Below are 109813 nucleotides of genomic sequence, written 5' to 3' on the forward strand. Positions count from 1 at the left end.
ACGGCCATGCCCTGCAGGCCCTCGGTCCAGCAGGGGATCACGCCCTGCAGCGGGAAGGAGGCGGGCTGATTGCGGCTGTAGCTGCTGTCGAACTCCTCGCCCTTGCGCGGGCCGGCGTCGGCCAGCACGCCGCGGTAATGCACGGTCACGACATCGCGCGCCGTGGGCTTGGGGCCCTTGCCCTCTTGCAGCGAGAGGAAGACCAGGCCGCTTTCGCGCACCACGGCGCCGGCTTCCTTGGCCGCCTCGACGGCGGCGGCCGAGGCGATCGGCGCCTGGGCGAGGGCGGGGGCCAGGCCGCCGAGCAGGAGGAGGCCGCTCAGGGCGGGACGGCACAGGGACAGCAGATTCACAAACAGTCTCCGGAAAGGGGTGGACGAAAAAGGGCTGGATCATCGTCGCTCGGCCAAACCCTGGCATCGGGTCCAATCCGGCCCGTGCCCGATGCCTCCTCCTGCCCCCGCCCCCGCCTGCTGCTCGCCCCGATGGAGGGCCTGCTCGACGTGACCCTGCGCGACACCCTGACCCGGCTCGACGGCCCGGCCGGCCTGGACCGCTGCGTCAGCGAGTTCATCCGCGTCACCGGCACCCTGCTGCCGCCCAAGGCCTTCCTGCGCATCGTGCCCGAACTGGCCCAGGGCTCGCGCACGCCGGCGGGCGTGACGGTGCGGCCGCAGTTGCTGGGCTCCGACCCGGCGTGCCTGGCCGAGAACGCGGCCCGGCTGATCGAGCTTGGTGCCGAGGGCATCGACCTGAACTTCGGCTGCCCGGCCAAGGTGGTCAACCGCCATGGCGGCGGCGCCATGCTGCTGCGCGAGCCCGAGCGCCTGCGGGCCATCGTCGCCGCGGTGCGGCGCGCGGTGCCGGCGGACCGCCCCGTCTCGGCCAAGATGCGCCTGGGCTATGACGACGACCGCGATGCCGAGGCCTGCGCCCAGGCCCTGGCCGACGGCGGCGCGGCCGAGATCGTCGTCCACGCCCGCACCCGCGCCCAGGGCTACCGCCCGCCGGCCTGGTGGCAGCGGGTGGCCGAGGTGCGCGCTGCGGTGGCCGTGCCGGTGGTCGCCAACGGCGAGATCTGGACCGTCGACGACGCGCGGCGCTGCCGCGCCGAAGCCGGCGGCCTGGACCTGATGCTCGGCCGCGGCCTGGTCGCCGACCCCTGCCTGGCCCGCGCCCTGCGTGCCGCCGATGCCGGCCAGCTTGCCCCGCCCCTGGGCTGGGATGCCTTGCAGCCGCAGATCGCCCACTTCTGGCAGTGCGTGAACGCGCGCATCGAGGCGCGCCACCGCGCCGGCCGGCTCAAGCAATGGCTGAACTACTTGCGCCGCGTGCATCCGGCGGCGCAGTCGCTCTACGACGCCGTCCGCACCCTCAACGACCCGGCGGCCGTGGCCGCGCGGGTGCTGGGCGAGGCCGCTCAGCGGCGCAGCGGCAGCGGCGCCTCCGCGTAGCCGATGCGGATGGTGCGGGCCCGGCTGAAGCCGTGGAACCACATCCGCGCCTTGCCGTTGGCGAAGACGACGGACGGCGCAATTGGCCCGATGTCGTCGAAGCCGCTGGCCGATTTGCGGACGATGGGCTGCGGATTGATCGTCCACGGCCCGTAGGGCGTCGGCGCCTGGGCGATGCCGATCTCGTGGCCCTGGTCGCCCTGCAGCAGGCTGTGGAAGAGGTAGTACAGCCCGTCCGGCCCCTGTACGATCTCCACCTCGCCCGCGCCGTCCTTGGCATGCGGCACATCGGCCCGGGTCAGCACCGGCGTCGGGATCTTGGTCCAGCTGCGGCCGTCGCTGGAGCTGGCCGCCAGCACCGTCACCCCGTAGCCCTTCTGGCAGTTCGTGAAGCAGTAGGCCGTGTAGAACATCAGCAACTTGCCCTGGTACTCGATCAGGCTCGGGCTGCTCATGGTGTCGTTGTCGTGGCTGCCGGGGCTGACCTGCATCACCGGCTGGCCGCCGTTGGCCAAGGTGAAGCGCAGGCCGTCGGCGGACGTGGCCAGACCGAAGGACGCCGGCATCGAGTTGAAGAAGCCGCCGCGGTCCCGGTAGGCGGTGAAGTACAGCAGGTACTCGCCGCGGAAGCGGACGATCGTCGGCGTCTCGTGCGCATCGTCGAATTGCCCGGCGCGGGTCTTGAGGATGCGGCCGGGCAACTGGCTGTCGCCGGTGGCGGCATCGGTCCAGGTGATGCCGTCCGGCGAGGTGGCCAGGCAGATCGCGCCGCGCTGGCGCTGGATGTCGTAGCAGTTGTAGACCATGCGCAGCAGGCCGCCTTCCAGCCGCACGCTCGGATCGCCGATCACCGAATACGGGCCGCTGTGCACCGGGTCGAGACGCTTGGTCCAGGGCGCCCAGCCAGGCGTCGACACCGTGACGCTGCGACCCGCCGGCGCTGGCGGGGCGGGCAGGGGATCGGCTGGCGCCGGGCTGGGGGAGGGTGCTGGAGCCGGAGCCGGAGCCGGAGCGGGCGCGGGTGCAGGGGTGGGGGCGGGGGCGGGTGCCGGGCTGGGCGCTGGCGCTGGCGCAGGGGCAGGTGCGGGCGCAGGTGCAGGTGCGGGTGCCGGACTGGGCGCAGGCGCAGGGGCGGGGGCTGGAGCGGGCGCCGGACTGGGCGCTGGCGCGAACAGCGAGGCCAGGAAGTTGCCCAGGTCGGCGCGGCTGTCCTGAGCGGCCAGGCCACTCAGCAAAGCGGCACCGGCGAGCACGTGGAGGCGGGAAAGTCTTTTCATGGGCGTTCGGTGGAAGACGCGCCGCCCTGCCGGCCTCCCCCGGCGGGCTGCGCGCTGGACAGTTCACCAGGACCGCGCACAGGCGCTGCGGGTCCATCGCGCGGGGTCCGCTCGGTCCGGACTTCTTGTCGCGGGCCGATGTGTATCGGGTGACCCTCGGGTCGCGGGCTGTCCTGCGCATCAATCGTGAGCAGATGTTTCGGACGTGAACGAGGCCCTGCCGGCCTCGACCCGCCTGCGGGCCGCCGGTCGGGGCCGCGGGGCTCAGACCGGCGGGTCGTCGGCCGCGGGGGGCCGGGCCGCATCCGTCCCTGTCGCAACCGCGTCCAGCCAGCGGCTGGACAGGGCCTGCCAGCCGGGCTCGCCCAGTGCGCGCAGCGTTGCGATATTGCGTTGGAAGATGGTCGCGGCCTCGGGCACCGCGACCACGGCGCGGGCCACGCTGGCCTCGCGCAGCAGATGCAGGGTCGGCCAGGGCGCGCGGTTGCTGGCATGGGCCGGGTCGCTGGGCGCATGCTCGGCAAAGCGCCAGCGCGGGTGGAAGGCGGCGAGCTGCAGCACGCCGCGCAGGCCGGCTGCCTCGATTGCCGCCTCGGCCAGCCCCAGGAAGGCATTGAAGTCGTCGAAGCGGCCCAGCACCCAGGGATGCACGATCAGCGTGGTGTCGTGCTGCGCCGGGTCGGCTTCGGCCAGGGCTTGCAGGGCCTCGACCAGCTCCACCAGCAAGGCCTCGGCATGCCGCGCCGGGCTGAGCTGCCAGCGGATCTGGCCGCGTGCGGCCACCGCCTTGGCGAAGGGGCAGAGGTTCAGGCCGATCACCGCGGCCTCCATCCATGCCTGGCTCTGGGCCAGCACGCGGGCGCGGGTGGCTTCGTCCTCGGGGCCGCCGGCCGGGGCCTCGGGGCTGTCCAGGCCGACGGCGCGCCGAAAGCGCGGGCCGGGGCGGGTAGGGATGCGGGTTCGGGCCATGGGCCGGGCAGTATCGGCGCCGGCCGGCCGCGCTATCGTTGCCGGCATGGACCGTCTGCCCGCCCCCGCCCTGCCGCTTCCCATTCCCCCGGCCGATGCTGGCCCCGGCGGTCCCGCCCTGCGCCAGCGGCCCGCCCGGCGCGGGCTGCGCGCCCGTCTGCTGCCGCTGCTGCTGACGGGCCTGCTTTCCGCCGGCTGCGCCAGCGTCGTCAACCCGGTCAGCGGCCGCAGCGAGTTGACGGTGATGAGCGAGGCCGACGAGATCGCCCTCGGCGCCAAGGGCCATGCGCAGATCGTCGCCCAGCAGGGCGTGGTCGACAACCCGGCCCTGGCCGCCTATGTGGACCGCATCGGCCAGCGCCTGGCCGCGCAGTCGCACCGCGCCCACCTGCGCTGGACCTTCACCGTGCTCGACAGCCCCGAGGTCAATGCCTTCGCGCTGCCCGGCGGCTATGTCTATGTGACCCGCGGCATCCTGGCGGTGCTGCGCGACGAGGCCGAGCTGGCTGGCGTGCTCGGCCACGAGATCGGCCATGTCACCGCACGCCACGGCGCGCAGCGCGCCACCCGGCAGCAGACGGCCGGCCTCGGCGTGCTGGCCGCCACCGTCTTCGGCGCGGCCTTCGGCCTGGGCGATGTCGCGCAGCAGCTTTCCTCGGCCGCGGCGGCGGGCGTGGTCGCTTCCTACGGCCGCGAGCAGGAACTGCAGGCCGACCAGCTCGGCGCCGAATACCTGGCCCGCAACGACTATGCGCCGCAGCGCATGATCGATGTGATCGCTGCCCTCAAGCGCCAGGAACTGCATGCCGCAGCCCAGGCCCGCGCCGCCGGCCGGGAGGCGTCCGCTGGCGGCGCCAGTTGGCTGGCCTCGCATCCCAGCAATGCGCAGCGCCTGCAGCAGATCCGCCGCATCGCCGAGGGCTATCCCGCGCCCGAGCAGCCGGTCGAGGGCCGCAGCGCCTACCTGGCTGCGCTCGATGGCCTGGACTTCGGCGACAGCCCGGCCCAGGGCCTGGTGCGCGGCCGGGTCTTCGTGCATCCGGGCCTGGAGGTGGCGCTGACCGCGCCCGAGGGCTGGCGGCTGCGCAACACGCCCGAGGCCCTGGTCGTCGCCCATCCCGACGGCCAGGTCGGCCTGCTGCTGCGGCCGGTGCCGCCGCAGGCCGGGCGCGACCCGCGCGTGCTGGCGCGCAAGCTCTACGAGCCCATCGAGCTGCGCACCGAGCCGCGCAACCTGCACGGCCTGGACGCGACCCTGGTGCAGGGCCGTCGCAAGCTGCAAGGCGGCGGCAGCCAGCCCTTCGAGCTGCTGGTGGTGGAAGGGCCGCAGGACAAGCTCTACTTGCTCCAGCAAGCCGGCGCCGCCGAGGCCCTGCGCCGCGAGCAGGCCGCGCTGCGCGAGGCCGCGGCCAGCTTCCGGCCCCTGGGCCCGGCCGACCGCTCGCTCGTCCGACCCTGGAAGCTGCGCAGTGCCGTGCTGCCGCCCGGGGGCTGGGCCCGGCTGGCGGCCGACACGCCGCTGCCGCCGGCCGAGGCCGAGGCCCTGCTGCGCCTGCTGAACGGCGCCGACCCGGTCGAGGGCGAGACCCGCCCCGCGCCGCGGCCCGGCGATCGCGTCAAGACCGTGCGCGCCGACTGAGAGGGTGTGAACGCAGCCGCCATGCCCGCGCATGCGGCCCGGAGCCGCCCGCCCGCCGCGCCGGTTATCGTGCCTGCATGCACGACGACTTCAGCTTCTTCTGGCACGACTACGAGGCCTGGGGCCGCGACCCGCGCCGCACCCGCCCGGCCCAGTTCGCCGGCGTCCGCACCGATGCCGAGCTGAACGAGATCGACGCCCCGGTCTCGATCCACTGCCAGCCGCCCACCGACCTGCTGCCCGAACCCGGCGCGGTGCTGCTGACCGGCATCACGCCGCAGCTTTGCGCGGCCCGCGGCCTGCCCGAGCAGGCCTTCGCCGCCGCCATCGAGGCCCAGCTCGGCCGGCCCGGCACGGTGGGCGTGGGCTACAACTCGATCCGCTACGACGACGAGGTCACCCGCTTCCTGTTCTGGCGCAATTTGATGGACCCCTATGCCCGCGAGTGGCAGAACCGCTGCGGCCGCTGGGACCTGCTCGATGTGATGCGCGCCTGCCATGCCCTGCGGCCCGAGGGCATGGTCTGGCCCCGGCGCGAGGACGGTCACACCTCCTTCCGGCTGGAGGATCTGACGGCCGCCAACGGCATCGCCCACGCCAGCGCGCACGATGCGCTGTCCGATGTGCGCGCCACCCTGGCCCTGGCCCGCAAGCTGCGCGCCGCCCAGCCGCGGCTCTGGGCCTTCTGCCTCAAGCTGCGCAGCAAGCAGGCGGTGAAGGACGAGTTCGCCGCGGCCGAACGTGCCGGCCGGCCGCTGCTGCACATCTCGGGCATGTACGGCGCCGAGCGCGGCGGCCTGGCCCTGGTCTGGCCGCTCGCGCCGCATCCGACGAATGGCAACGAGGTGCTGGTCTGGGACTGTGCGGAAGACCCGGCCGTGCTCGGCACGCTCGATGTCGAAGGCCTGCGCCTGCGCCTCTTCACCCGCCGCGAGGCCCAGCCCGAAGGCCTGAGCCGCCTGCCGATCAAGGGCGTGCACCTGAACAAGTCGCCCATCGTCGTCAGCCACCTCGGCGCGCTGGGCGCGGCCCAGGCCGCGCGCTGGGGCATCGACCTGGCGGCCGCCCAGCGCCATGCCGAGGCCGCCGCCGCGCTGGCGCCGCGCCTGGCCGGGCTGTGGCCCGAGGTCTACCAGCGGCCTGCCGCCACGGCCGAGACCGATGTCGATGAGGACCTCTACGGCGGCTTCCTCGCCGACGAAGACCGCCGCAGCCTGGCCCGCCTGCTCGCGCTGCCGGCGGAGGAACGCGCCGAGCGCCTGGCCGGCGGCCGCCAGCCGGCCTTCCACGACGGTCGGCTCGACGAGCTGCTGTTCCGCTACCGCGCCCGCAACTTCCCCGACACCCTGGATGCCGAGGCCCAGGCCCGCTGGGAGGCCCACCGCGCCGCCCGCCTGCACCATGGCGCGGCCGGCGCGCTGACGCTGGAGGCCTTCCTCGCCGAGATCGACGGCCTGGCCGAGGCCGCCGAGACCGCCGGCGACGAGCGCGCGCAAGGCCTGCTGGAAGCCCTGGTCGACTGGGCCACCGAGATCGCGCCGGACGCGGACTGAGAAGGTGTCAATGAGCCGGCGTCGTCGCCGGGCTCAGCCGCTTGCCCGCCGACTCATGCCGACCGGCTCAGCACTGCCAGGCCGGGCGCAGGCCGGCCTCGCCGGCCCAGTCGCAGTCCAGCCCGGCCAGGTGCAGATGCAGCACGCTGCCGTGCGCGAAGTCCAGCTCCAGCCGCAGCGGGCCGGCCACGTGACCCGGCAGCGGCAGGCTGGCCTGCCAGCGCCAGCCGCCGGCTGCGGCGGCCGGCCGGCCGAGCCGCGCTTCGCGCAGGCGGCCCAGCCAGTCGCCATTGCCGGGCGGCAGCGGGCGGCTGCTGGCGGGGTCCAGGCGCTGCGCTTGTTGCAGCCGCAGCCGCAGGGGGTGGGTCCAGCCGCCCTCGGGGGCCTGGGGCCCGGGGCGCACCCAGGCGGTTGACAGGCGCAGCCACCAGTCGGCGCCTTCGGCGTGCAGGCTGAGGACTTCGGCTTCGGCCAGTTGCAGGTCCAGCGGCCCGCTCATGCCGCGGGGTCGGGGCCCAGTGCCGCCCGGTAGGCATGCCAACTGGCATGGCCGAGCACCGGCCCGACCAGCAGCAGGCCCAGGAAGCCCGGCAACATGGCCAGCACGACCAGGCCGGTGATGAGCCCGCCCCACAGCAGCATCACCGGCCCCTGCGTCAGCACCAGGCGCAGGCTGCACAGGCCGGCGGTGACGGCATCGACCTGGCGGTCGAGGATCATGGGGATGGAGATCACGCTGATCGCATAGATCAGCCCCGCGAACACTGCGCCCACCGCCAGGTAGGCGGTGATGAAGCCAAGGTGGCTGGGGTCCAGCAGCTTGAGCAGCGAGCCCTTGAAATCCGGCATGCCATGGAAGCTGACCGCGAAGACCACCAGCGCCGCCCGGCCCCACAACAGTTCCAGCGCGAGCAGCACCAGGCCGAACAGGGCCAGTGCGCCCGTGCGGCGGTCCCAGGCGAAGAGCGAATCGCCGAAGTCCGGCCGGCCGCCGGCCTCCAGTTGCTGGCTGACGCGGTACAGGCCCATGCAGAGAAAGGGCCCCATCAGCAGGAAGCCGGCCGACAGGGCCAGCACCCAGGCCGGCGCATGGTGGAAGACTTGCAGCAGCGCCCAGCCCATGGCGGCGAAGCAGACGCCGTAGAACAGCCCGATGCCCGGCGCCCGCCGGAAATCGCGCAGGCCCAGCAGCAACCAGCGCAGCGGGTCCGAAAGGCGCAGGGTGTTCAGCGGCAGGCTGAAGGCGCCCGGTGGCCGGGGCGCCGCCTCGCCTTCGGCCGGAGGCAGGGGGGTGGCGTGCTCGCTGGGAAGGCTCATGGCGGTGATCCGCCGTCGAGGCGGCCGGCAAGAAAGGTCAGACCCGCGAACACGGACCATCCACCCGAGACGCTGTTCAAGCCCCGGCTCACGCCCACATCGAAGGCCAGGCCGGGCCGCAGCGCATAGCTGGCGGCAAGCAGGCCGAGCTGGGTCGAGCGGCTGCCGCGCTGCTGGCTGCCCGACAGCTCCAGCGTCAGGCCCCAGCGCGGGTCAAGCTGGCGCGACAGGCCGGCAGCCCAGACGCGCTGCCAGCGGCCCTGGCCGTCCTCGGGCCGGCCCAGCCGGGTGGCGCCCAGGTTCAGGTCGGTGTGCCAGGCCCGGTCGCTGCCGAAGTCCAGGCTGTAGATGCCGAGCAGGCCGACATCCCTGCGCCCGCTGCCCAGGCCGCGCCGGGCGGTGGGCAGCTTGACGGCCAGTTCCAGGCCCAGCGCCGAATCGTCGTCCAGGCCATGGTGGTGCTTCAGCATCAGGCTGCTGTCGCCCAGGCCCTCGCGGCGGCGGCCATCGGCCGCGGTCTCGCGCAGCCAGGCCTCGCCCTGAAGACGCAGGCCCCAGTCGGCGTTGAAGGCGTACTTCAGCGCATGGTTGAGGTTGTCGCGGCGGCGCGGATCGTCGGCCCGGCTGCGCTGCACGCCGACTTCGACCTCCAGCCAGCCCGGCGCCGACAGGGCCGCCGGCGCCGACACGCTGGGCCGGTAGGGCGTGACCGAGGGGCCGTCCTGCGCCGCAGCCCCGTCGGCCACGCCGGCCAGCAGCAGGGCCAGGCCGGCCGTGGCCGGGCCCAGCGGCCTCAGCCCGGGTGGGTGGGGTCGATCCATGCCACGTTCTCCGGGGCTTCGGCCGGGGCGATGTCGAGGTTGACGGCCACGGCCTCGCCGTCGCTGCGCACCAGCACGCATTCCAGCACCTCGGTCGCGCTGGCATTGATCTCCTGGTGCGGCACGAAGGGCGGCACGTAGATGAAGTCGCCCGGGCCGGCCTCGGCGGTGAACTCCAGCGCCTCGCCCCAGCGCATGCGCGCCCGGCCCTTGACGATGTAGATCACGCTTTCCAGCGGCCCGTGGTGGTGGGCGCCGGTCTTGGCATTGGGGTGGATGTGGACGGTGCCGGCCCACAGCTTCTGCGCGCCGACGCGGGCGAAGTTGATGGCGGCCTTGCGGTCCATGCCCGGCGTCTGGGCGGTGTTGGCATCCAGGCGGTTGCCCGGGACGACGCGCACGCCATCATGCTTCCAGGCCGGGCCTGCGGTGTCGGTCGGGTTCATGGGCGGGCTCCGGCTCAGACGCGACGGCTGGCGCGGACGGCCGCGACGCAGGCGTCGTGGCAGGCCTTGCACTCGGCATGGTGGTCGACATGCGGTCTGCAGGCCTCGATGCAAGCCTGCATGGACTGCACCGCGGTGCGGGCCAGGGCCGGGGTGTAGTCGGAATTCAAGCCGGCGGCCTTGAGCGTGGCGCCGCAGGTCACGTCGCAATCCAGCGCGGTGCGCAGGCAGTCGCCGACCGACTTGTCGCCCTCGGCCAGCAGCACCTGGCAGTGCGCGATGCAGGTGGCGATCGCGTTGGTGCAGGCCTGGTAGGGCTTGACCAGGCTGCGGTAGCGGCCCGCGGCGGCTGGCTCGCGGCCGCTGCCATCGCCCTGTCCGGCATGCCCGGCATGGTCGTGCCGGCCGGCGGCCTGGGCCGGGGCGGCCAGGGTGGCCAGGCCGGCCAAGCCCAGGCCCAGCAGATGGCGGCGGGGGGTGCGGGAAGAGGTGTTCATGGGCATCGTTGTGGCTTCGCAGACTGGGGGCCGCCCCCAGCGGGCGGCGTGTTCCGGGCAAGCTTCGCACAGGCCGAAGACGGCCCGCATGCGGGCGATCCGCAGGGGCGACATCTTTCTTTACCCAGCGGGCGCGCGGCGGATACGCCCGGCGCCGAAAGTGAAGTCCTCGGCAGCCCCGCTGCCCCTTCCCCGCAAGGAGTTCCGCATGTCCCGCCTGTCCCAACCTTCCCCCGTGTCCACCGCCGCTCCCGCCCGTGGCCTGGCCGGCCGCGCCTGGCTGCCGGCCTTGCTGCTGGCGCTGGCCGGCGGGGCTGCCATGCTGAATCTGCCGGTCGCCCAGGCCGCGCCGGATGCCCCCCGCCTCGAACGCATGGCCGGCCATCCCGGCGGCCCGATGCACCGCATGAAGCCCGAGCATGCCGAGCGCATGGTCGACCGCATGCTGATGGGCGTCGACAACGTCACGGCCCAGCAGCGCAGCCAGCTTGTCACCCTGACCCGCGAGACCCTGCGCGATCTGGGCAGCCAGCGCGAGGCCGGCCACGCCCTGCGCAAGCGCCAGCATGAGCTGCTGGCCCAGCCGACGCTGGACCTGGCGGCCATTGAGCAGGCACGCCAGCAGATGCTGGCCCATCAGGACCAGGTCTCGCGCCGCAGGACCCAGGCCCTGGTGCAGGCCAGCCAGGTGCTGAGCCCCGATCAGCGTGCGCAGGTGGCCCAGCGCATGGCCGCCCGGCATGAGGGCCGCCACGGCGGCCGGGGCGGGCGTCATGGCGGCCCGGAGCGTCACGGCCAGGCCAGCCCGGCGGCTTCCCTGCTCTGAGCCCCTGTCCGTCCTCGGCCCGGGCGGCGCCTCTTTTTATGGAATGCTCCAGACGATGACCGCCGCCCGCTTGCTGCTGATCGACGACGACGCCCGCCTGGCCGAGATGCTCGGCGACTACCTGCGCCAGGCCGGCCTGGAGGTGCAGGTGGCCCCCAGCCTTGCCGAGGGCCGGCAGCGCCTGGCCGAGGACGGCTGGGACGCGCTCATCCTCGACCTGATGCTGCCCGACGGCAACGGCCTGGACCTGACCCGCGAGCTGCGCGCCGAGCCGCGCACCCGCAGCCTGCCGCTGCTGATGCTGACCGCCCGCGGCGAGCCCATGGACCGCGTCGTCGGCCTGGAGCTCGGCGCCGACGACTACCTGCCCAAGCCCTTCGAGCCGCGCGAGCTGCTCGCCCGCCTCAAGGCCCTGCTGCGCCGCGCGACCCCGGGCGAGCCGGCCAGCGAGCTGCTGCGCTTCGGCCGGCTGGAGATCGACGTGGGCGCCCACCAGGCCCGCATCGCCGGCCAGGTCTGCGAGCTGACCAGCTACCAGTTCGACCTGCTGCTCGTGCTGGCCCGCGCGGCCGGCCGGGTGCTGAGCCGCGACCAGATCATGGATGCGCTGCGCGGCCATGCGCTGGAGGCCTTCGACCGCTCGATCGATGTGCATGTCTCGCGCATCCGCGCGGCCATCGAGGACGATCCCAAGGTACCGCGCCGCATCCTGACCGTGCGCGGCGCCGGCTACCTCTTCGCGCGCAAGCAGGACGAGGCCTGAAGCCCGCCGCGCGATGAAGACCCTCTACCTGCGCATCTACCTGACGGTGCTGGCGGTGCTGGCGGCCTTCGCCCTGGTCGGCGGCGGCCTGGCCAAGCTCAAGCTCGACGAGGAGCGCGAGCGCTTCGACCAGGAGCGCAGCCGCTACGAGCAGAACGCCAGCGACCGCACCCTGGCCTGGGCCGAGCTGATCCAGGCCGTGCTGCCGCCCGACGAGGCGCCCGAGGTCGAGCAGGCCGCCGCCCTGGTGAGCTGGTCCGAGCGCCTGCGCCTGCCGATGGCGCTGGACCGGGCGGACGGCGTGCGCGTCGTCACCACCCCGCTCTTCGAGCGCCTGGACGCCCTGCGGCAGCGTGCCGAGCTGCCGCCGCGCGAGGACCGCGGCCCCGTGCGGCTGAGCCTGCGCGACGGCCGCAGCCTGTGGATCTGGCGCCCGCCGCGCCCCCTGCGCGAGGCCCTGGGCCTGCCCGGCGGCGGGCCGCGCGAGGGCCCGCCCGGGGCCGATCGCCCGGCGGGCTACGGCCCGGGGGGCGGCCCAGGCTTCGGCCCGCCGCCGCCGCCCCGCCTTTTCGGCGGCCTGCCGCTGCTGGACGGCCGCGGCCTGCTGATCGCGCTGGGCCTGCTTTTCGTCGCCATCGCCGCCGGGGCCTATCCGGTGGTGCGGCGCCTCACGCGGCGGCTGGAGGCGCTGAAGGCCGGGGTCGAAGCCTTCGGCGCCGGCCAGTTGCGCCGCCGCGTCGAGGCCCAGGGCCGCGACGAGGTGGCCGCGCTCGGCCAGAGCTTCAACGAGGCAGCCGACCGCATCGAGGGCCTGATCGACGCCCACCGCAGCCTGCTGGCCAATGCCAGCCACGAGCTGCGCTCGCCCCTGGCCCGGCTGAAGATGGCCCTGGCCCTGGCCGAGGAGGCCGGCCCCGAGCGTGCCGCGTCGCTGCGCGAGGAAGCCCGCCGCAACATCGCCGAGCTCGATGCCCTGGTCGAGGAGGTGCTGCTCGCCAGCCGCCTCGATGCCCGCCCCGAGCCGCAGCGCGAGCCCCTGGACCCGCTGGCCCTGGCCACCGAGATGGCCGCCGAGACGGATGCCGTGCTGGACGACAGCGCCTGGGACCTGGTTCCGGCCGGCACCGAAGCCCCGCTGCGCGGCGACGAGCGCCTGCTGCGCCGCGCCCTGCGCAATCTGCTGGAGAACGCCCGCCGCTACGGCGGCAGCGCCCCGCCCGAGCTGGGCCTGGGCCGCGAGGCCGGCGCCATCCGCTTCTGGGTGGCCGACCGCGGCCCCGGCGTGCCCGCGGCCGAGCGCGAGCGCATCTTCGAACCCTTCTACCGCCTGCCCGGCCATGCCGAGCGGGCCGGCGGCGTCGGCCTGGGCCTGAGCCTGGTGCGGCAGATCGCCCGCCTGCACGGCGGCAGCGTGGTCTGCGAGGCGCGCGAGGGCGGCGGCAGCCGCTTCGTGCTGCGCCTGCCGCTGGCCGGCTGAGCCCGGCGGATCAGCCGGCAGCCGCCGGCGCCGGGCCGCCCGTGGCGGCATCGTCCGGCGGTGCTGCCGGTCGCTCGCTGGGGCCGTCGCCGTGGGCGCGTTCGGCATAGCGGTTGAAGCGCCAGGCGCTGGCCTCCTGCGTGATGCGGCGCCAGGTGGTGCGCTTCTCGGCCGGGCCCATCGCCGTCCAGTGCTGCACCTCGTCGAAGCTGCGGCCGCAGCCCTTGCAGACGGCATCGCCCTGGCTGGTCGAGCAGATCGCGATGCAGGGCGAATCCGGCGTGCTGGCATACCAGTCCAGCCAGGCCTGGCGGGCGCGGTCCGGCATGCTGGCCTCGTCGCACAGGGACTCGCGGAAATAGACCATCAGGGCATAGACCTCGGCCAGGGCGCGCACCTCGGGGCAGGCGCTGATGCCGTCGGGCGAGGGCGAGCGCTGCCGCCACCAGTTGATCGCGGCCTCGATGTCGGTGATGTGGATTCCCGCCATGCCGGCTCCAGGCTCAGGGCTTGAGCTTGTCGGCGGCCTCGGCCGCCGCTGCGTCGACCAGGGCTTGCAGGGCCGCCGCCACGCGGGCCGCGTCCATGCCCTCGCCCAGGGTCAGCGGCGCGCCGGGCAGGGCGGCTGCGCCCTCGGTCTTCAGGCGCTTGACCCAGGCACCGGCCTCGCGGCCTTCGTCGAAGCCTTCGCTGATCAGCAGCACCTGCTGGCCATCGGCCCCGACCAGCTTGAAGCGGAAGCGGCCGTCGCTCTCGCGGTATTGCTTGAAGACCGGCAGCGCGCCCTTGCTTGCCGCAGCGGCTGCGGCCGGCACGGGCGCGGCCACCATCGCGCGCAGGCCCACCGCCTGGCGCAGCGTGGCCAGCAGCGGCGCGGCGATGGCGCGGGCCTTGGCGGCGCCGGCCTGAAGCACGGCTTCAAGCGCCTCGGGCCGGGCCATCAGCTCGGCATAGCGCGCCCGCATCGGGCCGACCTGGGCCTCGATCTGCGCGACCAGCCGGGCCTTGGCCTCGCCCCAGGCCAGGCCGCCGTGCAGCGCGGCGCGGAAGTCCGCCCGTTCGGCCGGCGTGGCGAAGGCGTCGAAGAGGGTGACCAGGGCCACGTCCTCGGTCGGCTTGGGCTCGCCCGGGCCGCGCGAGTCGGTGACGATGCGCGCCACCGCGGCGCGCAGCGCCTCGGGCCCGCCTTCGAACAGGGGCACGGTGTTGTCGTAGCTCTTGCTCATCTTGCGGCCGTCGAGGCCGGGCAGGGTGGCGACTTCGGCTTCCACCTCGGCCTGCGGCAGCACCAGAAGATCGCGGCCGGCGCCGAAGAGGTGGTTGAAGCGCGCCGCCACGTCGCGCGCCATCTCGATGTGCTGCACCTGGTCGCGGCCCACCGGCACGCGCTCGGCGCCGAACAGCAGGATGTCGGCCGCCATCAGGATGGGGTAGCTGTAGAGGCCCATGGTGATGCCGGCGTCCGGGTCCTCGCCCGCGGCCACGTTGGCGTCCAGCGCGGCCTTGTAGGCATGGGCGCGGTTCATCTGGCCCTTGCCGGTGACGCAGGTCAGCAGCCAGGACAGCTCGGGGATCTCGGGCACATCGCTCTGGCGGTAGAAGACGACGCGCTCGGTGTCGAGCCCGGCGGCCAGCCAGGTGGCGGCGATCTCGCGCCGCGAGCGCTCGATGCGCGCCGGGTCCTCGCACTTGATGAGCGCGTGGTAGTCGGCCAGGAAGAAGAAGCTCTCCACCCCCGGCTCGCGGCTGGCCGCAATCGCCGGGCGGATCGCGCCGACGTAGTTGCCCAGGTGGGGCGTGCCGGTGGTGGTGATGCCGGTCAGGACGCGGGTGGGCATGGTGGGCTCGTTCGGGCTTCTCAGGCGCTGGGCAGGGTGGCCAGCAGGGTGTTCAGGGCCGGCAGCAGCTCGCGCATCAAGTTCAGCACGAAACGCATGATCGGCAGCATCCAGTAATGGGTGACCACGCCGAGCAGCACCAGGCCGACGACGAGGAAGAAGCCCCAGCGCTCCACCCGCGCCAGCGGCCGGGCCAGGGCCATGGGCAGCAGGCCCACCGCGATGCGCCCGCCGTCCAGCGGCGGCAGCGGCAGCAGGTTGAAGGCGAACATCACCAGGTTCACCAGCACGCCGGCCTTGCAGACGAGGCGGAAGAAGGGCTCCTCGACGCCCAGCACGATCAGGCCGGTGCCCAGCACCGCCCACAGCAGGGCCTGCACCAGGTTGGCGGCCGGGCCGGCGAAGGCCACCCAGACCATGTCGCGCTTGGGATGGCGCAGGCGGCGCATGTCCACCGGCACCGGCTTGGCATAACCGAAGACGAAGGCGCCGCCGGTGCCCACATAGAGCAGCAGGGGCATGAGCACCGTGCCGATCGGGTCGATGTGGCGCAGCGGGTTCAGCGACAGCCGGCCCAGCAGCGCCGCCGTCGGGTCGCCGAGTTGCCGGGCGGCATGGCCGTGCGCGACCTCGTGCAGAGTGATCGCGAACAAGACCGGCAGCAAGTAGACGGCCAGGGTGCGGACGAGCTCGGGGGCTTCCATGGAGCCGCGGATTCTAGGTGGGGGGTGCCGCCGCGCCGCCTGCGGGGCCGGGGGCGGCGCGGGGCCGGCTTCTACACTGCCGTCCGATGAGTGACACCCCTTCTTCCACGCCCGCGCCGGGCGCCCGCCGGCAGCGCCTGGCCGTGCTCATCTCGGGCCGCGGCTCCAACATGCAGGTGCTGGCCAAGGCCTGCGAACGCGAGGCCTGGCCGGCCGAGCTCGTCGGCGTGATCAGCAACCGCCCCGCGGCCGCCGGCCTGGCCTGGGCCGCCGCCCGCGGCCTGCCGACCTTCGCCCTGGATCACGGCGCCCATCCCAGCCGCGAGGCCTTCGATGCCGTGCTGGCCGAGACCCTGGACGCGCTGCGCCCGGACTGGGTGCTGCTGGCCGGCTACATGCGCATCCTCACGCCGGGCTTCGTCGCGCGCTTTGCCGGCCGGATGATCAACATTCATCCCTCGCTGCTGCCGGCCTTCCCCGGCCTGCACACCCACCGCCGCGCGCTGGAGGCGGGCACGGTCTGGGCCGGCTGCACCGTGCATGAGGTGACGGCCGAGCTGGACCACGGCCCCTTGCTGGGCCAGGCCGCCGTGCCGACGCGGCCCGACGATGACGAGGATCGCCTCGCCGCGCGCGTGCTGCGCGCCGAGCACCGGCTCTATCCCGAGCTGATCGGCCGCCTGCTGCGCGGCGGCCTGGTGCGCGAGCAGGCCGCCGACGGCCGCGTGCACTACGCGGTGCGCGACGGCCGGCCGCGCGGTTTCGTGCTGGACCCGCAGGACTGAAGCCCCCGGGTCGCGCCCCGGCTCAGCGCACCACCAGCACCGGCAGCTTGGAGTGCGTCAGCACCTTCTGCGTCTCGCTGCCGAGCAGCAGCGCGCTGACCCCACGCCGGCCGTGCGAGGCCATCACGATCAGGTCGCAGCCGGCGGCCTGGGCATGGTCGATGATGGCTTCATGCGGTCGGTCGGCCTCGACGGCCGTCACCGTGTGCGGCACGCCGGCGGCTTCGCAGGCCTCGACGATGGCCGCCAGCCGATTCTCGGCCAGATGGTTCTGGGTGGCCTGGAAGTCCGAGGGGCTGACCGGCGCCATCTCGCTGATGCCGGAGTAGTCGAAGGGCTGCTTCACCGTCAGGGCATCGATGCGGGCGCCGAAGAGCCGGGCCATCGCGACGGCCGCCTGCACGGCCTTGCCGGTGATCTCGCTGCCATCGGTGGGCACGAGGATGCGCTTGTACATATCGGGTTCTCCGTCCGGCCCCGCGGGACGCGGGGCATGGGCCATCGTGGCATGCGCGACATGCGCTTGTCTTGAGGGGGATCAAGGAGGGGCGGGCGGGCCGCCGCGCCGCGCTCAGCCGCCGGTGGCCACCGGCCGGGCCGGGTCGCTGCACCACTCGCTCCAGCTCCCGGGGTAGAGCCGGCTGCCGTCGAGGCCGGCCACGGCCAGGGCCAGCAGGTTGTGGCAGGCGGTCACGCCCGAGCCGCACTGGTTCACGACCTGCCCCAGCGGCCGCCCGCCGATCAGCCCGGCGAAATCGACCCGAAGGCTCTCGGCCGGCTTGAAGCGGCCGTCGGCGCCCAGGTTGTCCTTGAAGAAGCGGTTGACCGCGCCGGGGATGTGGCCGGCCACGGCATCCAGCGGCTCGACTTCACCGCGGAAGCGTTCGCCGGCGCGGGCGTCGATCACCGTCAGACGCTCGCCCAGGGCCAGCACGGCTTCGGCATCGAGCGTGGGCATCGTCGCGGGGCCGAGCGGGTAGGGCGTGGACGTGGCCGGGCGGGCGGTGCTGTCGGCCAGGCCGCCGTGCTCGATCGAGCCGCCGGCCGCCTGCCATGCGGCCAGGCCGCCGTCGAGCACGGCCACGGCCTCATGCCCGGCCCAGCGCGCCAGCCACCACAGCCGGGCGGCGAAAGCCGCGCCCTGGCGGTCGTAGACGACCAGGGCCATGCCCGGGCGCAGGCCCCAGCGGCCCAAGGTGGCGGCGAAGGCCGCGCGATCGGGCAGGGGATGGCGGCCGCGGAAGCGGCCGTCGGCATCGTGCTTGGGGCCGGCCAGGTCGTGGTCCAGATGGGCATGCACGGCGCCGGGCAGGTGGCCCTCGGCGAACTGGGCTGCGCCGGCGGCCGGGTCGCTCAGTTCGAAGCTGCAATCGACGATCAGCGTGGCCTCCCCGGCCGCCAGGCGGGCGGCGAGGGCGGCGGCATCGATCAGCGGGGTGGGCAGGGTGGGGGCGGTCATCGGCATCTCCTGGGGCCGGGACGGTCGGCCGCTGCGGATTCTGGCGGCTTGCGGCCGGCCCGCTTCAGGCCTCGGCGGGATCGGCCGCCGCATCCGGCGCCGCCCGGCTGCGCAGCAGGGTCGCACCCAGGCCGGCCACCACGACCAGGGCCATGCCGGCCAGCGCCGTCGCGTTCAGCACGTCGCCGAAGAACAGGCTGCCGAACACGGCCGCATAGACGATGCCGAGGTAGTGCAGGCTGGCATTCACCAGGGTGCTGCCGCTGGCATAGGCCCGGGTCATCAGCCACTGCGCCAGGGTGGCGAAGCCGCCGACGGCCAGCAGGCAGGCCAGGCCGAAGGGCGTGTGCTCCCGCGTCCAGCCGCCGCCCAGGCCGAGCAGCGGCCCGAGCAGGGTCAGTCCCAGGCCGACGAGCACGCTGCCCAGCGAGAAGTAGAGAACCACCCGCGCCTCCGGCTCACCGGCCCGGCCGAGCGCGGTGACTTGCAGGTAGGCCAGGGCCGACAGCAGGCCCGAGGCCAGGCCGATCAGGCCATGGCCGAGCTGCTCGCGCGCCAGCGTCGGCTGCAGGATCAGCGCCACGCCGCCGAAGCCCACCAGCACGCAGGCGACCAGGCGGCCGTCGACGCGCCGCCCGCCCATCAGCACGGCGCCGCCGATCAGGAACAGCGCCATCCAGACCGAGCTCATGTAGTTCAGCGTGATCGCGGTGGCCAGCGGCAGGCCGCCGATCGCGATGAACCACATCGACAGCGCCGTCACGCCCGAGGCGCTGCGCCAGACATGCATGCCGGGCACCGGCGTGCGCCAGTTGCCGCCCTGCGCGCGCAGCAGCGCGGCCATGGCCAGCAGGCCGATCAGGCCGCGGTAGAAAACCACCTCGCCGGTGCCGTAGCGCTGGCTGGCGAACTTCACGGCCACGCTCATCAGCGCGAAGCACAGGGTCGCCAGCAGCATGGCGACGGCGGGGGGCAGGCGGGTCATCGAGGGGCGCAAGACGAAGGGGCACGGCCTGGCAGGCCGTGCCCCTCGGGGGCCGCGCGGGCGGCGCGGCGGGTGTGGCGAACGGGGCTCAGCCGAAGGCCGCGCCCATCTTGCGCCGGTACCACTCGTGGAAGTGCTGCATGCCGTCTTCCATCGGGCTCTGGTAGGGGCCGGCGTCGTTGTCGCCACGCTGGTACAGGGCCAGGCGGCCGGCGTCCATGCGTTCGGCGATCTCGTCGTCCTCGACGCAGGTCTCCATGTAGGCGGCCTGCTGGGCCTCGATGAAGTCGCGCTCGAAGGCGTGGATCTCCTCGGGGTAGAAGAACTCGACGAGGTTCAGCGTCTCGCGCGGCCCGCGCGGGTGCAGGGTCGAGACGACCAGCACATGCGGATACCACTCGACCATGGTCAGCGGGTAGTAGGTCAGCCAGATCGCGCCATGGGCCGGAGCCTCGCCCTCGCGGAAGCGCAGCAGGGCCTCGTGCCACTGGCGGTAGACGTCCGAGCCCGGCTTGCCCAGGGCCTGGCCGGCATGGTTGGCCACGCCCACGGTCTGCACCGAATGCTCGCGGCCCATCTCCCAGCGCAGGTCCTCGCAGGTCACGAAGTTGCCCAGGCCGGGGTGGAAGGGGCCGACGTGGTAGTCCTCCAGATAGACCTCGATGAAGGTCTTCCAGTTGTAGGCGCAGCGGTGCACGTGGGCGCGGTCGAAGACATAGCCTTCGAAGTTGAGCGCACTGCGCGGGCCCAGGCTGCCCAGGTCGGCCGCCACGTCGACACCGTTGGCCTCGAAGAGCAGGCCGTTCCATGACTGGATCGGGTAACGCGGCAGGTGCAGGCAGGGGTCCTGCTCGAAGTGCGGCGCGCCGACCAACTGGCCCTGCAGGTCATAGGTCCAGCGGTGCAGCGGGCAGACGATGTTCGAGCCCGTGTTGCCGCGACCGCGCAGCATGATGGCCTGGCGGTGGCGGCAGACATTCGAGACCAGCTCGATGCCCTGCCGGGTGCGGACCAGGGCGCGGCCCTCGCCCTCGTGCAGCAGGGTGTGGTGGTCGCCCACCTCGGGCACGGCAAGCGCATGCCCGAGGTAGCGGGGGCCAGGTCGGATGAGCACCTCCATTTCGCGACGGTAGAGTTCCTCGTCGAAATAGCTCGACACGGGCAGCTGCGCATGGCTGCGCACGAGGACGTTGCGGGTGATGCTCAGGTCGGACATGGTCCGGGCAACTCCAGTCTTGAAGGACAAGCAGGGCCCAGCAGCTCGCGGTTCCGGCGGGGTGGGACGACCGTTTCGGGTCGGTGCCGGCCGAGCTGCACCAAGGGACCGTCGGAGGTCGACGGGGGGCGGATTGTAGCCAGGGGGTCGGCGAGGCCGAGGCGCTGCGGGCCAAGGGCAAGGGGGGCCTGATCGAAAACCCGCTGACTACAATGGATGCGTCTTCTCCAGCGATATCCACGGGCTGCGCGCCCTGCACGATGGCCCGATCCTCCCCGCTCCCATCCCGTCCTGCCACGGCCCACGAAGCCACCGATCCGTCGCCGAGCTACGAGGCGGCACTGGCCGAACTGGAGACCCTGGTCACGGGTCTGGAATCGGGTCAATGGCCGCTGGACCGCCTGCTGGATGGCTACCGCCGCGGGGCCGAGCTGCTAGCCTTCTGCCGTGATCGCCTGCAAGCGGTCGAGCAGCAGGTGCAGGTGCTGGAAGCCGATCAGCTCAAGCCCTGGAAGGACGCATGACGCACGACACCTTCGAGGCCTGGACACGCGAGACCCTGGACCGCGTCGAGCAAGGCCTGATGAATTGGGTGCGGCTGGAAGCGCCCGCCGGGCTGGGCGAGGTGATGCGCTACGGCGTGCTCGATGGCGGCAAGCGCCTTCGTCCCCTGCTGGTGATGGCGGCCGCCGAGGCGGTGGGCGCGGCGCATTCCGAGGCCGCGCTGCGCGCGGCCTGCGCGGTCGAGCTGATCCATGCCTACTCGCTGATCCACGACGACATGCCCTGCATGGACAACGATGTCCTGCGCCGCGGCAAGCCCACCGTGCATGTGCGCTACGGCCAGGCCATGGCCATGCTGGCCGGCGATGCGATGCAGGCCCTGGCCTTCGAGGTGCTGACGCCCACCGAAGGCGACATGCCCGCCGCGCTGCAAGCCCGGCTTGTCGGCCTGCTGGCCCGTGCGGCTGGCGAGGAGGGCATGGCCGGCGGCCAGGCCATCGACCTCAGCAGCGTCGGCCAGCCGCTCGACGAAATGCAGTTGGCCGACATGCACCGCCGCAAGACCGGCGCGCTGCTGCTGGCCAGCGTGAAGATGGGCGCCGCCTGCGGCGACCCCCCGCCCGCCGTCCGGGATGCCTTGTCGGATTTCGGGTCCGCCCTGGGCCTGGCCTTCCAGGTGGTCGACGACATCCTCGACGCCACCCAGGCCTCGGCCACGCTGGGCAAGACCGCCGGCAAGGATGCCGACGCCAACAAGCCCACCTTTGTCACCGTGCTCGGCCTGGAGGTGGCCCGCGCCCGCGCCCGTGCCCTGCACGCCAGCGCCCATGCCGCCCTGGCCCGCACCGGGCTGCCGCAGACCGATCGCCTCGGCCTGCTGGCCGACCGTGTGCTGGACCGCAATTCCTGAGCCGCGCAGGATGCCGACGATGACCTCTCACCCCCTGCTCTCCACCATCGACAGCCCGGCCGATGTCCGGCGGCTCAGCCGGCCGCAGCTCAAGCAACTGGCCGACGAGCTGCGCGACTTCCTGCTGCAAAGCGTGGCCCGCACCGGCGGCCACTTGTCGAGCAACCTCGGCACGGTCGAGCTGACGATCGCGCTGCACCATGTCTTCGACACGCCCGACGACCGCCTCGTCTGGGATGTCGGCCACCAGACCTATCCGCACAAGATCCTGACCGGCCGCCGCGAACGCATGTCGACGCTGCGCCAACTGGGTGGCCTGAGCGGCTTCCCGCGCCGCGACGAGAGCGAGTACGACACCTTCGGCACCGCGCATTCCTCGACCTCGATCTCGGCCGCGCTGGGCATGGCCCTGGCCGCGCAGATTCGTGGCGAATCGCGCCACTGCGTCGCCGTGATCGGCGATGGCGCGATGACCGCCGGCATGGCCTTCGAGGCCCTGAACAACGGCGGCGTGCCGCATCAGGGCAAGGTGCCGCAGGTGCTGGTCGTGCTCAACGACAACGACATGTCGATCAGCCCGCCGGTCGGCGCGCTGAACAAGTACCTGGCGCGCCTGATGAGCGGCAAGTTCTACGCCTCGGCCCGCGAGGGGGCGAAGAGCGTGCTCAAGAATGCGCCGCCGCTCTTCGAGCTGGCGCGCCGCTTCGAGGAGCATGCCAAGGGCATGGTCGTGCCCGGCACCATCTTCGAGGAGTTCGGCTTCAACTACGTCGGCCCGATCGACGGCCACGACCTCGACGCGCTCATCCCCACGCTGGAGAACTTGCGCGACAAGCCGGGTGCGCAGTTCCTGCACGTCGTCACCCGCAAGGGCTTCGGCTACGACCGGGCCGAGGTCGATCCCATCGCCTACCACGGCCCGGGCAAGTTCGACCCGGCCATTGGCCTGCTCAAGCCCGCCAGCCCGCCCAAGCCGACCTTCACCCAGGTCTTCGGCCAGTGGCTGTGCGACCAGGCGGCGGTCGACGAGCGCCTGGTCGGCATCACGCCGGCGATGCGCGAGGGCTCGGGCCTGGTCGAATTCGAGCGCCGCTTTCCGGCCCGCTACTTCGACGTCGGCATCGCCGAGCAGCATGCGGTGACCTTCGCCGCCGGCCTGGCCTGCGAGGGGCTCAAGCCGGTGGTCGCGATCTACTCGACCTTCCTGCAGCGCGGCTACGACCAGCTCATCCACGATGTCGCCATCCAGAAGCTGCCGGTGGTCTTCGCCCTCGACCGGGCGGGCATCGTCGGCGCCGACGGCGCCACGCACAACGGCGTCTTCGACATCGCCTACACCCGCTGCATCCCCCATTGCAGCGTGATCACGCCGTCCGACGAGCGCGAATGCCGCATGGCGCTCTCGGCCGCCTTCCTGCAGGACCATCCGGTGGCGGTGCGCTACCCGCGCGGGGCCGGCACCGGCGTCGACGCCGGCAGCGACCTCACGCCCCTGCCCTGGGGCCGGGGCCAGGTGCGCCGCACGGCCGGCGGGCAGGGCACCGGGCCGCGCCTGGCCATCCTGGCCTTCGGCACCGTGCTGCAGCCGGCCCTGGCGGCGGGCGAGGCGCTGGATGCCACCGTGGTCGACATGCGCTTCGTCAAGCCGCTGGACCGCGAGCTGCTCGACACCCTGGCCCGCGAGCATGAGGCCCTGGTCACCGTCGAGGAAGGCTGTCTTCCGGGCGGCGCCGGCAGCGCGGTGCTGGAGGCGCTCCAGGCCCTGGGCCAGCTCCGGCCGGTGCTGACGCTGGGCCTGCCCGATGCCTTCACCGAGCATGGCGACCCCGGCCTGCTGATGGCTCAGCTCGGCCTGGATGCGGCGGGTATCGAGCGCTCCATCCGCCAGCGCTTCCTGCCCGTCAGCGCAGTCGGCGACGGCAGCCGCCAGGCTGCGGCCTGAGCGTCCGGGCGCCTCTCCCAAGGCCTGTCTTCCAGGAGCCGCGATGAAGGGCGAGTGGTGCTATTTCAAGGGGCATTTCAGCCCCGAGACCTGCGAACGCATCCTGGCCATGGCCCAGCGCATTCCGGACCAGCAGGCGGTGATGGGCAAGGGTGGCGACAACAAGGACCTGAGCCACCGCCGCTCGCGGGTGCGCTTCATCCAGGTCAACGATCCGGACTTCCAGTTCCTCTTCGACGAGGTCTGGCGCCTGGGCCTGGTGGCCAACCGCGACTGGTTCAACTTCCACATCACCAACCTCAGCTACATCCAGCTTGCCGAGTACGACGCCAGCTACGAGGGCAAGTACGACCGACACCACGACGTGTTCTGGATGAATGGCGATCCGCACTACCACCGCAAGCTGACCGTCATCGTCCAGCTCACCGATCCCGCCGAGTACGAGGGCGGCGACTTCGAGCTCTACGACCTCGGCGGTGCCTATCCGGACAAGCAGGCCATCCGCACGCAGGGCACGGTCTTCGTCTTCCCGTCCTTCGTGCCGCATGCCCTGCGGCCGGTGACCCGCGGCCGGCGCCACAGCCTGGCGGTCTGGTTCGACGGCCCGAAGTGGCGTTGAGCGCCAGGCATTCGCAGCCTGAGATGGCGCTTGCCGAGCCCGACCCCGGGCGCGCGCCCGAGCCGCCCGAGCGGCGCCCCGACCTGAACCCGCGCATGCGCGATCTGCTGGTCCGCATCGAGCGGGCCGGCCGGCCCCCGCTGCCCAGCCTGGGCGTCGAAGGCGCCCGCTTGGCCTATGCCCGCGGCGCCGAGATCCTGGACCTTCCGCGCGCGCCGCTGGACCGTGTCGAGGACCTGCTGCTGCCCATGCGCGACGGCCAGCGCATCGCCGCCCGCCTTTACGCCCACGGCCCATGCGCGGGCCTGCGGCCGGCCTTGCTCTTCCTGCATGGCGGCGGCTATGTGCTGGGCGACCTGGAAAGCCACGACAGCCTCTGCCGCCAACTGGCGCTGCGCAGCGCCGCGGCCGTGCTGGCGCTGGACTACCGTCGCGCGCCCGAGCACCGCTTCCCGACCGCCGTGAACGATGCGCTCGATGCCCTGGCCTGGCTGGGGCGCGAGGCAGACACGCTCGGCCTGGACCCGCAGCGCCTGGCCGTCGGCGGCGACAGCGCGGGCGGCACGCTCGCTGCCGTCTGCGCCATTGTCGCGCGCACGGACGCCCGGGGTCGGCCGGCCGATCCGGCCCTGCCGGCGCTGCGCCTCCAAATGCTGATCTATCCGGTCTGCGGCCGCCTGCGGCACACCGCCAGCTATGCGGCCTACCGCCGTGACCATCTGCTGTCCGACACCACCCTGGACTGGTTCTTCGACCACTACGCCGCGCCCGCCGAGCGCGAGGACTGGCGTTTCGCCCCCTTGCTGGCGCCCGAGATGCGCGGTGCCGCGCCGCTGTGGATGGGCCTGGCAGCCTGCGATCCCCTGCATGACGATGCGCTGGCACATGCCCAGGCCCTGCAGGCGGCCGGCGTGCCGACCCGCCTGCGGGTCTGGCCGGGCGTGGTGCACGATTTCGTCAAGATGGGCCGGGCGCTGCCCGAGGCCCTGCAAGCTCATGCCGAGGCGGCCGAGGCCCTGCGCCTGGCCTTCGGGCTCGCGCCATGAGCCTGGACGGCGGCGGACCCGACTTGATCCTGGGCGCCTGGGCGGACCTGGCCGCGCAGGGCGCCCGTGCCGTGCGCCTGGCCGTCTTCGTCGAGGAACAGGGCGTGCCCGTGGCGCTAGAGTGGGATGCCGACGACGCCCATGCGCTGCATGTCTTGATCGTCGACGGCCCGCGCGGCCCGGTGGCCACGGCCCGCCTGCTGCCAGCCCGGGACGGGGTGGCGCGCATCGGTCGCATGGCGGTGCTGGTGACCGCGCGGGGCCGGGGCCTGGGCCGGCGCATGTTGCGCGCCCTGGTCGAGGCGGCGCGCTCGCGCGGGGATCGTGAAGTCAGCCTGTCGGCCCAGTGCCATGCGCTGGGTTTCTACGCGGCCGAAGGCTTCGTGGCGGAAGGCCTGGCTTACGAGGAAGCCGGCCTCATGCATCGCGGCATGCGCTTGAGGCTGTGAGAAAGGCCGTGCAGGCTCTCAGCCTGCGGGCTTGATCGGTTCAGCGTGCACTGGTCTCGCGCGATTCGGCGGGGTCGGCTGATTCCGCACCTGCTTCGGGTGCGGCCGGCGCATCGACGAACGATTCGCCCGCCTCGATCCGAAGCTCTTCGACGAGGAAACCCTCGCGCAGCAGAGCCTGCTTGAGCCAATCCGGCTGCGAGCCTTGACCATCCCAGGTCTCGCCGCTGCGCGGATGACGGTATTTGGGGGCCGAGGGCGGCGGGGGAGGGGGGGCAGGCGCGGGGCCGATGTCGGCCCCGGCCAGTTCCTCGGGCGTGATCTGCCAGAAAGCCATCAACGCCCGGATGCGGTGGACGACCACCCGCTGTTCAGGCGTCAGCGAGGACTCCGCCATTTCAGGTGTTGGCGAGCTCCTTGCAGCTCGGTGCGCACACCGTCTGCACCTTGCCCAGCAGCCGCCGGCTTTTCAGCTGGGAGCGCAGGCGGTGCTTGCCGCAAAGAAAGCAGGACATGGTGCTCGAAGAGAAGGCACCAGAGGACACGAAGGGAGAGCCGGGAGCCTTGCTTTTGTAGCGCAGGCCGTTTTCGGCGACTTTGGTGGTGGTGTCGGAGGATGCAGCCATCCCTCTATTGTCCTCGACTGCGACAGTCCTTGCCAAGCTGAAACGCTGCCGACCTGCAAATCGGCGGGCCTTGGGGGGCTGCTGGTTAGCATGGGCCTGCGTTCCGGCCTCCCGTCGGGCCGTCCGTCCCGTCTGCCGCTGCCCATGATCCTCTACGAACGGCCCAACGGGCTGCGCCTCTTCTTCGCCCTGCGCGGCTCCATCCTGCCGCGCATTGCGCCGAGCCTGCTGACCTGTACGCTGCTGGCCGTGGTGGTCACCCTCAGCCACGGCGTGCTGTTCCAGTGGAAGATCACCCTGACGCCGGTGCCCTTCTCGCTGATCGGCCTGGCGCTGGCGATCTTCCTGGGCTTTCGCAACAGCACGGCCTACGACCGCTACTGGGAGGCCCGCGGGCTCTGGGGCCAGATGGTCGAGTCCTCGCGCACCCTGGCGCGACAGTGGCTGAGCCTGGTGCGACCGCTCGAGGACAGCGTGCCCGGTCGGCAGCGCCACGGCGACTTCGTGCGCCGCTGCATCGCCCACGCCCATCTGGTGCGCCACCAGTTGCGCGGCAGCGCGCCTGGCGCGGAGCTGGCGCGCCTCATCGGCCCGGAGGAGGCGGCAGCCGCCCAGCGCCTGCGCCTGCCCAGCGAAGCCCTGCTGCGCCGCAATGCCGAGCTGCTCGGCGAGGCGCTGGCGCAGGGGCGGGTGGCGCCGGCCCTGGCGGCCGAGATCGACCGCTCGCTGGCGGCCCTGACCCATGCCCATGCCGGCTGCGAGCGCCTGCGCGGCACGCCCATCCCCTTTGCCTACATGCTGCTGCTGCACCGCACGGCCTACCTCTACTGCTTCCTGCTGCCCTTCGGCCTGATCGACCAACTGGGCTTCATGACGCCCTTCGTGGTGGCCATCGTGGCCTACACCTTCTTCGGCCTCGATGCGCTCGGCGACGAGATCGAGCAGCCTTTCGGCCTGAGCGCCCATCACCTGCCGCTCGATGCCCTGTGCCGCATCATCGAGATCGACCTGCTCGAAGCCCTGGGCGAGCCCGCACCCGCGCCGCTGCAAGCGGTCGACGGCTGCCTGCACTGAGGGCCCGGAATGAAGAAAACCCCGCCGGGCCATGCGGCCGGGCGGGGTTTTCTTCGGGTCTGCACGCGGCGCTGCACAGGCAGCGCCCGGACATCACTTCAGCTTCACTTCCTTGTAGGCCACGTGCTTGCGGGCCTTGGGGTCGAACTTCGAAAACTCCAGCTTCTCGGGCGTGGTCTTCTTGTTCTTGGTGGTGGTGTAGAAGTGGCCGGTGCCCGCGGTGGACTCCAGCTTGACCTTTTCGCGTCCGCCTTTGGCTGCCATGGCTAGCTCCTGAAATCAGCGTGATGGATGGGGGGTGCGGCTCAGAGCTCGCCCTTGGCGCGCAGCTCGGCGACGACCTGATCGATGCCGACCTTGTCGATCAGCCGCAGCGCGGCGCCGCTGATGCGCAGGCGCACCCAGCGGTTCTCGGTCTCCAGCCAGAAGCGGCGGTACTGCAGGTTGGGCAGGAACCGACGCTTGGTCTTGTTGTTGGCGTGGGAGACGTTGTTCCCGACCATCGGGCGCTTGCCCGTGACTTGACAGACGCGTGCCATGACGCTTCTCCGATCTGTGTTTCGAATCGACCTGCAGAGCAGGGCCCGCCCCCATCGGCGGCCCTGGTGTCGGCCCCTGCCTTCCCGGACCACCCGAAACGGGCTGCCCGGTGGGGCGTTGCCGGTGCCTTGCGGCGCGTCCTGCTCGGGCTTTTCGGCCCGGGTCGGATTCCGACAAAAACGCGCATTATAGACAGGCCCGCAACACCGGGACAGCCCCGACCGCAGCCCCGCCGAGCGCAGGCTTCAGCCGCCCTGCTGTTCCAGGAAGCGCTGGGCGTCCAGCGCGGCCATGCAGCCGGTGCCGGCGCTGGTGATGGCCTGGCGGTAGACATGGTCCTGCACGTCGCCGGCGGCGAAGACGCCGGGCACGCTGGTCTGCGTGGCCATGCCGTTCAGGCCGCTCTGGGTGATGAGGTAGCCGTCCTTCATCGCCAGCTTGCCCTCGAAGATGCCGGTGTTGGGCTGGTGGCCGATGGCGATGAAGCAGCCCTGCACGCTCAGCTCCTTCGTCGCCGCGCCGTCGACGGCGGCCAGGCGCACGCCGGTCACGCCGCTGGCGTCGCCCAGCACCTCGTCGAGACGCTGGTTCAGCTCGAGCACGATCTTGCCGGCCGCGACCTTCTCCATCAGCTTGTCGATCATGATCGCCTCGGCCTTGAACTTGTCGCGGCGGTGGATCAGGTGCACGACGCTTGCGATGTTGGACAGGTAGAGCGCCTCCTCCACCGCGGTGTTGCCGCCGCCGACCACGCAGACCTTCTGCTCGCGGTAGAAGAAACCGTCGCAGGTCGCGCAGCCGCTGACGCCGCGGCCCATGAAGGCCTGCTCGCTCGGCAGGCCCAGGTACTTGGCCGAGGCGCCGGTGGCGATGATCAGCGCGTCGCAGGTGTAGCTGCCGTTGTCGCCCTGCAGGGTGAAGGGCCGCTGGGCGAGATCGACCGTGTGGATGTGGTCGAAGACGATCTCGGTCTTGAAGCGCTCGGCATGCTCCAGGAAGCGCTGCATCAGCTCGGGGCCCTGCACGCCGTGCACGTCGGCCGGCCAGTTGTCGACCTCGGTCGTCGTCATGAGCTGACCCCCCTGGGCCAGGCCGGTGACCAGCAGCGGCTTGAGGTTGGCGCGGGCGGCGTAGACGGCGGCGGTGTAGCCGGCCGGGCCCGATCCCAGGATGAGGACGCGGGCGTGGGTGGGAGTGCTCATGGTCGGAGGGATTCGGCAGGGGGAGGGGGCGGGCGGCCTGGGGGATCCAAGCCGCTGGCGGGTATCGCCCCGGTTTATCAGCCCTTCGGGCCCCGGGGGAGTTCGTAGAGTCAATTCGTGACGGTCGTCACGCTGCGGCCCGAAAACCTTACGGGATTCTAGGGAGCGGCGTTCGACCGGCGCGTGACGCCGGGCTATCGCGGCGATCGCTGTCGCCCCGCTCCGGCGGAACGCTCTTGTCCTTCTCTTGCCCGCCCCTGGGAGTGCCGACCGTGGCCATGTTGTCCAACCTCGATCTGATCCGCCGCCTGCCCCTGTTCGCCGCGCTGTCGCCCGACCAGGCCCGCGCCGTGGCGGAGGCCGTCGTCAAGCGCCGCTACAAGCGCGGCGAAGCCATCGTCCGCCAGGGCGAGCAGGATGCCGCGCTCTACATCCTGCTGACCGGCCGGGCCCGCGTCGTCACTGTGGGGGCGCGCGGTCGCGAGGTCATCCTGGCGGTGCTGCAACCCGGCCAGCACCTGGGCGAGATGAGCCTGATCGACCGGGCGCCGCATTCGGCCACCGTCAAGGCCGAGCTGCCCTCGGACGTGCTCATCCTCGACCAGGCCACCTTCCAGCGCTGCCTGCCCGAGCCGGGCAACCTGGCGCATGCCGTGATGCGCGGCCTGGTCGATCGCCTGCGCGCGGCCGACCGGCAGATCGAATCGCTGGCCCTGCTGGATGTCTACGGCCGCGTCGCCCGCTCGCTGATCGACATGGCCGAGGACGGCGGCGACTTCAAGTGCATCCGTCACAAGGTCTCGCGCCAGGACCTGGCCAAGGTCGTCGGCGCCTCGCGCGAGATGGTCAGCCGCGTGATGAAAGACCTGGAGGTGCGCGGCTACATCGAGACCCAGGCCGACGGCTCGGTCAACCTGCGCGAGCGCCTGGCCCGCGCCTGAAGCCGGCCCGCGCGGGGGCTTCGGCCACAATCCGCGCATGAGTTTTCCCCTTGGATCGCTGGGGTCCGCCCCCCGGCCGGTGGAGCGGTCGGAGTCCTCGGCCGCGCCCGCGGCCCGGCGGCCCCTGCTGCGCCTCTTCGGCCTGATCGCGCTGTTCTGGCTGGCCCTGGCCCTGGGCAGCTACAGCCCGCTGGATGCGGCCTGGTCGACTTCGGGCGACGGCAGCGGCCAGGTGCGCAACCACGCCGGCCTGATCGGCGCCTGGCTGGCCGACCTGCTGCTCTTCCTCTTCGGCCACTCGGCCTGGTGGCTGCTGCCGGTCGGCCTGCGCGCGCTGCTGCGGCGCGCCCCGGCGGCCGGCCTGCCGCTGCTGCTGGGCCTGGCTGCCCTGCTGGCTGCAAGCTGCGCGCTGGAATGGTCGCGCTTCTACCGGTTCGAGGCGGCCCTGCCCGGCGCCCAGGGCGGCGGGGTGCTGGGCATGATGCTGGGCCAGGGCAGCCTGACCGCCTTCGGCCATGCCGCTTCCGGCGCACTGGGCATTGCCGCGCTGCTGGCCGCGCTGCCGCTGGCCCTGGGCTTTTCCTGGCTGCGGCTGGCCGAGGCCCTGGGCGCCGGCCTCGATCGCCTGCGCGAGCAGCGCCGCCACCGTGTCGAGCGGGCCGAGGATGCCCGCCTGGGCGAGCAGGCCCTGCGCGAGCGCGAAGTCGAACTGGCCCTAGACCGCGAGCCCCAGATCGCCCATCCCCCGGTCGTGATCGACCCGCCGCCGCCCGAGATCAAGCCCTCGCGCCGCGTGCAGCAGGAGATGCAGCCGCCGCTGTTCCGCGAGCCCGGCGACAGCAAGCTGCCGCAGGTCCATCTGCTCGATGCCGCGCCGGGCGCGCAGACCACCGTCACGCCCGAGACGCTGGAGATGACCAGCCGGCTGATCGAGAAGAAGCTCAAGGACTTCGGCGTCGAGGTGCGCGTGGTGGCCGCCTCGCCCGGCCCGGTCATCACCCGCTACGAGATCGAGCCGGCCACCGGCGTGAAGGGCGCGCAGGTCGTCAACCTGGCCAAGGACCTGGCTCGCTCGCTGAGCCTGGTGTCGATCCGCGTGGTCGAGACCATTCCCGGCAAGACCACCATGGCCCTGGAGCTGCCCAACGCCCGGCGCCAGACCATCCGCTTGGCCGAGATCCTCGGCTCCAAGGCCTACAACGACGCGGCCTCCATGCTGACCATGGGCCTGGGCAAGGACATCGTCGGCGGCCCGGTGGTGGCCGACCTGGCCAAGATGCCGCACTGCCTGGTGGCCGGCACCACCGGCTCGGGCAAGTCGGTCGGCATCAACGCCATGATCCTCAGCCTGCTCTACAAGGCCGAGGCGCGCGATGTGCGGCTGATCCTGATCGACCCGAAGATGCTGGAGATGAGCGTCTACGAGGCCATCCCTCACCTGCTCTGCCCCGTCGTCACCGACATGAAGCAGGCGGCCAATGCGCTGAACTGGGGGGTGGGCGAGATGGAGCGGCGCTACAAGCTGCTCAGCAAGCTGGGCGTGCGCAACCTCGCCGGCTACAACAAGAAGCTCGACGAGGCCCGCGAGCGCGGCGAGTTGCTGCCCAATCCCTTCAGCCTGACGCCCGAGGCGCCCGAGCCGCTGGATCGCCTGCCGCACATCGTCATCGTCATCGACGAGCTGGCCGACCTGATGATGGTGGTGGGCAAGAAGATCGAGGAACTGATCGCCCGCCTCGCGCAGAAGGCGCGCGCCGCCGGCATCCACCTGATCCTAGCCACCCAGCGGCCCAGCGTGGACGTGATCACCGGCCTCATCAAGGCCAACATCCCGACCCGCATCGCCTTCCAGGTCAGCAGCAAGATCGACAGCCGCACCATCCTCGACCAGATGGGCGCCGAGGCCCTGCTCGGCATGGGCGACATGCTCTACATGCCCAGCGGCACCGGCCTGCCGGTGCGGGTGCACGGCGCCTTCGTCAGCGACGAGGAGGTGCACCGCGTGGTCGACTACCTCAAGAGCCAGGGCGAGCCCAACTACATCGAGGGCATCCTTGAAGGCGGCACGCTCGACGGCGAGGACGGCAACGACAGCAATGCCACCGGCCTGGGCGCCAGCGGCGAGGGCGAGTCCGACCCGATGTACGACCAGGCCGTCGCCATCGTGCTGCAGAACCGCAAGGCCTCCATCTCGCTGGTGCAGCGCCATCTGCGCATTGGCTACAACCGCGCGGCCCGATTGCTGGAACAGATGGAGAAGTCCGGACTCGTATCGGCCATGTCCACCAACGGCAACCGCGACCTGATCGTGCCGCGTCGCGACGAATCCGCATGAAGACCCTTCGCCCCACCGCCTCGTCCGTCCCCCGCCGCTGGCTGATCGCCGGCGCCTGCGGCCTGCTGCTGGCCGCGGCCCTGCCGGCCCGTGCCGATGCCCTGGGCACGCTGCAGGCCTTCGTCGACGAGGTCAAGACCGGCCGCGCCAGCTTCACCCAGACCGTCAGCTCGCCCGACGGCAGCAAGGTCAAGCGCAGCAGCGGCCGCTTCGAGTTCATGCGGCCCGACCGCTTCCGCTTCGCCTACGACGCGCCCTTCGAGCAGCTCATCGTCGGCGACGGCCAGCAGGTCTGGCTGCACGATGTCGATCTCGAACAGGTCACTGTGCGACCGATGAACCAGGCCCTGGGCGCCACCCCGGCGGCCCTGCTGGCCGGCGGCAAGGTCGACAAGGACTTCAAGCTTGAAGCCCTGCCCGATGCCGAGGGCCAGCAATGGCTGCGCGCGACACCGCGCATCGGCGACAGCGGCATCCAGAGCCTGAAGATCGCCTTCCGCGACAAGGCGCTGAGCGAGGTCGAGATCCTCGACGCCTTCGGCCAGCGCTCGCGCATCGTCTTCAGCGCCGTGGAGAGCAATCCGGTGCTGGCGGCCGATCGCTTCCGCTTCACGCCGCCCAAGGGCGCGGACGTGCTGCGGCCCTGAGGCCGTCGGCCCGCCGCAGCGCCCGCACCGCGCCGCCCCGCCCTGCCGAACGTGGCTGCCCGCCCCGACCCTGCCGCGCCGCTGGCCGAGCGCCTGCGGCCGCGCCACCTCGACGAGGTCATCGGCCAGCCGCAATTGCTCGGCCCCGGCCAGCCGCTGCGCATGGCCTTCGAGACCGGGCGCCTGCATTCCATGATCCTCTGGGGTCCGCCCGGCACCGGCAAGACCACGCTGGCGCGCCTGACGGCCGAGGCCTTCGGCGCGCGCTTCATCGCCATCTCGGCCGTGCTCGGCGGCGTGAAGGACATCCGCGAGGCGGTCGACCTGGCCCAGGCCGCCCGCGGCGCCGCGCCGGCCGCGGCCCCCGACCTGCTCAGCGCCGCCGCCGCGCCGGCCGCGCCCGCAGCCCGCTGCATCGTCTTCGTCGACGAGGTGCACCGCTTCAACAAGGCCCAGCAGGACGCCTTCCTGCCGCATGTGGAAAGCGGGCTCTTCACCTTCATCGGCGCGACCACCGAGAACCCCAGCTTCGAGGTCAATGCCGCGCTGCTCTCGCGCGCCACCGTGCATGTGCTGCAACCGCTGGGCGAGGCCGACCAGGCCGTGCTGCTCGAACGCGGCCGCGCCCTGCTGGACGCGCCGCCCCTCGCGGACGAGGCCCAGGCGCGCCTGATCGGCTATGCCGACGGCGATGCCCGCCGCCTGCTCAACACCTACGAGAACGTGGTGGCCATGCTGCCGCAGGGCACGGCCAGCATCGATGCGGCCCTGCTGGAAAAGCTGCTCGGCGCGCAACTGCGTCGCTACGACAAGGGCGGCGACGCCTTCTACGACAGCATCTCCGCCCTGCACAAGAGCGTGCGCGGCTCCAGCCCCGATGCCGCGCTCTACTGGATGGTGCGCATGCTCGACGGCGGTGCCGACGGCCGCTACATCGGCCGCCGCCTGATCCGCATGGCCGCCGAGGACATCGGCCTGGCCGACCCGCGCGCCCTGCGCCTGTGCCTGGATGCGGTCGAGACCTATGAGCGCCTGGGCTCGCCCGAGGGCGAGCTGGCCCTGGCCGAGGCGGTGATCTACCTGGCCGTCGCGCCCAAGAGCAATGCCGTCTACACCGCCTACAAGGCGGCGCGCCGCCTGGTCGCGCAGGACGGCAGCCGGCCGGTGCCGCTGCACCTGCGCAATGCGCCCACCCAGCTCATGAAGCAGCTCGACCACGGCAAGGATTACCGCTACGCCCACGACGAGGCCGGGGCCTATGCCGCGGGCGAGCGCTACTTTCCCGAGGGCCTGCCCGAGCCGCGCTTCTACGAACCCGTGCCGCGCGGCCTGGAGCTCAAGATCGGCGAGAAGCTCGCGCAACTGCGCCAGCTTGATGCCGAGGCCCGCGGTCGCAAGGGCTGAGCCCGGCGCCCCCCGCGCGGCGGGTCTTCCCTGCCGGGCCGGTGCGGGGGCCGCCGCTACACTCGCGCCGCCCTGAGCAAGGCCCCGGGGGCGGGCCGGCGGGCTTCTTGCTCTGCACCGTCCCGGCCACCGGCGGCGCCGACCCGCCCGCAGCGCGATCCCCACCACGCGATGGACATCTTCCTCCAGCAGATCATCAACGGCCTGGTCCTCGGCAGCATCTATGCGCTGGTGGCCCTGGGCTACACCATGGTCTACGGGATCATCAACCTGATCAACTTCGCCCATGGCGAGGTGCTGATGGTCGGCGCCATGGTGAGCTGGACGGTCATCACCCTGATCGGTCCCGGCACCCTGCCCGGGGTGCTGCTGCTGCTGATCGCGCTGGCCGTGGCCATGGGCGTGTGCATGGTGCTGAACGTGGCGATCGAGCGCCTGGCCTACCGGCCGCTGCGCGATGCGCCGCGGCTCGCACCGCTGATCACCGCCATGGGCGTCAGCCTGCTGCTGCAGACGCTGGCGATGATCCTGTGGAAGCCCGGCTACAAGCCCTATCCGACGCTGCTGCCCAACCAGGTCTTCCACGTCGGCGGGGCGGTCATCACCTTCACGCAGGTGGCGATCCTCGGCGTCACCGCGCTCACCCTGGCCGGCCTGATGCTGCTGATCCACCGCAGCCGCCTGGGCCGCGCGATGCGCGCCACGGCCGAGAACCCGCGCGTGGCCGCGCTGATGGGCGTGCGGCCCGACACGGTGATTGCCGCCACCTTCGCCATCGGCGCCGCCCTGGCGGCGCTGGCCGGTGTGATGGTGGCCAGCAACTACGGCTCGGTCCAGCATGCGATGGGCTTCCTGCCCGGGCTCAAGGCCTTCACCGCCGCCGTCTTCGGCGGCATCGGCAACCTGCCGGGGGCCATGGTCGGCGGCCTGCTGCTGGGCCTGATCGAGTCGCTCGGCGCAGGCTACATCGGCCCGCTGACCGGCGGCGTGCTGGGCAGCCACTACCAGGACATCTTCGCCTTCATCGTGCTGATCCTGGTGCTGACGCTGCGGCCGCAGGGCCTGCTCGGCGAGCGCGTGGCCGACCGTGCCTGAGGCCCCGGCCATGATGCCCCTCACCGCCTGGGCCAGCCGCCTGCTGCCCGCCGATCCGGCCCGGCGCCGGCTCGCCGTCTTCCTGGGCAGCGCGCTGCTGCTGCTGGTGCTGCCGCTGGTCGCGCAGGGCTTCGGCAATGCCTGGGTGCGCATCCTCGACACGGCCCTGCTCTATGTGCTGCTGGCCCTGGGCCTGAACATCGTGGTGGGCTATGCCGGCCTGCTCGACCTGGGCTATGTGGCCTTCTACGCGGTCGGCGCCTACATGTTCGCGCTGCTCGCCAGCCCGCACCTCTTCGAGACCTTCCCCGCCATCGCCGCGCTGCTGCCCAACGGCCTGCACACGCCCATCTGGCTGGTGCTGCCGCTGGGGGCCGCGCTGGCTGCGCTGGCCGGGGTGATGCTGGGGGCGCCGGTGTTGCGGCTGCGTGGCGATTACCTGGCCATCGTCACCCTGGGCTTCGGCGAAATCATCCGCGTGTTCATGAACAACCTGGACGCGCCGCTCAACCTGACCAACGGGCCCAAGGGCCTGTCGGGCATCGACCCGCTGCGCGTCTTCGGCCTCAACCTCGGTCGGCCGCTGGAGCTGGGCGGCTACACCCTGTCCTCGGTCACGCTGTACTACTACCTCTTCCTGCTGATGGCGGTGCTGAGCGTGATCGTCTGCGTGCGGCTCGAGAAGAGCCGCATCGGCCGCGCCTGGATGGCCATGCGCGAGGACGAGATCGCCGCCAAGGCCATGGGCCTGAATGTGCGCAACCTCAAGCTGCTGGCCTTTGGCATGGGCGCCACCTTCGGCGGCGTGGCGGGCGTGCTGTTCGCGGCCTTCCAGGGCTTCGTGTCGCCGGAATCCTTCTCGCTGCACGAATCGGTGCTGATCGTGGCGATGGTGGTGCTGGGCGGACTCGGCCACCTGCCGGGCGTGGTCGTCGGCGCCGTGCTGCTGGCCGCGCTGCCCGAGGTGCTGCGCTATGTGGCCGGCCCGCTCCAGGCCCTGACCGGCGGCCGGCTGGATGCGGCCATCCTGCGCCAGTTGATGGTGGCCCTGGCGATGATCGGCATCATGCTGCTGCGCCCGCGCGGCCTGTGGCCGGCGCCCGAGCATGGCCAGCCGGCCCCGCCCCGGCCCGATCCCGCGGCGCTGCCCCCGGTCGCCGCGAAGCCCGGGAGCCCGCCATGAACCCGGCTGCGGCGGCCGCCGCCCCCCTGCTCGACGTGCAGGGCGCCAGCAAGCGCTTCGGCGGCCTGCAGGCGCTCAGCGAGGTCGGCCTGCGCGTGCGGCGTGGCAGCGTGCACGGCCTGATCGGCCCCAATGGCGCCGGCAAGACGACCTTCTTCAACCTGATCACCGGCCTCTATGCGCCCGATGCCGGCCGCTTCGTGCTCGACGGCCGGGCCTACAAGCCGACGGCGGTGCACGAGGTCGCGCGTGCCGGCATCGCCCGCACCTTCCAGAACATCCGCCTCTTCGCCGAGATGAGCGCGCTGGAGAACGTGATGGTCGGCCGCCATGCGCGCAGCCATTCGGGCCTGCTCGGTGCCATCCTGCGCACGCCGGCCTTCCGCCGCGAAGAGGCCGCCATCGCCCAGCGTGCCGGCGAGCTGCTCGACTACGTCGGCCTGGCCGCCTATGCCGAGGCGCGCGCGCGCACCCTGAGCTACGGCGACCAGCGCCGGCTGGAGATCGCCCGCGCCCTGGCCACCGAGCCCAAGCTGCTGGCCCTGGACGAGCCGGCCGCCGGCATGAATGCCACCGAGAAGCTCACCCTGCGCGCCCTGATCGACCGCATCCGCCAGGACGGCTGCACCGTGCTGCTGATCGAGCACGATGTGAAGCTGGTCATGGGCCTGTGCGATGCCGTGACGGTGCTGGACCACGGCAAGGTCATTGCCGACGGCCGGCCGGCCGAGGTGCAGCGCGATCCGCGCGTGATCGAGGCCTACCTCGGCGCCGGCCACACGGCCATGCCCACCGCCGCATGAAGCTCATGCCCTGCACGAGGCCCACGCGATGAGCCTGCCGCCCGAGCCCATGCTCGAAGTCGAGGACCTGCGCGTCGCCTATGGCGGCATCCAGGCCGTCAAGGGCCTGAGCCTGCATGTGCAGCGCGGCGAGCTGGTCTGCCTGATCGGCGCCAATGGCGCCGGCAAGACGACCACGCTCAAGGCCCTGACCGGCCTGCTCGCGCCGCAGGCCGGCCGCATCCGCTTCAAGGGCCGCGACCTGGCCGGGCAGGGCGCCTGGGACCGCGTGCGCGCCGGCCTGGTGATGGTGCCCGAGGGCCGCGGCACCTTCACCCGCATGAGCATCGACGAGAACCTGCGCATGGGCGCCTACCTGCGCCGCGACGCAGCCGGCGTGGAGGCCGACCTGGCCGAGGTCTTCGCCCGTTTCCCGCGCCTGCAGGAACGCCGCCAGCAACTGGCCGGCACGCTCTCGGGCGGCGAGCAGCAGATGCTGGCCATGGGCCGGGCCCTGCTGGCCCGGCCCGAGCTGCTGCTGCTCGACGAGCCCTCGATGGGCCTGGCGCCGATCATGGTCGACCGCATCTTCGAAGTGATCGCCGACATCCATGCCCGCGGCACCACCGTGCTGCTGGTCGAGCAGAACGCCAGCCGCGCGCTGGCCCTGGCCGACCGCGGCTATGTGATGGAGTCCGGCGAGCTGGGCATGCACGGCCCCGCCGCCGAACTGCTGGCCGATCCGCGCGTGCAGGCCGCCTACCTCGGCGCCTGAGGCAGGCCCCCGCCGGCCCGCCGGGCCGGCGCGTCACACGCTCAGGCCTTGTCGGCCTCGCTGGTGAAGCTGTCGGCGAAGAAGGCGTCGTCGGGCAGGCGGCATTGCAAGATGAAGTCGCGCTGCGCGGCGCTCACCATCACCGGCGCGCCGCAGGCATAGACCTCGTGGCCGGAGAGGTCCGGCAGGTCGGCCATCACCGCCTCGTGGACGAAGCCGGTGCGGCCGGTCCAGCCGGGCTCGGCCTCGCTCAGCACCGGCACGTAGTGCAGGTTCGGCAGGGCGGCTGCGGCCTCGCGGGCCCAGTCGTCGCGGTAGAGGTCGGCCGCGCGGCGACCGCCCCAGTACAGCACCGCCGGGCGGTCGATGCCCTTGGCGCGCATGTGCTGCACGATGGCCTGGATCGGCGCGAAGCCGGTGCCCGAGGCCAGCAGCACGATGGGCTTGCTGCCCTCGCGCAGGTAGAAGCTGCCGAAGGGGCCTTCCATGCGCAGGATGTCCTTCTCCTTCATCGCGCCGAAGACATGGTCGGTGAACTTGCCGCCGGGCATGTGGCGGATGTGCAGCTCCAGGCCGGCATCGGCCGCCGCGCCCTCGGCCGCCGGGGCATTCGCCATCGAGTAGCTGCGCCGCGCGCCGTCGCGCAGGATGAACTCGACGTACTGGCCCGGGTGGTACTGGAAGCGGCTGGTCGCCGGCAGTTGCAGGTGCAGGATGGCGACATCGGCCGTGGGCTTCTCCAGCGCGCGCACGCGCACCGGCACCTTCTGCACCGGGAACTCGCCGGCGCCGGGCACGCTGCGCGCCTCGACGAGCAGGTCGCACTGCGGCGTGGCGCAGCAGCTCAGCATCCAGCCGGCTTCTTCTTCCTCCACCGTCAGGGCCTTGAGCTGGTGGGCGCCGTGGATCACCCGGCCTTCGAGCAGCCGGCTCTTGCAGGAGCCGCAGGCGCCGTCGCGGCAGCCATAGGGCAGGCCCACGCCCTCGCGGATGGCCGCGGCGAGCACGGGCTCGTCGCGGGCGACCTGGAACTGGCGGCCGCTGGGTTGCAGCGTGACGGTGAAGCTCATCTCGTTATCCTCGAACCCTGTCGATTTCGACCGGGCGCGATTGTGCCCCTGCGGGTCCGGGCCGCCCGGGCAGGCGGCCGATTGCCTTGCCGCCGCCGGGTCCGCCCGGCCGCCGCCGGGTTCCGACCCCGTGCGCCCGGCCCCGAACGACGAGCGCATCCCGCGCCCGTCCCCAAGCCGTCCTGCCCATCCGACCAGCCATGCCCACGCCGCCGCCTTCCCGTCCTGCCGTGTTCCGCCGCAGCCGCGTCCTCATCGTGGGCTGTGGCGATGTCGGCCTGCGCGTGGCCCGCCTGCTCGCCGGGCGGCTGCGGGTGATCGCGCTGAGCTCGCAGCCCGCGCGCCGGCCCGCCCTGCGTGCGGCCGGCCTGCGCCCGCTGCTGGGCAATCTGGACGATCCGGCCAGCCTCGGCCGCCTGGCCGGCCTGGCGCCGCGCCTGCTGCACCTGGCCCCGCCGCCCGGCCAGGGCGAGGACGACCCGCGCACCGCCGCGCTGCTGCGCGCCCTGGGCCGCCGCGGCGGCGTGCACACGGCGGTCTACGGCAGCACGACCGGGGTCTATGGCGATGCCGGCGGCGCCTTCTTCGACGAAACCCGCCCGCTGCGCCCGGCCTCCGACCGTGCGCGCCGCCGCGTCGCTGCCGAGCAGCGCCTGAGCGACTGGAGCCGCCAGCAGGGCGTGGCCCTGGCGCGGCTGCGCATTCCCGGCATCTATGCGCTCGACCGCGAAGGTGGCGACCCGCGCGAACGCGTGGCCCGCGGCAGCCCGGTGCTGCAAGCGCAGGACGATGTCCACACCAACCACATCCATGCCGACGACCTGGCCCGCGCCTGCCTGCGCGCGCTCTTCCTCGGCCGCAAGCCGCGCGCCCTGCACATCAGCGACGACGGCCAGTTGCCGATGGGCGAGCATTTCGATGCCGTGGCCGACCGCTGCGGCCTGCCGCGCCCGCCGCGCCTGAGCCGGGCCGAGGCACAGCTTCGGCTGTCGCCGATGACGATGAGCTTCCTGTCGGAATCGCGCCGGCTCGACAACGGCCGCATGAAGCGCGAGCTGCGCCTGAAGCTGCGCTACCCCACCGTGCTGGACGCCCTGCCGCCTGCCACCGGCGGCTGAGTCCGCGGCCGAGCCGGCTGCGGCGCCGGTCTCAGCGCCGGCCGAAGGGCGGCCTGCCACCCCAGTAGCGCAGCATCAGGAAGCCGCCCAGCATGCCGCCCAGGTGGGCGAAGTGGGCGATGCCGCTGCCGCCGCTGAAGCCCAGCAGCAGTTCCAGGCCGCCGAAGATCATCACGTAGTGCTTGGCCTTGATCGGCATCGGCGGGATCAGCATCATGATCTGCCGGTTCGGGAACAGCATGCCGAAGGCCAGCAGCAGGCCGAACAGGCCGCCCGAGGCGCCGACCGTCGGCACCGGCGAGCCGATCGCCGCCGTCCAGAGCTGCTGCACCACGGCCGCCGCCAGCACGCTGGCGATCAGGAAGTGCACATAGCGCCGGCCGCCCCACAGGCGCTCCAGCTCGCTGCCGAAGCTCCACAGGCCCAGCATGTTGAACAGCAGGTGGCCCGGGCTGCCGTGCATGAAGGCATAGCTGATCGGCTGCCAGGGCTGGAAGTTGCCCGTGGCCATGGGCCACAGCGCCAGCAGCCCCTCGAACCAGGGCGGCAGCAAGAGGGTGGCGCAGTAGAAGCCGACGCAGGCCAGGATCAGCGCCTTGGTGATCGGGGGCATCGGGGGCATGGTCTCGCGGGCCGGTCGGCCGGGCGGGCCGTGCCCTTGGGGCGCGGCGGGTGAAGGAAAGCCTTTCGCTGACCCGGCCCCACGAATCGGGTGACAAGGCCAGCCGGCGGGCGGGCAGGGAGCATTGTCACCTGCCGGGCCCGTCGGGCTGGCCTCGCGCAGCAGCCCGCTTATCGGCTTTGCGTCGCTGCCGGCTCCTTGCTGCGCTCACTCGTTGCGACGCGTTCGGTTCCGGCTGCGGCGGGCTGGGGCGCAGAGGGGTTCGCGGCCTGCGCGGTCGTCTCCTTGCTGCGGGGCACGCCGACGTAGATGAGCATGTCGCCCTTGCTCAGAAAGCCATCCGAGTGCAGATAAGCGCCACCAGGCTGAGGGCCGGGCTTGCCCGTGACGGCGGGCGGGGCGGCCACCGCAGCTTGGCCCGCCAGGGCCAGGGTGCAGGCAGCGAAGAGGGCAAGACGGCGGATCGACGGGATGGACATGAACAGCTCCTGGTTGAGTCCGGCAGCAAGGGTGCTGCCGTGCGAAGCACTGTTTCGATCGTGGGTGAACCCCAGACGCCGCAGCGCATGAAGCCTGGGTGAACGGAGGGTGAAGCGCTGAAGGACTCGCAAAAAGACCGTGCCCGGATGCAAAGCCTGTCGATCCGGTCAATCATTGCTAATGTGTGTGCGAATCATTCTCGTTTGTATAAATTCAGTGCTGAGGCAGGCCATGCCCTGCCGCTCTGCTTACCGCGTCCCTTGCGCCACGCCATGCCCGTCAACCGCCTCGGTCCCATCGTCCCGCACAGTCTCAGCCGCCCGATAGGCCTCCTCGCCTGGCTGACCTTGATGCCGCAAACCCTGCAGGCCCAGCCCAGCACCCCATCGCCGGCTGAGCGCGGGCAAGTTGAGCTGCCCGCCGTCACGATCGCCGCCCCGCCGCTTGAACGCCCGCGCGCGCCCGGGAGCTTGTCGGTGCTTGAGCGCGAGGATTTCGATGCCAGCCAACCATTCACTGTCAACGAGATGCTGCGCAAGCTCCCGGGCGTCCATGTACGCGACGAGGAGGGCTTCGGCCTGCGGCCCAACATCGGCGTTCGCGGCTTGAACCCGACCCGATCGACCAAGATCACGCTTTTGGAAGACGGCATTCCATTGGCTTACGCCCCCTACGGCGACAACGCCAGCTACTACTTTCCGCCGGTCGAGCGCTTCGCTTCCATCGAGTTGCTCAAGGGCCTCGGCACCTTGGCCTACGGTCCGCAAACGCTGGGCGGCGTCCTCAATTTCCTCACGCCTGCGCCCACCCGCGAACCCTCTGGCTCCGCCCAGCTCACCGTAGGCAACCGGGCGTTCCGGGACGTGAAGCTTCAAGCCAGTGCCGAGGGTTGGTTGGTCGACCTGACCCACAAGCAGGGGCAGGGCAGCCGCGAGAACACCGAGAGCGACTTGCTCGATCTCAACCTCAAGCGCGTGATCGACGTGGCGCCCGACCACCGCCTCACTGCCAAGCTCAGCCATTTCATCGAAGACTCCCAGGTGACCTACAGCGGCCTGACCCAGGCCGAATTCGAGACCTTCGGCGCACAGTACAACCCGTTCCGCAATGATGTGTTCGAGACCTCGCGGACGGGGCTTTCCTTGACCCACCGCTGGAAGCTCGGCCCGGGCCGCACGCTCAGCACCCAGCTTTACGGCGCCGTCTTCGACCGCGACTGGTGGCGCCAGAGCAGCACAACCACCGACACGCAGTGCGGCACGGCCTTTCGTGATGCGCGCCTGGCGGGCGAGCGGGTCGACGTCGAGCGCTGCGCCTCGGCCCAGGGACGACTGCGCTACTACCGGACACTGGGCATCGACAGCCGGTTGCGACTTCAGCATGCCCTGGGCGGCTGGGCGCAGGAGCTCGAGTTCGGCGTCAAGCTCCACGATGAGCTTCAGGAGCGCAAGCAGGTCCAGGCCGGTTCGCCTCGCGGTCGAAGCGGCCCACTGGTCGAAGACAACCTGCGCGAGACCCGGGCTGCTTCAGCCTTTCTCAGCAACCGGATTGCCTTGGGCGAGGCCTTCAGCCTGCAGCCCGTCCTGCGGTTCGAGCACATCATCAACCGGCGTGAAGACCGACTCGGCGACCTGGGACCGCAGTCGGACACGCTGCGCACCTTCATCCCCGGCCTGGGCGTCGCATGGCGCTTCAGTCCGGAGAGCACGCTCTTTGCCAGCGTCCACCGCGGCTTCGCGCCGCCGCGGACCGAGGACGTCATTGCTGGCAACGGGACGGTGACCGAGGTGGCTGCAGAACGCAGCTTGAACGTGGAGGTCGGCCTTCGCAGCGAGCCCCTGGATGGGCTGAGCGTGCAAGCGACGGCCTTCCGCACCGACTTCGACCGCCTCACGGCCGTGGGCTCCATCGCTGGGGGCAGCACCCCGCTGGCCCAGGGTCAGGCGCTGTTCCAGGGCCTGGAACTCTCAGGTCAATGGGCATTTGCCCCCTCGGCGGGCGCCTTCACCACTTGGGCCTTGACTTGGCTGCCCACCGCCCGGCAGAGCGAGCCCTTCCGCCAAGTCGTCGGGGGGGCTCCGGTTGCCGGCAGTGCCGCGGGTCTCCGACAGCCCTATGCACCGGAGTACCTTGCCACCGTCACCATGGGAGTGGAACGTCCCGCCTGGCGCGCTCAGTTGGAGGCCGTTTACACCTCTGCACAATTTGCCGACTTCGCCAACACGGTCGCTCCGTCGGCCAATGGGCAAGCCGGTCGGATTCCTGCGCACACGGTGATCAATCTGGCGGGCAGTTGGCGCCTTGACGACCGGTGGTCGCTGCTGGCCACCGTCAAGAACTTGCTCGATGCGGAGGACATCGTCGACCGCACCCGGGGCATTCTCACGGGCCCGCCGCGACGTGTGCATCTGGGCTTGCGTGCCACGTTCTGAGCGAGACGGCCCGGCTGATGCTGGCCGACCTGCGATGGGTCTTGGTCCCCGGGGCCGGACTCGAACCGGCACACCTTGCGGCGGGGGATTTTGAGTCCCCTGCGTCTACCGATTTCGCCACCCGGGGAAGGTGCGGAGCAGGCTTGCTTGCGAGGAGCGGATGATACCTGCGCGCCCTGCCGGCCCCGGGCGACGGGGGCACAATCCGCCCCTCCAAGGACGCCTGCCGCCATGCCCCTCTATCCGACCCTCGATGCCGTGATCGGCAACACGCCGCTGGTCCGGCTGCAGCGCCTGCCGGGCGAGGCGCAGGCCCGGCGCGGCAATGTGATCCTCGGCAAGCTCGAAGGCAACAACCCGGCTGGATCGGTCAAGGACCGGCCCGCCCTCAGCATGATCCAGCGGGCCGAGGAGCGCGGCGACATCCGCCCCGGCGATGCGCTGATCGAGGCCACCTCCGGCAACACCGGCATCGCCCTGGCCATGGCCGCGGCGATCAAGGGCTACCGCATGATCCTGATCATGCCGGAGGACCTTTCGATCGAACGCGCGCAGACCATGAAGGCCTTCGGGGCCGAGCTGATCCTCACGCCCAAGGGCGGCGGCATGGAATACGCCCGCGACCTGGCCGACCAGATGCAGCGCGAGGGCAAGGGCCGGGTGCTCGACCAGTTTGCCAATGCCGACAACCCCCGCATCCATGCCGAGACCACCGGCCCGGAGATCTGGCGCGACACCGAAGGCCAGGTCACGCACTTCGTCAGCGCCATGGGCACGACCGGCACCATCACCGGCGTGTCGCGCTACCTCAAGTCGCAGAACCCGGCGGTGCGCATCGTCGGCGCGCAGCCCAGCGAGGGTTCGCGCATCCCTGGCATCCGCAAATGGCCGGCGGCCTACCTGCCCAAGATCTACGAGCCGGCCGGCGTCGACGAGCTGATCGAGGTCGACCAGGCCGAGGCCGAGGACATGGCCCGCCGCCTGGCCCGCGAGGAGGGCCTGTTCTGCGGCATCTCCGCTGCCGGCGCCTGCTCGGCCGCCCTGAGGCTGGCCGAGACGGTGGAGAACGCGACCATCGTCTTCATCGTCTGCGACCGAGGGGACCGTTACCTTTCGACCGGGGTCTTCCCGGCCTGATGTTCAAGCCAGGTGCGAGACACTTGCCCTCAACCCGGAAGCCCAGCGAGTCCATCATGGAGACAGCCAAGGAAATCGACACCCGCGGGTTGAACTGCCCGCTGCCCATCCTCAAGGCCAAGAAAGCCCTGGCGGACATGAGCAGCGGTCAGACCCTCAGGGTGCTGGCCTCGGATCCCGGTTCGGTCCGGGACTTCCAGGCCTTTGCGCGCCAGACCGGCAACGAGCTGGTCGAGCAGCAGAGCGCAGGCTCGGAGTTCGTGCACGTGCTGCGTCGCCGCTGAAGGCCCTGCCTGCCGCGCCTCGCGGGGCGGCAAGTAACGCAAAGCGCGCCGCAGCGCGGGTTGACCGCCCGCGCTGCGGCCGCTGCCTCAAAGCCCCTGGGCCAGGGTCTTGAGGTAATCGCGGAAGCCGGGGCCCAGCGTGGGATGGGCCAGCGCCAGTTCCACATTGGCTTCGAGGAAGCCTTCCTTGCTGCCGCAGTCGTAGCGCTTGCCTTCGTAGCGGTAGGCGAACACCTTCTGCCGACGCAGCAGGCCGGCGATGCCGTCGGTCAACTGGATCTCGCCGCCCACGCCGCGCGGCTGGCGGCGGATCTCGTCGAAGACGTCGAAGCTCAGCACATAGCGGCCGGCCACGCCCAGACGCGAGGGCGCCACGTCCGGCGCGGGCTTCTCGACGATGTGGCTCACATCCATCACCCGGTCGTTCACCGGCGTGCCGGCGACGATGCCGTAGCGCTTGGTGTGCTCCAGCGGCACTTCCTGCACGGCCAGGATGCTGGCGCGCCACTCGTCGTACTGCTCGACCATCTGCTTGAGGATGGGCTTCTCGCCGACCATCAGGTCGTCGGCCAGCAGCACGGCAAAGGGTTCATTGACGACCACCGAGGCCGCGCACAGCACGGCATGGCCCAGGCCCAGGGCCTTGGGCTGGCGGATGTAGATGCACTCCATGTCGTCCGGCTTGATGGAGTGCACGACCTCGAGCAATTCCCGCTTGCCGGCATTTTCCAGCTCGGCTTCCAGCTCGTAGGCCGTGTCGAAATGGTCGGGAATCGCGCGCTTGTTGCGGCCATTCACGAAGATCATTTGCCGGATACCCGCGGCATAGGCCTCTTCGACGGCGTATTGAATCAGCGGTTTGTCGACCACCGGCAGCATTTCCTTGGGCATCGCCTTGGTGGCGGGCAGGAAACGCGTGCCGAGACCGGCAACAGGAAAAATGGCCTTTTTGACGCGCATGGTGGGGGCAGGTCGAGCCTGCAAAAGGAAGGGGTCCAGGGCGGGAAGAGGGCGAACAGCCTAGTGCGGCCAGGCACGGCCCCAAGCTGGGGCGGCCCATTCTGGCACGCAGTTTTTACGCCAAGCCCCAGGACGAGCCGCTTTCCGCGATGCGTATCGCCTGATCCTGCACGCCGGCCAGGGCCGCCGCCGGCACGCGAGCCGGCCGCAGCTCGGCCAGCGGCCGCAGCACGAAGGCGCGCTGGTCCCAGCGCGGATGCGGCAGGCTCAGGCGCGGATGCTCGATGCGCAGCAGCGCGCCGTCGACGGTCTCGCCGAGCAGCAGGTCCAGGTCCAGCGTGCGCGGCGCATTGCGGTAGGGCCGCAGCCGGCCGTGCGCCAGCTCCAGGGCCTGCAGCGCATCCAGCAGGTCCAGCGGGGCCCGCGTCGTTTCCAGCAGCGCTGCGGCATTGAGGAAATCCGGCCCCTGCGCATCGACCGGCGCGCTGGCATAGAGCGAGGACAGGCCGATCAGCCGCGCAGCGGGCAGCCCGCCCAGCGCGGCCACGGCCTCGCGCAGCGTCTGGCGGGCTTCGCCCAGGTTGGCGCCCAGGCCGATGACGGCCGTCCAGGGGGTCGAGACGGGGGTCTCCATGGCCGTGGGTGGCTTCAGTCCTCGCCCGCGGCGGCGGCCTCGGCCGGGCCGGCGGCGCCCGGCTTGCGACGGCGACGGCGGCGCTTGCGTGCCGGGGCATCGCCCTCGGCGCCCGGCAGGTCCTCGGCCGGGCGGCCGTCTGCGGCGCTCGCGTCGGGGGCGGCATCGGCCTCGCTGCGCGCGGCCGGCACGCGGCGCACGCGGCCGGCGCTGCGGCGGCTGCCCTCTTCCTGCTGGCGGGCCTCGCGCAGCAGCTCGTTCTGGGCCTCGTTGTCGTTGTCGAGGCGGGCCTGGGAGAAGGCCTCCCACCAGGCGGCCAGGGCCGGGTCGATCTCGCCGGCCTCGGCGCGCAGGCGCATGAAGTCGAAGCCGGCGCGGAAGCGCGGCTGGTCGACCAAGCCCAGCGGGCCGCTGCCGCTGCGCTTGTCGAAGCGCGGTTGCATGGCCCAGATCTCGCGCATGTCGGCCGCCAGCTTGCCGCGGCCGGAGATGTCGCCGATGCGGGCCTCGAAGACCTCGTCGATCGCTGCTTGCAGCGCCGGGAAGACCGGCTCGCCGGCGTCGCGGCGGTCCTGCCAGCGGCCTTGTACCTCGTGCCAGAGCAGGCAGGCGAGCAGGAAGCCGGGCGCGACCGGCTTGCCCTCGCCGACCCGGCGGTCGGTGTCGGCCAGGGCCAGTTGCACGAAGCGGTCGCGCGCGGGCTGCGGGCTGCGGTCGTCGAGCGCGACGCCCAGGATGGGGAAGACGCCGCGATGCAGGCCGAAGGCGCGCAATTGCTCGACCGAGGCCAGGGCATGGCCGGTCTGCAGCAGCTTGATCATCTCGTCGAAGAGTCGCGAAGCCGGCACGTTGTCCAGCAGGGCGGCCATCTCGACGATGGGTGCGCGGGTCGCTTCCTCGATGCCGCAACCCAGCTTGGCCGCGAAGCGGATCACGCGGACGATGCGCACCGGATCCTCTCGGTAGCGGCTGGCCGGGTCGCCGATCATGCGCAGCCGGCGCGCCCGCGCGTCGGCATAGCCACCGTGGTAGTCGACCACGAGCTCGCGCACCGGGTCGTAGTACATGGCGTTGACGGTGAAGTCGCGCCGCGCGGCATCCTCATGCTGCGGGCCCCAGACGTTGTCGCGCAGCACCCGGCCGCTGGCATCGACGACATGGCCCTGGCCGGCCAGGCGGCCTTCCAGCTCGCGCTTGGCGGTCTTCTCGTTGCCGTTGACGGTGGCGGCGTCGGCGCTGTCGAGCAGGGCGCGGAAGGTCGAGACCTCGATCACCTCGTGCTCGCGCCCGCGGCCGTGGATCACATGGACGATGCGGAAGCGCCGGCCGATGATGAAGGCGCGCCGGAACAGGCCCTTGACCTGCTCGGGCGTGGCGCTGGTGGCAACGTCGAAATCCTTGGGTCGCAGGCCAAGCAGCAGGTCGCGCACCGCGCCGCCGACGATGTAGGCCTCGTGGCCGGCCTGCTGCAGGGTCTCGACCACGCGCACGGCGCGCTCGTCGAGCAGCTTCGGGTCGATGCGGTGCTCGCTGGCGGGAATCTCGCGGCGGTCCTCGGCGCGCGGGCGCAGCGGCGCCGGCGGCTCGGCGGGGCGGCCGGCGGCGGGCTGGCCCGCGCCCTTGCCCAGCAGCTTGTCGATCAGCTTCTTGATCACTTGTCGTTGTCCTGGTCGAACAGGTTCAGCACGCGCCAGCCGCGGGCCGCGGCATGCGCGGCCAGGGCGGGCGAGGGGTTGGTGGCCACCGGCTCGGTCGCGATCTCGAACATCGGCAGGTCGTTCATCGAGTCGCTGTAGACGGTGATGCGCTCGAAGTCCGCGCGCCGCAGGCCCTCGGCGGCCAGCCATGCGTCGATGCGCTCGACCTTGCCTTCACGGAAGGACGGCGTGCCGGCGATGCGGCCGGTCGGCCGGCCGTCCGCGCCGCGTTCGAGATCGATCGCGATCAGCGTGTCGACGCCGAAGGCGCGGGCGATCGGCAGGGTCACGCCCTCGTTGGTGGCGGTGACGATGGCCAGGCGGTCGCCCGCGGCGCGGTGCCGCTCGACCAGCGCGCGCGCCGCCGGGCGAAGGGCCGGGCCGATCACCTCGGCCATGAAGCGGGCCTGCACGGCTTCGAACTCCGCCGCCGGCCGGCTGCGCCAGCTTGCAGTGGCGAAGTCCACATAGGCATGGATGTCCAGCGTGCCGGCCTGGTAGTCGGCATAGAAGCGGTCGTTGCGGCGCTGGAAATCGGCGCCGTCGGCCCAGCCGAGCTGGATCATGAAGCCGCCGAAGGCATGGTCGGAATCCAGCGGGAGCAGGGTCAGGTCGAGGTCGAAGAGCGTCAGGTTCATCGTCGGCAGCCGGCTTGCGGCGGGGCATGCGGCGGTGCGGGGCGGCCACGGCCCCGGGGGGCAGGGCTCAATCCGGGGTCTCCGCCCAACCCCCGAGCATCGCACGCAGCAGGGGGATGGTGACCGCGCGCTGCTGTTCCAGCGCGTAGGCGTCGACCCGGTCGAGCAGGTCCATCAGGCTGCCGAGGTCGCGGGCCTGGCGCAGCAGCAGCCAGTCGATGGCCTCGCCCTGCAGCTTCAGGCCGCGCCGGGCGGCTTCGTCGCGCAGCACCTCGCGCACCTCTGCATCGGCCAGCGGCTGGAGCTGGTAGACCAGGCCCCAGCCCAGGCGGCTGCGCAGGTCCTCGCGCAGTGGCAGGTCGACCGGCGGCAGGCGCGCGGCGCTCAGCACCGGCAGGCCGCGCGTGCTGGCCTCGACGAAGAGGGTGAAGGCGACATGCTGGCGCAGCGGGTCCAGGGCCTCGGCGCTGTCGAGGATGAGCAGCGCCCAGCGCTCGTCCCAGCCCGCCGGCAGTGGGCCGCCGGCCGCCAGCCGTCCGGCGCGGTGGCCGGTCTCGGCCAGCGCGGCCTCGACCGCATGCAGCAGGTGGCTCTTGCCGCTGCCCGCCGGGCCCCACAGCATCAGCGGCGTCGCGGGCCGCGGCAGCGTCAGCAGGGCCTGCAGCGCGCCCAGGGCCGCCGCATTGGCGCCGGGGCGGAAATTCTCGAAGCGCGGCGCCGGGCCGGGGGCGATCGGCAGCGTCAGTTGCCGCATCGGCCCGGCGGCTGCGGGGGCCGCCCGAACCTCAGGCTCCATACAGCGGACTCTCCAGATACCAGCGGCGCAGGCGCCGCAGCGCGACCACGCCGACCGCGCTGGCCGGCAGCGCAACCAGCACGCCGACGAAGCCGAAGACATGGCCGAAGGCCATCAGCGCGAGGATCACCGTCAGCGGGTGCAGGCCGATGCGCTCGCCGACCAGGCGCGGCGTGAGCACGAAGCTCTCCAGCAACTGGCCGACGGCATAGACGGCGGCCACCGCGGCCAGCGCCGCGCCCGGGCCGAATTGCAGGAGCCCGGCCAGCAGGGCCAGGGCCAGGCCGAGGCCGAAGCCGATGTAGGGAATGGCCACCGCCAGGCCGGTGAACACGCCCACCGGCAGGGCCAGCTCCAGCCCGGTCAGGGCCAGGGCCAGGGCGTAGAAGACGGCCAGGGCCAGCATCACCAGCAACTGGCCGCGCAGGTACTGGCCGAGCACGTGATCGCATTCCGCCGCAAAGCCCAGCACGGCCTCGCGGTAGCGCGGCGGCAGCATGGCCTGGCTGCGGGCCACGAGCTGCGGCCAGTCCATCAGCAGGTAGAACAGCACGACCGGCAGCAGCACCGCCGTGCCGACCCAGGCCAGCACCACGCTGCCGCCGAGCTGGGCCGAGCGCAGCAGGGGCAGCAGCCAGTCCTCGGCATTGGCGTTCAGCAGGTCGAGCACGCTGCGCTTGAGGCCGTCCGCATCCGGATCTACCGGCAGGCCGGCGGCGGCCAGGCGCGGTCCGGCCCAGGCCCAGGCCCGGGCCAGCAGCTCGGGAATCTGCTCGCGCAGCGCCGGAATCTCGCGCAGCAGGATGGGCACGATCAGCAGGGCAATGGCCAGCAGGCTGAGCAGGGCCAGCACCTCCACCCCCAGCACCGCCAGCACCCGCGGCACGCGCCGCTGCACCAGGCGCTCGACCACCGGATGCAGGGCATAGCCCAGCACGGCAGCCACCAGGAAGGGCGTCAGCACCGGCCCCAGCAGGGCCAGCAACAGCACGATCAGGCCGGCCACGGCCAGCCAGGCCAGGCCTTGCCGCTGCGCGCGGTTCAGGGTCATCGCGGCGGTCCTTCAGTGCAGCGGCGACGGGCCGAGGTCGCGCAGGCGCTCGCGGATGGCCTCGGCATCGTCGGCCTCGGGGGCGGCGGCCAGATAGGCCTGGAGGTCGGCCAGGGCGGCTTCGTCCTGGCCCATCTCGGCGCGGGCCAGGCCGCGGTCGCGGCGCTCGCCGGGCTCGTCGGGCAGCAGGCAGACCAGCCGGTCCTGCACCTGCACCATGCGCGGCCAGTCCTCGCTGTTGCGGTGGATTTCCTTCAGGTTGCGCAGCAGCCGGGCGACGATCTCGCGCGGCGTGGCCGGCTGCAGGAAGAGGCCGAGCGGCATGTCCATGTCGTCGATCAGGCCGCGGCGGCGCTTGAAGGGCGCGAGGCGTTCGTCCAGGTCCTCGCGCGAGAGCGAGCGGCCGCTGAAGGGGTCGATCACCACCTCGCCCTGCGGCATCTTCACCTTGATCAGGAAGTGGCCGGGGAAGGAGATCCCGCGGGCTTGCAAGCCGATGCCGCCGGCCAGCTCGATGTAGAGCAGGGCCAGGGTGATGGGAATGCCGCTGCGCTTGGCGATGACGCGGTGCAGGTAGCTGTTGTCCGCCGCGTAGTAGTCGTTGACGTTGCCGGCGAAGCCCAGGTCCTGGAAGAAGTAGCGGTTCAGCAGGCGCAGGCGCTGGATGGGCGAGGCATCGGCCGGCAGGCGGCGCTGCAAGCGCTCGACCAGGGCATCGATCTGGGCCAGCACGGCCTGGGTGTCGAGCTGTGGTTCCTCGTCCTGGGCCACGGCGATGGCGGCTTCCAGCAGGGCGAAAGAGGCATCCTCCGCGACCAGGCTGGCGAAGTAGTCAAGGGCGGTCGGCGCGGCAAACTGCATGCGGTCGAGTGTAGGGGTGGGGTCCGGCCCGCTCAGTCGCTGCGGGTGAAGGCACGCAGCCGCAGGCCCAGCGCAGCCAGCACGGCCAGGTAGCCCAGGCCGGCGGCAGCCAGCACGCCGGCCAGCCAGGCGGCGCGCAGGCCTTCGTGCTCGCCCAGGGCGATCCAGTCCAGGCGCCGCGCCGCCTGGTCCAGCAGCAGGCCCAGCAGCAGGCTGCCCGTGATCACCTGGAAGCCGAAGCGGCCCCAGCCCGGCAGCGGCCGCCAACTGCCGCGCCGCACCAGGCCGATCAGCAGCGCCGCGGCATTCACCAGCGCCGCCACGCCGATCGACAGGGCCAGCCCGGCATGGCCCAGGCTCGGCACGAAGACCACATTGAGCAACTGCGTCAGCACCAGCACGCCCGCGGCCACCCGCACCGGCGTGCGCAGGTCGCCCTTGGCATAGAAGCCCGGCGCCAGCACTTTCAGCGCCACCAGGCCGAGCAGCCCCAGTCCGTAGCCCTGAAGCGCCATCACCGTCTGGGCCACGTCACTGGGCGCGAAGGCGCCACGGTGGTAAAGCACCGCGACCAGGGCCTGGGGGAAGACCATCAGCGCCACCGCGCAGGGCAGGGCCAGCAGCAGCACCAGGCGCAGGCCCCAGTCGAGCAGGGCGGCGTAGCGCACGCGGTCGTCGCCGGCCTGGGCGGCCGAGAGCTGGGGCAGCAGCACCACGCCCAGGGCCACGCCGAGCAGGGCGGTGGGGAACTCCATCAGCCGGTCGGCATACGTCAGCCACGAGACCGAGCCGGCGCCAAGCTGCGAGGCAATCTGGGTGTTGATCAGCAGCGAGATCTGCGCCACCGAGACGCCGAGCAGGGCCGGCCCCATGGCGCGGAAGATGCGCCGCACGCCCTCATGCCGCCAGGCCGCGGCCACGGTGGATGGCCCCAGGCCGATGCGCGGCAGCAGGCCCAGCCGGGCCAGGGCCGGCACCTGCACGCCGAGTTGCAGCAAGCCGCCGAGCATCACGCCCGCGGCCAGGGCATAGACCGGCGGCCAGCCCATGCGCTCGAACAGCGGCAGGCCCAGCAGTGCGGCGGCGATCACCGCCACATTGAGCAGCACCGGCGTGGCCGCCGGCACCGCGAAGTGCTTCCAGGTGTTGAGCACGCCGGCCGACAGCGCGACCAGGGACATGCAGGCCAGGTAGGGAAACATGATCCGCGTCATGTCGACGGCGGCATCGAAGCTGCCGGCCTCCTTCAGGCCGGCAGCGATCAGCCAGATCAGCCCCGGCGCGGCCAGCACGCCGAGCAGGCTGGTTGCCATCAGCACCCAGAACAGCACCGTGGCCACCGCGTCGATCAGGCTGCGGGTCGCCTCCTCGCCGTCCCGCGCCCGCGAGGCGGCCAGCAGCGGCACGAAGGCCTGCGAGAAGGCACCCTCGGCGAACAGGCGACGCAGCAGGTTGGGCAGGCGGAAGGCGACGTTGAAGGCGTCGGTCAGCGCGCTGGCGCCAAAGGCGGCCGCCACCGCCTGCTCACGGACCAGGCCGGTGATGCGCGAGACCAGGGTCAGCAGGGAAACGGTGGAGGCGGCGCGCAGCAGGTTCATGGGCGGGGCCGGACACCGCGGCGGCGGCCCATCCGGCAGGGGTTTACGGTTCGGCTTTCGTGTTAATATCGCAGGCTTTCCACCCGGAACCACAGATTTTCCATGGCCACCTCCGCCAAAGCCAAGAAGAAGACGGTCCGCATCGCGTCGGGCCGCAAGCGCGCCCGTCAGGACGTCAAGCTCAACGCCGCCAACAGCTCGCTGCGCTCGCGCTTTCGCACCGCCATCAAGGGCGTGCTGAAGGCCGTCGCCGCTGGCGACAAGGCCGTCGCCCAGGACACCTTCAAGAACGCCCAGCGCGTGATCGATTCGATCGCCGACAAGGGCATCTTCCACAAGAACAAGGCCGCTCGCTACAAGAGCCGCCTGTCGGCCAAGGTCAAGGCCCTGTCGGCCGCCGCGGCCTGATCGAAATTTTCCGGGTGGCGCCGGCGCCCGAGTGGCGATCCGGCAAGCAAAAAGGGCCTGCGCAAGCAGGCCCTTTTTGCTGGGCGCGGCAGATCAGCTCTTGATCCGTGCCGCGCGCAGCACCGCCGGGCTGCGCTTGACCGAGCGCAGCAGCTCGGCCAGGTGCAGGCGGTCGCGCACGGCCACCAGCAGCTTGAGCTCCGCCGTCTCGCTGGCCCGCGCCTCGCCCATGGCCACATGGACGATGTCGGCCTCGGCCGCGCTCACCGCGCTGGCCACTTGCGCCAGCACACCCTGGCCGTTGAGCACCAGCACGCTCAGGCCGGTCTCGAAGGCGCGTTCCGGCGCCTCGGACCAGGCCACGGGAATCCAGGGCTCGCTGTCGCGCTCGTACTGGCGCTTGCCCAGCTTGCATTCGGCCGTGTGCACGACCAGGCCCTCGCCGCGGCCCAGGTAGCCGACGATGGCATCGCCCGGGATGGGGTGGCAGCAGGCGGCAAGCTGCAGGGTGGCGCCCTCGCTGCCGTCAATCACCACGGTCGGCTGGCCGGGCGCGCTGTCGTCGCTGGCGTAGCGGCCCAGGCTGAGCGTGACGGCGTCCGGCCGCGCGCCGCGCTCGGCCATCAGCGCGGCCAGGCGCTTGGCCACGATGCTCGGCATCTTGCGGCCCTGGACCAGGTCGGTCAGCAGTTCGGCACGGGACTTGTGGCCGCTCCAGCGCAGCAGGGCCTGCCAGAGGCTGGCCTCCGGGCCTTCGCCGCTGCCGTCGCCGGGCGGCATGCGCAGGCCCTCGGAGCGCAGGCTCTGCGCCAGCAGGCGCTCGCCCAGGCGCAGCGATTCCTCGCCTTCGAGCGTCTTGAGGTAGGCGCGGATCTTGGACCGCGCCCGGCCGGTGCGGACGAAGTTCAGCCAGTTCGGGTTCGGCCGTGCGCCGTCCGAGGTGACGATCTCGACCACATCGCCCGAACGCAGCACGGTCGACAGCACGACCGCCTCGCCGTTGACCTTGGCGCCGACGCAGTGGTCGCCGACCCGCGAGTGGATCGCATAGGCAAAGTCCACCGGTGTCGCGCCCTTGGGCAGCGAGAGGATCTTGCTCTTGGGCGTGAAGACGTAGATCGAGTCCGGGAAAAGGTCGATCCGCACGTGTTCGAGGAATTCGCTGGCGTCGCGCGTCTCGTCCTGGATGTCGATCAGCGACTGCAACCACATGGCCCCCAGGTTCTGCGAATCGCCGGCCCCGCCGCCGCCGACCTTGTAGAGCCAGTGCGCGGCGATGCCGGCCTCGGCCACGAGGTGCATGGACTCGGTGCGGATCTGGAACTCCACCGGCGTGCCCACCGGGTTCACCAGCGTCGTGTGCAGCGACTGGTAGCCGTTCGCCTTGGGGATGGCGATGTAGTCCTTGAAGCGCCCCGGCATGGGCTTGTAGAGCTGGTGCAGCACGCCCAGCGCCAGGTAGCAGTCGGGCAGGCTGTTGACGACGACGCGGAAGCCGAAGAGATCGTTGACCTTGGCGAAGCTCAGGTGCTTGTCGTCCATCTTGTTGTAGATGGAGAACAGCGTCTTCTCGCGCCCGCTGACTTGCACCGGCAGGCCGGCTTGGGCGAAGGCGGATTCGACCTCGCGCTGCACCCGCTCGACCAGGTCGCGGCGGTGGCCGCGCGCGCGCTCCAGCGCCTTGGACAGCGCGGCATGCCGCCAGGGCCGCGCATGCTGGAAGGACAGTTCCTGCAGCTCGCGGTAGACCCGGTTCAGGCCCAGGCGGTGGGCGATGGGCGCATAGATCTCCAGCGTCTCGCGGGCAATGCGGCCGCGCTTGGACGGCGCCATCGCATCCATCGTCCGCATGTTGTGCAGGCGGTCGGCCAGCTTGACCAGGATGACGCGCACATCGCGCGACATCGCCAGCAGCATCTTGCGGAAGCTCTCGGCCTGCGATTCCTCGCGGGTGCTGAACTGGAGCTTGTCGAGCTTGGTGAGCCCGTCGACCAGCTCGGCGACCGGGGCGCCGAAGCGCTCGATCAGGTCCGGCTTGGTGACGCCGCAATCCTCCATCGCATCGTGCATCAGCGCGGCCTGCAGGGCCTGCGCGTCGAGCTTCCAGTCGGCGCACAGGCCGGCCACGGCGATGGGATGGGTGATGTAGGGCTGGCCGCTGGCGCGCATCTGGCCCAGATGGGCCTGGTCGGCGAAGCGGTAGGCCTGGCGCACGCGCTGGATCTCGGCCTCGTCGAGGTAATCGAGCTTGGCCAGCAATTGCGCGAAGCTGCTGGCCTCGGGCCGGGTCGCGAGCGCCTCGAAGGACTGCCCGGGCGGCGGCGCGACCGGATCCTTGCCGCGCTCGCCCAGCAGGAAGGCGGGCAGGGCCCGGCTTAGCTGTTTGCGAACGGCGGAGACGGCGCGTGAGGGCATGACCTCATGGTAGCGGAGCCCCTGTCACCGCCACGACACAGGGGTGCCGGCAAGGTGCATGGCCGCCATAGCCTGGGGCCGAGGTGGCTGGCGCGCACCGCCGCGGGGCGGCGGGCGCAAAAAAGCCCGCACGCGGCGGGCTTCGGGGCGGGGACGGGCTGTCGCGTGCGACGGCGCGGCCTGCTCAGGCCAAGCTCAGAGAGGCACCTTGCGCAGCATTTCCAGGCCGACCTGGCCGCCGGCGATCTCGCGCAGCGCGGTCACGGCAGGCTTGTTCTTGCTTTCGATCTTGGGCGCATGGCCCTGGCTCAGCATGCGGGCGCGGTAGGTCGCGGCCAGCACGAGCTGGAATCGGTTGGGGATGCGGGACAGGCAGTCTTCGACCGTGATGCGGGCCATCGTGAACTCTCCAGGGGGCACCGTCGTGCGGGTGGTCGGCGCGGCAAGCGCCGGGGCGGAGGAGGCGCAGCGCCCGGCTCAGGCCAGCCCGAGGGCGGCAAAGACGAGCGGCTTGCCTTGCCGCTGAACCGCGTATCTTAGTCGCTGCGCATGCACCACCGTCCGCAGGTCGGCGAGCGCGCGTTCGAAATCGGCATTGATCACCAGGTAGTCGAAGTGCTCGGCCTGGGCGACCTCGTGGCGCGCATTGCGCAGCCGGGTGGCGATGACCTCGGCGCCGTCCTCGCCGCGGCCGTGCAGGCGGCGCGCCAGCTCGGCCCAGCTCGGCGGCAGGATGAAGATCAGCACGGCATGCGCAAACAGGCGCTTGATCTGCAAGGCGCCCTGCCAGTCGATCTCCAGCACCACATCGTGCCCGGCCTGCAGGCGCGTGGCCAGGGCCGCCCGCGAGGTGCCGTAGCAGTTGCCATGCACTTCGGCCCATTCGAAGAAGTCGCCGGCCGCCACCATCGCGTCGAAGCGCGCACGGTCGACGAAGTGGTAGGCCACGCCGTCCTGCTCCTGCCCGCGCGGCGCGCGGGTGGTGTGCGACACCGAGACCGCCAGCCCCGCATCGTCCGCCAGCAGGGCCTTGACCAGGCTGGACTTGCCGGCGCCGCTGGGCGCGGAGACGACGAAGAGGTTGCCCGGCAGGGCGCTGGGGGACAGGGCGGTGTCAGGCATCGTGCAGGGGTCGGCGGAAGGGCGACGAAGGTCGGGGGCTCGGGGGCCAGAGTATCCCGCCGCCGGTCGGCCAGGCCACGCGCCGGCCCGGCAGCGCCGCTCAGCCGCGGCCCAGCCCCGCATGCTCGATGTGCGCGACGATGGCCGCCAGGCCCTGGCCGGTCTTCAGGTTGCTGAAGACCACCGGCCGGCTGCCGCGCTGGGCCTGGGCGTCGCGCGCCATCACCTCCAGCGAGGCGCCGACATGGGGCGCCAGATCGGTCTTGTTGATCACCAGCAGGTCCGACTTGCAGATGCCCGGCCCGCCCTTGCGCGGCACCTTGTCGCCGCCGGCCACGTCGATCACGTAGATCGTCAGGTCCGACAGCTCGGGGCTGAAGGTCGCGGCCAGGTTGTCGCCGCCGCTCTCGATGAAGACGATGTCCAGGTCCGGGAAGCGGCGGTGCAGGCGCTCGACCGCCTCCAGGTTGATCGAGGCATCTTCGCGGATCGCCGTGTGCGGGCAGCCGCCGGTCTCCACGCCCAGGATGCGGTCCGCGCTCAGCGCCTGCTGCTGGACGAGGAAGGCCGCGTCCTCCTCGGTGTAGATGTCGTTGGCGACGATGGCCAGCTTGTACTTCTCGCGCAGGGCCACGGCCAGGGCCAGGGTCAGCGCCGTCTTGCCGGAACCGACCGGGCCGCCGATGCCGACGCGCAGGGGGGAACTGCTCATGGGGTGCTCGCTGGGGGGTGAAGGGGGATGGGCGCTTGCGCTCAGCTTCGAAAGATGCGGTTGGGCTGCATCTCGTGCAGGCTCGTTGCAAGGCCCAGGCCGGGGGCAAGGCCGCCGAGCGCGGCCTCACCGCCAGCCGCCACGTCGCGCGCGGTGGCCAGCCAGTCCGGCAGGCGGGCGCCCAGGCGGCGCAGCAGGCGCTGGCCCTCGGTCTGGCCCAGGGGGACCAGCTTGACCGCCGCCATCACCTGGTTCTCGGCCCAGGACCAGGCGTGGCCGAGCAGGGCCTCTTCCGGGTCCAGGCCCCAGGCCCAGGCCAGGCCGGCATGCAGGACCAGGAAGCCCGGCGGCTCGATGGCCGGCAGCAGGGCCTGCTGCGCGGGGCCGAACTCGCCCAGGTCGCGCGCCAGCCGGGCCAGCGACCAGCCCATCTGCAGCGCCTCGGCGCGCAGCTCGGCGCCTTCGCGGCTGGCCAGGTGCAGGTCGTTGACGGCCTGCAGCGCGGCGGCATCGCCGGCCTGCCAGGCGGCATGGGCGCGCCACCACAGCGGCGCCTCAAGCTGCGCATAGGGACCGGCGCCGAGGCTCTCGATCCAGTCGCCGGCCGTGGCGGCGTCGGTGATCCAGCCCGCTTCCAGTGCCGATTCCAGGCCCTGCGAATAGCTGAAGGCGCCCACCGGCAGCGTCGGGCTGCTGAGCTGCATCAGCCGCGCGAGCGCGGCCGCCCGGGCGGGACCGGCTGCCGGCCGGGGCAGGGCATCGGCCATGCGGCTCAGTCCTGCTTCGGCGGCGGCTCGCCGTAGCTGTGGATGGTCGGCCCGCGGCGCTGGATCGTGATCGGCTGCGGTGCCGCCGCCCCGTGGCCGCAGCCCGGGCCGTGCACATGGCCGGGCGCGCCGTGCGGAGGGTTGGCGACGGCCGGCGCGGCATGCGCCGGGCCGTGATCGTGGCCGTGCGAGCAGCCGGGCCCGTGCACATGCCCTGGGGCGCCGTGTTGCGGGTTCGCCCCGCCCGCTGGGGCCAGGGCATGGCCGTGCCCGCTTGCGTGCCCCTCATCGTGCCGTTGCCCTTGCTCATGCCCATGCCCGCCGCCATAAGCCCCACCCTCGGGCTCGAAAGGCGCCCGCAGGCGCTGGCAGCGGCCGCCCAGGCCGCGGACCATGGCTTCGAGCACCGGGTCGGCCGCGATGCGCAGCCAGCGCGCGGCCACCTGCACCGCCACATGGCGGTTGCCCAGGTGGTAAGCGATGGCCATCAGGCGCTCGGGCGCATCCGCCGTCAGGTGGACCACGGCCTCGCGGGCGGCCTGCACCTGCACCGGCGGTCCGCCGTCGGGGCCGCCGAGCCAGTCGCCATCACGCAGCACGCGGCCGCGCGGCAGGTCGAGCAGGGCCTCGCGCCCGTCGTCCAGCGTGACCCGCTGGCGGGTGACCTGGCGCCGCTCGAAGGGCAGGGTCAGGGTGCTGCTGCCGGCCGGCTCCGCGGGGGGCGCCGGCAGGATCTGGGTCAGGGTCGGGATGTCAGACATGGCTTGATTGGACCGCAGCGTGCGCCGCAGGTCCGGCAGCCGGGCCACTGGACCCCTGCGGCAGGGCGCGCGGACCGGGTCTTCAGAACAGGAAGTAGCGCTGCGCCATGGGCAGCACGGTGGCCGGCTCGCAGACCAGCAACTGCCCGTCGGCATGCACGAGGTAGGTTTCCGGATCGACCTGGATGCTGGGCTGCCAGGCGTTGTGGACCATGTCCTTCTTGCCGATGTTGCGGGTGTTCTTCACCGCGACCAGCGGCTTGCGCAGGCCCAGCCCCTGCACGGCCGGGTTGGCCAGGCCGGCCTGCGAGACGAAGGTCAGCGAGGTGGCCAGCGCGCCGCCGTAGCTGCCGAACATCGGCCGGCTGTGCACCGGCTGCGGCGTCGGGATGGAGGCATTCGCATCGCCCATCAGCGCCGCGGCAATCATGCCGCCCTTGAGGATCAGCGAGGGCTTCACGCCGAAGAAGGCCGGCCGCCACAGCACCAGGTCGGCCAGCTTGCCGGGCTCGACCGAGCCGACCACATGGCCCACGCCGTGGGCGATCGCCGGGTTGATCGTGACCTTCGCGATGTAGCGCTTGATGCGGAAGTTGTCGTTGCGCGCCAGCGCATCGATGCCGCCGCCCAGCGGCGGCGCCAGGTGGCCGCGCTGCTGCTTCATCTTGTGCGCCGTCTGCCAGGTGCGGATCAGCACCTCGCCCACCCGGCCCATGGCCTGGCTGTCCGAGGAGATCATCGAGAAGGCGCCCAGGTCGTGCAGCATGTCCTCGGCGGCGATGGTCTCGCGGCGGATGCGGCTCTCGGCGAAGGCCACGTCCTCGGCGATCGCCGGGTCGAGATGGTGGCAGACCATCAGCATGTCGAGATGCTCGTCGACGGTGTTGACGGTGTAGGGCCGCGTCGGGTTGGTGCTGGAGGGCAGCACGTTCGGCTCGCCGGCCGCGCGGATGATGTCCGGCGCATGGCCGCCACCGGCGCCTTCCGTGTGATACGTGTGGATGGTGCGGCCCTTGAAGGCGGCGATCGTGTCCTCGACGAAGCCGCACTCGTTGAGCGTGTCGGTGTGGATGGCGACCTGCGTGTCGGTGGCCTCGGCCACGCCCAGGCAGCAGTCGATCGCAGCCGGTGTCGTGCCCCAGTCCTCGTGCAGCTTCAGGCCGATCGCGCCGGCCTCGATCTGCTCCATCAACGGCCCGGGCCGGCTCGCATTGCCCTTGCCGAGAAAGCCCAGGTTCATCGGGAAGGCGTCCGCCGCCTGCAACATGCGATGCATATGCCAGGGGCCGGGCGTGCAGGTGGTGGCGCAGGTGCCGGTGGCCGGTCCGGTGCCGCCGCCGATCATGGTGGTGACGCCGGACATCAGCGCCTCCTCGATCTGCTGCGGGCAGATGAAGTGGATGTGGCTGTCGATGCCTCCCGCCGTGACGATCATCCCCTCGCCCGCGATCACCTCGGTGCCTGGGCCGATGGGGATGGTCACCCCCGGCTGGATGTCCGGGTTGCCGGCCTTGCCGATGGTCTGGATCAGGCCGCCCTTCAGGCCGATGTCGGCCTTGACGATGCCCCAGTGGTCGACGATCAGCGCATTCGTGATCACCGTGTCGGCCACCTCGGCCGACAGGCCCTGGCCCTGGCCCATGCCGTCGCGGATGACCTTGCCGCCGCCGAACTTCACCTCCTCGCCGGGGATCGTGAAGTCGCGCTCCACCTCCAGGATCAGCTCGGTGTCGGCCAGGCGCAGGCGGTCACCGACGGTCGGGCCGAACATCTCGGCATAGGCGCGGCGGCTGATCTTCAGGGCCATGGCGGGGGCTCCTCGTGGGGACCGGGGCGGATCGGTTCGGGGCAGGGCGGGGCTCGGTCGGGGCTTCAGTCCGCGCGATGGCGTCCGGCTTGGCGGCGGGCCCGGGCCGCGGCGCTGCGGCGCGCCAGCAGCAGGCCGGCGACGAGGGCGCCGAGCGGCATGGCCAGGTGGTCGGGCTCGCCGAGCAGGTGCATCAGCGCGTCAAGCAGGCCGCCGTGATGCTCGCCCGGGTGGGCCAGGGCGGTACCGGGCGCGGCAGCCAGCAGGGCCAGCAGGGCGTGACCAGCGGTTCGGAGGGCGGGGCGGAATCGGACCATCGGGGTCTCCGTACAGGGTCGGGCAGGCGGGAAGGGCAAGCGGGAAGGGCAAGCGGCAAGGGCAGGAACAGGCCGGCCAGGGACGGGGCGAGCGTTGCGGAGGGGTCGGGCACGGGCGGGGCAGGCCGGCCCGCTCAGAGCGGCCCCATCACCTCGCCCCGGAAGCCGACCACCACGCGCGCGCCGGCCAGGGCGACCAGCTCGACGCGCCGCGTCTGGCCGGGCTCGAAGCGCACCGCCGTGCCGGCGGCGATGTTCAGGCGAAAGCCGCGCGCGGCCGCACGGTCGAAGGCCAGCGCGGGATTGGTCTCGGCGAAGTGGTAGTGCGAGCCGACCTGGATCGGCCGGTCGCCGGTGTTGGCCACGTCCAGCGTCAGCGTCGGCCGGCCGACATTCAGCTCGATCTCGCCCTCGGCGGGCAGCAGTTCGCCGGGAATCATGGGTCCGTTCACACCTTCTCAGACAATGGGTTGGTGGACGGTGACCAGCTTGGTCCCGTCCGGGAAGGTGGCCTCGACCTGGATCTCGGGGATCAGCTCGGCGATGCCGTCCATCACGTCCTCGCGGCCCAGCACCTCGCGGCCGGCGGCCATCAGCTCGGCGACGGTGCGGCCGTCGCGCGCGCCTTCCAGGATGGCGGCGGTGATCAGGGCCACCGCCTCGGGGTGGTTGAGCTTCAGGCCGCGCGCGCGCCGGCGCTCGGCCAGCAGGGCGGCGGTGAAGATCAGCAGCTTGTCTTTCTCGCGCGGGGTCAGGTCCATGGCGGTCGGGGCAGGGCGGTGGCGGACAGTGTCGCGGCAGTGCAGGGCGGCTCGGCTCGGGGCAGATGGCGGATCAGGTCTGCCAGATCCGCAGCGGCAGCGCCTCGCGGCCCAGGGCCAGCGGCCGCAGCCGCGTCCAGGCGGCCAGCAGGTGGGCGCGCACCGAAGCCGCGCTGGCGCCGCGCGCGCGCAGCAGCAGCACGCGCGGCAGGGCGGTGCTGCCAGCTTCCACACCGGGCGGGGGCGTCAGGCTGCGACAGGCGGCCAGCCAGTCGGCAGCAATCGCCGGGCCGGCCAGCACCAGGCTGCCGAAGGCCGGACAGCCGTGCAGGCCGGCCGGGCGGGCCAGGCCGGGATCGCCGCCGGCCCAGCCGCCCTGCTCGAACCACAGCGGCCGGCCGGCCGCATCGTCGATGCGGCTGCCAAGCTGCACGCGGCCCTGGGTGAAGGCCTCGCCGCGCGCCTGGCGGCCGAGCACGGTCACCTCCAGGCCCAGCCAGCAGGCGCCGTCGGCCAGACGGATGCGGTTGTGCATCGTGGCCTCGGCGCCGTCGAAGACGATGCTTTCCTGCGGCAGCCACTCGATCACGCTGCCCTCGGCCAGCGTGGCCTGCACGTCCTGCCGGGCCGGGCGGCCGGCGGCGCGGTACCACTTGCCGGCGCCCGGCGTGCTGAGCTGGGCGAAGGCGCCGGGGCCGGTGTCGAGCGTGATCGCCAGCCGGTCGCCACCCGCGATGCCACCGGGCGGATGCAGCACCAGCACCTGGCAGACGCCCGGGCCCTCGGGATGGAAGCTGCGCTGCACGCGCAGCGGGCCCTGGTGGCGGGCCTGGCGCAGGCGGCTGCGGCCGTCGACGGCATCGAAGCCCAGATGCAGCCGCGCCTCCCAGCCCTGGCCGGTGGCGGGCGGGTTCAGCTCATGGGTTTCGGCGCGACGCATCGGGGCCGAAGGCTACACGGCCAGCAGGCCGCGCACATCGTCCTCGACCATGCGCGCGCCCGGGCCCTGCTTCACCACCTCGCCGCGCGCCATCAGCACATAGTGGTCGGCCAGCGACTCGGCGAAGTCGTAGAACTGCTCGACCAGCAGGATGGCCATCTCACCCTCCTCGGCCAGCAGGCGGATCGCCCGCTCGATGTCCTTGATGATCGAGGGCTGGATGCCCTCGGTGGGCTCGTCGAGGATCAGCAGCCGCGGCTTCATCGTCAGCGCGCGGCCGATGGCGAGCTGCTGCTGCTGCCCGCCGGAGAGGTCGCCGCCGCGCCGGTGCAGCATGCTCTTGAGCACCGGGAACAGCTCGAAGACCCGCTCGGGCACCTGCTTCAGCGCGCCGTTGGCCAGGCCCATCGCCAGGTTCTCCGCCACCGTCAGGCGGGGGAAGATCTCGCGGCCCTGCGGCACGCAGGCCATGCCGCGGCGGGCGCGCTCCCAGGGCTTGAGCCGGGTGATGTCCTCGCCGTCGAAGCGGATCGCGCCCGAGCGGATCGGCAGCACGCCGGTCAGGCAGCGCAGCAGCGTGGTCTTGCCGACGCCGTTGCGGCCCAGCAGGGTGGTGACCTGGCCGGTCGGCACGGTGAAGCTCACGTCGCGCAGGATGTGGCTGCCGCCGTAGTACTGGTGGACGGATTCGATCTGCAGCATGGCGTGCGTCCTGTTCAGCGGCCGAGGTAGACCTCGATGACCCGCGGGTCCGCCTGCACAGCAGCCAGCGGGCCTTCGGCCAGCACGCTGCCTTCGTGCAGCACGGTGACCTTGCCGCCGAGCGCGGCGACGAAGTCCATGTCGTGCTCAACCACGACCAGCGAGACATCGCCCTTGAGCGCGGCGAACAGCTCGGCGCTCTTGGCCGTCTCGGCATCGGTCATGCCGGCCACCGGCTCGTCGAGCAGCAGCAGCCGCGGCTCCTGCATCAGCAGCATGCCGATCTCCAGCCACTGCTTCTGGCCGTGCGAGAGCAGGCCGGCCGGCCGGTCCGCGCTGCCCTGCAGGCCGATGCGCGCCAGCGTGGCGGCGATGCGGTCGAGCTCGGCGCTGCCGAGCCGGGCCTTGAGCGCGGCGGCCACGCGCTTGTCGGTCTTCATCGCCAGTTCGAGGTTCTCGAAGACCGACAGCATCTCGAAGACGGTCGGCTTCTGGAACTTGCGGCCGATGCCGGCATGCGCGATCTCGGGCTCGCTCAGGCGCGTCAGGTCGATGGTCTGGCCGAAGAAGCAGGTGCCGCTGTCGGGCCGCGTCTTGCCGGTGATCACGTCCATCATCGTCGTCTTGCCGGCGCCGTTCGGGCCGATGATGCAGCGCAGCTCGCCGTCGTCGATGGCCAGGCTCAGCTTGTTCAGCGCGCGAAAGCCGTCGAAGCTGACGCTGATGTCGTCCAGGTAGAGGATGGGCCCGTGCGAGACATCGACCACGCCCGGCTGCAGCACCCGGCCATAGCCCGCGCTGCGGCCGCCCGAGCCGCCGGCCTGCCGCCGTTCGGCATGGCGCGCCCGGGTGGCGGCGCCGGCTTCCATCAGGTCGGGCGTCATGCGCGGGTCTCCGGCGGCGTGCGGCGCTTGCGTGCGGCCCAGGCGGCCATCAGGCTGGCCTTGAGCCCGATCACGCCATTGGGCATGTAGAGGGTCACGACGACGAAGAGCAGGCCCAGGCAGTACAGCCAGTACTCCGGGAACCAGACGGTGAAGACGCTCTTGAAGCCATTGACGAGGCCGGCGCCGATCAGCGGCCCGATCAGCGTGCCGCGCCCGCCGACCGCCGCCCAGATCGCGATCTCGATCGAGTTGGCCGGCGACATCTCGCCCGGGTTGATGATGCCGACCTGCGGCACATAGAGCGCCCCGGCGATGCCGCAGAGCACGGCCGACAGCGTCCAGATCGTCAGCTTGTAGCCCAGCGGGTCGTAGCCGCAGAACATGGTGCGGTTCTCGGCATCGCGGATCGCGGTCAGCACGCGGCCGAACTTGCTGGTGACCAGCCAGCGCGCGCCCACCAGCACCGCCAGCAGCACGAAGGCGGTGATCGCGAACAGCGTGGCGCGCGTCTCCGGCGCGGCGATCGGGAAGCCCAGGATGCGCTTGAAGTCGGTGAAGCCGTTGTTGCCGCCGAAGCCCGTCTCGTTGCGGAAGAAGAGCAGCATGAAGGCGAAGGTCAGGGCCTGGGTGATGATCGAGAAGTACACGCCCTTGATCCGCGAGCGGAAGGCGAACCAGCCGAAGACCCAGGCCAGCAGGCCCGGCACCGCCACCACCAGCACCATGCACCACAGGAAGCTGTCGGTGTTCCACCAGGTCCAGGGCAGCTCCTTCCAGTCGAGGAAGACCATGAAGTCCGGCAGGTCCGACTGGTAGTTGCCGTCGCGTCCGATCGAGCGCATCAGGTACATGCCCATGGCATAGCCGCCCAGCGCGAAGAACACGCCGTGGCCCAGCGACAGGATGCCGGTGTAGCCCCAGATCAGGTCCATGGCCAGCGCCACCAGGGCGTAGCAGAGGATCTTGCCCAGCAGGGTGATGCTGTAGTCCGAGACATGCAGCACATGCCCCTCGGGCAGCAGCAGATTGGCCAGCGGCAGGCCGACGATCAGCAGGGACGCGACCGCCAGCAGCGCCAGCCATTGGCGCGGGCTGAACAGCCGCGCGAAGCGCAGCGAGTGAGGCAGGGCCTGCGGCAAGCCGGCGTAGCCGGCGCCGGGGGAGGGGAGGGCGGGAGATGTCATGGTGCGGCAGGCTCAGTCGATGACACGGCCCTTGAGGGCGAACAGGCCCTGCGGACGCTTCTGGATGAAGGCGATGATGAAGACCAGCACGGCGATCTTGGCCAGCACCGCGCCCTGCCAGGCTTCGAGGAACTTGCTGCCCAGGCCCAGGCCCAGGCCGGCATAGACCGTGCCGATCAACTGGCCGACGCCGCCGAGCACGACGACCATGAAGCTGTCGACGATGTAGGCTTGGCCCAGGTCCGGCCCGACATTGCCGACCTGCGACAGCGCGCAGCCCGCCAGGCCGGCCACGCCCGAGCCGAGGCCGAAGGCCCACATGTCGATGCGCGGCGTGTTCACGCCCATGCAGCCGGCCATGCGGCGGTTCTGCGTGACCGCGCGCACATCCAGCCCCAGCCGGGTGCGGGTGAGCAGCAGCGACACCGCCACCACCACCGCGCCCGCGAACACGATGATCGCCAGCCGGTTGTAGGGCAGGGTGAGGTTGGCCAGCACCTCGACACCGCCCGAGAGCCAGGCCGCGTTCTCCACCTGCACGTTCTGCGCGCCGAACAGGCTGCGCACCGTCTGCATCAGGATCAGGCTCAGGCCCCAGGTGGCCAGCAGGGTCTCCAGCGGCCGGCCGTAGAGGTGGCGGATCACCAGCCGCTCCATCAGGATGCCGACCGCGCCCGCGCTCGCGAAGGCCACCGGCAGGGCCAGCAGCGGATACCAGTCGAACCAGCCGGGCGCCAGGGCACGCACCGCGTTCTGCACCGCCCAGGTGGCGTAGGCGCCGACCATGATCAGCTCGCCATGCGCCATGTTGATCACGCCCATCAGGCCGTAGGTGATGGCCAGGCCCAGCGCGGCCAGCAGCAGGATGCTGCCCAGGCTGATGCCGCTGAACAGGGTGCCGAGCGTCTCGCCCAGCTTCAGCGTTCGGGCGATGGTGTCGATGCCGGCGGCCAGGGCGGCGCGCACCTTGGCGTCGGTCTCGGCCGGCAGGCCGTCGTCGCCGCCCAGGCGGGCGGCCAGCAGGGCGCGCACGGCCGGCTCGCGGCTTTCGGCCAGCAGGGCGACGGCGGCCAGGCGGGTGGCGGCCTCGGGGGCACCCAGCTCCAGCCGCGCCTTCAGGCCGCTCAGGGCCTGGAGCGCCTGCGGGTCGGCTTCGGCCGCTGCGGCCCGGCGCACCAGCGGCAGCAACGCGGGCTGCGGGTCGGCACCCAGGGTCAGGGCCGCGCTGCGGCGGGTGGCGGCCTCGGGCGCGAACAAGTCGAAGGCGGCCAGCGCCGCCTGCACGGCCGCGCCGACGCGGTTGGGGGTGACGACGTCCTCCAGCGCAGCCGGGTCGCCGGCCACGGCCGCGCCGCTCACCGCATCGACCAGGGCGCCGGCCTCGTCCACGGCCAGCACGCGGCCCTGGGGATCGAGCTTCAGCGCATCGTCGGCCATGCGGACGAGGAAGTTGCGGGCCTCGGGCGTGGCTTCGGCGGCCAGCTCGAAGAGGGCGGCGATGCGGCTTTCGTTGTCATCGGCCGCGGCCCGCCGGGCCTGCTCGGGCGTCAGCGCATGGGCGGGCAGGGCGGCGGCCAGCGCCAGCAGCAGGCCGGTGGCCAGGCTGCGGCGCAGCATGCGCAGGGGTCGGGGAATCACGGCGATCCTCGGCTCGGTCGGAAAGGGTCGCAGCCGCGGCTGCGACGGCCCGGAGCAGCCGGCCGGTGTGCACACCGGCCGGGCTCAGGCACAGCTCAGCAAGGACGATGCCCATCGGGCCCGAACCCCCCGGGTCCGGGCCCCGGGACTCACTTCTTCTCGGGCTCGTCCTTCTTCTTGTCGTTGCCCGGGATGTAGGGGCTCCAGGGCTCGGCCTTGACCGGGCCCTTGGTCTTCCACACCACCTTGAACTGGCCGTCGGCCTTGATCTCGCCGATGAACACCGGCTTGTGCAGATGGTGGTTCTTCGGGTCCATCGTCGAGGTGAAGCCGCCCGGTGCCGGGAAGGTCTGGCCGGCCATCGCGGCGATGACCTTGTCGGTGTCGGTCGTGCCGGCCTTCTTCACCGCCTGCGCCCACATGTGCACGCCGATGTAGGTGGCCTCCATCGGGTCGTTGGTCAGCGGCTTGTCGGCGTTGGGCAGCTTCTTGGCCTTGGCGTAGGCGGCCCACTTCTTGGTGAACTCGGCATTGGCCGGGCTCTTGATCGACATGAAGTAGTTCCAGGCGGCCAGGTGGCCCACGAGCGGCTTGGTGTCCACGCCGCGCAGCTCCTCCTCACCCACCGAGAAGGCCACCACCGGCACGTCGGTTGCCTTCAGGCCCTGGTTGCCGAGCTCCTTGTAGAAGGGCACGTTGGAGTCGCCGTTGATGGTCGAGACCACGGCCGTCTTCTTGCCCTCGGACGCGAACTTCTTGATCTTGGCGATGATGCTCTGGTAGTCAGTGTGGCCGAAGGGGGTGTACTCCTCCAGGATGTCCGACTCGGGGATGCCCTTGCTCTTGAGGAAGGCGCGCAGGATCTTGTTGGTCGTGCGCGGATAGACGTAGTCGGTGCCCAGCAGCACGAAGCGCTTGGCCGAGCCGCCGTCCTTGCTCATCAGGTATTCCACGGCGGGAATGGCCTGCTGGTTGGGCGCGGCGCCGGTGTAGAACACGTTCTTGCTCAGCTCCTCGCCCTCGTACTGCACGGGGTAGAAGAGCAGGCCGTTGAGCTCCTCGAAGACCGGCAGCACGCTCTTGCGGCTGACCGAGGTCCAGCAGCCGAAGGTGACGGCCACCTTGTCCTGGCCGATGAGCTGCTTGGCCTTCTCGGCGAACAGCGGCCAGTTCGAGGCCGGGTCGACGACGACCGGCTCCAGCTTCTTGCCGAGCAGGCCGCCCTTGGCATTGATCTCGTCCAGGGCCATCAGCACGGTGTCCTTGAGCACCGTCTCCGAGATGGCCATGGTGCCGGACAGCGAATGCAGCACGCCGACCTTGAGGGTCTCGGCGGCTTGGGCCGTCAGGCCGGCGCCCAGCAGCGCGGCGGCACAGACGGAGGACAGGAGCAGGGGGCGACGTTGCATGGGGGTGCACTCCAGGGGATGAATCGATGGCCGCGGGTCGGCCGCCGTCGTTGGCAGCGGGTTTATCCCCCGCGGCGCCAGCCCGGGCCATACGACGAATGTCGTATTCCGTCCTGCGCAGGCCGGCCGGACAGTGCGTTCCGTTCCCCCCTGTCTCCACCTGCCCACGATCCCCAGGAGCTTGCCCATGAAGACTTCGATCCCGGCCCGCCTGCGCCCGCTGGTGCAGGCGCTGCTGCCCCTCGGCCTGGCGCTGGCCGTCCTGCCCTCGGCCCAGGCCGGCGCCACCTTCAAGATCGACGAGAACAACTCGGTGTCGATCGGTGGCGGCCTGCGCGTGAGCTACAGCTCGGTCGAGGATGGCGCGCCCAGCGGCGACAGCCGCAGCAATGACTTCACGATGGAGGTGGCACGGCTATACATGAGCGCCCGCATCCAGAAGGTGTTTGGCGTGACCTTCAACGTCGACGCCCTCGAAGACGACGTGAAGCTTCTCGACGCCTATGTGCAATACGAGCCCTCGTCGCTGTTCAACGTCTGGATGGGCCGCATGCTGCCGCCCAGCGATCGCGCCAACCTCGACGGCCCGTTCTTCATCGCCGCCTGGGACTATCCCGGCGTGGTCTCGTCCTACCCGGCGATCTTTGCCGGCCGCGACAACGGCATCACTGTCTGGGGCAAGCCGCTGGGCGGCAAGCTGACCTATGCCTTCGGCCTGTTCGAGGGCCACAACAAGGCGGCCGGCCTGTCCAACGAAGATGCCAACCTGCTCTTCGCCGGCCGCGTGGCCTATGCCTTCCTCGATGCCGAGCCGGCCCCGGCCTACTACACCGCCAGCACCTACTACGGCGCGAAGGATCTCTTCACCGTCGGCCTGGCCCTGCTCCAGCAGAGCGACGGCGTCGGCACCGCCGGCAACAAGGACGACTACCTCGGCTACAACATCGACGTGCTGTTCGAGAAGAACCTCGGCCCGGGTGTGCTGACGCTCGAAGGCGCGGCCTACAAGTACGACTTCGACGATGTGGATGTGGCCCCCGCCACGGGCAATGTCGGCGGCCTGGCCCCGGGCAAGGCCTACCTGGTCAGTGTGGCCTGGCTCTTCCCGCAGCCGATCGGCCACGGCAAGTTGCAGCCCTTCGTGCGCTACCAGCGCAGCAGCCCCGATGCCGCCAACCGCGACGTGAGCGCCTACGACATCGGCCTCAACTACGTGATCTCCGGCCACAACGCCCGCCTGTCGGCCGTCTACACCAACACCGACAGCGACGCCACCGGCAGCAAGATCGACAAGTTCCTGATCGGTGCCCAGTTCCAGTACTGAGACCTTCCGATCCCGGCCCCCCGGGGCCGGTTTCCCTTCATGCGCAGTGAGTGATTCGGCGGAGCGGCCCCCCGGGGTGCTCCGCCGCTTTTTTGAGGCGCGGGATCGGAACTTGCTCACGCCCCTGCCATGTCCAGCCTGCCGCCGCCCGCCCAGCTTCCCGCTGCGCAGCGCATCTTCAAGATCCGGCGCGACTACAACACCTGGGTCGCCGACGAGACGCTGGAGGACTACGCCCTGCGCTACACCGCCAAGGGCGGCCGGCGCTGGTCGAGCTGGCGGGTGGCCAACACCGCCTCGGGCGCGATGTCCTTCCTGGTGCTGGAGGCCATCGGCGCGGCCCTGGCCCTGACCCACGGCTTCTGGAACACGCTGTGGGCCATCCTCAGCGTCGGCGTGGTGATCTTCGCGACCGGCCTGCCGATCTGCGTCTATGCGGCCCGCCACGGACTGGACATGGACCTGCTGACCCGCGGCGCCGGCTTCGGCTACCTGGGCTCGACGATTACCTCGCTGATCTACGCCAGCTTCACCTTCATCTTCTTCGCGCTTGAAGGCGTGGTGCTGGCCCGCGCGATCGAGCTGGCCACCGGCCTGCCGCTGGGCTGGGCCTACCTGCTCAGCTCGCTGGCCATCATCCCGCTGGTCACGCGCGGCATCACCCTGATCAGCCGCGTGCAATGGCTCACCCTGCCGGCCTGGCTGCTGCTGTGGCTGCTGCCCTTCGTGCTGCTGGCCTGGCAGTCGCCCGGGGCCTATGCCGACTTCGCGGCGGCGGTCCAGGCCCCCCAGCAGCCGGGCTTCGACCCGCTGCTCTTCGGCACGGCGGCAGCGGTGCTGTTCGCGCTGGTCATGCAGATCGGCGAGCAGGTCGACTTCCTGCGCTTCCTGCCCGAGCCCACCCCCGCCAAGCGCTGGCGCTGGTGGGGCGCACTGATCGTCGCCGGCCCGGGCTGGATCGTGCCGGGCGCGCTGAAGATGGTCGGCGGGGCCTTCCTGGCCCATCTGGCCATGCAGGCCGGCGTGCCCGACGATCAGGCCATCGAGCCCACCCAGATGTACCTGGCCGCCTACACCCAGGTGCTGGGCCCGGGCGGCTGGGCGCTGGCGGCGACCGTGCTCTTCGTCGTCGTCAGCCAGGTCAAGATCAACATGACCAATGCCTATGCCGGCTCGCTGGCCTGGAGCAACTTCTTCGCGCGGCTCACGCACAGCCATCCCGGCCGGGTGGTGTGGGTGGTGTTCAATGTGCTGGTCGCGGTGCTGGTGATGGCGCTGGGGGTGTTCGAGGCGCTGGAGCGCGTGCTCGGCCTCTATGCCAACCTGGCCATCGCCTGGGTCGGCGCCCTGGTGGCGGATCTGGTGATCAACAAGCCGCTGGGCCTGTCGCCGCCGGGCATCGAGTTCAAGCGCGCCCACCTTCATGCGATCAACCCGGTTGGTGTCGGCTCCACCGCGCTGGCCGCGGCGGTGGCGATCGCCGCCTACCTGGGCGCCTTCGGTCCGCTGGCCGCGGCCTTCGCGCCCTTCCTGGCCCTGCTGCTGGCCCTGCTGTTCAGCCCCCTGATCGCCTGGGCCACGCGCGGGCGCTGGTACATCGCCCGCAGCGCCGAGCGCGCGCCCCGGTATGCCTGCGCCTGCGTGCTGTGCGAGAAGACCTACGAGCCCGAGGACATGGCCCACTGCCCGGCCTACGGCGGCGCGATCTGCTCCCTGTGCTGCACGCTGGACGCGCGCTGCCACGACCGCTGCAAGGCCCCGCCCGGCGAGCCCGCGCAGGCCCGGCACGGCCTGCTGAGCCGGCGCGTGCGCGACTGGGCCGTGCTCTACGGCGGCCTGATGCTGTTTGCTGCCGCCTTGCTGGCCCTGGTCTGGACGCAGGAGGCGCTGATCGGCGGCGCCGCGCAGGAGGTCGAGCGCCTGCTGCGCGACACCCTGCTGCAGACCGGCATGCTCTTCGCCGTCGCGCTGGCCGTGGGCGCCTGGTGGATCGTGCTGGAGAAGGAGAGCCGCGCCGTCGCCCACGAGGAATCGAACCGCCAGACCGCCCTGCTGATGCGCGAGATCGAGGCCCACCGCGCCACCGATGCCAAGCTGCAAGCCGCCAAGGAGCAGGCCGAGTCCGCCAACCTGGCCAAGACCCGCTACGTGACCGGCATGACGCATGAGCTGCGCACGCCGCTCAACGGCATCCTCGGCTATGCCCAGATCCTGCAGCGCGATGCCGATCTGGCGCCGCGCCGCCGCGAGGCGGTGGACGTGATCCGCCGCAGCGGCGAGCACTTGCTGCAGCTCGTCGACGGTCTGCTGGACCTGGCCCGCATCGAGGCCGGCAAGCTCAAGCTCGAACAGGCCGAGGTGGCCTTTCCCGACTTCCTTGCGCAGATCGTCAAGCTGATTGGCGTGGAGGCGCGGGCCAAGGGCCTGGCCTGTCACTTCGAGGTCGAGGGGCGGCTGCCGGCGGTCGTCTCGACCGACGCCAAGCGCCTGCGCCAGGTGCTGATCAACCTGCTGGCCAATGCGGTGAAGTTCACCGACCGCGGCGAGGTGCGGCTGCGCGTGGCCTGGGGCCGCGAGATCGCGCGCTTCGAGGTGATCGACACCGGCATCGGTATTCCGGCGGCCGACCTGGAGCGCATCTTCCTGCCCTTCGAGCGCAGCGCACCGGGCCGCAGCCGGGCCAGCGCCGGCACCGGCCTGGGCCTGACCATCACCCACCTGCTGACCGAGCTGATGGGCGGCGAGCTGACGGTGGAAAGCCGGCCCGGCGAAGGCAGCACCTTCCGCGTGCGCACCTACCTGCGCGAGGTGACGAACCCGCGCCAGCAGCCCTCCACCGGCCAGGAGGTGATTGGCTACGCCGGCCGCCGCCGCAGCCTGCTGGTCGTCGACGACCAGCCCATGCAGCGCCACCTGCTGGCCGGCCTGCTGGCTCCCCTGGGCTTCCAGGTGCAGGAGGCCGCCAGCGGCCCTGAGGCCCTGGCCGTCGTCGAGACCCTGGCCCCCGATGCCGTGCTGATGGATGTGGAGATGCCCGAGATGAACGGCTGGGAGACCTGCCGCGCGCTGCGCGCCCTGACCCTGCCGGTGCAGCCGCCGGTCATCATGGTCTCGGCCAACATCTTTGCCGATGTCGATGCGCTCAAGGCCTGGGCCGGCTGCCAGGGCTTCATCGACAAGCCCGTGCTGGAATCCGAGCTGCTGGCCCTGCTTGGCCGCCAGCTCGACCTGGATTGGCAACTGCGCAGCCATGAGCCCGAGCCGCCGCCAGCCGGCCCGGCGGCCCCGCCCGCCGAAGGCGCCTGGCCCCGCCCCGGCCCGGCCGAGCGCAGCACCCTGGCCGAGCTGGGCCGCATCGGCCATGTGATGGCCATCCGCCGCAAGCTCGACGAGCTGGAACGGCACGACCCCGCCCTGGCCCCCTTCATCCAGTGGCTGCGCGAGCCGCTGCGCAGCTTCGACCTCGACACCTACCTGGCCCGTGTGCAGTCCGATTCCGACCGACCCGCCCCCCGCCCCCATGACGCCCCCGCCGGATGAGCGCGCGGCCACCGTGCTGGTGGTCGACGACGTGCCCGATTCCCTGGCCTTCCTCGTCGAGGCGCTCGACGAGGCGGGCTTCACCGTGCTGGTCGCGCTCGACGGCCCCTCGGCGCTGGAGCGCCTGGCGCGGGTCGAGGTCGATGCCATCCTGCTCGACGCCATGCTGCCCGGCATGGACGGCTTCGAGGTCTGCCGCCGGCTGAAATCGCAGCCGGCGCATGCCGCCATCCCGGTGGTCTTCATGACCGGGCTGACCGAGACCGAGCACATCGTCGAGGGCTTCCGCGCCGGCGGCATCGACTACGTGACCAAGCCGGTGCGGCCCGAGGAGCTGATCGCCCGCCTGCGTACCCACACCCGCCATGCCGCGGCCATCCGCCAGGCCCGCGACGCGCTGGACCTGGCCGGCCAGGCCGTGCTGGTCGTCGATGCCGAGGGCCGCCTGCCCTGGCGCTCGCCGCGCGCGGCCGAGTGGCTGGCCGACTTCTTCCCCGAGGCCGGCGAGGCCCTGCCCGAGGCCCTGGCGCGCTGGCTGGCCGCGCCGCTGCCGCCCGGCCTGCCGCCCGAGGAGGCGCCGCCGCTGCAACTGCAACGCGGCGCGCAGGGCCTGCGCGTGCGCCGCGTCGGCCACCACGGCGAGGGCGAGCGCCTGCTGCTGCTGGAACGCGGCCCGCTGGCCCCCGTGGCCCGTCCGCCGGCCGCCGAGGCGGCCGCTCCCGGCCCGCAGGCAGCCAGCGGCGACCCCCGGCTGCGCCGCGCCGCACTGACGCCGCGCGAGACCGAAGTCCTCTACTGGGTCGCCCGCGGCAAGACCAACCGCGACATCGCCGAGATCTGCGGCATGAAGCCGCGCACCGTCACCAAGCACCTCGAACACATCTTCGAGAAGCTCGGCGTCGAGACCCGCTCGGCCGCGGCCGTGCTGGCCTCGGCAGGGCTCTAGCGCCTGCTGGCGCTCAGAAGCCGATCTTCACCCCCAGGCTGAACTCGCCGATGTTGGCGGTGTGGCCGAAGGCACTGGAGAAACGGTAGTGCCCGTATTCCCCGCGCAGCGCCGTCGAGGCACTGAGCGCGTATTCCAGGCCGGCACCCAGCCGCAGCGCCGGGCTGGAATCCTTGCCGTTGGAGGTGTGGAAGCGCCCTTGCGCCAGGCCGATCCGGCCGAGCACCGACCAGTTGGGCGCGAAGGCGTAGGAGCCGACGCCATCCACGAAGACCCCGCGCACCTTGACCTTGCCGCTGGCATTGTTGATGTGGCCGACATTGAAGTAGCCCCCCTCAAGCGCGAAGCCCGGGGTGATCGGCAGGCCGACATAGACCTTGCCGCCGAGTCCGCTGCCGCCGCCGTCGATGCCGTTGACCCGGCTGTTGTAGTCCGGCGTGCCGAGGTTGGCGCCGACGTAGAGCCCCTGGGCCCTGGCGCAGCCGAAGCTGCCAAGGAGGAAGGCGGCGGCCAGGGCCGCGGCGCGTGGGGTGAGCAAGGTGTTCATGGGGTCCTGGGCAATGGCGCTTCGACGTGAAGCAAGACGCCGAGGCTGCGGCCCGCCGGTCGTCCTGTCTGTGCGCCACCGATTCGCCTCGGCACGGCCGCGCGTGGTCTCTCGAACAGACCGTTCCCGGCCCCCGCCGTACAAGCAGCTCACGCCCGTCGTTGAACACGACGGCATCCCCAGACCTCAAGGACACCCATCATGAAGCGCACCCTTTCCCGCCTTTCGCTCGCGACGCTGATCGTTGCCGGCGCCTTCGGCAGCATGGCACCCGCCACGGCCCAGGTGGCCGGCGGCAGCACCTCGGTCGACGTCAGCGTCTCCGAATCCACCCGTCTCGCGATGGGCTGGAGCGTGAAGAAGACGCTGCTCGGCAAGACGATCTACAACGATACCGGACAGAAGGTCGGCAAGGTCGAGGATCTGATCATCGCGCCCGACCGGAACGTGTCCTATGTCATCGTCGGCGCGGGTGGCTTCGTCGGCATCGGCCGGCATGACGTGGCCGTGCCGGTCTCGCAGATCCAGGATCGGGCCGGCAAGCTGGTGATGGCCGGCGCGACGCCCGACACGATCAAGGGCATGCCGGTCTTCACCTACGCAAGCGACAACACCAAGCGCGATGCCTTCATCGACGCCGCCGACAAGGACATCGCCAAGGGCCGCGCGGCGCTCGTCACGCTGGACAAGCGCGCCGCGGCATCGCTGGCCGAGGCCCGGGCCAAGATCGATGTCGAGATCACCGCGCTGCAGGCCGATGTGCGGGGTGCGGAGGGCAAGCTCGCGGCCCTGAAGCAGGCCAGCGAAGCGCGCTGGCATGACTTCGAGGCCGAGGTCAACGCCGCCACCGCCCGCCTGCGCAAGACGATCGACCGAGCCCTGGGCTGAGCCTTCCAGGCCGCGGCGCTTCCGGCTGCGGCCGGGATCGTCGCGCTCGGCCGGTCGATCGGCCGCGCCTCGCCGCTCAGCCGACCGGCGGCGTGTAGACGCCCTGGTTCTCGTGCGGGAAGGGCTGGGCCGGCAGCGGCCGGCCGAGGAAGGCGCAGAGCGCGTCCCAGGAGGCTTCCTCTTCCCAGCAGACCTCCAGCAGGCGCTGCGGCTGGTCGGCGAAGAAGGCGCGCACCCGCGCGTTGTGCGTGTCGTGGAGGGCATCCACCGGCACGCCGGGCAGCAGGCGTTCGAAGAAGCGGCGGCCCAGCGCGCGGGCGGCTTCGGGGCTGTGGGCGCCGTGGTTCAGCGCGCTGCGCACCCAGGCCGCGCCGTCCCTGCGCCGCGTCAGGATGAACAGCGCCTGCGGATGGCGCTGCGCGAGCTGCTCATAGACCGCGAACCAGGGCGAATCCTCCAGCGCCTCGTAGCAGTCGGCCGCGGCCAGCACGCCCGCCACATCGCCGTCGATCAGGCGCATCGTGTGCTCCAGCGAGTAGGTGCAGCGGCGACGCAAGCCGAGGATCTCGAAGCACGTGCCGAGCGTCGTCGTGCCCGTCTTGCTCAGGCCGATGCCGAAGACGCGCGGATGCCCGGCGGGCAGCGGGCCTTCGGCGGCGGGCGCAGGCGCGGCCGATGCCCTCACGGGCTCGGGCGATGCCACCGCAGCGTCCGCGGCGGCAGGTGCGGTGCGGAACAGGCGCTGCAACAGGGATTTCAGGAGGGACACGGCAGGGGATCGCTTCCAGCAGGCAAGGGCTCAGGGGGCGGAGGCTGCATTCAGCGCCCGGCCGCCGGCGGGTTCAGCAGGGCCAGCACCCGCTCGACACAGATGTCCAGTGCCTCCCGGTCGGTGCGCAGATGCAGCTCGGGATCCAGGGGAGGCTCATAGCGTGAGCCGATGCCGGTGAAGCTGGCGAGTGTGCCGGCACGCGCCTTGGCGTACAGCAGCTTCGGGTCGCGCGCCTCGGCCACCGCCAGCGGCACGTCGACGAAGACTTCCAGGAACTCGCCCGGTGCGAAGCGGCCGCGTGCCAGCGCCCGGTCGGCGCGGAAGGGCGAGATCAGTGCCGTCAGCACGATCAGGCCGGCATCGACCATCAGCCGCGCCACCTCGGCCACCCGCCGCACCTGCTCCTTGCGGTCGGCTTCCGAGAAGCCCAGGTCACAGCTCAGGCCACCACGCAGGTGGTCACCGTCCAGCAGATAGGTCGCCCGGCCCTGGTGGTGCAGGCGGGCGCACACGGCATTGGCGATCGTGCTCTTGCCCGCACCCGACAGGCCGGTCAGCCACAGCACCCGGGGCGTCTGCCCGAGCAGCACCGCCCGATCCTGCTTGCTGACGGACAGGGCCTGCGCATGCAGATCGCCTCCCCCATCGCCCGGACGCTGGGCCGGGCCGGGGGCCGGTGTCGGTGTTGCCATGCAAACGCCTTGGATCGTTGGATCTCCGCGCGGGGCCCGCTGGGCGGGGGCGCGACCTGCCCGGCATGGACCGGGCGGGCTGCATGGTACGGGCAGGCCTCACTCGATGTTCTGCACCTGTTCCCGCATCTGCTCGATCGCGACCTTCATCTCCACCGAGATCTGGGTCAGCTCCAGCGCGGCGGACTTGGAGCCGAGGGTGTTGGCTTCGCGGTGCAGTTCCTGGATCAGGAAGTCCAGGCGCTTGCCGAGTTCACCGCCCTTCTTCAGCAGGCGCTCGATCTCGTCGAGGTGGGCGTTCAGGCGGCCGAGTTCCTCGGCCACGTCGATGCGGATGGCGTAGGACGCGGCCTCGGTCAGTGCGCGGTCGCGCAGGGTGTCGGCGGGGATGCTGCCGCCGCCGTCGGCGGCGGCCAGCGCGTCCTGCCAGCGTTCCAGGAAGCGTTGCTGCTGGCGCGCGACCACCTGCGGCAGCAGGGGGCCGGCCTCGGCGGCCAGCTCGCGCAGGCGCGTGATGCGCGATTGCAGGATCTCGACGAGCTTGGCGCCTTCGCGGGCGCGGGCCTCGCTCAGGCCGGCCAGGGCCTGGCGGGCCAGGGCCAGCACCTGCTCGTCGCTGCGCACGGCGCTGCCGCCGCCGCGGCACCAGGTCAGCACCTCGTGCACGCTGAGGGGGGCGGCCTGGGGCAGCCAGTTGCGCACGCTGCCTTCAAGCCGCGCCAGCGCGGTGAGCTGCTCCATCTGCGGCTGCGGCCAGGCGGTCTCGCTCCCTTCGCGGGTGGCGATGCGCAGCTCGACCTTGCCGCGCTTGAGGCTGCCGGCGATCAGCTCGCGCAGCGCCGGTTCGAGGCCGCGAAGTTCGTCGGGCAGACGGAAGGCGAGGTCGAGGAAACGGCTGTTGACGGAGCGGATGTCGATGGCCAGTCCGCTGCCCGCTCGGGGGGCCGGGGCGGGGTCCGAGACGCTCGGGGCGGACGCGTCGGCCAGGGCCTGGGCGTAGCCGGTCATGCTGTAGACTGGCATGGATTTATCGCATTGCAAAATCCGATTATGGCAAAGCCGAAGTCCGCGCCCCTGCCGGCCGGCACCGTGGTCGGGGGCTACCAGATCCTGCGCAAGCTGGCCTCGGGCGGTTTCGGCGTGGTCTATCTCGCCGAGGACGGCGAGGGTCGCCGGGTGGCGATCAAGGAGTACCTGCCCGCCTCGCTGGCCGAGCGGGAGCCCGGCGAGCTGCTGCCGCGGGTGCGGCCCGACAAGCAGGCGCTCTACCGCCTGGGCCTCAAGAGCTTCTTCGAGGAAGGCCGCGCGCTGGCGCAGATCAGCCACCCCAGCGTGGTCGCGGTGCTGAACTTCCTGCGCGAGAACGAGACGGTCTACATGGTGATGAACCACTTGCAGGGCGACACCCTGCAGGAGTTCATCGTCACCGCGCGCGATCTCAAGCGCGACAAGATCTTCCGCGAGAGCTCGATCCGCAGCCTCTTCGACGAGATCCTGCGCGGCCTGCGCATCGTCCACCAGCACAAGATGCTGCATCTGGACATCAAGCCGGCCAACATCTTCATCACCGAGGACAACAAGGCCGTGCTGCTCGACTTCGGCGCCGCGCGCGAGGTGCTGAGCAAGGAAGGCAGCTTCATCCGCCCGATGTACACGCCGGGCTTTGCCGCGCCCGAGATGTACAAGCGCGATGGCGCGCTCGGCCCCTGGACCGACCTGTACGCCATCGGTGCCTGCCTCTACGCCTGCATGCACGGCATGCCGCCGCCGGATGCGCCGCAGCGCATGGACAAGGACCGGCTCGGCCTGTCGCTGTCACGCATGCGCAATGTCTATTCGGACAATCTCATCGAGGTGATCGAGTGGTGTATGGCGCTCGATCCCCTGTCCCGTCCGCAGAGCGTCTTCGCGCTGCAGAAGGAACTGACCCGCGAGACCGAGCGCCGCTACACCCGGCTGAGCTTCAGCGAAAGGCTGAAGCTTCAGATCGAGAGCCTGCGCTCGGGCTCGCCGTCCTGAAGGCCAGAACGTGTCCGCCGCCCGGCTCGACCCTGTCCAGATCAGCCACCGCGGCGGCCGCCGTCGCAACGAGGACCGCGTCGGCCATGCCCGCCGCGGCGAGGCCACCCTGCTGCTGCTGGCCGACGGCATGGGCGGCCATCCCGATGGCGATGTCGCCGCCCAGCTTGCGCTGCAGACCCTGGACCTGCTGTTCGCCCGCGCCGCGCAGCCGCGCATCGCCGCGCCGGCCACCTTCCTGGCCGAGGCGGTGCACACCGCGCACCGCCAGCTCGTCGAGCATGCCCGCCTGCAGGCCCTGGACGACACGCCGCGCACCACCCTCGTCGCCTGCCTGGTGCAGGAGGACGAGGCCTGGTGGGCGCATTGCGGCGATTCGCGCATCTACCTGCTGCGCGACGGCCACCTGCTGGCCCGCACCCGCGACCACAGCTATGCCGAGATGCCGCCCGAGGCCGCCGAGCACCTGGCCGACTGGGCCCAGATGAACCGCCATGTGCTCTTCACCTGCCTGGGCAGTCCGACGCCGCCGCGCGTCGACGTGGCCGGCCCGCTGCCCTTGCAACCAGGCGACTGCCTCATGCTGTGCTCCGACGGACTCTGGGGCAATCTGGACGAGGACATGCTCGTCGCCGCGCTCAGCGACGGCCCGCCCGAGGACGCGCTGCCGGCCCTGGCCGAAGCGGCCCTCGACGCCGGCGGCCCGCGCTGCGACAACGTCAGCGCCCTGGCCCTGCGCTGGCCGGGGCCGGGCCTGGCCGAAGCCGAGTCCGCCGAGGGCTCGACCATCGAGCATCGCCTGAAGGCCCCGCCCTTGCCCGGCGCCTGAGTCGTTCGCACAGGGCGTGCGACCATGCAGGCCCCTGCGAAACACGACCCTGCCATGCGCCCCCAGAACCGCCCCGCCGACGCCCTGCGTCCCGTCCGACTGAGCCGCCACTACACCCGCCATGCCGAGGGTTCGGTGCTGGTCGGCTTCGGCGACACCCAGGTGCTGTGCACCGCCTCGGTCGAGGACCGCGTGCCGCCGCACAAGCGCGGCAGCGGCGAGGGCTGGGTCACGGCCGAGTACGGCATGCTGCCGCGCGCCACCCACACCCGCGGCGACCGCGAGGCCGCCCGCGGCAAGCAGAGCGGGCGCACCCAGGAGATCCAGCGCCTGATCGGCCGCTCGCTGCGCGCCGTGGTGGACCTCAAGGCCCTGGGCGAGCGCACCATCACCCTGGATTGCGACGTGCTGCAAGCCGATGGCGGCACCCGCACCGCCGCCATCACCGGCGCCTGGCTGGCGATGGCCGAGGCGGTGCAGGACCTAATCGCCGCCGGCAAGCTGGCCGCCAACCCGATCCGCGACCATGTCGCCGCCATCAGCGTCGGCCTGCTGGAGGGCGAAGCCCGCCTCGACCTGGAGTACGTCGAGGACAGCGCCTGCGACACCGACATGAATGTCGTCATGACCGGCGCCGGTCACTACGTGGAAGTGCAGGGCACGGCCGAGGGCGCAGCCTTCAGCCGCGCCGAGATGGATCGCCTGCTGCAACTGGCCGAGCAGGGCATCGCCGAGCTGGTCGTCCTGCAGAAGGCCGCGCTGGCCGCACCCCGGCCCGAGGTGGGCATCACGGCCGGGCTCGGGCGATGAGCCTGCGCCTCGTCCTAGCGTCCAACAACGCCAAGAAGCTGGGCGAGCTGCAGGGCCTGCTGGCCGACCTGCCGCTGACCCTGGTGGGGCAGGGCAGCCTCGGCATCCCCGAGGCCGAGGAGCCGCACCGCAGCTTTCTTGAGAACGCCCTGGCCAAGGCCCGCCATGCCGCCCGCGCGGCCGGCGGCGCGGCCCTGGCCGACGATTCCGGCCTCTGCGTCGATGCCCTGGGCGGCCAGCCCGGCGTCGACTCGGCCGTCTACGTGCCCCTGCCGGCCGGCGACTTCGCCGACCGCGAAGCCCGCCGCGCCGCGCAGGACGCCGCCAACAACGCCCGCCTGCTGGCCGCGATGCAGGGCCAGGCCGACCGCCGCGCCGCCTTCGTCTGCGTGCTGGTGGCCGTGCGTCATGCCGATGACCCGCTGCCCCTGGTCGCCACCGGCTGCTGGGCCGGCGAGCTGCTTCAGGCCCCGCGCGGGCAAGGGGGCTTCGGCTACGACCCGCTGCTGTGGATCCCCTCCGAAGCCGCCGCCGTGGCCGAGCTGCCCGCCGCCCGCAAGGCCGCGCTCAGCCACCGCGGTGCGGCCGCCCGGGCGCTGGTCGCGCAACTGCGCGAGGTCTGGGCCCTCCGGCCCTGAGGCCGCGCGGCCCGATCTCACGCCCTGAGCCTGCCCGAGATGGACACGCGCGACCCCCGCCCGCTGACCCTGCACCGCGACCCCGGCGCCTTGCGCCTGCCCGCGCCGCCCACGCTGGCCGTCTATGTGCACCTGCCCTGGTGCCTGAAGAAGTGCCCTTACTGCGACTTCAACTCGCATGAGCTGCAGGCCCCCGGGCCGCGCCGGATCGCCCTTGCCGCGCAAGCCCCAGCGCCGCAGCGCGGCCCGGACGGGGCCGAGCAGGCCGCCTACCTTGCCGCCCTGCGTGCCGACCTGGAAGCCGCGCTGCCCCTGGTCTGGGGCCGCAATGTGCACAGCGTCTTCATCGGCGGTGGCACGCCCAGCCTGTTCAGCCCGGCCGCCATCGGCACGCTGATCGACATGCTGCGCAGCCTGCTGCGCCTGGCGCCGGGGGCCGAGATCACGCTCGAAGCCAACCCCGGCACCTTCGAGCGCGATCGCTTCCAGGGCTATGCCGACGCCGGTGTCACCCGCCTGTCGGTCGGCGTGCAGAGCTTCGACGACGCGCAACTGCGCACCCTGGGCCGTGTGCACGATGCCGCCCAGGCCCGCGCCGCGCTGGAGGAAGCCGCCCGCGCCTTTCGCACCTGGAACCTGGACCTGATGTATGCCCTGCCGGGCCAGACGCTGGAGGCGCTCGACCGCGAGCTCGACCAGGCCCTGGCCTTCGCCCCGCCGCACCTCAGCGTCTACCACCTGACGATGGAGCCCAACACCGTCTTCGGCAGCCGCCCACCCCCGGGCCTGCCTGACGACGACCTGGCCAGCGCCCTGCTCGACCGCCTCGTCGAACGCACCGCCGCCGCCGGCCTGGCGCGCTACGAGGTCTCGGCCTTCGCTCGCCCCGGCCACCGCTGCATGCACAACCAGAACTACTGGCAGTTCGGCGACTACCTGGGGATCGGCGCCGGCGCGCACAGCAAGCTCAGCTTCGCCGAACGCGTCATCCGCCAGGTCCGCTGGCGCGAACCGGCCCGCTACCTGGCCGAAGCCCCGGCCGGTCGCGCCGTGTCGAACGAGCACGAGATCGACCCGAAGGACCTGCCCTTCGAATTCATGATGAACGCGCTGCGCCTGAAAGACGGCCTGCCGCTCAACCTTTTCGCCGAACGCACCGGCCTGCCCCTGGGCGCCATTCTGTCGACCCTCGACGCCGCGCAGCAGCGCGGCCTGCTGGCGCTGAAACTCGGCACCGAAGGCTGGATTCAGCCCACAGCCAAGGGCTTTGATTTTCTGAATGAGTTGGTTGGGATGTTTCTGCCGGATTGATCTTGGCCCGGCAGCCAGTCCCGCCCTGCGCAACTGGCCTCCCCAACAGGAATCGAACCTGTATCTGAGCCTTAGGAGGGCCCCGTTCTATCCATTGAACTACAGGGAGGTGTGGCGCGGCTGGATTGTGCCCGAGGGGTGGCTGGGCCTCAGCGGGGCAGCAGGCGCAGCATCTGGCCGGGTTCGGTGTCGGGCCACAGCATGACGGTCTGGCCCTTGGCCCAGCGGGGCTGGAAGTCGCGGTAGCCGGGGCTGAAGACGAGGCCGCTCTGGCCGCTGGGGTGGATGACGCGGGAGCGGCGCGGGTCGCCCACGTCCATCAGCAGGCGCAGGCTGGCGGCGTGTTCGGTCTGGTAGGGCAGCAGGCCGCTGGCGGGGTCGCTGGCCAGCCAGACGCGGGTGGCGTCCAGGGTGTAGGTGTCGCCGCCGACGGGGGTTTGCAGTTCGAAGTGCGGCCGCAGCAGGGGCAGCTTGCTGAAGGGGCGGTGTTCGGCCCGCGCCAGGTGGGCGCGCGACCAGCGCCAGGTGGCCGGCTCATGGCCTTGCAGGCGCTCCAGTTCCTCCAGCGCCACGCCCAGGGCGCGGTCGATCTGGTCGGTGCAGCTTTCGCGCTCGGGGGTGCCCATGTCGTCGCACCACCAGGCGTCGTCGCGTTGCAGCACGCCGAGCAGGGCGTCGTGGAAGCTGCGCACGCCGAGTTCGCGCTCGTAGCGTTCGGCGCCGATCTGGTCGGCGAAGACGCCGCGCCCGAGGTGCCGCAGCCAGGCCCAGAAGATGAGGGGTTCGGCGGCATCGGGCTCCATCCGCCCGTCCCAGCCCGCCAGCAGGGCGCGGGCCTGGGGCGCCAGGGGGTGGTTGCTGCGCGCGGCGCGCAGGCGGTCGAGCAGGGCCAGGGCGAAGAGCGAGCGCCGGTCGCGCTGCATGGCGGCGAAGCTGTCCAGGTCGTGTATGGGCCGGCTGTCCAGCAGTTGCTGGATGCGGCGGTGGCGGAAGGGCAGGCTCCAGTCGCTGCCGATCTCGTGCGGGTAGTTGGGGCCGTGGATGCGCTGGTTGGCGCTGGCCAGCCAGCCGCGCGGCGGGTCCAGTTCGCGCGGGGTTTCGGCCGGGGGCAGGAAGCCGGCCCAGTCGTAGCGGCTGTCCCAGCCGGGGGCGGGCACGCGGCCGCGCAGGTCGTTGTCGGCCTTGCGCAGGGGCACGCGGCCCAGGCTGACCTGGGCGATGCGGCGCCGGTCGGCGACGATGACGTTCTGCATCGGCGCGACATAGCTGCTGCCGGCGGCGATGAATTCGTCGACGCTGCGCGCCCGGTTGAAGCCCAGGCCGGCGGCCAGGGTGCCGGTGTCGGGGTCCAGCGCGGTCCAGCGCAGGGCCAGGGCGTAGCCGGGGGCCTCGGGCCGCGGCGGGTGGGTGCCGGTCAGGCCCTGGGTGGCGGGGCTTTCGGCGTCGGAAATGATGGGGCCGTGGCGGCTGCGCCGGGCGACGAAGACGACATCCGGTTCGCCGCGCACGCCGATGCGCTCGGGGAAGGTCTCGAAGGTCGCCCAGCCTTCCGGGCCCTCGCCGCTGCGGTAGCGCTGCGGGTTCCGGGGGTCGATCTGCTCGACGTAGAGGTCCTGCACATCCGGGAAGGTGTTGGTGAAGGACCAGGCCAGGTGCTCGTTCTGGCCCAGCACCACCATGGGCAGGGCGGGCAGGGTGGCGCCAGCCACGCGCAGGCCGGGCGCTTCCAGCCGGGCCAGGTACCAGAGCGCCGGCGTGCTCAGGCGCAGGTGCGGGTCGTTGGCGACCAGGGGATGGCCGGTGGCGCTGTGCCGGCCGGAGACGGCCCAGTTGTTCGAGCCCGTGCCCTCGACGCCGCCCTGCAGCAGGGCGTCCCAGAAGGCCGAGCCCGCCGCTGCGGGCGCACTGCCGGCGGCGGCGGCGCTGCCCGGCCGGCCGCTGCCGGCCAGCTTGAGGCGGGTGTAGAGCTCGCCGTAGTCGCGCAGTTGCGGTGGCCGCTCGCCCTCGTAGCCGGGCAGCAGCTCGTCGATGCGCTCGGCCGGCAGGAAGAGGCTCAGCCGCAGGCGCAGCAGCTCGCTGCGCCAGTTGCCGCCCAGGTCCCAGGCCATGATGATCGACCAGGCCAGGCTGTCGACCGGCGTCCAGGGCTCGGGCTGCAGGCCGAGCACCAGGAACTCGGGCGGCCGCGCCCGCATGTGCTCGTCGACATAGGCATTGATGCCGGCGCTGTAGGCCTCCAGCGCACGGCGGCTCAGGGGATCGGCCTTGGCCCATTGCTCCTGGGCGGCGCGCCGCACGCCGAGCGCGCGCAGGAACTTGTCGTGGCCCAGGGCCTCGCGGCCGAAGAGCTCGGCCAGCCGGCCCGAGCCGATGCGGCGGTGCAGCTCAAGCTGCCAGAGCCGGTCCTGCGCATGCGCGAAACCCAGGCCGAACCAGGCATCCTCGGCCGCCCCGGCGCGGATGGTGGGGATGCCGTTCGCATCGCGCTCGATCGACAGCCGCGACAGCGGCCCGCGCACCGAGATCTCGCCCGAGCGCTGCGGCAGGGCCCGCAGGGTGTAGGTCCAGACCAGGATGCCGAGCAGGCCGGTCAGCAGCAGCAGGGCGATCAGGATGCGGCGCAGCAGGACCATCGGGGACAAGGGGGGCAGGGCGGGCAGGGAATGCAGCGCGGGCCTGAAGTCTGGACCGCAGCGCCCCCGACCGCGCCCCGGGCAAGCCCCGGGGCGGACCCCCTTGACCCGGCCCCGAGCGCGCCGACCGCCTTGGGGCCGCAAGGCCCGGCCGGTCGCCCGCCCGCGGGGCCAGACGGGCACAATCCGCCGCCCATGGCGACACTGAACATCATCCTCCTGGACGACCACCAGGATGCGGTCCGCAAGCTGGCCTGCGCGGCCGCGCTGGACGGCTTCAACTTCAAGGTCTTCACCAACTCGGTCAAGGGCATCGGCCAGCTCGCGGTGCGGCTCAAGGATGCCGACATCGTGATCGCGGTGCGCGAGCGCACCAGCTTCCCGCGGCTGCTGCTGGAGCGCCTGCCGCGGCTGAAGCTGATCGCGCAGGTCGGCCCGGTCGGCGAGCACATCGATGTCGAGGCCTGCACCCGCCTGGGCATTGCGGTGGCCGAGTCGCTGGAAGGCCCGGCCGCGCCGGCCGAGCTGACCTGGGCCCTGGTGCAGGCCGCCAGCCGGCGGCTGCCGCAGTACATCGCCCACCTCAAGCACGGTGCCTGGCAGCAGTCCGGCCTGAAGGCCGCGGCCATGCCGCCGAACTTCAGCCTGGGCACGCTGCTGGAGGGGCGCCAGCTCGGCCTCTGGGGCTACGGGCAGGTCGGCCGCCGGGTGGCCGGCTACGGCCGCGCCTTCGGCATGAAGGTGCAGGTCTGGGGCAGCGAGGCCTCGCGTGCCCGCGCCGTGGCCGATGGCTACGAGGCCGCGCCCAGCCGCGAGGCCTTCTTTGCCGAAAGCGATGTGCTGAGCCTGCACCTGCGCCTGGTCGAGGCCACCCGCGGCCTGATCGGCCCCGAGGACCTGGCCCGCATGAAGCCCGAGGCCCTGCTGGTCAACACCTCGCAGGCCGAGCTGATCCAGGACGGCGCGCTGGTCTCCGCCCTCAACCGCGGCCGGCCCGGCCTGGCCGCCATCGACGTGTTCGAGAGCGAGCCCATCCTCCAGGGCCATCCCCTGCTGCGGCTGGAGAACGCGATCTGCACGCCGCACATCGGCCATGTCGAGCGCAGCGCCTACGAATCGGCCTTCGCCGCCGCCTTCGCGAACGTGCTGGCCTTCATCCAGCGCGCGCCCACCGGCATCGTCAACCCCGAGGCGCTGAAGGTGACCCAGCGGTGAACCCGGCCGCGGCCGGCGACGAGGCCCGCGCCCGCGCGCTGCGGGCCAGCCGCTGGGCGCTGCTGTTCGGCAACTTCGCGATCGGCTGCGGGGTGATGGTGACGGTCGGTTCGCTCAACGACCTGAGCCAGTCGCTGGGTGTCAGCGTGGCCGATGGCGGCCGCCTGATCGCGCTGGCCGCCGCCACCATGTGCCTGAGCGCGCCGCTGGCCGCCGGCATCGTCGCCGGCTTCGACCGCCGCCGCCTGCTGACCGCCGCCCTGGCCTGGTATGCCGTCGGCCACCTGCTCTGCGCCTTCGCGCCGGACTATGGCGCGCTGATGGTGCTGCGGGCGCTGACGGTGCTGACCGCCTCGGTCTTCACCCCGCAGGCCGCCGCGGCCATGGGCGTGCTGGCGCCGCCCGCGCAACGCGGCGGGGCGATCGGCTTCGTCTTCCTGGGCTGGTCGCTGGCGCTGGTGCTGGGCATGCCGCTGCATAGTTGGATCGGCGAGACCTTCGGCTGGCGCTGGGCCTTCGGCCTTGTGGCCGTGCTGGCGGGCGCGGCGGCGGCCTGGCTCTGGCGGGTGGTGCCCGACGGCATCCGGCCGCCGGCCGTCAGCGCCAGCGCCTGGCGCGAGCTGCTGACGCATCCGGCCCTGATGGCCGTGGTCGCCGTCACCGCGCTGCAAAGCGCCGGCCAGTTCGGCGTGCAGGCCTATCTGGCGCCCTACTACCGCCAGCAGCTCGGCGCCGATGCCACCACCATCAGCCTGCTGTTCTTCTGGGCCGGCCTGTGCGGCCTGATCGGCAATGTGCTGATGACCCGCCACGTCGACCGCCTGGGCCCGCCGCGCGCCGTGCTGCTGACGCTGGGCGCGATCGCCTTCAGCCTGGCGATCTGGCCGCTGGCCGGCTCGCCGCTGGCGGTGGCCTTGGTCATCGTGCCCTGGGCGCTGGGCGGCTTCGCGACCAGCTCGGCCCAGCAGGCCCGGCTCAGCGCGGCGGCGCCGGCCCTGGCGCCGGCCCTGCTGGCGCTCAACAGCTCGGCCATCTACCTGGGCCATGCCGCCGGCTCGGCCAGCGGCGGCCTGATCGTCACCGCCCAGGGCTATGCCGGACTGGCGCCAGTGGGGCTGCTGTGGATCCTGTCGGCCGCCGGCCTCAGCGTCTGGGCCGAGCGGCGGCTGCAGCGCGGGGCGCGGGCCTGAGGCCCGGCTCAGTTCGGGTTGTCGTAGAAGACGTACTGCGAGAAATCGCTCAGCTCGAAGTACACGCGCTTCTCGCCGGCATCCACCGTGCCGTTCAGGTTCAGGTCGATCACGCCGTAGCCGAAGCGGTAGCTGCGGGCATTGCCGTCCTGCGTGCCCAGGGCCGTGCTGAGCTTGTCGATCTTCAGGAAGCGCTTGACGACCACGCCGTTGGAATAGACCTCCAGGATGCCGTCGGTGCCGGTCCAGTTCTGCAGGTCGCGCTTGATCTGGTTCTGCGTCTCCTGCGTGCAGGCGCCCAGCATCAGGGCCAGGGTGCCCAGGGCGATCCAGGCGGCGGGGCGGCGGGCGGTCGGGCGGTTCATGGCGGGCACTCCTCGGGGTTCAGGTGCGGCGCTGGCGCAGCGCCTCGTAGAGGCAGATGCCGCTGGCGACCGAAACGTTCAGGCTTTCCACCGCGCCGGCCATGGGGAGGGCGACACGCTGGTCGCAGGTCTTGCGGGTGAGCTGGCGCAGGCCGGGGCCCTCGGCGCCGAGCACCAGGGCGACGGGCTGCTTCAGGTCGACGTCGTAGAGCGTGCCGCCTTCCTCGTCGGCCAGGCCGACGATCCACACGTTGCGCTCCTTCAGCTCGTTCAGGGTGCGGGCCAGGTTGGTGACCATGAAGTAGGGCACCGTCTCGGCCGCGCCGCTGGCCACCTTGCTCACGGTGGCGTTCACGCCCACCGCATGGTCCTTGGGCGCGATCACGGCATGTGCCCCGGCGCCGTCGGCCACGCGCAGGCAGGCGCCGAGGTTGTGCGGGTCGGTCACGCCGTCGAGCACCAGCAGCAGCGGGGCCTCGCCGCGCGCCTCCACGGCCTCCAGCAGCTCGTCGAGCGACTTGGCCTGCGGCAGCTCCTTCACCCGGGCGACCACGCCCTGGTGGCGCGGGCTGCCGGCCAGGGCATTCAGCCGCGCGTCGTCGCTGTCGTGGCAGCGCAGGCCGGCCTCGCGGGCGCGGGCCAGAAAGTCCTTCATGCGCGCGTCGCGGCGGGCCGCGTCGACGTAGACCTCGACGATGGAGGCCGGCGCGGTCTTGAGCCGCACGGTGACGGCATGGAAGCCGATGAGCAGGCGGGCGGCGCTCATCAGGCGACCCAGGCCCGGGCGTTGCGGAACATGCGCAGCCAGGGGCTGTCCGCCGCCACCTCGCCCGGCGTCCAGCTGAACTGGGCGTTGCGGAAGACGCGTTCGGGGTGGGGCATCATGGCCGTGAAGCGGCCGTCGGCCGTGGTGACCGCCGTCAGGCCGCCCGGGCTGCCGTTGGGGTTGAAGGGATAGGCCTCGGTGGCTTGGCCATGGTGGTCGACGAAGCGCATCGCCGCGGCCACCGCCTTCGCATCCCCACGCTGCGAGAAGTCCGCCCGGCCTTCGCCGTGCGAGACAGCGATCGGCAGCCGGCTGCCGGCCATGCCGCGGAAGAAGATCGAGGGCGAATCCAGCACCTCGACCAGGCTGAGCCGGGCCTCGAATTGCTCGCTGCGGTTGCGCACGAAGCGCGGCCAGGCCGTGGCGCCCGGGATCAGCGGGGCCAGGGCGGCCAGCATCTGGCAGCCGTTGCAGACGCCCAGGGTGAAGGTGTCGCTGCGCTGGAAGTAGGCCGCGAAGGCCTCGGCCAGCGCCGGGTTGAAGAGGATGGAGCGGGCCCAGCCCTCGCCCGCGCCCAGGGTGTCGCCGTAGCTGAAGCCGCCGCAGGCGACCAGGCCCTGGAAGCCGTCGAGCCGCGCGCGGCCGGCCTGCAGGTCGCTCATGTGCACATCGTGCGTGGCGAAGCCGGCGCGGTGCATGGCGTAGGCCATCTCGACCTGGCTGTTGACGCCCTGCTCGCGCAGGATGGCCACCCTGGGCTTGGCGCCGGTGGCGATGAAGGGCGCGGCCACATCCTCGGCCGGGTCGAAGCTCAGGGCCAGATGCAGGCCCGGGTCGCCCTCGGCCCCGGCCGCGGCATGTTCGGCATCGGCGCATTCAGGGTGGTCGCGGTCGCGGGCGATGCGCCAGCTCACCTCGTCCCAGCTTTGCTGCAGGGCGCGCAGCGGCGCGCTGAAGATGGACTTGGCATCGCGCCAGACCTCCACCACGCCGCGGTCGTTGGGCTTGCCCACCACATGGCTGTGGGCCGACAGGCCATGCGCGCGCAGGGTGGCCATCACGGCATCGCGATCGGCGGTGGCGACCTGGATGAGCGCGCCGAGTTCTTCGTTGAAGAGTGCGCGCAGGGTCTGCTCGGCGCGGCGCGGGCCGACCTGGGTGGCCCAGTTCTTCGAATCGCCCACCTCGGCGCGGCTGTCGCGGATGCCGTCGCCCTCGGTGATCAGCAGGTCCACATTCAGGCTGAGGCCGAGCTGACCGGCGAAGGCCATCTCGCAAGCTGCCGCCCACAGGCCGCCGTCGCTGCGGTCGTGGTAGGCCAGCAGCTTGCCTTCGGCACGCAATTGGTTGATGGCGGCGACCAGGGCCTTGAGCAGCGCCGGCTCGTCCACATCGGGCACGCCGTCCACCGTGCGGTGCCCCGTCTGGCCTAGCACCTGGGCCAGCATGGAGCCGGCCATGCGCTTCCTGCCCTGGCCGAGGTCGATCAGGATCAGGCTGCTGTCGCCGCAGGCCGGGCGGCCGGGCGTGGCGGGCAGGCGCTGGAGCTGCGGGGTCAGGGTGCCGCGCACATCGTCCAGCGTGACGAAGCCGGTGACGATCAGGCTGACCGGGGCGGTGACCTGCTTGGTCTCGCCCCCGTCCTGCCAGCGGCTGCGCATGGAGAGCGAGTCCTTGCCCACGGGCACGCCGATGCCCAGGGCCGGGCAGAGCTCCATGCCCACGGTCTTGACGGTGTCGTACAGGGCAGCATCCTCGCCCGGCTCGCCGCAAGCCGCCATCCAGTTGCAGCTCAGCTTGACGCGCGACAGCTCGATGGGCGCGGCCAGCAGGTTGGTGATGGCCTCGGCCACCGCCATGCGGCCGGAGGCCGGCGCGTCCAGGGCGGCCAGCGGCGTGCGCTCGCCCAGGGCCATGGCCTCGCCACGCAGGCCGGCATGGTCGGCCAGGGTCACGGCGCAGTCGGCCACCGGGATCTGCCAGGGGCCGACCATGGGGTCGCGGTGGCTCAGGCCGCCCACCGTGCGGTCGCCGATGGTGATGAGGAAGCGCTTGCTCGCCACCGTCGGGTGGCGCAGCACGCGGTGCGCCACCTCGGCCAGCTCGACGCCGTCTAGGTCCAGCGGCCGGCCGTCCCAGGTGGCGCGCTGCACCTTGCGCTGCATCTTGGGCGGCTTGCCCAGCAGCACGGTCATGGGCATGTCGATGACGCGCTCGCCGCCGGGGCCGTCTTCCAGGATCAGCTCGGGCGCCTCGGTGGCCACGCCGACGACGGCATAGGGGCAGCGCTCGCGCGCGGCCATGGCATCGAAGACGGGCAGGCCGGCCGGGTCCAGGGCGATCACGTAGCGCTCCTGGCTCTCGTTGCACCAGATTTCCTTGGGCGCCAGGCCGGTCTCCTCCAGCGGCACCTTGCGCAGGTCGAAGGTGGCGCCCAGGCCCGCGCCGTCGACCAGCTCGGGGAAGGCATTGCTGATGCCGCCCGCGCCCACGTCGTGGATGGCCAGCACGGGGTTGGCCGCGCCCAGGCCGAAGCAGTGGTTGATGACCTCCTGCGCGCGGCGCTCGATCTCGGGGTTGCCGCGCTGCACGGAATCGAAGTCCAGCGAAGCCGCATTCACGCCCGCCGCCATCGAGCTGGCCGCGCCGCCGCCCATGCCGATGCGCATGCCCGGGCCGCCGAGCTGGATCAGCAGGGTGCCGGCCTTGAAGGGAATCTTGGCCGTCTGCCCGTCCAGGATCTGGCCCAGGCCGCCCGCGATCATGATGGGCTTGTGATAACCGCGGCGGACCGGCGGCAGGGCCTGGCCGGCGAGCTGGCCGCCTTCGACCGTCTGCTCGTAGACGCGGAAATAGCCCGCCAGGTTGGGCCGGCCGAACTCGTTGTTGAAGGCCGCGCCGCCCAGCGGGCCCTCCGTCATGATCTGCCGCGCGCTGGCGATGTGCTCGGGCTTGCCGACCGGGTCGCGCTCCCAGGGCTCGGCCAGGCCGGGCAGGTGCAGGTGGCTGACCGAGAAGCCGGTCAGGCCGGCCTTGGGCTTGGAGCCGCGGCCGGTGGCACCCTCGTCGCGGATCTCGCCGCCCGCGCCGGTCGAAGCGCCGGGGAAGGGGCTGATGGCGGTCGGGTGGTTGTGCGTCTCCACCTTCATCAGCACATGCGCGGTGGCGGGCTGCGCGACATAGGCGGGCGCATTGGTGTAGCCCTGCGGCGCCCAGCGCTCGATCGGGCCGCCTTCCATCACCGCGGCGTTGTCGCTGTAGGCGATGACGGTGCGCTGCGGCGCCAGCTTCTCGGTGTTGCGGATCATGCCGAACATGGAGAGCGGCTGCTTCTCGCCGTCGATCACGAAATCGGCATTGAAGATCTTGTGGCGGCAGTGCTCGCTGTTGGCCTGCGCGAACATCATCAGCTCGACATCGCTGGGCTTGCGGCCGAGCTGGGTGAAGGCGGCCACCAAGTAATCGATCTCGTCGCCCGACAGGGCCAGGCCGAAGGTGGTGTTGGCGGTCTCCAAGGCCGCCCGGCCCTGGCCGATCACGTCCACATGCTCCAGCGCCTGGCCGGGCTGCACCTCGAACAGGGCGCGGGCGGCCTCGCGCTCGAAGGCCACGCTCTCGGTCATGCGGTCGTGCAACAGGCGCGCGCAGGCGAGCTTCTCGGCCTCGCTCAAGGGCTGCACGCCGCCCAGCAGGCCGGTCTTCAGGCCGAGCAGGAATTCGGTGACGCGCTCGACGCGGTGCACGCCCGCGAGCCCGCAGTTGCGGGCGATGTCGGTGGCCTTGCTCGCCCAGGGCGAGACGGTGCCCAGGCGCGGCATCACCACGATGCGCTCGACCGCCTTGCCGGCCTCGGGGCCGGGGTAGGGCTCGCCGTAGCGCAGCAGGGCGTCGAGCTTGTCCTGCGCCTCGCGGGCCGGGGCGGCATCCAGCGCCACCCAGTGCACGGCGCGGGCGTGGACGGCGGTGATCCGCGGTACCTCGGCCTGCAGCGCGGCCAGCAGCGCGCGCGCACGGAAATCGGACAGGGCGTTGCCGCCCTCGAAGGCGAGGATGACGGAGGCAGAGGCGGTCATGCGGGGCGGGGGCCTGGGGGCCGCGGCAGGCGCGGCGGGGGAGGGCGTCCGGCGGCGCGGCCGGGGCCTCGAAAACCCGGAATTCTAGGTGGCGCCTTCGCCCGCCCGGCCCCGGGCACCAGCCGGCCCGGAGCGGCATTGGATAATCGCCCAATGGGCATCACCATCAAGACTGCCGCCGACATCGCGGCGATGCGCGTGGCCGGCCGGCTCGCTTCCGAAGTCCTCGACATGCTGACCCCGCATGTCAAGCCGGGCATCACGACCGAGCAGCTCGACGCGCTGGCGAACCGCCACATCGTCGAGGTGCAGGGCGCCGTGCCCGCGCCGCTGAACTACCAGCCGCCGGGCTACACGCCCTATCCCAAGTCCATCTGTACCTCGGTCAACCACCAGGTCTGCCACGGCATCCCGAACGACCGGCCGCTGAAGAACGGCGACATCGTCAACATCGATGTCACGGTGATCAAGGACGGCTGGCATGGTGACACCAGCCGCATGTTCATCGTGGGCGAGGGCTCGATCGCCGCCAAGCGCCTGTGCAGCCTGACCTACGAGGCCATGTGGAAGGGCATCGCCCGCGTCAAGCCGGGCCTGAAGCTCGGCGACATCGGCCACGGCATCCAGACCTTCGTGGAGAACGCCGGCTACAGCGTGGTGCGCGAGTTCTGCGGCCACGGCATCGGCCAGAAATTCCACGAGGAACCGCAGATCCTCCACTACGGCCGCCCCGGCACGCTGGAGGAACTGGTGCCCGGCATGGTCTTCACCATCGAGCCCATGGTCAATGCCGGCCGCCGCGAGATCAAGGAGCTGGGCGACGGCTGGACCATCGTCACCAAGGACCGCTCCCTGTCCGCCCAGTGGGAGCACACCCTGGTCGTCACCGAGACCGGCTACGAGGTGCTGACCCTGTCCGCGGGCAGCCCGCCGCCGCCGGACTTCGTGCTGGCCGGTTCCGCCGCCTGATCGCGCCGCCATGTCGGTGCCCGTCGAGCCCCAGGGGCTGATCGACCTGCCGGCCCTGCGCCGGGCCTTCCGCGAAGGCAAGGCCGACCGCATCGACCGCTTCAACCGCGCCCGGCCCACGGCCACCACCGCGCGGCTGCTGCTGACGCAGCTTGCGCGGCATGTCGACGGCACCCTCAAGCGCCTGTGGCGGCTCAGCGGCATGCCGCGCGGCGCGGCCCTGGTGGCGGTGGGCGGCTACGGCCGCGGCGAGCTTTTCCCGGCCTCCGATGTGGACGTGCTGGTGCTGCTGCCCGAGGGCCTGTCCTCGGAGGCGCCCGAGATCCAGGCCAGCCTGAGCCAGTTCGTGACCGCTTGCTGGGATGTGGGCCTGGAGATCGGCCAGAGCGTGCGCAGCGTCGACGAATGCGTGGCCGAGGCCCTGGCCGACGTGACCGTGCAGACGGCGCTGCTGGAGGCCCGCTTCCTCTTCGGCGCCCGCAAGCTCTTCGAGCGCTTCGTGCAGGCCCAGCGCGAGGTGATGGACCCCGCCGCCTTCCTGCGCGCCAAGACGCTGGAGATGCGCCAGCGCCACCAGAAGTACGAGGACACGCCCTACGCGCTGGAACCCAACTGCAAGGAAAGCCCCGGCGGCCTGCGCGATCTGCAGGTGGTGATCTGGGTCGCCCGCGCCGCCGGCCTGGGCCGCACCTGGCGCGAGCTGGCGGCCCATGGCCTGGTCACGCCCTTCGAGGCCCGCCAGCTTCAGCGCAACGAGGCGCAGCTCAAGCTGATCCGCGCCCGCCTGCACAGCGTGGCCGGCCGCCGCGAGGACCGCCTGGTCTTCGACCTGCAAACCGCCGTGGCCGAAAGCTTCGGCCACCAGGGCACGCCCAGCCAGCGCGCTTCCGAGCTGCTGATGCGCCGCTACTACTGGGCGGCCAAGGCCGTGACCCAGCTCAACCAGGTGCTGATGCTCAACATCGAGGAGCGCATCACCGGCCTGGCCGAGGGGCCGATGCGCCCCGTCGGCGACAAGTTCTTCGACCGCGGCGGTCTGCTGGAGATCGCCCACGACGATCTCTACCAGCGCGACCGCCACGCCATCCTGGAGACCTTCCTCGTCTACCAGTCCAACGTCGGCATCAAGGGCCTGTCGGCGCGCACGCTGCGCGCGCTCTACAACGCCCGCGGCCTGATGGATGCGGCCTTCCGGCGCGACCCGGTCAACCGGGCGCTGTTCCGCCAGATCCTCAGCGCGCCGGGCGGGCAGACGCATGCCTTCCGGCTGATGAACCAGACCTCGGTGCTGGGCCGCTACCTGTGGGTCTTCCGGCGCATCGTCGGGCAGATGCAGCACGACCTTTTCCACGTCTACACCGTGGACCAGCACATCCTGATGGTGCTGCGCAATGTGCGGCGCTTCTTCGTGCCCGAGCATGCGCACGAGTACCCCTTCTGCACCCAGATCGCCGCCAATTTCGAGCGGCCCTGGGTGCTCTATGTGGCGGCGCTCTTCCACGACGTGGCCAAGGGCCGCGGCGGCGACCATTCCGAGCTGGGCGGCCACGAGGTGCGGCGCTTCTGCCGCGAGCACGACATCGGCCCCGAGGATGCGCGCCTGATCGAGTTCCTCGTGCGCGAGCACCTGACGATGAGCCGCGTCGCGCAGAAGGAGGACCTGTCCGACCCGGACACCATCCAGGCCTTCGCCCGCCGCGTGGGCGACCCGCGTACCCTGGCCGCGCTCTACCTGCTGACAGTGGCCGACATCCGCGGCACCAGCCCCAAGGTCTGGAATGCCTGGAAGGGCAAGCTGCTGGAGGACCTCTACCGCGCCACGCTGCGCGCCCTGGGCGGCGACCATCCCAATGCCGCGGCCGAGGTGGATGCGCGCAAGCAGGAGGCGCGGCAGCTCCTGGCCCTGCACAGCCAGTTGCCGGGCATCGAGGCGGCGCTTTGGAAGACGCTGGAGATCAGCTACTTCGCCCGCCACGATGCAGCCGACCTGGCCTGGCATGCGCGCTGCCTGGCGCGCCGCATGGACAGCGAGCAGGCAGTGGTCAGCGCCCGGCCATCCAGCGTCGGCGAGGGCTTGCAGGTGCTGGTCTATGCCCGCGACCGGCAGGATCTCTTCGCCCGCATCTGCGGCTACTTCGACCATGCCGGCTTCAACATCCTCGATGCCAAGGTGCACACCACCCGGCACGGCTATGCGCTCGACACCTTCGAGGTGACCTCGCCCCAGGTGCTCGCCCCCATGCATGGCGAGGCCGAGCTTCAGCACCGCGACCTGATCGCCCTGGTCGAGAACCAGCTTGCCGCTGCCCTGGTCAGCGGCGCCGCGCTGCCCGAGCCCTCGCGCGGGCGGCAGTCGCGCCGGGTCAAGCATTTCCCGGTCACGCCGCGGATCTCGCTCAAGCCCGACGAGCGCGGCCAGCGCTGGCTGCTGACCGTCTCGGCCAGCGACCGCTCGGGCCTGCTCTATGCCATCGCGCGCGTGCTGGCCCAGCACGGCATCAACCTGCAACTGGCCAAGGTCAGCACCCTGGGCGAGCGGGTGGAAGACACCTTCCTGATCGACGGCAACTCGCTGCAGCGCAACCGCGAGCAGATCGAGTTCGAGACCCAGTTGCTCGACGCGATCGCCTGATCGCCCCGGCCCCGGGGCGGGGCGGCGCCCGGCCGCGCGACCTCACTCGATCTTGAAGTCGAACTCCTGGGTGACCAGCAGCTCGGCTGCGTCGCTCACGCACTGGTACTGCTTCATCGCCGCGATCACCGGCTGGTGGTAGACGCGCGGACCGGTGAGGATCTTCACGTCCACCACCTTGCCGCCGACGATGCGCGCCTGCGCGCGGACCATGCCCGAGATGCCGTCCTGCAGGGCCTTGCGCGGAATCTCCGGCCGCACTTGCACGGGGCAGGCCAGGCCCACATCGCGGCTGACCGGCCCGGGTGGGGGCGGCGGGGCCGGGGGCGCGGGCGGTGCGGGTGGCGCCGGAGGGGCCGGCGGCGCGGGCGGGGGCGGCGGCTCGATCTTCGGCGGCTCGCGCGGCGGCTCGGGCGTCACGGCCGTGATCGGCGGCGGCGGCGCGCTCACCGGCGGCAGCTCGGGTGGCGGCACATAGGCCGGCGGCGGCGGCGCGGGGGGCGGGGGCGGCGGCAGCTTCACCGGCCGCGGCGGCGGCGGTGGGGGGGGTGGAGGCGGGGGCGGCGGCGGCGGGGGCGGGGGCGGCAGCGTCTCGACGATGCGCGCGACCAGCGGCTTCTGGATCACCTCCACCGCCTCGCGCGCCAGGCCCGAGGCCAGGGCATAGATCACCAAACCGTGCAGCAGCACCACGCCGCCCACGCCGACCAGGCGGCGGCGGGCGGCCTGGCGTTGCAGTTCGGGATCGTCGGAAAAGACCATCGGCATTCAGCGCGGCGCGGCCGGGCTCAGGAACTGCTCGCTGCCGACGATGCCGAACTTGTCCAGCTTGGCCCGCTGGGTGGCGGCCATCACGCCGGCCACCACGGCATAGCGGGCATTGGCGTCGGGGCGCAGGTGGATCTCGGGCGTGACCGGCTGCGTGGCGGCGGCTTGCAAGCGGGCCTCCAGCTCGGCGCCATCGGCCAGCGGCAGGCCGTTCCAGAACACGGTGCTGGCCGCGTCGACATCGATGCGCACCACCTCGGGCGGCGTCTGCGGCGGCTGCGGCCGGGCCTGTGGCAGGTTCAGGTTCACCGCATGGAGCTGGATGGGGATGGTGATGATCAGCATGATCAGCAGCACCAGCATCACGTCGATCAGCGGCGTGGTGTTGATGTCGAGGATCACTTCGGGCTCGTCCGAGGCGCCGCCGGGGGCGCCGATCTGCATGGCCATGGGGCAGGGGCTCCGGATGCCGACGCGTTCAGGGCGTGCCGCGTGCCGGCGGCTCGGTGATGAAGGCGATCTTCAGGATGCCGGCGCGCTGGCAGGCCAGCACCACGCGGCCGACCGGCTCATAGCGCGAGGCCAGGTCGCCGCGGATCTGCACCTCGGGCGCCGGCTGAAGCGCCGCACGGGCCTTGAGCCGCTCGACCAGCGCCGCCTCGGAGGCGACGCGCCGGTCGTTCCAGAAGATGCCGCCGGCCGCATCGACCGAGAGGATGATGTTCTCCGGCTTGGTCTCGCGCACCTCGACCCGCTCCTTGGGCAGGTTCACCGGCACCGCGGTGACCGCCACCGGGATGGTGATCAGGAAGATGATGAGCAGCACCAGCATCACGTCGACCAGCGGCGTGGTGTTGATGGCGGCAATCACCGCATCCTCGTCCTCGGGCCCGCGCAGGCGGGCCCTGGTCCTGGGGTTCATGGCGGCGGCCGACGCTCAGTCGCGGCCGGCCCGCGGGCCCGAGGCCAGCAGCACGGCATGCAGGTCGGCGCCGAAGGCGCGCACCTCGTCCATCGCGCCCTTGTTGCGGCGCACCAGCCAGTTGTAGCCCAGCACCGCCGGCACGGCCACGGCCAGGCCGATGGCGGTCATGATCAGCGACTCGCCCACCGGGCCGGCGACCTTGTCGATCGAGGCCTGGCCGGCCACGCCGATCGCGGTCAGCGCGTGATAGATGCCCCAGACGGTGCCGAACAGGCCGACGAAGGGCGCCGTCGAACCCACCGTCGCCAGGAAGGCCAGGCCGTCCTGCAGGCGGCTGCCGACGCGGTCGATCGCGCGCTGCAGCGACATCGTCACCCACTCGTTCAGGTCGATCTGGCCGAGCAGGCCTTCATGCTTCCTGGTGGCTTCGAGCGCCGATTCGGCGATGAAGCGGAAGGGGCTGCCGGCGCTGAGCGCGGCGCTGCCCTGGGCCACGCTGCCGGCCGACCAGAAGCTGGCCTGGGCCTCGCGCGCCTGGCGGCCGATGCGGGCCTGCTCCAGCAGCTTGACGATCAGGATGTACCAGCTTCCCACCGACATCAGCGCCATCATCAGCAGCACCGCCTTGGCGATCCAATCCGATCCCGCCCAGAGCGCGGCCAGACCGTAGGGGTTGTCGACGGCCAGGGCGGCGGCGGCCGGGGCCGCCGCCGATGCAGCCTCCGGCTGGGCCAGGGCCGCCAGCGGCAGGGCCAGCAGGGCCAGGGCGCCCAGCGCGCGGCCGGCGCGGCGCCTTGACGAGGGGGCGAACGGGAACAGGGCGGGCATCCGGCGGACTCCAGGGGCAGGGTTCGGTTCAGGCCGCAAGCCGGGCGGGACGCAGCCCCCGGCGCGAGGCGCGCCGAATGATAGGGGTTCTCATCTTGCCGGCCGCCGGGCCGGATTCAGCGCGGCGTCCAGACCAGGCGCAGGCCCAGTGCGCGGCCGGTGGCGTCGGTGTAGCGGGCGTCGTAGCCGGTCTGGAACTGGCTGGACTGGTTGCTGAAGGGCGGGTCGCGGTCGAAGGCATTGCGCAGCAGGGCCAGCAGCTCCAGGCCGGGCTGCGGCGACCAGCCCAGGCCCAGGTCCCACACGCTGGTGCTGCCGACCCGGCCGTGGAAGGCGGGGTCGATCAGCGCGCTGTTCTCGTCGCGGTAGCCCGAGCGGTAGCGCTGGGCCAGCGTCGCGCTCCAGGCCCCCTGGGCATAGCTTGCGCTGAGGCTGTGCTGCCAGCGGAAGATCGGGCCCCGGCTGCCGTGGCGGCCGACACGCTCTTCCACCTCCCCCGCCAGGCCGCCGCGCAGGGTGTGCGAGAAGACCCGCGTGCCCTGCAGCGCCAGCGTCAGCCGGCCGGGCAGGGGGAGGGCCGGTTGCCATTGCGCGCCCAGGTCCAGGCCGTGGCTGCGGATGGCGCTGGCATTGAAGAGCCGGGTGTCGATGGCGGTGATGACATTGCCGTCGGCCGGATCGCGCAGGATCAGGCCGGCATTGGCGGCGGCGTTCTGCAGCACGGCGCTCGCGGTGGGCGCGACGATGACATCCCGGATCCGCACCGCCCACAGGTCGGCCGTCAGGCTGGCGCGCGGCCCGGCCTGCAACACCAGGCCCAGGCTGGCCTGTTCGGAGCGCTCGGGTTGCAAATCGTCCCGGCCGCCGCCCTGCTCGACAAGCTGCCGGCCGCAGACCCGCGCCGCATCCGCCCCCGGCACCGCCACGCCACCGGGGCAGAGCAGCGGGTCGTCGAACGGCGCCGCGCTGAAGGTGGCGAAACCGGGCTGCTTCAGTTCGTAGAGCGTCGGCGCGCGGAAGCCGCGGCCCACCGAGGCGCGCAGCAGGGCATCGCGGCTGGCCTGCCAGCGCAGGGCCAGCTTGGGGCTGGTCTGCCGGCCGACCTGGCCGACCCGGTCGTGGCGCAGGGCCAGGTTCAGCTCCAGGGTCGGGGCCAGCGGCAGTTGCAGCTCGGCCCATAGCGCGCCGGCGCGGCGGCTGGCCTGCACGTCGCTCGCCGGGTCCAGGCCCTGGGTGGGCACGCGGCTGGCCACGGCATCGATCACCTCGATGGCGTAGTCCTCATGGCGCAGCTCGCCGCCCAGGGCCACGCCGGCGGGCCGGGCCAGGCCGGGCCAGGCCAGATCGCGCCGCCACTGGCTGTCCAGCGCCAGCACGCGACCGCGGGCCCGCTGGATCTCGCCGCCCACCTCGGCCTCGCGCAGCCCGGCCAGGCCGGCCGGGGTCTGCGCGCCAAAGGGGTTCAGCAGCCCGCTGTTGACCCCGGCGGCCAGCGCGGCCTCGTCGTAGGCGCCGCCGCGCAACTGCTCGCTGACCCGGCCGAGTTGCAGGCTCAGGCCCTGGCGCAGTTCCCAGGCGCCGAGCGCGCCGGCGAGCTCGGCCGTCCAGCGGCCCTGGCGGTTGTCCGAGGCGATGCGTCGCTGGCCCGGCGCGCGCCAGTAGGCATCGACCGGCAGGCCGGGGTCGAGCACGAAGCCGTCCGGCGCCGGCACGCCGCCCTGGCCCGGGTAGAAGGCCGTGCCCGGCGCCACCGGCAGGAAGCCGTCGCCGCTGGCCAGCGGCGTGCCGGCCAGGGTCTGGCCGACGAGGTGCCGGCTCAGCAGTTGTTCGAGCTTGAGCGTCATCGCGCCCGGCAGCCGCAGCCGGGCCTCGGCTTGCAGGAACTGGCTTTCGCTGCGCGGGCTCAGGTCGGTGTCGCGGACGGTGTCGAAATAGCAGCTCGTGCCGTCGCCGCTGAAGCCGGGGGCGGCGCAGTCCGGCGCCAGCGGGTGGGCGAAGAAGGTGTCGGCGCCCTGGGTCTGGCTGTAGTTGGCCGGGCCGGTGTAGAAGGAGCTGTAGTCGACACCGCGCTCGGGGATGACGCCCCGCGCGCCGAAGCGGCGCTGGCCGGAGCGGATCGCCGTGGTCTGCCGCAGCCCGCCGGCCAGGCTGGCGCTGAAGCCGCGGCCGGCCAGGTCGCCGAAGCCCAGGCTGGCATTCAGCTCGCGGCTGCGGCCGCCGCTGCGCTGGGGCTGTTCGATCGAAAGCTCCAGCGTGTCGCCCACGTCCTCGCGGGTGATCAGGTTGATCACGCCGCCGATGGCCTCGCTGCCGTAGAGCGCCGAGGCGCCGTCGCGCAGCACCTCGATGCGGTCGATCAGGGCGAAGGGGATCATGTTCAGATCCACCGCGCCGCCGTCGACCGCCTGGTTGGCCAGGCGCCGGCCGTTCAGCAGCACCAGGGTCTTGTCGGCCCCCAGGCCGCGCAGGTCGGCGAAGCTCGCGCCGCCGCTGGCGCCGCCGATGACGCTGCTCAGCACCGTCGCGCTCTGGTTGGCGGCCAGCCGGGCCAGGGCCTGCTCCAGCGTGCTCACGCCCTGGCGGCGCAGGCTGTCGGCACGCAGCACCGTCAGCGGCACGGTCGATTCGCCGTCGATCTGGCGCAGGGCCGAGCCGGTCACCTCCACCCGCGGCAGCGGGGCCTGGGCCCAGGCCGGGGGGCAGGCAGCGGCCAGGGCCAGCAGCAGGAGCCGGCCCTGGCGCGGTAGCGGGCAGCCCAGGGGGCGGGAAGCGAAGCGGGACGGGAACATCGGGACGGTGCGGCCATGCGGCGAGGGCCTCGCCGAGCGGCGCGGAGTGTCGCATCGCATCTTCAGGCCTGTGACGAATCGCACAGACCGCCCGGCCCATCGGCCTCAGTGGCCCCAGACGATCAGATGGTCCCGGCCTTCCACCGCCAGCGTCGCCCGCCGACCCACCGGCAGGCAGACCTTGGTGCGCTGGTGGCCGAAGGGCAGGCCGCTCAGCAGCGGCACCTTCAGCCGGCTGCGCAGGCCGGCGACCATGGTCTTGAGCGTGTAGCCGCGGTCCAGCGGCGAAGGCTTCCAGTCGCTGAAGCTGCCCAGCACGACGGCCTTCTGCGCCTCCAGCACGCCGGCCTGGGCCAGCTGCAGCAGCATGCGCTCGATGCGGTAGGGGTGCTCGTTGACGTCTTCCAGGAAGAGGATGCCGCCGCGCACCTTCGGCAGGTGTGGCGTGCCCAGCAGGCTGCACAGCACGCTGAGGTTGCCGCCCCAGAGCGTGCCGCGCACCTCCAGGCCGTCGAAGCCGGCCTCGCCGCGGAAGCCGATGGCCTCCAGCTCGCCATGCATGGCCTCGACGAAACAGGCCTCGGTGATCTCGTCGATGCCGCCTTCCTCGGCCGTGCGGCCGAAGTCGTCGCAGGCCAGCGGGCCGGCCCACATCGGCCCGGCCCGGTGGGCCAGGGCGCCGAGCTGCAGGGCGGTCAGGTCGCTGTAGCCCACCCAGCGGCTGCCGCTTGCAATGCTGCGGCCGAGCCGCGCCCAGTCGATGCCGTCCAGCAGGCGCATCAGGCCGTAGCCGCCGCGGCTGGCCAGCACCACATCGGGCGCGGCATCGGCAACGCGGTGCAGCGCGGCCAGGCGCTGGGCATCGTCGCCGGCAAAGCGCTGGTGGCGGGCCAGCGCGTCGGGATCGACCGTGACCTCGAAGCCGAGCGTGCCGAGATGACGTGCCGCGCGGCGCAGCGCCGGTGGCCGCGCGACCACGCCGGCCGGCGACCAGAGCTGCAAGCGCAGCGGCGGCTCGGCAGCGGCTGGGGTCTCGGGGGCGACGGGCTTCGGGGCGGTGGGGCGCTTCATGGGGGCAGGGAATCGCTCGCTTCAGGGCCTGCGGCGGACGCGGCAGGCAGCGGGTTCAAGGGGTGGGCGGCCTGACGGGCGGCCCGGGCCTCGGCGCGGCGGCGGCCGAAGAAGTCGCGCAGGATCCGGCCGCAGGGCTCGGCCAGCACGCCGCCGGTGACGCTGGTCTGGTGGTTCAGCCGCGGCTCGGCGAAGAGGTCGAGCACCGAGCCGGCGGCGCCGGTCTTGGGATCGGCCGCGCCCCAGACCACGCGCCGCAGCCGCGCATGCAGCAGGGCCATCGCGCACATGGCGCAGGGCTCCAGGGTCACGTAGAGGCTGCAGTCGGGCAGGCGGTAGTTGTCGCGCTGGCGGGCGGCCTCGCGCAGGGCCACCAGCTCGGCATGGGCGGTCGGGTCGCGGTCGCCGATCGGCCGGTTGCGACCGCGTGCGATGACCTCGTCCACCCCGTCTGGCCGGTGCCAGACCAGCACCGCGCCCACCGGCACCTCGCCGGCTGCCTCGGCCCGCGCCGCCTGGCGCAGGGCCTCGGCCATGTGCAGGCCGTCGGCGGGGTCGGGGCAGGGGGGATCGGCGACGTCGGACACGGGCGGGCAGGGCGGCAGGAGAGCGCGAAGTATCCGCCTGCCCCTTGCCCGGAGCGACCGTGCCGGGCCAGGCGGCGAACCCTGCAGTTCGGCCGGAATTCGTGTCCTTCTCCACGCTTGGCCGCAAGGACCCCGTCGATACGATCGTTTCACACCCTGCCGCCTGCCCCCGAACCGCGCCCCCGCCGCCCCTTCGATGTCCGACCCGACCGCCCTGAGCACGCCCCGGACCGGCCCGGCCCCGCGCAGCGCCTGGGCCATCCAGCGGGCCGTGCTCTTCGCCCTGATGACCCGCGAGCTGAAGACGCGCTTCGGCGGTCGCTGGATCGGCGGCATCTGGTTCGTGCTGGAGCCGCTGGCCCATGTGCTGATGATGGTGGCGATGTTCGGCGTGATGCATCAGGCCGTCTCGCCCAGCATCGACTACCCGGTCTTCCTCGTCACCGGCCTGCTGCCCTTCTTCACCTTCCGCAGCCTGAGCATGCGGCTGATGGACGGCATCGATGCCAACCGCGCGCTGTTCAGCTACCGCCAGGTCAAGCCGATGGACACGCTGGTCTCGCGCGCGCTGCTGGAGCTGGTACTGCACCTGGCCGTGCTGGCCCTGGCCCTGGCCGTGCTGGCCTGGCTGGGCTACCGGGTGCAGCCCGCGGCGCCGCTGGAGCTGGCCGGCGTGTGGGCCCTGCTCAGCCTCTTCGGCACCGGCCTGGGCACCTTGCTGGCCGTGCTGGGCCAGGCGCTGCCGCCGCTGCGTGCCATGGTGCGGCTGGCCTTCTTCCCGCTCTACCTGCTGTCGGGCGTGATGTTCCCGCTGCATGCCCTGCCGCCCGCCCTCGTCGAGCTGCTGCTGTTGAACCCGGTGCTGCATCTGGTCGAGGAAGCCCGCGGCCAGTTCTTCGCCGCCTACCCCATGCTGCCCGGCGTCAACCTGGCCTACCCGGCGCTGTGGACCTTGGTGTGCACCGTGCTTGCCCTGGCGCTCTACCGCCTGCGCCGCCTGCGCCTGATCGCCGAGCGCTGAAGCCATGATCGAACTGCGCCAGCTCAGCAAGTCCTACCTCACGCCGCGCGGGCGCCGCCATGTGTTCCGCGACCTGAGCTTCACCTTCCCGGCGGGCATCAACATCGGCCTGATCGGCCGCAACGGCGCCGGCAAGTCCACGCTGATGCGCCTGCTCGGCGGCATCGACACGCCGGACCGCGGCGCCGTCGTCACCGACCGCCGCATCTCCTGGCCGGTCGGCCTCTCGGGCGGCTTCCAGGGCTCGCTGAGCGCGCGCGAGAACGTGCGCTTCGTCTGCCATGTCTATGGCGCCCAGGGCGAGGCCATGCGCCGCACGATGCGCGCGGTCGAAGACTTCGCCGAGATCGGCGACTACTTCGACCTGCCGATGAAGTCCTACTCCTCGGGCATGCGCTCGCGGGTGGCCTTCGGCCTGAGCATGGCCTTCGATTTCGACTACTACCTGATCGACGAGGTCATGGCCGTGGGCGATGCGCACTTCAAGCGCAAGTGCGAGGAGGCCTTCCAGACCCGGCTGCGGGACGCCAACCTCATCCTGGTCTCGCACAACATGGCTGACATCAAGAAGTACTGCGGCGTGGTCGTGCTCGTCGACCAGGGCCAGGCCGTGGTCTACCCCGAGGTCGAGGAAGGCATCGCCGCCTACCGCAAGCTGGTCGCGCCGCAACCGGCCGCCCTTCCGCCGGCCGCCGCGCCGGTGGCCCCCGCAGGGCTCACGGCCTGAGCCTGGCGCCCGCACCGCATCCGACACCGCATGAAACCCCTCAAGCTGCCTTCCCCGCGGCGCCTGCAGCTTCTGCTGCTGGCCCTGCCGATGCTGCTGGCCCTGCTGTACTACAGCCTGTTCGCGGCCGACCGCTATGTGAGCGAGTCCGTCGTCACCGTGCGCCAGGCCAGCCAGTCGTCCAGCCAGGTGCCGGGCGCGGCGCTGCTGCTGGCGGGCATCACGCCGCCTTCGCGCGAGGACACGCTCTACCTTCAGAAGTACGTGCATTCGCTCGACCTGCTGCGCGTGCTCGATGCGCAGCTCAAGCTGCGCGAGCACCTTGCCGCGCCGCGCCGCGATCCCTTCTTCCGGCTGTGGGGCGGCAGCACGCAGGAGGACTTCCTGCAGGCCTACCGCAACCGGGTCGAGGTGCAGCTCGACGACCTCTCCGGCCTGCTGACCCTGCGCGTGCAGGGCTTCGACGCCGCCTATGCCCGGGCGCTGAATGCGGCCATCCTGGACCACAGCGAGCGCTTCGTGAATGCCTTCTCGCAGCGCATGGCGCGCGAGCAGATGGCCTTCGCCGAGGGCGAGCTGGCCCGCGCCACCACGCAGTTGCAGGCCGCCCAGGCGCAGTTGCTCGACTACCAGACCCGCCATCGTGTGATCGACCCCGGCGCCCAGGCCCAGGCTGCGGGCGTGCTGACCACCGAGCTGCAAGCCAGCCTGACCCGGCTGGAAGCCGAGCTGAAGGACGGGCTGAGCTACCTCAACGAGGACGCCCATCCGGTCAAGGCCCTGCGCGGCCGCATCGCCGCCCTGCGCGCCCAACTGGAGGTCGAGCGCCTGCGCGGCACCGCCCCCAGCGGCGAGGAGGGCCGGCGCCTGAATGCCCAGGCCATGCAGTTCCACGAGCTGCAAGCCCGCGTGCAGTTCGCGCAGGACGCCTACAAGCTCGCGCTGACGGCGGTCGAGAACGCCCGCATCGACGCCACCCGCAAGCTCAAGAGCGTGATCGTGATCGATGCGCCCTCGCAGCCCGAGGACGCGCTCTACCCGCGCCGCGTCTACAGCCTGCTGACGATCTTCCTCGTCTGCCTGCTGCTCTATGCCACCGCGCGCATGGTGCTGGCCACCATCCGCGACCACCAGGACTGAGCCCATGCCCGTCTGCCTTTCGCGGCGTCCGGCCGCCCGCCTGATTGCCCGCCTGCTGATGCTGGCCCCGCTGGCCGCCAGCGCCCAGGGCCTACCCTTCGCCACGGCCTTCCCCGAGGCGGCCCTGCCGCCCGCACGCAGCGCCGGCCCGGCCGCGCCGGCCCGGGCGGCCAGCCCGGTGGCCGCCGTCCTGGCGGCCCCGCCCGCTGCGGCGCAGCCCCTGCCCATGCCGGCCGATCCGGCCACCGCCGCGCGGCCGGTGGTCTTCGGCGCCCAGCTCTTCAGCGGACGCTTCGGCCATGAGGCCTTCAGCGGCTTCAATGCCGATCACCAGATCGCCCCCGGCGACCGCATCAGCCTGCGCATGTGGGGCGCCTTCAGCTTCGAAGCGGTGCAGCCGGTCGATCCGCAGGGCAATGTCTTCATCCCCAATGTCGGGCCGGTCAAGCTGCGCGGCGTGCGCAATGGCGAGCTCAATGCCACGGTTGAGGCGGCGGTCAAGCGCACCTACCGCGCCAATGTCGGCGTCTATGCCTCGCTGGAGGCGGCCCAGCCGGTCAAGGTCTATGTCACCGGCTTCGTCCGCGCGCCGGGGCTGTATGGCGGGCTGAGCAGCGACTCGGTGCTGAACTACCTCGACAAGGCCGGCGGCATCGACGTCGACCGCGGCAGCTTCCTGGCCGTGGACGTGCTGCGCGGCGGCGTCTCGCGCGGCAAGATCAACCTCTACCGCTTCCTGCTCGAAGGCCGCATCGAGCCCCTGCAGCTCCAGGACGGCGACACCCTGGTCGTCAGCCCGCGCCAGTTCACCGTCACCGTGCTGGGCGAGGCCGCCAACCCCTATGTCTTCGAGTTCGACCGGTCGCGCCTGCCGGCCGCCGAGCTGCTGGCCATGGCCCGGCCCAAGGCGGGCGCCACCCACCTGAGCATCGTCCGCCGCATCGGCAGCGAGCGCCGCAGCGAATACCACCCGATCGGCGCGCTCGATGCGGTCACGATCCAGGACGGCGACGAGGTCACCTTCACCGCCGACCGCTACCCCGGCACCATCCTCGTCCGCATGGAGGGCGCCCACCTCGGCGAGCGCACCCTGGTGCTGCCCTATGGCGCGACGCTGAAGGATGCGCTGGCCCGGCTCAAGCCCGCGCCGCAGGCCCAGGTGGAGGCGGTGCAGCTCTTCCGCCGCTCGGTCGCCACGCGGCAGAAGGAGCTGCTCGAAAGCTCGCTGCGCAGCCTGGAGACCGCCGCCCTGACCGCCCGCAGCGCGACCAGCGAGGAATCGGCCCTGCGCACCCGCGAGGCCGACCTGATCCTCCAGTTCATCGAGCGCGCCCGCACGGTGCAGACGCGCGGCCAGGTCATCCTGGCCGGGCGCGACAGCGCCGCCAGCACCCTGCTGGAGGACAACGACGTGATCCGCGTGCCCGAGCGCAGCAACACCGTGCTGGTCAATGGCGAGGTGCTCTTCCCCAGCGCCCTGGTCTTCGATGACCGCGCCACGCTGGCCGACTACGTGGCCCGGGCCGGCGGCTACAGCCAGGGCGCCGACACCACCCGGGTCGTCGTCATCCGGCAGGACGGCAGCGTGGCCGAGGCCGCGGCCGGCGCCATGCCGCGCCTGCTGCCCGGCGACGAGCTGATGGTGCTGCCGAAGATCGAGAGCAAGCGCATCGAGGTGACGCGCGGCATCACGCAGATCCTCTACCAGATCGCGATTTCGGCCCGCGTGCTGCTCGGCCTCTGAGCCCCCGACGACCGCCATGGCCCCCGACCTTCCCGCCGACCTGGCCCGGCCCGGCGACACCGCCGGCTTCCTGCTCGGCCCCGTGCGCCCCGGCGCGCAAGGCGAGCGCCGCGTGCTTGGCGGCGGCCAGACCGGCGCCTGGGTCGGCCGCTGGCTGGGCCTGCACCTGGCCGGCCTGGCCCCGGGCCTGGTGCTGGAGCTGAGCAGCGGCCGCCAGGCCTGGCCGGCGCTGCGCCTGCCGCTGCCGGCCTCGGCCACGCCGGTCCTGTGCTGGGTCTTCCTCACCCACCGCCGCGACAGCCTGCACCTGTGCGGCGATGCGGCGGCGCTCCAGGGCCTGTCGCTGCTGGCCGTCGAGGGGGGCATGCCGCCCGAAGGCGCTGCCGCGCCGGCCGTGCACAGCCTGGCCCGGCTGCATGCCCTGGGCGCCGTCGCCCTGCGCGAGATCGACTGGACCGAGGACCCGCGCTGGCCACTGCGCGCCACCGGCGCCGATCCGCAGATCCGCTTTCGCCGCCTGCCGCAGGGCGGTCTGCTCCAAGTCGATCTGCAACTCGAACGCGAGGCCGAGCCCGGCCTGCCGCCGCCCACCCTGCACTGGACCCTGCCCGGCCGGGGCTATGCCGCCGGCCTGCCCCTGCAAGCCGCGGGGCCGGCGCGCTGGCAGGCCCGCACGCCGCGCCTGGGCGCGGGCGAGCGCTGGCGCCTGGATCCGCTCGACCGGCCGGGCCGCTTTCGCCTGATCG

General features: G+C 72.0%; 107 protein-coding genes and 2 tRNA genes (2 of these 109 running past the window's edge). 45 read left to right on the forward strand and 64 right to left on the reverse strand.

The genetic code is table 11. From position 1 onward, the window contains the following. Positions 1-344, reverse strand: the 5' portion of a protein-coding gene (locus JI742_RS05370; RefSeq protein ID WP_434057643.1) for an FKBP-type peptidyl-prolyl cis-trans isomerase. The gene continues 130 nt to the left of window position 1, outside the view; the window shows 344 of its 474 coding nt (coding positions 1-344); it begins with the start codon at positions 342-344; its stop codon lies beyond the left edge, outside the window. Between the two features lie 141 nt (positions 345-485). Here JI742_RS05370 and JI742_RS05375 point away from each other — a divergent pair, with 141 nt between their 5' ends. Further along, positions 486-1454, forward strand: coding sequence for a tRNA dihydrouridine synthase (locus JI742_RS05375; protein WP_201826407.1), 969 nt, complete (start codon positions 486-488; stop codon positions 1452-1454). Here JI742_RS05375 and JI742_RS05380 read toward each other — a convergent pair. Further along, complete coding sequence (locus JI742_RS05380) at positions 1421-2371, reverse strand: glycoside hydrolase family protein (RefSeq protein ID WP_201824579.1); 951 nt, start codon at positions 2369-2371, stop codon at positions 1421-1423. The two genes, JI742_RS05375 and JI742_RS05380, sit on opposite strands and share 34 nt — an antisense overlap. Positions 2372-2995: 624 nt before the next feature. Beyond that, entirely contained in the window at positions 2996-3700 is a 705-nt protein-coding gene (locus JI742_RS05385; protein ID WP_201824580.1) for a DUF1415 domain-containing protein, read from the reverse strand. A 46-nt stretch (positions 3701-3746) separates the two neighbouring features. On the opposite strand from JI742_RS05385, the gene JI742_RS05390 reads away from it, so the two are divergent. Further along, complete coding sequence (locus JI742_RS05390) at positions 3747-5339, forward strand: M48 family metalloprotease (RefSeq protein WP_236676797.1); 1593 nt, start codon at positions 3747-3749, stop codon at positions 5337-5339. A 77-nt stretch (positions 5340-5416) separates the two neighbouring features. Beyond that, on the forward strand, positions 5417-6892 hold the full coding sequence (gene sbcB, locus JI742_RS05395; protein WP_201824581.1) for an exodeoxyribonuclease I: 1476 nt from the start codon (positions 5417-5419) through the stop codon (positions 6890-6892). Between the two features lie 67 nt (positions 6893-6959). Here the strand turns inward: sbcB and JI742_RS05400 are convergent, their stop codons facing one another. The 5 genes from JI742_RS05400 to JI742_RS05420 are packed head-to-tail and all read right to left on the reverse strand — an operon-like array spanning position 6960 to position 9973. Further along, positions 6960-7391 carry a hypothetical protein gene (locus JI742_RS05400; protein ID WP_201824582.1) on the reverse strand — a complete coding sequence of 144 codons (432 nt, stop codon included), beginning with the start codon at positions 7389-7391 and terminating at the stop codon, positions 6960-6962. After that, positions 7388-8209, reverse strand: a complete 822-nt coding sequence (locus JI742_RS05405; protein ID WP_201824584.1) for a DUF2189 domain-containing protein — start codon at positions 8207-8209, stop codon at positions 7388-7390. The genes JI742_RS05400 and JI742_RS05405 overlap by 4 nt, the downstream gene beginning before the upstream one ends. Next, the gene (locus JI742_RS05410; protein WP_201824585.1) at positions 8206-9030 is read right to left on the reverse strand and encodes a transporter; all 825 of its coding nucleotides are present in this window, start codon (positions 9028-9030) and stop codon (positions 8206-8208) included. Before JI742_RS05410 ends, JI742_RS05405 begins: the two co-directional genes overlap by 4 nt. Then, entirely contained in the window at positions 9003-9476 is a 474-nt protein-coding gene (locus tag JI742_RS05415; RefSeq protein WP_201824586.1) for a cupin domain-containing protein, read from the reverse strand. Before JI742_RS05415 ends, JI742_RS05410 begins: the two co-directional genes overlap by 28 nt. A gap of 14 nt (positions 9477-9490) precedes the next feature. After that, on the reverse strand, positions 9491-9973 hold the full coding sequence (locus JI742_RS05420) for a Csp1 family four helix bundle copper storage protein (RefSeq protein WP_201824587.1): 483 nt from the start codon (positions 9971-9973) through the stop codon (positions 9491-9493). A 208-nt stretch (positions 9974-10181) separates the two neighbouring features. On the opposite strand from JI742_RS05420, the gene JI742_RS05425 reads away from it, so the two are divergent. The 3 genes from JI742_RS05425 to JI742_RS05435 are packed head-to-tail and all read left to right on the forward strand — an operon-like array spanning position 10182 to position 13039. Further along, complete coding sequence (locus tag JI742_RS05425; RefSeq protein ID WP_201824588.1) at positions 10182-10799, forward strand: Spy/CpxP family protein refolding chaperone; 618 nt, start codon at positions 10182-10184, stop codon at positions 10797-10799. Positions 10800-10854: 55 nt separating this feature from the next. Further along, positions 10855-11562 carry a response regulator gene (locus JI742_RS05430; protein ID WP_236676798.1) on the forward strand — a complete coding sequence of 236 codons (708 nt, stop codon included), beginning with the start codon at positions 10855-10857 and terminating at the stop codon, positions 11560-11562. 13 nt (positions 11563-11575) lie between these two features. Continuing rightward, positions 11576-13039, forward strand: coding sequence for a sensor histidine kinase (locus JI742_RS05435; protein ID WP_201824591.1), 1464 nt, complete (start codon positions 11576-11578; stop codon positions 13037-13039). Positions 13040-13049: 10 nt separating this feature from the next. On the opposite strand, the gene JI742_RS05440 is transcribed toward JI742_RS05435, so the two are convergent. From JI742_RS05440 to JI742_RS05450, 3 genes are read right to left on the reverse strand one after another with little or no spacing between them, the layout of a single operon-like run. After that, positions 13050-13529 (reverse strand): DUF3717 domain-containing protein, encoded by a 480-nt coding sequence (locus JI742_RS05440; RefSeq protein WP_201824593.1) that lies wholly within the window; start codon positions 13527-13529, stop codon positions 13050-13052. A 13-nt stretch (positions 13530-13542) separates the two neighbouring features. Next, a complete protein-coding gene (locus JI742_RS05445) occupies positions 13543-14877 on the reverse strand; it encodes a tryptophan--tRNA ligase (RefSeq protein ID WP_201824595.1) in 1335 nt (444 codons plus the stop codon). 20 nt (positions 14878-14897) lie between these two features. Beyond that, the gene (locus tag JI742_RS05450) at positions 14898-15581 is read right to left on the reverse strand and encodes a site-2 protease family protein (RefSeq protein ID WP_201824596.1); all 684 of its coding nucleotides are present in this window, start codon (positions 15579-15581) and stop codon (positions 14898-14900) included. Between the two features lie 86 nt (positions 15582-15667). Here JI742_RS05450 and purN point away from each other — a divergent pair, with 86 nt between their 5' ends. Continuing rightward, positions 15668-16366, forward strand: a complete 699-nt coding sequence (purN, locus tag JI742_RS05455) for a phosphoribosylglycinamide formyltransferase (protein WP_201824598.1) — start codon at positions 15668-15670, stop codon at positions 16364-16366. Between the two features lie 22 nt (positions 16367-16388). On the opposite strand, the gene JI742_RS05460 is transcribed toward purN, so the two are convergent. The 4 genes from JI742_RS05460 to JI742_RS05475 all read right to left on the reverse strand — a co-directional run bounded on the left by JI742_RS05460 (position 16389) and on the right by JI742_RS05475 (position 20026). Further along, positions 16389-16823 (reverse strand): universal stress protein, encoded by a 435-nt coding sequence (locus JI742_RS05460; protein WP_201824599.1) that lies wholly within the window; start codon positions 16821-16823, stop codon positions 16389-16391. 114 nt (positions 16824-16937) lie between these two features. Beyond that, on the reverse strand, positions 16938-17831 hold the full coding sequence (locus JI742_RS05465; RefSeq protein ID WP_201824600.1) for a sulfurtransferase: 894 nt from the start codon (positions 17829-17831) through the stop codon (positions 16938-16940). Between the two features lie 58 nt (positions 17832-17889). Beyond that, entirely contained in the window at positions 17890-18810 is a 921-nt protein-coding gene (locus JI742_RS05470) for a DMT family transporter (RefSeq protein WP_236676800.1), read from the reverse strand. An 88-nt stretch (positions 18811-18898) separates the two neighbouring features. Continuing rightward, complete coding sequence (locus JI742_RS05475) at positions 18899-20026, reverse strand: aromatic ring-hydroxylating oxygenase subunit alpha (protein ID WP_201824601.1); 1128 nt, start codon at positions 20024-20026, stop codon at positions 18899-18901. A 260-nt stretch (positions 20027-20286) separates the two neighbouring features. On the opposite strand from JI742_RS05475, the gene xseB reads away from it, so the two are divergent. From xseB to JI742_RS05505, 6 genes are read left to right on the forward strand one after another with little or no spacing between them, the layout of a single operon-like run. Next, positions 20287-20550 (forward strand): exodeoxyribonuclease VII small subunit, encoded by a 264-nt coding sequence (gene xseB, locus JI742_RS05480; RefSeq protein ID WP_201824602.1) that lies wholly within the window; start codon positions 20287-20289, stop codon positions 20548-20550. After that, positions 20547-21440 carry a polyprenyl synthetase family protein gene (locus JI742_RS05485; RefSeq protein ID WP_201824603.1) on the forward strand — a complete coding sequence of 298 codons (894 nt, stop codon included), beginning with the start codon at positions 20547-20549 and terminating at the stop codon, positions 21438-21440. Before xseB ends, JI742_RS05485 begins: the two co-directional genes overlap by 4 nt. 19 nt (positions 21441-21459) lie before the next feature. Next, positions 21460-23382 carry a 1-deoxy-D-xylulose-5-phosphate synthase gene (dxs, locus tag JI742_RS05490; protein ID WP_201824605.1) on the forward strand — a complete coding sequence of 641 codons (1923 nt, stop codon included), beginning with the start codon at positions 21460-21462 and terminating at the stop codon, positions 23380-23382. 43 nt (positions 23383-23425) lie between these two features. Continuing rightward, positions 23426-24001 (forward strand): 2OG-Fe(II) oxygenase, encoded by a 576-nt coding sequence (locus JI742_RS05495; RefSeq protein ID WP_201824607.1) that lies wholly within the window; start codon positions 23426-23428, stop codon positions 23999-24001. Between the two features lie 23 nt (positions 24002-24024). Then, positions 24025-25047 carry an alpha/beta hydrolase gene (locus JI742_RS05500; protein WP_236676801.1) on the forward strand — a complete coding sequence of 341 codons (1023 nt, stop codon included), beginning with the start codon at positions 24025-24027 and terminating at the stop codon, positions 25045-25047. Beyond that, positions 25044-25496: a GNAT family N-acetyltransferase gene (locus tag JI742_RS05505; RefSeq protein WP_201824610.1), complete on the forward strand. Its 453-nt coding sequence runs from the start codon at positions 25044-25046 to the stop codon at positions 25494-25496. Before JI742_RS05500 ends, JI742_RS05505 begins: the two co-directional genes overlap by 4 nt. Before the next feature lie 40 nt (positions 25497-25536). Here the strand turns inward: JI742_RS05505 and JI742_RS05510 are convergent, their stop codons facing one another. Together JI742_RS05510 and JI742_RS05515 are read right to left on the reverse strand one after the other, a co-directional pair. Further along, entirely contained in the window at positions 25537-25893 is a 357-nt protein-coding gene (locus tag JI742_RS05510; protein WP_201824611.1) for an H-NS histone family protein, read from the reverse strand. Position 25894: 1 nt separating this feature from the next. Then, the gene (locus tag JI742_RS05515) at positions 25895-26122 is read right to left on the reverse strand and encodes a hypothetical protein (protein ID WP_182660465.1); all 228 of its coding nucleotides are present in this window, start codon (positions 26120-26122) and stop codon (positions 25895-25897) included. Between the two features lie 144 nt (positions 26123-26266). Between JI742_RS05515 and JI742_RS05520 the strand changes: the two genes are divergently transcribed. Further along, positions 26267-27196, forward strand: a complete 930-nt coding sequence (locus tag JI742_RS05520; RefSeq protein ID WP_201824612.1) for a bestrophin family protein — start codon at positions 26267-26269, stop codon at positions 27194-27196. A 93-nt stretch (positions 27197-27289) separates the two neighbouring features. Here JI742_RS05520 and rpmG read toward each other — a convergent pair whose 3' ends face one another. The 3 genes from rpmG to trxB form a co-directional block, all read right to left on the reverse strand. Then, on the reverse strand, positions 27290-27460 hold the full coding sequence (gene rpmG, locus JI742_RS05525; RefSeq protein ID WP_201824614.1) for a 50S ribosomal protein L33: 171 nt from the start codon (positions 27458-27460) through the stop codon (positions 27290-27292). Between the two features lie 41 nt (positions 27461-27501). Continuing rightward, positions 27502-27735, reverse strand: coding sequence for a 50S ribosomal protein L28 (gene rpmB, locus JI742_RS05530; protein ID WP_182660471.1), 234 nt, complete (start codon positions 27733-27735; stop codon positions 27502-27504). A 246-nt stretch (positions 27736-27981) separates the two neighbouring features. Then, on the reverse strand, positions 27982-28938 hold the full coding sequence (gene trxB / locus JI742_RS05535; protein ID WP_201824616.1) for a thioredoxin-disulfide reductase: 957 nt from the start codon (positions 28936-28938) through the stop codon (positions 27982-27984). A gap of 272 nt (positions 28939-29210) precedes the next feature. On the opposite strand from trxB, the gene JI742_RS05540 reads away from it, so the two are divergent. From JI742_RS05540 to JI742_RS05575, 8 genes are all read left to right on the forward strand, one after another. Then, positions 29211-29879, forward strand: a complete 669-nt coding sequence (locus JI742_RS05540; protein WP_201824617.1) for a Crp/Fnr family transcriptional regulator — start codon at positions 29211-29213, stop codon at positions 29877-29879. A gap of 37 nt (positions 29880-29916) precedes the next feature. Further along, positions 29917-32214, forward strand: coding sequence for a DNA translocase FtsK (locus JI742_RS05545; RefSeq protein WP_201824619.1), 2298 nt, complete (start codon positions 29917-29919; stop codon positions 32212-32214). Next, the gene (gene lolA, locus JI742_RS05550) at positions 32211-32861 is read left to right on the forward strand and encodes an outer membrane lipoprotein periplasmic chaperone LolA (RefSeq protein ID WP_201824622.1); all 651 of its coding nucleotides are present in this window, start codon (positions 32211-32213) and stop codon (positions 32859-32861) included. Before JI742_RS05545 ends, lolA begins: the two co-directional genes overlap by 4 nt. Before the next feature lie 51 nt (positions 32862-32912). Next, positions 32913-34265, forward strand: a complete 1353-nt coding sequence (locus JI742_RS05555; protein WP_434057632.1) for a replication-associated recombination protein A — start codon at positions 32913-32915, stop codon at positions 34263-34265. A 171-nt stretch (positions 34266-34436) separates the two neighbouring features. Then, positions 34437-35360 carry a branched-chain amino acid ABC transporter permease gene (locus JI742_RS05560; protein WP_201824624.1) on the forward strand — a complete coding sequence of 308 codons (924 nt, stop codon included), beginning with the start codon at positions 34437-34439 and terminating at the stop codon, positions 35358-35360. A 13-nt stretch (positions 35361-35373) separates the two neighbouring features. Continuing rightward, the gene (locus JI742_RS05565; RefSeq protein ID WP_201826417.1) at positions 35374-36543 is read left to right on the forward strand and encodes an ABC transporter permease subunit; all 1170 of its coding nucleotides are present in this window, start codon (positions 35374-35376) and stop codon (positions 36541-36543) included. Then, positions 36540-37346, forward strand: a complete 807-nt coding sequence (locus tag JI742_RS05570) for an ABC transporter ATP-binding protein (RefSeq protein ID WP_201824626.1) — start codon at positions 36540-36542, stop codon at positions 37344-37346. The genes JI742_RS05565 and JI742_RS05570 overlap by 4 nt, the downstream gene beginning before the upstream one ends. Before the next feature lie 49 nt (positions 37347-37395). After that, positions 37396-38100: an ABC transporter ATP-binding protein gene (locus tag JI742_RS05575; RefSeq protein ID WP_201826419.1), complete on the forward strand. Its 705-nt coding sequence runs from the start codon at positions 37396-37398 to the stop codon at positions 38098-38100. 41 nt (positions 38101-38141) lie between these two features. On the opposite strand, the gene JI742_RS05580 is transcribed toward JI742_RS05575, so the two are convergent. Beyond that, a complete protein-coding gene (locus JI742_RS05580; protein ID WP_201824628.1) occupies positions 38142-39170 on the reverse strand; it encodes a CDP-6-deoxy-delta-3,4-glucoseen reductase in 1029 nt (342 codons plus the stop codon). Positions 39171-39370: 200 nt separating this feature from the next. On the opposite strand from JI742_RS05580, the gene JI742_RS05585 reads away from it, so the two are divergent. Beyond that, positions 39371-40288 (forward strand): NAD-dependent epimerase/dehydratase family protein, encoded by a 918-nt coding sequence (locus JI742_RS05585; RefSeq protein ID WP_201824630.1) that lies wholly within the window; start codon positions 39371-39373, stop codon positions 40286-40288. 31 nt (positions 40289-40319) lie between these two features. On the opposite strand, the gene JI742_RS05590 is transcribed toward JI742_RS05585, so the two are convergent. Next, complete coding sequence (locus tag JI742_RS05590; RefSeq protein WP_201824632.1) at positions 40320-40910, reverse strand: rhomboid family intramembrane serine protease; 591 nt, start codon at positions 40908-40910, stop codon at positions 40320-40322. A 170-nt stretch (positions 40911-41080) separates the two neighbouring features. Beyond that, positions 41081-41389, reverse strand: a complete 309-nt coding sequence (locus JI742_RS05595; protein ID WP_201824634.1) for a hypothetical protein — start codon at positions 41387-41389, stop codon at positions 41081-41083. Positions 41390-41662: 273 nt separating this feature from the next. Here JI742_RS05595 and JI742_RS05600 point away from each other — a divergent pair, with 273 nt between their 5' ends. After that, on the forward strand, positions 41663-43822 hold the full coding sequence (locus JI742_RS05600; protein WP_201824636.1) for a TonB-dependent receptor family protein: 2160 nt from the start codon (positions 41663-41665) through the stop codon (positions 43820-43822). A gap of 42 nt (positions 43823-43864) precedes the next feature. On the opposite strand, the gene JI742_RS05605 is transcribed toward JI742_RS05600, so the two are convergent. Continuing rightward, positions 43865-43949 (reverse strand) — tRNA-Leu (locus JI742_RS05605). A 104-nt stretch (positions 43950-44053) separates the two neighbouring features. Between JI742_RS05605 and cysM the strand changes: the two genes are divergently transcribed. Beyond that, the gene (gene cysM / locus JI742_RS05610) at positions 44054-44959 is read left to right on the forward strand and encodes a cysteine synthase CysM (protein ID WP_201824637.1); all 906 of its coding nucleotides are present in this window, start codon (positions 44054-44056) and stop codon (positions 44957-44959) included. Between the two features lie 56 nt (positions 44960-45015). Next, the gene (locus tag JI742_RS05615; protein WP_201824639.1) at positions 45016-45243 is read left to right on the forward strand and encodes a sulfurtransferase TusA family protein; all 228 of its coding nucleotides are present in this window, start codon (positions 45016-45018) and stop codon (positions 45241-45243) included. Positions 45244-45330: 87 nt separating this feature from the next. Here the strand turns inward: JI742_RS05615 and galU are convergent, their stop codons facing one another. The 8 genes from galU to murJ all read right to left on the reverse strand — a co-directional run bounded on the left by galU (position 45331) and on the right by murJ (position 53478). Further along, positions 45331-46203, reverse strand: coding sequence for a UTP--glucose-1-phosphate uridylyltransferase GalU (galU, locus tag JI742_RS05620; RefSeq protein WP_201824641.1), 873 nt, complete (start codon positions 46201-46203; stop codon positions 45331-45333). 115 nt (positions 46204-46318) lie between these two features. Then, positions 46319-46837, reverse strand: coding sequence for a 2-amino-4-hydroxy-6-hydroxymethyldihydropteridine diphosphokinase (gene folK / locus JI742_RS05625; RefSeq protein WP_201824644.1), 519 nt, complete (start codon positions 46835-46837; stop codon positions 46319-46321). Positions 46838-46851: 14 nt separating this feature from the next. Further along, positions 46852-48492 carry a polynucleotide adenylyltransferase PcnB gene (gene pcnB / locus JI742_RS05630; protein ID WP_201824646.1) on the reverse strand — a complete coding sequence of 547 codons (1641 nt, stop codon included), beginning with the start codon at positions 48490-48492 and terminating at the stop codon, positions 46852-46854. Further along, positions 48489-49172 carry an HAD family hydrolase gene (locus JI742_RS05635; RefSeq protein ID WP_201824648.1) on the reverse strand — a complete coding sequence of 228 codons (684 nt, stop codon included), beginning with the start codon at positions 49170-49172 and terminating at the stop codon, positions 48489-48491. The genes pcnB and JI742_RS05635 overlap by 4 nt, the downstream gene beginning before the upstream one ends. A 67-nt stretch (positions 49173-49239) precedes the next feature. Continuing rightward, a complete protein-coding gene (gene hda / locus JI742_RS05640) occupies positions 49240-49968 on the reverse strand; it encodes a DnaA regulatory inactivator Hda (protein WP_236676804.1) in 729 nt (242 codons plus the stop codon). After that, complete coding sequence (locus tag JI742_RS05645) at positions 49958-51019, reverse strand: AI-2E family transporter (protein WP_201824650.1); 1062 nt, start codon at positions 51017-51019, stop codon at positions 49958-49960. The genes hda and JI742_RS05645 overlap by 11 nt, the downstream gene beginning before the upstream one ends. Before the next feature lie 12 nt (positions 51020-51031). After that, positions 51032-51880 (reverse strand): SirB1 family protein, encoded by an 849-nt coding sequence (locus JI742_RS05650; protein WP_201824652.1) that lies wholly within the window; start codon positions 51878-51880, stop codon positions 51032-51034. A 32-nt stretch (positions 51881-51912) separates the two neighbouring features. Then, on the reverse strand, positions 51913-53478 hold the full coding sequence (gene murJ / locus JI742_RS05655) for a murein biosynthesis integral membrane protein MurJ (protein WP_201824653.1): 1566 nt from the start codon (positions 53476-53478) through the stop codon (positions 51913-51915). Between the two features lie 102 nt (positions 53479-53580). Between murJ and rpsT the strand changes: the two genes are divergently transcribed. After that, on the forward strand, positions 53581-53886 hold the full coding sequence (rpsT, locus tag JI742_RS05660; protein WP_182660515.1) for a 30S ribosomal protein S20: 306 nt from the start codon (positions 53581-53583) through the stop codon (positions 53884-53886). A 93-nt stretch (positions 53887-53979) separates the two neighbouring features. Here rpsT and JI742_RS05665 read toward each other — a convergent pair whose 3' ends face one another. From JI742_RS05665 to urtA, 16 genes are all read right to left on the reverse strand, one after another. Next, complete coding sequence (locus JI742_RS05665) at positions 53980-56301, reverse strand: RelA/SpoT family protein (RefSeq protein WP_201824654.1); 2322 nt, start codon at positions 56299-56301, stop codon at positions 53980-53982. A 195-nt stretch (positions 56302-56496) separates the two neighbouring features. Beyond that, a complete protein-coding gene (rpoZ, locus tag JI742_RS05670; protein WP_201824655.1) occupies positions 56497-56700 on the reverse strand; it encodes a DNA-directed RNA polymerase subunit omega in 204 nt (67 codons plus the stop codon). A 78-nt stretch (positions 56701-56778) separates the two neighbouring features. Next, entirely contained in the window at positions 56779-57423 is a 645-nt protein-coding gene (gene gmk / locus JI742_RS05675) for a guanylate kinase (RefSeq protein ID WP_201824656.1), read from the reverse strand. A gap of 100 nt (positions 57424-57523) precedes the next feature. Next, positions 57524-58135 (reverse strand): urease accessory protein UreG, encoded by a 612-nt coding sequence (ureG, locus tag JI742_RS05680; protein WP_201824657.1) that lies wholly within the window; start codon positions 58133-58135, stop codon positions 57524-57526. Positions 58136-58176: 41 nt separating this feature from the next. After that, positions 58177-58902: an urease accessory protein UreF gene (locus JI742_RS05685; protein ID WP_201824659.1), complete on the reverse strand. Its 726-nt coding sequence runs from the start codon at positions 58900-58902 to the stop codon at positions 58177-58179. A gap of 5 nt (positions 58903-58907) precedes the next feature. Further along, the gene (gene ureE, locus JI742_RS05690) at positions 58908-59663 is read right to left on the reverse strand and encodes an urease accessory protein UreE (protein ID WP_201824661.1); all 756 of its coding nucleotides are present in this window, start codon (positions 59661-59663) and stop codon (positions 58908-58910) included. 82 nt (positions 59664-59745) lie between these two features. After that, positions 59746-61470, reverse strand: coding sequence for an urease subunit alpha (gene ureC, locus JI742_RS05695; RefSeq protein WP_201824662.1), 1725 nt, complete (start codon positions 61468-61470; stop codon positions 59746-59748). Positions 61471-61535: 65 nt separating this feature from the next. After that, positions 61536-61787, reverse strand: coding sequence for a hypothetical protein (locus tag JI742_RS05700; protein WP_201824663.1), 252 nt, complete (start codon positions 61785-61787; stop codon positions 61536-61538). A 134-nt stretch (positions 61788-61921) separates the two neighbouring features. Further along, entirely contained in the window at positions 61922-62227 is a 306-nt protein-coding gene (locus JI742_RS05705) for an urease subunit beta (protein ID WP_201824665.1), read from the reverse strand. A gap of 18 nt (positions 62228-62245) precedes the next feature. Continuing rightward, positions 62246-62548, reverse strand: coding sequence for an urease subunit gamma (locus JI742_RS05710; protein WP_182660532.1), 303 nt, complete (start codon positions 62546-62548; stop codon positions 62246-62248). 73 nt (positions 62549-62621) lie between these two features. Then, positions 62622-63488 (reverse strand): urease accessory protein UreD, encoded by an 867-nt coding sequence (locus JI742_RS05715; protein ID WP_201824668.1) that lies wholly within the window; start codon positions 63486-63488, stop codon positions 62622-62624. A gap of 12 nt (positions 63489-63500) precedes the next feature. Continuing rightward, on the reverse strand, positions 63501-64190 hold the full coding sequence (urtE, locus tag JI742_RS05720) for an urea ABC transporter ATP-binding subunit UrtE (protein ID WP_201824669.1): 690 nt from the start codon (positions 64188-64190) through the stop codon (positions 63501-63503). A gap of 14 nt (positions 64191-64204) precedes the next feature. Continuing rightward, entirely contained in the window at positions 64205-65074 is an 870-nt protein-coding gene (gene urtD, locus JI742_RS05725) for an urea ABC transporter ATP-binding protein UrtD (protein WP_201824670.1), read from the reverse strand. Continuing rightward, positions 65071-66261 (reverse strand): urea ABC transporter permease subunit UrtC, encoded by a 1191-nt coding sequence (urtC, locus tag JI742_RS05730; protein WP_201824671.1) that lies wholly within the window; start codon positions 66259-66261, stop codon positions 65071-65073. Before urtC ends, urtD begins: the two co-directional genes overlap by 4 nt. Before the next feature lie 12 nt (positions 66262-66273). After that, the gene (gene urtB, locus JI742_RS05735; protein ID WP_201826423.1) at positions 66274-67878 is read right to left on the reverse strand and encodes an urea ABC transporter permease subunit UrtB; all 1605 of its coding nucleotides are present in this window, start codon (positions 67876-67878) and stop codon (positions 66274-66276) included. 170 nt (positions 67879-68048) lie between these two features. Next, on the reverse strand, positions 68049-69308 hold the full coding sequence (urtA, locus tag JI742_RS05740; protein ID WP_201824673.1) for an urea ABC transporter substrate-binding protein: 1260 nt from the start codon (positions 69306-69308) through the stop codon (positions 68049-68051). 187 nt (positions 69309-69495) lie between these two features. On the opposite strand from urtA, the gene JI742_RS05745 reads away from it, so the two are divergent. From JI742_RS05745 to JI742_RS05755, 3 genes are all read left to right on the forward strand, one after another. Then, a complete protein-coding gene (locus JI742_RS05745; protein WP_201824674.1) occupies positions 69496-70632 on the forward strand; it encodes a porin family protein in 1137 nt (378 codons plus the stop codon). A gap of 129 nt (positions 70633-70761) precedes the next feature. Then, positions 70762-74172 carry a hybrid sensor histidine kinase/response regulator gene (locus JI742_RS05750; protein ID WP_201824675.1) on the forward strand — a complete coding sequence of 1137 codons (3411 nt, stop codon included), beginning with the start codon at positions 70762-70764 and terminating at the stop codon, positions 74170-74172. Beyond that, positions 74153-75118, forward strand: coding sequence for a response regulator transcription factor (locus JI742_RS05755; protein WP_201824676.1), 966 nt, complete (start codon positions 74153-74155; stop codon positions 75116-75118). Before JI742_RS05750 ends, JI742_RS05755 begins: the two co-directional genes overlap by 20 nt. Positions 75119-75131: 13 nt before the next feature. Here the strand turns inward: JI742_RS05755 and JI742_RS05760 are convergent, their stop codons facing one another. Then, positions 75132-75665 (reverse strand): outer membrane protein, encoded by a 534-nt coding sequence (locus tag JI742_RS05760; RefSeq protein ID WP_201824677.1) that lies wholly within the window; start codon positions 75663-75665, stop codon positions 75132-75134. A gap of 201 nt (positions 75666-75866) precedes the next feature. On the opposite strand from JI742_RS05760, the gene JI742_RS05765 reads away from it, so the two are divergent. Next, positions 75867-76553 carry a PRC-barrel domain-containing protein gene (locus JI742_RS05765; RefSeq protein ID WP_201824678.1) on the forward strand — a complete coding sequence of 229 codons (687 nt, stop codon included), beginning with the start codon at positions 75867-75869 and terminating at the stop codon, positions 76551-76553. Between the two features lie 76 nt (positions 76554-76629). On the opposite strand, the gene JI742_RS05770 is transcribed toward JI742_RS05765, so the two are convergent. The 3 genes from JI742_RS05770 to JI742_RS05780 all read right to left on the reverse strand — a co-directional run bounded on the left by JI742_RS05770 (position 76630) and on the right by JI742_RS05780 (position 79040). Beyond that, complete coding sequence (locus JI742_RS05770) at positions 76630-77322, reverse strand: sulfotransferase (RefSeq protein WP_201824680.1); 693 nt, start codon at positions 77320-77322, stop codon at positions 76630-76632. 50 nt (positions 77323-77372) lie between these two features. After that, complete coding sequence (gene cysC, locus JI742_RS05775) at positions 77373-78017, reverse strand: adenylyl-sulfate kinase (protein WP_201824682.1); 645 nt, start codon at positions 78015-78017, stop codon at positions 77373-77375. A 99-nt stretch (positions 78018-78116) separates the two neighbouring features. After that, positions 78117-79040, reverse strand: a complete 924-nt coding sequence (locus tag JI742_RS05780) for a YicC/YloC family endoribonuclease (protein ID WP_201824684.1) — start codon at positions 79038-79040, stop codon at positions 78117-78119. 27 nt (positions 79041-79067) lie between these two features. On the opposite strand from JI742_RS05780, the gene JI742_RS05785 reads away from it, so the two are divergent. The 5 genes from JI742_RS05785 to hemW are packed head-to-tail and all read left to right on the forward strand — an operon-like array spanning position 79068 to position 83624. Next, positions 79068-80036 carry a serine/threonine protein kinase gene (locus JI742_RS05785; protein WP_201824686.1) on the forward strand — a complete coding sequence of 323 codons (969 nt, stop codon included), beginning with the start codon at positions 79068-79070 and terminating at the stop codon, positions 80034-80036. A gap of 10 nt (positions 80037-80046) precedes the next feature. Continuing rightward, positions 80047-80865, forward strand: coding sequence for a PP2C family protein-serine/threonine phosphatase (locus JI742_RS05790; protein WP_201824688.1), 819 nt, complete (start codon positions 80047-80049; stop codon positions 80863-80865). 54 nt (positions 80866-80919) lie between these two features. Continuing rightward, positions 80920-81675 (forward strand): ribonuclease PH, encoded by a 756-nt coding sequence (gene rph / locus JI742_RS05795; protein WP_201824690.1) that lies wholly within the window; start codon positions 80920-80922, stop codon positions 81673-81675. A gap of 2 nt (positions 81676-81677) precedes the next feature. Next, positions 81678-82313 (forward strand): non-canonical purine NTP pyrophosphatase, encoded by a 636-nt coding sequence (locus JI742_RS05800; RefSeq protein ID WP_201826425.1) that lies wholly within the window; start codon positions 81678-81680, stop codon positions 82311-82313. 39 nt (positions 82314-82352) lie between these two features. Continuing rightward, positions 82353-83624, forward strand: a complete 1272-nt coding sequence (hemW, locus tag JI742_RS05805) for a radical SAM family heme chaperone HemW (protein WP_201824692.1) — start codon at positions 82353-82355, stop codon at positions 83622-83624. A 34-nt stretch (positions 83625-83658) separates the two neighbouring features. Here the strand turns inward: hemW and JI742_RS05810 are convergent. Next, a tRNA-Arg gene (locus JI742_RS05810) sits at positions 83659-83733 on the reverse strand. 40 nt (positions 83734-83773) lie between these two features. Beyond that, positions 83774-86257, reverse strand: a complete 2484-nt coding sequence (locus JI742_RS05815) for a penicillin acylase family protein (protein WP_201826427.1) — start codon at positions 86255-86257, stop codon at positions 83774-83776. A gap of 195 nt (positions 86258-86452) precedes the next feature. Between JI742_RS05815 and JI742_RS05820 the strand changes: the two genes are divergently transcribed. Both JI742_RS05820 and JI742_RS05825 read left to right on the forward strand, forming a co-directional pair. After that, entirely contained in the window at positions 86453-87472 is a 1020-nt protein-coding gene (locus JI742_RS05820; protein WP_201824694.1) for a D-2-hydroxyacid dehydrogenase family protein, read from the forward strand. Then, a complete protein-coding gene (locus JI742_RS05825; protein WP_350309633.1) occupies positions 87469-88662 on the forward strand; it encodes an MFS transporter in 1194 nt (397 codons plus the stop codon). The genes JI742_RS05820 and JI742_RS05825 overlap by 4 nt, the downstream gene beginning before the upstream one ends. 8 nt (positions 88663-88670) lie before the next feature. Here JI742_RS05825 and JI742_RS05830 read toward each other — a convergent pair whose 3' ends face one another. Genes JI742_RS05830 through purL form a run of 3 tightly spaced genes read right to left on the reverse strand, consistent with a single transcriptional unit; the run spans position 88671 to position 93866 of the window. Continuing rightward, on the reverse strand, positions 88671-89027 hold the full coding sequence (locus JI742_RS05830) for a hypothetical protein (protein ID WP_201824697.1): 357 nt from the start codon (positions 89025-89027) through the stop codon (positions 88671-88673). 19 nt (positions 89028-89046) lie between these two features. Further along, positions 89047-89793, reverse strand: a complete 747-nt coding sequence (gene rlmB / locus JI742_RS05835; RefSeq protein WP_201824698.1) for a 23S rRNA (guanosine(2251)-2'-O)-methyltransferase RlmB — start codon at positions 89791-89793, stop codon at positions 89047-89049. Further along, positions 89793-93866, reverse strand: coding sequence for a phosphoribosylformylglycinamidine synthase (gene purL / locus JI742_RS05840; protein ID WP_201824699.1), 4074 nt, complete (start codon positions 93864-93866; stop codon positions 89793-89795). The genes rlmB and purL overlap by 1 nt, the downstream gene beginning before the upstream one ends. Before the next feature lie 153 nt (positions 93867-94019). Here purL and map point away from each other — a divergent pair, with 153 nt between their 5' ends. Both map and JI742_RS05850 read left to right on the forward strand, forming a co-directional pair. Beyond that, entirely contained in the window at positions 94020-94835 is an 816-nt protein-coding gene (gene map, locus JI742_RS05845; protein ID WP_201824700.1) for a type I methionyl aminopeptidase, read from the forward strand. 10 nt (positions 94836-94845) lie between these two features. After that, positions 94846-97467 (forward strand): [protein-PII] uridylyltransferase, encoded by a 2622-nt coding sequence (locus JI742_RS05850; RefSeq protein WP_201824701.1) that lies wholly within the window; start codon positions 94846-94848, stop codon positions 97465-97467. Positions 97468-97509: 42 nt separating this feature from the next. Here the strand turns inward: JI742_RS05850 and JI742_RS05855 are convergent, their stop codons facing one another. The 7 genes from JI742_RS05855 to tadA form a co-directional block, all read right to left on the reverse strand. Further along, complete coding sequence (locus JI742_RS05855) at positions 97510-98229, reverse strand: energy transducer TonB (RefSeq protein ID WP_201824702.1); 720 nt, start codon at positions 98227-98229, stop codon at positions 97510-97512. 6 nt (positions 98230-98235) lie between these two features. After that, on the reverse strand, positions 98236-98685 hold the full coding sequence (locus JI742_RS05860) for an ExbD/TolR family protein (protein ID WP_201824704.1): 450 nt from the start codon (positions 98683-98685) through the stop codon (positions 98236-98238). 28 nt (positions 98686-98713) lie between these two features. After that, a complete protein-coding gene (locus JI742_RS05865) occupies positions 98714-99157 on the reverse strand; it encodes an ExbD/TolR family protein (RefSeq protein ID WP_201824706.1) in 444 nt (147 codons plus the stop codon). Between the two features lie 15 nt (positions 99158-99172). Further along, positions 99173-99988, reverse strand: a complete 816-nt coding sequence (locus JI742_RS05870; protein ID WP_201824707.1) for a MotA/TolQ/ExbB proton channel family protein — start codon at positions 99986-99988, stop codon at positions 99173-99175. A gap of 116 nt (positions 99989-100104) precedes the next feature. After that, entirely contained in the window at positions 100105-102777 is a 2673-nt protein-coding gene (locus tag JI742_RS05875; protein ID WP_201824708.1) for a TonB-dependent receptor, read from the reverse strand. A 105-nt stretch (positions 102778-102882) separates the two neighbouring features. Further along, complete coding sequence (locus JI742_RS05880) at positions 102883-103848, reverse strand: LD-carboxypeptidase (RefSeq protein WP_201824709.1); 966 nt, start codon at positions 103846-103848, stop codon at positions 102883-102885. After that, a complete protein-coding gene (gene tadA, locus JI742_RS05885; RefSeq protein WP_434057633.1) occupies positions 103845-104435 on the reverse strand; it encodes a tRNA adenosine(34) deaminase TadA in 591 nt (196 codons plus the stop codon). The genes JI742_RS05880 and tadA overlap by 4 nt, the downstream gene beginning before the upstream one ends. A gap of 196 nt (positions 104436-104631) precedes the next feature. Here tadA and JI742_RS05890 point away from each other — a divergent pair, with 196 nt between their 5' ends. The 5 genes in view from JI742_RS05890 to JI742_RS05910 are tightly spaced (at most 30 nt apart) and all read left to right on the forward strand, a layout consistent with a single transcriptional unit that may run on beyond the window. Continuing rightward, the gene (locus JI742_RS05890) at positions 104632-105456 is read left to right on the forward strand and encodes an ABC transporter permease (RefSeq protein ID WP_201824710.1); all 825 of its coding nucleotides are present in this window, start codon (positions 104632-104634) and stop codon (positions 105454-105456) included. Positions 105457-105460: 4 nt separating this feature from the next. Beyond that, positions 105461-106183: an ABC transporter ATP-binding protein gene (locus tag JI742_RS05895; protein WP_201824711.1), complete on the forward strand. Its 723-nt coding sequence runs from the start codon at positions 105461-105463 to the stop codon at positions 106181-106183. A gap of 30 nt (positions 106184-106213) precedes the next feature. Further along, positions 106214-107323 carry a KpsE/RkpR family capsule polysaccharide export protein gene (locus JI742_RS05900; RefSeq protein ID WP_201824713.1) on the forward strand — a complete coding sequence of 370 codons (1110 nt, stop codon included), beginning with the start codon at positions 106214-106216 and terminating at the stop codon, positions 107321-107323. Between the two features lie 4 nt (positions 107324-107327). Further along, on the forward strand, positions 107328-109067 hold the full coding sequence (locus JI742_RS05905; RefSeq protein ID WP_201824715.1) for a polysaccharide biosynthesis/export family protein: 1740 nt from the start codon (positions 107328-107330) through the stop codon (positions 109065-109067). Between the two features lie 16 nt (positions 109068-109083). Beyond that, positions 109084-109813, forward strand: the 5' end (the start) of a protein-coding gene (locus JI742_RS05910) for a glycosyltransferase family 2 protein (protein ID WP_236676805.1). Its footprint extends 2333 nt past the window's final position; 730 of the gene's 3063 nt are visible here — the first part of the coding sequence; the start codon lies at positions 109084-109086; the stop codon falls past the right edge of the window.

This window comes from Piscinibacter lacus (genome assembly GCF_016735685.1).
Lineage (GTDB): Bacteria > Pseudomonadota > Gammaproteobacteria > Burkholderiales > Burkholderiaceae_C > Aquariibacter > Aquariibacter lacus.

Bases quoted from the DNA above. Each gene is read 5' to 3' on its own strand.
- JI742_RS05375 (WP_201826407.1), top strand. From the start codon at position 486: ATGGAGGGCCTGCTCGACGTGACCCTGCGCGACACCCTGACCCGGCTC.
- JI742_RS05385 (WP_201824580.1), bottom strand. From the start codon at position 3,700: ATGGCCCGAACCCGCATCCCTACCCGCCCCGGCCCGCGCTTTCGGCGC.
- JI742_RS05390 (WP_236676797.1), top strand. From the start codon at position 3,747: ATGGACCGTCTGCCCGCCCCCGCCCTGCCGCTTCCCATTCCCCCGGCC.
- sbcB (WP_201824581.1), top strand. From the start codon at position 5,417: ATGCACGACGACTTCAGCTTCTTCTGGCACGACTACGAGGCCTGGGGC.
- JI742_RS05400 (WP_201824582.1), bottom strand. From the start codon at position 7,391: ATGAGCGGGCCGCTGGACCTGCAACTGGCCGAAGCCGAAGTCCTCAGC.
- JI742_RS05405 (WP_201824584.1), bottom strand. From the start codon at position 8,209: ATGAGCCTTCCCAGCGAGCACGCCACCCCCCTGCCTCCGGCCGAAGGC.
- JI742_RS05410 (WP_201824585.1), bottom strand. From the start codon at position 9,030: ATGGATCGACCCCACCCACCCGGGCTGAGGCCGCTGGGCCCGGCCACG.
- JI742_RS05415 (WP_201824586.1), bottom strand. From the start codon at position 9,476: ATGAACCCGACCGACACCGCAGGCCCGGCCTGGAAGCATGATGGCGTG.
- JI742_RS05420 (WP_201824587.1), bottom strand. From the start codon at position 9,973: ATGAACACCTCTTCCCGCACCCCCCGCCGCCATCTGCTGGGCCTGGGC.
- JI742_RS05425 (WP_201824588.1), top strand. From the start codon at position 10,182: ATGTCCCGCCTGTCCCAACCTTCCCCCGTGTCCACCGCCGCTCCCGCC.
- JI742_RS05430 (WP_236676798.1), top strand. From the start codon at position 10,855: ATGACCGCCGCCCGCTTGCTGCTGATCGACGACGACGCCCGCCTGGCC.
- JI742_RS05435 (WP_201824591.1), top strand. From the start codon at position 11,576: ATGAAGACCCTCTACCTGCGCATCTACCTGACGGTGCTGGCGGTGCTG.
- JI742_RS05440 (WP_201824593.1), bottom strand. From the start codon at position 13,529: ATGGCGGGAATCCACATCACCGACATCGAGGCCGCGATCAACTGGTGG.
- JI742_RS05445 (WP_201824595.1), bottom strand. From the start codon at position 14,877: ATGCCCACCCGCGTCCTGACCGGCATCACCACCACCGGCACGCCCCAC.
- JI742_RS05450 (WP_201824596.1), bottom strand. From the start codon at position 15,581: ATGGAAGCCCCCGAGCTCGTCCGCACCCTGGCCGTCTACTTGCTGCCG.
- purN (WP_201824598.1), top strand. From the start codon at position 15,668: ATGAGTGACACCCCTTCTTCCACGCCCGCGCCGGGCGCCCGCCGGCAG.
- JI742_RS05460 (WP_201824599.1), bottom strand. From the start codon at position 16,823: ATGTACAAGCGCATCCTCGTGCCCACCGATGGCAGCGAGATCACCGGC.
- JI742_RS05465 (WP_201824600.1), bottom strand. From the start codon at position 17,831: ATGCCGATGACCGCCCCCACCCTGCCCACCCCGCTGATCGATGCCGCC.
- JI742_RS05470 (WP_236676800.1), bottom strand. From the start codon at position 18,810: ATGACCCGCCTGCCCCCCGCCGTCGCCATGCTGCTGGCGACCCTGTGC.
- JI742_RS05475 (WP_201824601.1), bottom strand. From the start codon at position 20,026: ATGTCCGACCTGAGCATCACCCGCAACGTCCTCGTGCGCAGCCATGCG.
- xseB (WP_201824602.1), top strand. From the start codon at position 20,287: ATGGCCCGATCCTCCCCGCTCCCATCCCGTCCTGCCACGGCCCACGAA.
- JI742_RS05485 (WP_201824603.1), top strand. From the start codon at position 20,547: ATGACGCACGACACCTTCGAGGCCTGGACACGCGAGACCCTGGACCGC.
- dxs (WP_201824605.1), top strand. From the start codon at position 21,460: ATGACCTCTCACCCCCTGCTCTCCACCATCGACAGCCCGGCCGATGTC.
- JI742_RS05495 (WP_201824607.1), top strand. From the start codon at position 23,426: ATGAAGGGCGAGTGGTGCTATTTCAAGGGGCATTTCAGCCCCGAGACC.
- JI742_RS05500 (WP_236676801.1), top strand. From the start codon at position 24,025: ATGGCGCTTGCCGAGCCCGACCCCGGGCGCGCGCCCGAGCCGCCCGAG.
- JI742_RS05505 (WP_201824610.1), top strand. From the start codon at position 25,044: ATGAGCCTGGACGGCGGCGGACCCGACTTGATCCTGGGCGCCTGGGCG.
- JI742_RS05510 (WP_201824611.1), bottom strand. From the start codon at position 25,893: ATGGCGGAGTCCTCGCTGACGCCTGAACAGCGGGTGGTCGTCCACCGC.
- JI742_RS05515 (WP_182660465.1), bottom strand. From the start codon at position 26,122: ATGGCTGCATCCTCCGACACCACCACCAAAGTCGCCGAAAACGGCCTG.
- JI742_RS05520 (WP_201824612.1), top strand. From the start codon at position 26,267: ATGATCCTCTACGAACGGCCCAACGGGCTGCGCCTCTTCTTCGCCCTG.
- rpmG (WP_201824614.1), bottom strand. From the start codon at position 27,460: ATGGCAGCCAAAGGCGGACGCGAAAAGGTCAAGCTGGAGTCCACCGCG.
- rpmB (WP_182660471.1), bottom strand. From the start codon at position 27,735: ATGGCACGCGTCTGTCAAGTCACGGGCAAGCGCCCGATGGTCGGGAAC.
- trxB (WP_201824616.1), bottom strand. From the start codon at position 28,938: ATGAGCACTCCCACCCACGCCCGCGTCCTCATCCTGGGATCGGGCCCG.
- JI742_RS05545 (WP_201824619.1), top strand. From the start codon at position 29,917: ATGAGTTTTCCCCTTGGATCGCTGGGGTCCGCCCCCCGGCCGGTGGAG.
- lolA (WP_201824622.1), top strand. From the start codon at position 32,211: ATGAAGACCCTTCGCCCCACCGCCTCGTCCGTCCCCCGCCGCTGGCTG.
- JI742_RS05560 (WP_201824624.1), top strand. From the start codon at position 34,437: ATGGACATCTTCCTCCAGCAGATCATCAACGGCCTGGTCCTCGGCAGC.
- JI742_RS05565 (WP_201826417.1), top strand. From the start codon at position 35,374: ATGCCCCTCACCGCCTGGGCCAGCCGCCTGCTGCCCGCCGATCCGGCC.
- JI742_RS05570 (WP_201824626.1), top strand. From the start codon at position 36,540: ATGAACCCGGCTGCGGCGGCCGCCGCCCCCCTGCTCGACGTGCAGGGC.
- JI742_RS05575 (WP_201826419.1), top strand. From the start codon at position 37,396: ATGCTCGAAGTCGAGGACCTGCGCGTCGCCTATGGCGGCATCCAGGCC.
- JI742_RS05580 (WP_201824628.1), bottom strand. From the start codon at position 39,170: ATGAGCTTCACCGTCACGCTGCAACCCAGCGGCCGCCAGTTCCAGGTC.
- JI742_RS05585 (WP_201824630.1), top strand. From the start codon at position 39,371: ATGCCCACGCCGCCGCCTTCCCGTCCTGCCGTGTTCCGCCGCAGCCGC.
- JI742_RS05590 (WP_201824632.1), bottom strand. From the start codon at position 40,910: ATGCCCCCGATGCCCCCGATCACCAAGGCGCTGATCCTGGCCTGCGTC.
- JI742_RS05595 (WP_201824634.1), bottom strand. From the start codon at position 41,389: ATGTCCATCCCGTCGATCCGCCGTCTTGCCCTCTTCGCTGCCTGCACC.
- JI742_RS05600 (WP_201824636.1), top strand. From the start codon at position 41,663: ATGCCCGTCAACCGCCTCGGTCCCATCGTCCCGCACAGTCTCAGCCGC.
- cysM (WP_201824637.1), top strand. From the start codon at position 44,054: ATGCCCCTCTATCCGACCCTCGATGCCGTGATCGGCAACACGCCGCTG.
- JI742_RS05615 (WP_201824639.1), top strand. From the start codon at position 45,016: ATGGAGACAGCCAAGGAAATCGACACCCGCGGGTTGAACTGCCCGCTG.
- galU (WP_201824641.1), bottom strand. From the start codon at position 46,203: ATGCGCGTCAAAAAGGCCATTTTTCCTGTTGCCGGTCTCGGCACGCGT.
- folK (WP_201824644.1), bottom strand. From the start codon at position 46,837: ATGGAGACCCCCGTCTCGACCCCCTGGACGGCCGTCATCGGCCTGGGC.
- JI742_RS05635 (WP_201824648.1), bottom strand. From the start codon at position 49,172: ATGAACCTGACGCTCTTCGACCTCGACCTGACCCTGCTCCCGCTGGAT.
- hda (WP_236676804.1), bottom strand. From the start codon at position 49,968: ATGGAGCCTGAGGTTCGGGCGGCCCCCGCAGCCGCCGGGCCGATGCGG.
- JI742_RS05645 (WP_201824650.1), bottom strand. From the start codon at position 51,019: ATGACCCTGAACCGCGCGCAGCGGCAAGGCCTGGCCTGGCTGGCCGTG.
- JI742_RS05650 (WP_201824652.1), bottom strand. From the start codon at position 51,880: ATGCAGTTTGCCGCGCCGACCGCCCTTGACTACTTCGCCAGCCTGGTC.
- murJ (WP_201824653.1), bottom strand. From the start codon at position 53,478: ATGAACCTGCTGCGCGCCGCCTCCACCGTTTCCCTGCTGACCCTGGTC.
- rpsT (WP_182660515.1), top strand. From the start codon at position 53,581: ATGGCCACCTCCGCCAAAGCCAAGAAGAAGACGGTCCGCATCGCGTCG.
- JI742_RS05665 (WP_201824654.1), bottom strand. From the start codon at position 56,301: ATGCCCTCACGCGCCGTCTCCGCCGTTCGCAAACAGCTAAGCCGGGCC.
- rpoZ (WP_201824655.1), bottom strand. From the start codon at position 56,700: ATGGCCCGCATCACGGTCGAAGACTGCCTGTCCCGCATCCCCAACCGA.
- gmk (WP_201824656.1), bottom strand. From the start codon at position 57,423: ATGCCTGACACCGCCCTGTCCCCCAGCGCCCTGCCGGGCAACCTCTTC.
- ureG (WP_201824657.1), bottom strand. From the start codon at position 58,135: ATGAGCAGTTCCCCCCTGCGCGTCGGCATCGGCGGCCCGGTCGGTTCC.
- JI742_RS05685 (WP_201824659.1), bottom strand. From the start codon at position 58,902: ATGGCCGATGCCCTGCCCCGGCCGGCAGCCGGTCCCGCCCGGGCGGCC.
- ureE (WP_201824661.1), bottom strand. From the start codon at position 59,663: ATGTCTGACATCCCGACCCTGACCCAGATCCTGCCGGCGCCCCCCGCG.
- ureC (WP_201824662.1), bottom strand. From the start codon at position 61,470: ATGGCCCTGAAGATCAGCCGCCGCGCCTATGCCGAGATGTTCGGCCCG.
- JI742_RS05700 (WP_201824663.1), bottom strand. From the start codon at position 61,787: ATGGTCCGATTCCGCCCCGCCCTCCGAACCGCTGGTCACGCCCTGCTG.
- JI742_RS05705 (WP_201824665.1), bottom strand. From the start codon at position 62,227: ATGATTCCCGGCGAACTGCTGCCCGCCGAGGGCGAGATCGAGCTGAAT.
- JI742_RS05710 (WP_182660532.1), bottom strand. From the start codon at position 62,548: ATGGACCTGACCCCGCGCGAGAAAGACAAGCTGCTGATCTTCACCGCC.
- JI742_RS05715 (WP_201824668.1), bottom strand. From the start codon at position 63,488: ATGCGTCGCGCCGAAACCCATGAGCTGAACCCGCCCGCCACCGGCCAG.
- urtE (WP_201824669.1), bottom strand. From the start codon at position 64,190: ATGCTGCAGATCGAATCCGTCCACCAGTACTACGGCGGCAGCCACATC.
- urtD (WP_201824670.1), bottom strand. From the start codon at position 65,074: ATGACGCCCGACCTGATGGAAGCCGGCGCCGCCACCCGGGCGCGCCAT.
- urtC (WP_201824671.1), bottom strand. From the start codon at position 66,261: ATGACATCTCCCGCCCTCCCCTCCCCCGGCGCCGGCTACGCCGGCTTG.
- urtB (WP_201826423.1), bottom strand. From the start codon at position 67,878: ATGCTGCGCCGCAGCCTGGCCACCGGCCTGCTGCTGGCGCTGGCCGCC.
- urtA (WP_201824673.1), bottom strand. From the start codon at position 69,308: ATGCAACGTCGCCCCCTGCTCCTGTCCTCCGTCTGTGCCGCCGCGCTG.
- JI742_RS05745 (WP_201824674.1), top strand. From the start codon at position 69,496: ATGAAGACTTCGATCCCGGCCCGCCTGCGCCCGCTGGTGCAGGCGCTG.
- JI742_RS05750 (WP_201824675.1), top strand. From the start codon at position 70,762: ATGTCCAGCCTGCCGCCGCCCGCCCAGCTTCCCGCTGCGCAGCGCATC.
- JI742_RS05755 (WP_201824676.1), top strand. From the start codon at position 74,153: ATGACGCCCCCGCCGGATGAGCGCGCGGCCACCGTGCTGGTGGTCGAC.
- JI742_RS05760 (WP_201824677.1), bottom strand. From the start codon at position 75,665: ATGAACACCTTGCTCACCCCACGCGCCGCGGCCCTGGCCGCCGCCTTC.
- JI742_RS05765 (WP_201824678.1), top strand. From the start codon at position 75,867: ATGAAGCGCACCCTTTCCCGCCTTTCGCTCGCGACGCTGATCGTTGCC.
- cysC (WP_201824682.1), bottom strand. From the start codon at position 78,017: ATGGCAACACCGACACCGGCCCCCGGCCCGGCCCAGCGTCCGGGCGAT.
- JI742_RS05780 (WP_201824684.1), bottom strand. From the start codon at position 79,040: ATGCCAGTCTACAGCATGACCGGCTACGCCCAGGCCCTGGCCGACGCG.
- JI742_RS05785 (WP_201824686.1), top strand. From the start codon at position 79,068: ATGGCAAAGCCGAAGTCCGCGCCCCTGCCGGCCGGCACCGTGGTCGGG.
- rph (WP_201824690.1), top strand. From the start codon at position 80,920: ATGCGCCCCCAGAACCGCCCCGCCGACGCCCTGCGTCCCGTCCGACTG.
- hemW (WP_201824692.1), top strand. From the start codon at position 82,353: ATGGACACGCGCGACCCCCGCCCGCTGACCCTGCACCGCGACCCCGGC.
- JI742_RS05815 (WP_201826427.1), bottom strand. From the start codon at position 86,257: ATGGTCCTGCTGCGCCGCATCCTGATCGCCCTGCTGCTGCTGACCGGC.
- JI742_RS05820 (WP_201824694.1), top strand. From the start codon at position 86,453: ATGGCGACACTGAACATCATCCTCCTGGACGACCACCAGGATGCGGTC.
- JI742_RS05830 (WP_201824697.1), bottom strand. From the start codon at position 89,027: ATGAACCGCCCGACCGCCCGCCGCCCCGCCGCCTGGATCGCCCTGGGC.
- rlmB (WP_201824698.1), bottom strand. From the start codon at position 89,793: ATGAGCGCCGCCCGCCTGCTCATCGGCTTCCATGCCGTCACCGTGCGG.
- purL (WP_201824699.1), bottom strand. From the start codon at position 93,866: ATGACCGCCTCTGCCTCCGTCATCCTCGCCTTCGAGGGCGGCAACGCC.
- map (WP_201824700.1), top strand. From the start codon at position 94,020: ATGGGCATCACCATCAAGACTGCCGCCGACATCGCGGCGATGCGCGTG.
- JI742_RS05850 (WP_201824701.1), top strand. From the start codon at position 94,846: ATGTCGGTGCCCGTCGAGCCCCAGGGGCTGATCGACCTGCCGGCCCTG.
- JI742_RS05855 (WP_201824702.1), bottom strand. From the start codon at position 98,229: ATGGTCTTTTCCGACGATCCCGAACTGCAACGCCAGGCCGCCCGCCGC.
- JI742_RS05860 (WP_201824704.1), bottom strand. From the start codon at position 98,685: ATGGCCATGCAGATCGGCGCCCCCGGCGGCGCCTCGGACGAGCCCGAA.
- JI742_RS05865 (WP_201824706.1), bottom strand. From the start codon at position 99,157: ATGAACCCCAGGACCAGGGCCCGCCTGCGCGGGCCCGAGGACGAGGAT.
- JI742_RS05870 (WP_201824707.1), bottom strand. From the start codon at position 99,988: ATGCCCGCCCTGTTCCCGTTCGCCCCCTCGTCAAGGCGCCGCGCCGGC.
- JI742_RS05875 (WP_201824708.1), bottom strand. From the start codon at position 102,777: ATGTTCCCGTCCCGCTTCGCTTCCCGCCCCCTGGGCTGCCCGCTACCG.
- JI742_RS05880 (WP_201824709.1), bottom strand. From the start codon at position 103,848: ATGAAGCGCCCCACCGCCCCGAAGCCCGTCGCCCCCGAGACCCCAGCC.
- JI742_RS05890 (WP_201824710.1), top strand. From the start codon at position 104,632: ATGTCCGACCCGACCGCCCTGAGCACGCCCCGGACCGGCCCGGCCCCG.
- JI742_RS05895 (WP_201824711.1), top strand. From the start codon at position 105,461: ATGATCGAACTGCGCCAGCTCAGCAAGTCCTACCTCACGCCGCGCGGG.
- JI742_RS05900 (WP_201824713.1), top strand. From the start codon at position 106,214: ATGAAACCCCTCAAGCTGCCTTCCCCGCGGCGCCTGCAGCTTCTGCTG.
- JI742_RS05905 (WP_201824715.1), top strand. From the start codon at position 107,328: ATGCCCGTCTGCCTTTCGCGGCGTCCGGCCGCCCGCCTGATTGCCCGC.